105 protein-coding genes and 1 pseudogene (1 of these 106 only partly in view) are annotated in these 115,343 nt (G+C 46.2%); 85 read left to right on the top strand and 21 right to left on the bottom strand.

Annotation, left to right across the window (positions count from 1 at the left end):
* Positions 1 to 18 precede the first annotated feature (18 nt).
* The 12 genes from BCV73_RS13760 (at position 19) to BCV73_RS13705 (ending at position 16,192) form a co-directional block, all read left to right on the top strand.
* Complete coding sequence (locus tag BCV73_RS13760; protein ID WP_089547545.1) at positions 19 to 2,274, top strand: glycosyl hydrolase family 95 catalytic domain-containing protein; 2,256 nt, start codon at positions 19 to 21, stop codon at positions 2,272 to 2,274.
* Between the two features lie 22 nt (positions 2,275 to 2,296).
* The gene (locus BCV73_RS13755) at positions 2,297 to 4,624 is read left to right on the top strand and encodes a helix-turn-helix domain-containing protein (protein ID WP_179231996.1); all 2,328 of its coding nucleotides are present in this window, start codon (positions 2,297 to 2,299) and stop codon (positions 4,622 to 4,624) included.
* A 225-nt stretch (positions 4,625 to 4,849) separates the two neighbouring features.
* On the top strand, positions 4,850 to 6,427 hold the full coding sequence (locus tag BCV73_RS13750) for an extracellular solute-binding protein (protein ID WP_256992849.1): 1,578 nt from the start codon (positions 4,850 to 4,852) through the stop codon (positions 6,425 to 6,427).
* Between the two features lie 193 nt (positions 6,428 to 6,620).
* A complete protein-coding gene (locus BCV73_RS13745) occupies positions 6,621 to 7,475 on the top strand; it encodes an ABC transporter permease (protein WP_244867345.1) in 855 nt (284 codons plus the stop codon).
* 13 nt (positions 7,476 to 7,488) lie between these two features.
* Positions 7,489 to 8,379: a carbohydrate ABC transporter permease gene (locus BCV73_RS13740; RefSeq protein WP_089547541.1), complete on the top strand. Its 891-nt coding sequence runs from the start codon at positions 7,489 to 7,491 to the stop codon at positions 8,377 to 8,379.
* 29 nt (positions 8,380 to 8,408) lie between these two features.
* The gene (locus tag BCV73_RS13735) at positions 8,409 to 9,533 is read left to right on the top strand and encodes a glycoside hydrolase family 88 protein (protein ID WP_089547540.1); all 1,125 of its coding nucleotides are present in this window, start codon (positions 8,409 to 8,411) and stop codon (positions 9,531 to 9,533) included.
* A 182-nt stretch (positions 9,534 to 9,715) separates the two neighbouring features.
* Positions 9,716 to 11,944: a chondroitinase-B domain-containing protein gene (locus BCV73_RS13730; RefSeq protein ID WP_089547539.1), complete on the top strand. Its 2,229-nt coding sequence runs from the start codon at positions 9,716 to 9,718 to the stop codon at positions 11,942 to 11,944.
* Between the two features lie 245 nt (positions 11,945 to 12,189).
* On the top strand, positions 12,190 to 12,666 hold the full coding sequence (locus tag BCV73_RS13725; RefSeq protein WP_076164940.1) for a GNAT family N-acetyltransferase: 477 nt from the start codon (positions 12,190 to 12,192) through the stop codon (positions 12,664 to 12,666).
* A 157-nt stretch (positions 12,667 to 12,823) separates the two neighbouring features.
* The gene (locus tag BCV73_RS13720; protein ID WP_089547538.1) at positions 12,824 to 14,083 is read left to right on the top strand and encodes an FAD-binding protein; all 1,260 of its coding nucleotides are present in this window, start codon (positions 12,824 to 12,826) and stop codon (positions 14,081 to 14,083) included.
* Positions 14,084 to 14,301: 218 nt separating this feature from the next.
* Positions 14,302 to 14,904, top strand: a complete 603-nt coding sequence (locus BCV73_RS13715) for a hypothetical protein (protein WP_143811865.1) — start codon at positions 14,302 to 14,304, stop codon at positions 14,902 to 14,904.
* Between the two features lie 231 nt (positions 14,905 to 15,135).
* Entirely contained in the window at positions 15,136 to 15,699 is a 564-nt protein-coding gene (locus BCV73_RS13710; protein WP_089547536.1) for a sigma-70 family RNA polymerase sigma factor, read from the top strand.
* A complete protein-coding gene (locus BCV73_RS13705; RefSeq protein ID WP_089547535.1) occupies positions 15,689 to 16,192 on the top strand; it encodes a DUF3600 domain-containing protein in 504 nt (167 codons plus the stop codon). The genes BCV73_RS13710 and BCV73_RS13705 overlap by 11 nt, the downstream gene beginning before the upstream one ends.
* 82 nt (positions 16,193 to 16,274) lie before the next feature.
* Here BCV73_RS13705 and BCV73_RS13700 read toward each other — a convergent pair whose 3' ends face one another.
* Entirely contained in the window at positions 16,275 to 16,832 is a 558-nt protein-coding gene (locus tag BCV73_RS13700; RefSeq protein WP_076164951.1) for a TetR/AcrR family transcriptional regulator, read from the bottom strand.
* 142 nt (positions 16,833 to 16,974) lie between these two features.
* Here BCV73_RS13700 and BCV73_RS13695 point away from each other — a divergent pair, with 142 nt between their 5' ends.
* From BCV73_RS13695 to BCV73_RS13620, 16 genes are all read left to right on the top strand, one after another.
* The gene (locus BCV73_RS13695) at positions 16,975 to 18,243 is read left to right on the top strand and encodes an acyl-CoA dehydrogenase family protein (protein WP_089547534.1); all 1,269 of its coding nucleotides are present in this window, start codon (positions 16,975 to 16,977) and stop codon (positions 18,241 to 18,243) included.
* Positions 18,240 to 18,785, top strand: coding sequence for an NADPH-dependent FMN reductase (ssuE, locus tag BCV73_RS13690; RefSeq protein ID WP_089547533.1), 546 nt, complete (start codon positions 18,240 to 18,242; stop codon positions 18,783 to 18,785). The genes BCV73_RS13695 and ssuE overlap by 4 nt, the downstream gene beginning before the upstream one ends.
* Before the next feature lie 414 nt (positions 18,786 to 19,199).
* On the top strand, positions 19,200 to 23,351 hold the full coding sequence (locus BCV73_RS13685; protein WP_256992848.1) for a carbohydrate-binding protein: 4,152 nt from the start codon (positions 19,200 to 19,202) through the stop codon (positions 23,349 to 23,351).
* Between the two features lie 394 nt (positions 23,352 to 23,745).
* The gene (locus tag BCV73_RS13680) at positions 23,746 to 24,465 is read left to right on the top strand and encodes an endonuclease/exonuclease/phosphatase family protein (protein ID WP_076164958.1); all 720 of its coding nucleotides are present in this window, start codon (positions 23,746 to 23,748) and stop codon (positions 24,463 to 24,465) included.
* Positions 24,466 to 24,882: 417 nt separating this feature from the next.
* A complete protein-coding gene (locus tag BCV73_RS13675; protein WP_089547532.1) occupies positions 24,883 to 26,370 on the top strand; it encodes an Lsa family ABC-F type ribosomal protection protein in 1,488 nt (495 codons plus the stop codon).
* 256 nt (positions 26,371 to 26,626) lie between these two features.
* On the top strand, positions 26,627 to 27,568 hold the full coding sequence (locus BCV73_RS13670) for an aldo/keto reductase (RefSeq protein WP_089547531.1): 942 nt from the start codon (positions 26,627 to 26,629) through the stop codon (positions 27,566 to 27,568).
* Between the two features lie 330 nt (positions 27,569 to 27,898).
* Positions 27,899 to 28,459 (top strand): VOC family protein, encoded by a 561-nt coding sequence (locus BCV73_RS13665; RefSeq protein WP_089547530.1) that lies wholly within the window; start codon positions 27,899 to 27,901, stop codon positions 28,457 to 28,459.
* A 225-nt stretch (positions 28,460 to 28,684) separates the two neighbouring features.
* Positions 28,685 to 28,897: a hypothetical protein gene (locus BCV73_RS13660; protein WP_089547529.1), complete on the top strand. Its 213-nt coding sequence runs from the start codon at positions 28,685 to 28,687 to the stop codon at positions 28,895 to 28,897.
* A 121-nt stretch (positions 28,898 to 29,018) separates the two neighbouring features.
* On the top strand, positions 29,019 to 30,479 hold the full coding sequence (locus BCV73_RS13655; RefSeq protein ID WP_089547528.1) for a multicopper oxidase family protein: 1,461 nt from the start codon (positions 29,019 to 29,021) through the stop codon (positions 30,477 to 30,479).
* 259 nt (positions 30,480 to 30,738) lie between these two features.
* A complete protein-coding gene (locus BCV73_RS13650) occupies positions 30,739 to 32,403 on the top strand; it encodes an extracellular solute-binding protein (RefSeq protein ID WP_256992847.1) in 1,665 nt (554 codons plus the stop codon).
* Positions 32,404 to 32,516: 113 nt separating this feature from the next.
* Entirely contained in the window at positions 32,517 to 33,422 is a 906-nt protein-coding gene (locus tag BCV73_RS13645) for an ABC transporter permease (RefSeq protein ID WP_089547527.1), read from the top strand.
* A gap of 45 nt (positions 33,423 to 33,467) precedes the next feature.
* Positions 33,468 to 34,346 carry a carbohydrate ABC transporter permease gene (locus BCV73_RS13640; protein WP_076164971.1) on the top strand — a complete coding sequence of 293 codons (879 nt, stop codon included), beginning with the start codon at positions 33,468 to 33,470 and terminating at the stop codon, positions 34,344 to 34,346.
* Between the two features lie 39 nt (positions 34,347 to 34,385).
* A complete protein-coding gene (locus BCV73_RS13635; RefSeq protein WP_089547526.1) occupies positions 34,386 to 36,116 on the top strand; it encodes a sensor histidine kinase in 1,731 nt (576 codons plus the stop codon).
* Positions 36,117 to 36,128: 12 nt separating this feature from the next.
* Complete coding sequence (locus BCV73_RS13630) at positions 36,129 to 37,811, top strand: response regulator (RefSeq protein WP_089547525.1); 1,683 nt, start codon at positions 36,129 to 36,131, stop codon at positions 37,809 to 37,811.
* A gap of 100 nt (positions 37,812 to 37,911) precedes the next feature.
* On the top strand, positions 37,912 to 39,186 hold the full coding sequence (locus BCV73_RS13625; RefSeq protein ID WP_089547524.1) for a Gfo/Idh/MocA family protein: 1,275 nt from the start codon (positions 37,912 to 37,914) through the stop codon (positions 39,184 to 39,186).
* Positions 39,187 to 39,469: 283 nt separating this feature from the next.
* Complete coding sequence (locus BCV73_RS13620; protein WP_089547523.1) at positions 39,470 to 42,991, top strand: discoidin domain-containing protein; 3,522 nt, start codon at positions 39,470 to 39,472, stop codon at positions 42,989 to 42,991.
* Positions 42,992 to 43,113: 122 nt separating this feature from the next.
* Here the strand turns inward: BCV73_RS13620 and BCV73_RS13615 are convergent, their stop codons facing one another.
* Both BCV73_RS13615 and BCV73_RS13610 read right to left on the bottom strand, forming a co-directional pair.
* Entirely contained in the window at positions 43,114 to 43,929 is an 816-nt protein-coding gene (locus tag BCV73_RS13615; RefSeq protein ID WP_089547522.1) for an alpha/beta fold hydrolase, read from the bottom strand.
* A gap of 221 nt (positions 43,930 to 44,150) precedes the next feature.
* Entirely contained in the window at positions 44,151 to 44,732 is a 582-nt protein-coding gene (locus BCV73_RS13610) for a DUF6241 domain-containing protein (RefSeq protein WP_089547521.1), read from the bottom strand.
* Between the two features lie 289 nt (positions 44,733 to 45,021).
* Between BCV73_RS13610 and BCV73_RS13605 the strand changes: the two genes are divergently transcribed.
* From BCV73_RS13605 to BCV73_RS13595, 3 genes are all read left to right on the top strand, one after another.
* A complete protein-coding gene (locus BCV73_RS13605; protein WP_089547520.1) occupies positions 45,022 to 45,501 on the top strand; it encodes a GyrI-like domain-containing protein in 480 nt (159 codons plus the stop codon).
* Positions 45,502 to 45,535: 34 nt separating this feature from the next.
* The gene (locus BCV73_RS13600) at positions 45,536 to 45,958 is read left to right on the top strand and encodes a DoxX family protein (RefSeq protein ID WP_089547519.1); all 423 of its coding nucleotides are present in this window, start codon (positions 45,536 to 45,538) and stop codon (positions 45,956 to 45,958) included.
* Positions 45,959 to 46,153: 195 nt separating this feature from the next.
* Complete coding sequence (locus BCV73_RS13595; RefSeq protein ID WP_089547518.1) at positions 46,154 to 46,633, top strand: GyrI-like domain-containing protein; 480 nt, start codon at positions 46,154 to 46,156, stop codon at positions 46,631 to 46,633.
* A gap of 133 nt (positions 46,634 to 46,766) precedes the next feature.
* Here BCV73_RS13595 and BCV73_RS13590 read toward each other — a convergent pair whose 3' ends face one another.
* Positions 46,767 to 49,043, bottom strand: coding sequence for a penicillin-binding transpeptidase domain-containing protein (locus BCV73_RS13590; RefSeq protein WP_089547517.1), 2,277 nt, complete (start codon positions 49,041 to 49,043; stop codon positions 46,767 to 46,769).
* Between the two features lie 452 nt (positions 49,044 to 49,495).
* On the opposite strand from BCV73_RS13590, the gene BCV73_RS13585 reads away from it, so the two are divergent.
* From BCV73_RS13585 to BCV73_RS13560, 6 genes are all read left to right on the top strand, one after another.
* Positions 49,496 to 50,020, top strand: a complete 525-nt coding sequence (locus BCV73_RS13585; protein WP_179231995.1) for a DUF4362 domain-containing protein — start codon at positions 49,496 to 49,498, stop codon at positions 50,018 to 50,020.
* Positions 50,021 to 50,079: 59 nt separating this feature from the next.
* Positions 50,080 to 50,907 (top strand): class I SAM-dependent methyltransferase, encoded by an 828-nt coding sequence (locus BCV73_RS13580; protein ID WP_089547515.1) that lies wholly within the window; start codon positions 50,080 to 50,082, stop codon positions 50,905 to 50,907.
* 182 nt (positions 50,908 to 51,089) lie between these two features.
* A complete protein-coding gene (locus tag BCV73_RS35050; protein WP_179231994.1) occupies positions 51,090 to 51,257 on the top strand; it encodes a hypothetical protein in 168 nt (55 codons plus the stop codon).
* Positions 51,233 to 51,613, top strand: coding sequence for a GNAT family N-acetyltransferase (locus BCV73_RS13575; protein WP_089547514.1), 381 nt, complete (start codon positions 51,233 to 51,235; stop codon positions 51,611 to 51,613). The genes BCV73_RS35050 and BCV73_RS13575 overlap by 25 nt, the downstream gene beginning before the upstream one ends.
* A gap of 45 nt (positions 51,614 to 51,658) precedes the next feature.
* Positions 51,659 to 52,780 carry a serine hydrolase domain-containing protein gene (locus BCV73_RS13570; RefSeq protein ID WP_089547513.1) on the top strand — a complete coding sequence of 374 codons (1,122 nt, stop codon included), beginning with the start codon at positions 51,659 to 51,661 and terminating at the stop codon, positions 52,778 to 52,780.
* Between the two features lie 557 nt (positions 52,781 to 53,337).
* Complete coding sequence (locus BCV73_RS13560; RefSeq protein WP_089547511.1) at positions 53,338 to 54,435, top strand: helix-turn-helix transcriptional regulator; 1,098 nt, start codon at positions 53,338 to 53,340, stop codon at positions 54,433 to 54,435.
* 313 nt (positions 54,436 to 54,748) lie between these two features.
* Here BCV73_RS13560 and BCV73_RS13555 read toward each other — a convergent pair whose 3' ends face one another.
* Complete coding sequence (locus tag BCV73_RS13555; RefSeq protein ID WP_089547510.1) at positions 54,749 to 55,075, bottom strand: hypothetical protein; 327 nt, start codon at positions 55,073 to 55,075, stop codon at positions 54,749 to 54,751.
* A gap of 328 nt (positions 55,076 to 55,403) precedes the next feature.
* Here BCV73_RS13555 and BCV73_RS13550 point away from each other — a divergent pair, with 328 nt between their 5' ends.
* From BCV73_RS13550 to BCV73_RS13520, 7 genes are all read left to right on the top strand, one after another.
* A complete protein-coding gene (locus BCV73_RS13550) occupies positions 55,404 to 55,730 on the top strand; it encodes an ArsR/SmtB family transcription factor (protein ID WP_089547509.1) in 327 nt (108 codons plus the stop codon).
* Positions 55,731 to 55,811: 81 nt separating this feature from the next.
* Positions 55,812 to 56,813 carry an NADP-dependent oxidoreductase gene (locus BCV73_RS13545; protein WP_089547508.1) on the top strand — a complete coding sequence of 334 codons (1,002 nt, stop codon included), beginning with the start codon at positions 55,812 to 55,814 and terminating at the stop codon, positions 56,811 to 56,813.
* Between the two features lie 115 nt (positions 56,814 to 56,928).
* Positions 56,929 to 57,396 carry an NUDIX hydrolase gene (locus BCV73_RS13540; protein ID WP_089547507.1) on the top strand — a complete coding sequence of 156 codons (468 nt, stop codon included), beginning with the start codon at positions 56,929 to 56,931 and terminating at the stop codon, positions 57,394 to 57,396.
* Between the two features lie 274 nt (positions 57,397 to 57,670).
* A complete protein-coding gene (locus BCV73_RS13535; protein ID WP_076165016.1) occupies positions 57,671 to 58,000 on the top strand; it encodes a helix-turn-helix domain-containing protein in 330 nt (109 codons plus the stop codon).
* 29 nt (positions 58,001 to 58,029) lie between these two features.
* Entirely contained in the window at positions 58,030 to 58,506 is a 477-nt protein-coding gene (locus BCV73_RS13530) for a hypothetical protein (protein WP_089547506.1), read from the top strand.
* Positions 58,507 to 58,689: 183 nt separating this feature from the next.
* Positions 58,690 to 58,905 carry a transcriptional regulator gene (locus BCV73_RS13525; RefSeq protein ID WP_076165021.1) on the top strand — a complete coding sequence of 72 codons (216 nt, stop codon included), beginning with the start codon at positions 58,690 to 58,692 and terminating at the stop codon, positions 58,903 to 58,905.
* A 24-nt stretch (positions 58,906 to 58,929) separates the two neighbouring features.
* On the top strand, positions 58,930 to 59,424 hold the full coding sequence (locus BCV73_RS13520) for an AAA family ATPase (RefSeq protein ID WP_343220536.1): 495 nt from the start codon (positions 58,930 to 58,932) through the stop codon (positions 59,422 to 59,424).
* A gap of 80 nt (positions 59,425 to 59,504) precedes the next feature.
* Here the strand turns inward: BCV73_RS13520 and BCV73_RS13515 are convergent, their stop codons facing one another.
* Positions 59,505 to 60,440 (bottom strand): S66 peptidase family protein, encoded by a 936-nt coding sequence (locus BCV73_RS13515; RefSeq protein WP_089547504.1) that lies wholly within the window; start codon positions 60,438 to 60,440, stop codon positions 59,505 to 59,507.
* A gap of 260 nt (positions 60,441 to 60,700) precedes the next feature.
* Between BCV73_RS13515 and BCV73_RS13510 the strand changes: the two genes are divergently transcribed.
* Positions 60,701 to 61,570: a chemotaxis protein gene (locus BCV73_RS13510; RefSeq protein ID WP_143811863.1), complete on the top strand. Its 870-nt coding sequence runs from the start codon at positions 60,701 to 60,703 to the stop codon at positions 61,568 to 61,570.
* Between the two features lie 60 nt (positions 61,571 to 61,630).
* On the opposite strand, the gene BCV73_RS13505 is transcribed toward BCV73_RS13510, so the two are convergent.
* Positions 61,631 to 62,506, bottom strand: a complete 876-nt coding sequence (locus tag BCV73_RS13505) for an AraC family transcriptional regulator (RefSeq protein WP_089547502.1) — start codon at positions 62,504 to 62,506, stop codon at positions 61,631 to 61,633.
* 151 nt (positions 62,507 to 62,657) lie between these two features.
* Here BCV73_RS13505 and BCV73_RS13500 point away from each other — a divergent pair, with 151 nt between their 5' ends.
* The 5 genes from BCV73_RS13500 to BCV73_RS13480 all read left to right on the top strand — a co-directional run bounded on the left by BCV73_RS13500 (position 62,658) and on the right by BCV73_RS13480 (position 66,947).
* Positions 62,658 to 63,494 (top strand): phytanoyl-CoA dioxygenase family protein, encoded by an 837-nt coding sequence (locus BCV73_RS13500; RefSeq protein ID WP_089547501.1) that lies wholly within the window; start codon positions 62,658 to 62,660, stop codon positions 63,492 to 63,494.
* A gap of 364 nt (positions 63,495 to 63,858) precedes the next feature.
* Positions 63,859 to 65,049, top strand: coding sequence for a winged helix-turn-helix domain-containing protein (locus tag BCV73_RS13490; protein WP_089547499.1), 1,191 nt, complete (start codon positions 63,859 to 63,861; stop codon positions 65,047 to 65,049).
* The gene (locus tag BCV73_RS13485; RefSeq protein ID WP_089547498.1) at positions 65,046 to 65,534 is read left to right on the top strand and encodes a GNAT family N-acetyltransferase; all 489 of its coding nucleotides are present in this window, start codon (positions 65,046 to 65,048) and stop codon (positions 65,532 to 65,534) included. Before BCV73_RS13490 ends, BCV73_RS13485 begins: the two co-directional genes overlap by 4 nt.
* A 40-nt stretch (positions 65,535 to 65,574) precedes the next feature.
* Positions 65,575 to 65,727, top strand: coding sequence for a hypothetical protein (locus BCV73_RS35425; protein ID WP_218828139.1), 153 nt, complete (start codon positions 65,575 to 65,577; stop codon positions 65,725 to 65,727).
* 125 nt (positions 65,728 to 65,852) lie between these two features.
* Positions 65,853 to 66,947, top strand: coding sequence for an L-dopachrome tautomerase-related protein (locus tag BCV73_RS13480; RefSeq protein WP_089547497.1), 1,095 nt, complete (start codon positions 65,853 to 65,855; stop codon positions 66,945 to 66,947).
* 271 nt (positions 66,948 to 67,218) lie between these two features.
* Here BCV73_RS13480 and BCV73_RS13475 read toward each other — a convergent pair whose 3' ends face one another.
* Positions 67,219 to 67,953, bottom strand: coding sequence for a DUF4241 domain-containing protein (locus tag BCV73_RS13475; protein ID WP_179231993.1), 735 nt, complete (start codon positions 67,951 to 67,953; stop codon positions 67,219 to 67,221).
* Between the two features lie 131 nt (positions 67,954 to 68,084).
* On the bottom strand, positions 68,085 to 69,491 hold the full coding sequence (locus BCV73_RS13470) for an MFS transporter (protein WP_089547495.1): 1,407 nt from the start codon (positions 69,489 to 69,491) through the stop codon (positions 68,085 to 68,087).
* A gap of 191 nt (positions 69,492 to 69,682) precedes the next feature.
* Here BCV73_RS13470 and BCV73_RS13465 point away from each other — a divergent pair, with 191 nt between their 5' ends.
* Positions 69,683 to 70,351 (top strand): TetR/AcrR family transcriptional regulator, encoded by a 669-nt coding sequence (locus BCV73_RS13465; protein ID WP_481855792.1) that lies wholly within the window; start codon positions 69,683 to 69,685, stop codon positions 70,349 to 70,351.
* A gap of 240 nt (positions 70,352 to 70,591) precedes the next feature.
* Here the strand turns inward: BCV73_RS13465 and BCV73_RS13460 are convergent, their stop codons facing one another.
* A complete protein-coding gene (locus tag BCV73_RS13460) occupies positions 70,592 to 71,344 on the bottom strand; it encodes an SDR family oxidoreductase (RefSeq protein ID WP_089550240.1) in 753 nt (250 codons plus the stop codon).
* 164 nt (positions 71,345 to 71,508) lie between these two features.
* Between BCV73_RS13460 and BCV73_RS13455 the strand changes: the two genes are divergently transcribed.
* The gene (locus BCV73_RS13455; protein WP_179231992.1) at positions 71,509 to 72,408 is read left to right on the top strand and encodes an AraC family transcriptional regulator; all 900 of its coding nucleotides are present in this window, start codon (positions 71,509 to 71,511) and stop codon (positions 72,406 to 72,408) included.
* A 71-nt stretch (positions 72,409 to 72,479) separates the two neighbouring features.
* Here BCV73_RS13455 and BCV73_RS13450 read toward each other — a convergent pair whose 3' ends face one another.
* Positions 72,480 to 73,874 carry an MFS transporter gene (locus BCV73_RS13450; RefSeq protein WP_089547494.1) on the bottom strand — a complete coding sequence of 465 codons (1,395 nt, stop codon included), beginning with the start codon at positions 73,872 to 73,874 and terminating at the stop codon, positions 72,480 to 72,482.
* A gap of 116 nt (positions 73,875 to 73,990) precedes the next feature.
* Between BCV73_RS13450 and BCV73_RS13445 the strand changes: the two genes are divergently transcribed.
* The 3 genes from BCV73_RS13445 to BCV73_RS13435 all read left to right on the top strand — a co-directional run bounded on the left by BCV73_RS13445 (position 73,991) and on the right by BCV73_RS13435 (position 76,508).
* Positions 73,991 to 74,878, top strand: a complete 888-nt coding sequence (locus BCV73_RS13445) for a LysR family transcriptional regulator (RefSeq protein WP_089547493.1) — start codon at positions 73,991 to 73,993, stop codon at positions 74,876 to 74,878.
* A 172-nt stretch (positions 74,879 to 75,050) separates the two neighbouring features.
* Positions 75,051 to 76,007, top strand: a complete 957-nt coding sequence (locus BCV73_RS13440; RefSeq protein ID WP_089547492.1) for a sigma-70 family RNA polymerase sigma factor — start codon at positions 75,051 to 75,053, stop codon at positions 76,005 to 76,007.
* Between the two features lie 75 nt (positions 76,008 to 76,082).
* Positions 76,083 to 76,508, top strand: coding sequence for an SRPBCC family protein (locus tag BCV73_RS13435; RefSeq protein ID WP_089547491.1), 426 nt, complete (start codon positions 76,083 to 76,085; stop codon positions 76,506 to 76,508).
* Between the two features lie 80 nt (positions 76,509 to 76,588).
* Here the strand turns inward: BCV73_RS13435 and BCV73_RS13430 are convergent, their stop codons facing one another.
* Complete coding sequence (locus BCV73_RS13430) at positions 76,589 to 77,005, bottom strand: VOC family protein (RefSeq protein WP_089547490.1); 417 nt, start codon at positions 77,003 to 77,005, stop codon at positions 76,589 to 76,591.
* Between the two features lie 98 nt (positions 77,006 to 77,103).
* Positions 77,104 to 77,655, bottom strand: a complete 552-nt coding sequence (locus BCV73_RS13425) for a TetR/AcrR family transcriptional regulator (protein WP_089547489.1) — start codon at positions 77,653 to 77,655, stop codon at positions 77,104 to 77,106.
* Positions 77,656 to 77,803: 148 nt separating this feature from the next.
* On the opposite strand from BCV73_RS13425, the gene BCV73_RS13420 reads away from it, so the two are divergent.
* Positions 77,804 to 78,730, top strand: a complete 927-nt coding sequence (locus BCV73_RS13420) for a ketopantoate reductase family protein (protein ID WP_089547488.1) — start codon at positions 77,804 to 77,806, stop codon at positions 78,728 to 78,730.
* A 142-nt stretch (positions 78,731 to 78,872) separates the two neighbouring features.
* On the top strand, positions 78,873 to 79,637 hold the full coding sequence (locus tag BCV73_RS13415; protein WP_179231991.1) for an alpha/beta fold hydrolase: 765 nt from the start codon (positions 78,873 to 78,875) through the stop codon (positions 79,635 to 79,637).
* Between the two features lie 101 nt (positions 79,638 to 79,738).
* Here the strand turns inward: BCV73_RS13415 and BCV73_RS13410 are convergent, their stop codons facing one another.
* The gene (locus tag BCV73_RS13410) at positions 79,739 to 80,542 is read right to left on the bottom strand and encodes an AraC family transcriptional regulator (RefSeq protein ID WP_218828138.1); all 804 of its coding nucleotides are present in this window, start codon (positions 80,540 to 80,542) and stop codon (positions 79,739 to 79,741) included.
* A gap of 99 nt (positions 80,543 to 80,641) precedes the next feature.
* On the opposite strand from BCV73_RS13410, the gene BCV73_RS13405 reads away from it, so the two are divergent.
* The 10 genes from BCV73_RS13405 (at position 80,642) to BCV73_RS13360 (ending at position 90,977) form a co-directional block, all read left to right on the top strand.
* A complete protein-coding gene (locus BCV73_RS13405) occupies positions 80,642 to 82,570 on the top strand; it encodes a glutaminase domain-containing protein (protein ID WP_179231990.1) in 1,929 nt (642 codons plus the stop codon).
* Between the two features lie 311 nt (positions 82,571 to 82,881).
* On the top strand, positions 82,882 to 83,184 hold the full coding sequence (locus tag BCV73_RS13400) for an IDEAL domain-containing protein (protein ID WP_089547484.1): 303 nt from the start codon (positions 82,882 to 82,884) through the stop codon (positions 83,182 to 83,184).
* Between the two features lie 219 nt (positions 83,185 to 83,403).
* Positions 83,404 to 83,886 carry a DUF2975 domain-containing protein gene (locus BCV73_RS13395; RefSeq protein ID WP_089547483.1) on the top strand — a complete coding sequence of 161 codons (483 nt, stop codon included), beginning with the start codon at positions 83,404 to 83,406 and terminating at the stop codon, positions 83,884 to 83,886.
* Between the two features lie 176 nt (positions 83,887 to 84,062).
* Positions 84,063 to 84,941, top strand: a complete 879-nt coding sequence (gene rarD / locus BCV73_RS13390; protein WP_089550238.1) for an EamA family transporter RarD — start codon at positions 84,063 to 84,065, stop codon at positions 84,939 to 84,941.
* 173 nt (positions 84,942 to 85,114) lie between these two features.
* Positions 85,115 to 85,558 (top strand): MarR family winged helix-turn-helix transcriptional regulator, encoded by a 444-nt coding sequence (locus tag BCV73_RS13385; protein ID WP_076165084.1) that lies wholly within the window; start codon positions 85,115 to 85,117, stop codon positions 85,556 to 85,558.
* Positions 85,559 to 85,654: 96 nt separating this feature from the next.
* Positions 85,655 to 86,635 carry an aldo/keto reductase gene (locus tag BCV73_RS13380; protein ID WP_089547482.1) on the top strand — a complete coding sequence of 327 codons (981 nt, stop codon included), beginning with the start codon at positions 85,655 to 85,657 and terminating at the stop codon, positions 86,633 to 86,635.
* Between the two features lie 34 nt (positions 86,636 to 86,669).
* Positions 86,670 to 87,548, top strand: a complete 879-nt coding sequence (locus tag BCV73_RS13375) for an SDR family oxidoreductase (protein ID WP_089547481.1) — start codon at positions 86,670 to 86,672, stop codon at positions 87,546 to 87,548.
* A gap of 499 nt (positions 87,549 to 88,047) precedes the next feature.
* Positions 88,048 to 88,572, top strand: coding sequence for a GNAT family N-acetyltransferase (locus BCV73_RS13370; protein WP_089547480.1), 525 nt, complete (start codon positions 88,048 to 88,050; stop codon positions 88,570 to 88,572).
* Positions 88,573 to 88,964: 392 nt separating this feature from the next.
* Positions 88,965 to 89,189, top strand: a complete 225-nt coding sequence (locus BCV73_RS35795; RefSeq protein WP_256992846.1) for a hypothetical protein — start codon at positions 88,965 to 88,967, stop codon at positions 89,187 to 89,189.
* A 294-nt stretch (positions 89,190 to 89,483) separates the two neighbouring features.
* A complete protein-coding gene (locus tag BCV73_RS13360; protein ID WP_089547479.1) occupies positions 89,484 to 90,977 on the top strand; it encodes an alpha/beta hydrolase family protein in 1,494 nt (497 codons plus the stop codon).
* Positions 90,978 to 91,064: 87 nt separating this feature from the next.
* Here BCV73_RS13360 and BCV73_RS13355 read toward each other — a convergent pair whose 3' ends face one another.
* Complete coding sequence (locus BCV73_RS13355) at positions 91,065 to 91,775, bottom strand: SDR family NAD(P)-dependent oxidoreductase (protein WP_076165100.1); 711 nt, start codon at positions 91,773 to 91,775, stop codon at positions 91,065 to 91,067.
* A 103-nt stretch (positions 91,776 to 91,878) separates the two neighbouring features.
* Between BCV73_RS13355 and BCV73_RS13350 the strand changes: the two genes are divergently transcribed.
* The gene (locus BCV73_RS13350; RefSeq protein WP_089547478.1) at positions 91,879 to 92,238 is read left to right on the top strand and encodes a MerR family transcriptional regulator; all 360 of its coding nucleotides are present in this window, start codon (positions 91,879 to 91,881) and stop codon (positions 92,236 to 92,238) included.
* A 264-nt stretch (positions 92,239 to 92,502) separates the two neighbouring features.
* On the opposite strand, the gene BCV73_RS13345 is transcribed toward BCV73_RS13350, so the two are convergent.
* Positions 92,503 to 93,147 (bottom strand): TetR/AcrR family transcriptional regulator, encoded by a 645-nt coding sequence (locus BCV73_RS13345; RefSeq protein ID WP_256993141.1) that lies wholly within the window; start codon positions 93,145 to 93,147, stop codon positions 92,503 to 92,505.
* 86 nt (positions 93,148 to 93,233) lie between these two features.
* Between BCV73_RS13345 and BCV73_RS13340 the strand changes: the two genes are divergently transcribed.
* From BCV73_RS13340 to BCV73_RS13295, 10 genes are all read left to right on the top strand, one after another.
* A complete protein-coding gene (locus BCV73_RS13340) occupies positions 93,234 to 93,794 on the top strand; it encodes a cysteine hydrolase family protein (protein WP_089547477.1) in 561 nt (186 codons plus the stop codon).
* A 16-nt stretch (positions 93,795 to 93,810) separates the two neighbouring features.
* Positions 93,811 to 95,013, top strand: a complete 1,203-nt coding sequence (locus BCV73_RS13335) for a multidrug efflux MFS transporter (RefSeq protein ID WP_089547476.1) — start codon at positions 93,811 to 93,813, stop codon at positions 95,011 to 95,013.
* 82 nt (positions 95,014 to 95,095) lie between these two features.
* The gene (locus BCV73_RS13330; protein ID WP_089547475.1) at positions 95,096 to 95,746 is read left to right on the top strand and encodes an MBL fold metallo-hydrolase; all 651 of its coding nucleotides are present in this window, start codon (positions 95,096 to 95,098) and stop codon (positions 95,744 to 95,746) included.
* A 279-nt stretch (positions 95,747 to 96,025) separates the two neighbouring features.
* The gene (locus BCV73_RS13325; protein ID WP_089547474.1) at positions 96,026 to 96,478 is read left to right on the top strand and encodes a DinB family protein; all 453 of its coding nucleotides are present in this window, start codon (positions 96,026 to 96,028) and stop codon (positions 96,476 to 96,478) included.
* Positions 96,479 to 96,748: 270 nt separating this feature from the next.
* Positions 96,749 to 97,426 (top strand): response regulator transcription factor, encoded by a 678-nt coding sequence (locus BCV73_RS13320; RefSeq protein ID WP_089547473.1) that lies wholly within the window; start codon positions 96,749 to 96,751, stop codon positions 97,424 to 97,426.
* Positions 97,423 to 98,433, top strand: coding sequence for a HAMP domain-containing sensor histidine kinase (locus BCV73_RS13315; protein ID WP_089547472.1), 1,011 nt, complete (start codon positions 97,423 to 97,425; stop codon positions 98,431 to 98,433). The genes BCV73_RS13320 and BCV73_RS13315 overlap by 4 nt, the downstream gene beginning before the upstream one ends.
* Positions 98,434 to 98,525: 92 nt before the next feature.
* A complete protein-coding gene (locus BCV73_RS13310; RefSeq protein ID WP_089547471.1) occupies positions 98,526 to 99,239 on the top strand; it encodes an ABC transporter ATP-binding protein in 714 nt (237 codons plus the stop codon).
* Positions 99,236 to 99,985 carry an ABC transporter permease gene (locus BCV73_RS13305; protein WP_089547470.1) on the top strand — a complete coding sequence of 250 codons (750 nt, stop codon included), beginning with the start codon at positions 99,236 to 99,238 and terminating at the stop codon, positions 99,983 to 99,985. The genes BCV73_RS13310 and BCV73_RS13305 overlap by 4 nt, the downstream gene beginning before the upstream one ends.
* Positions 99,982 to 100,740: an ABC transporter permease gene (locus tag BCV73_RS13300; protein WP_089547469.1), complete on the top strand. Its 759-nt coding sequence runs from the start codon at positions 99,982 to 99,984 to the stop codon at positions 100,738 to 100,740. Before BCV73_RS13305 ends, BCV73_RS13300 begins: the two co-directional genes overlap by 4 nt.
* A 341-nt stretch (positions 100,741 to 101,081) precedes the next feature.
* Positions 101,082 to 102,005 (top strand): alpha/beta hydrolase, encoded by a 924-nt coding sequence (locus tag BCV73_RS13295; RefSeq protein WP_089547468.1) that lies wholly within the window; start codon positions 101,082 to 101,084, stop codon positions 102,003 to 102,005.
* Positions 102,006 to 102,201: 196 nt separating this feature from the next.
* Here BCV73_RS13295 and BCV73_RS13290 read toward each other — a convergent pair whose 3' ends face one another.
* Together BCV73_RS13290 and BCV73_RS13285 are read right to left on the bottom strand one after the other, a co-directional pair.
* A complete protein-coding gene (locus BCV73_RS13290; RefSeq protein WP_089547467.1) occupies positions 102,202 to 103,698 on the bottom strand; it encodes a monooxygenase in 1,497 nt (498 codons plus the stop codon).
* 24 nt (positions 103,699 to 103,722) lie between these two features.
* Positions 103,723 to 104,124 (bottom strand): RidA family protein, encoded by a 402-nt coding sequence (locus BCV73_RS13285; protein ID WP_089547466.1) that lies wholly within the window; start codon positions 104,122 to 104,124, stop codon positions 103,723 to 103,725.
* 303 nt (positions 104,125 to 104,427) lie between these two features.
* Between BCV73_RS13285 and BCV73_RS13280 the strand changes: the two genes are divergently transcribed.
* The gene (locus tag BCV73_RS13280; protein WP_179231989.1) at positions 104,428 to 105,861 is read left to right on the top strand and encodes a PAS domain S-box protein; all 1,434 of its coding nucleotides are present in this window, start codon (positions 104,428 to 104,430) and stop codon (positions 105,859 to 105,861) included.
* 113 nt (positions 105,862 to 105,974) lie between these two features.
* On the opposite strand, the gene BCV73_RS13275 is transcribed toward BCV73_RS13280, so the two are convergent.
* Positions 105,975 to 106,346 carry a MerR family transcriptional regulator gene (locus BCV73_RS13275; protein ID WP_089547464.1) on the bottom strand — a complete coding sequence of 124 codons (372 nt, stop codon included), beginning with the start codon at positions 106,344 to 106,346 and terminating at the stop codon, positions 105,975 to 105,977.
* Positions 106,347 to 106,463: 117 nt separating this feature from the next.
* On the opposite strand from BCV73_RS13275, the gene BCV73_RS13270 reads away from it, so the two are divergent.
* The 4 genes and pseudogenes from BCV73_RS13270 (at position 106,464) to BCV73_RS13255 (ending at position 111,234) form a co-directional block, all read left to right on the top strand.
* The gene (locus BCV73_RS13270) at positions 106,464 to 107,318 is read left to right on the top strand and encodes a patatin-like phospholipase family protein (protein ID WP_089547463.1); all 855 of its coding nucleotides are present in this window, start codon (positions 106,464 to 106,466) and stop codon (positions 107,316 to 107,318) included.
* 287 nt (positions 107,319 to 107,605) lie between these two features.
* A pseudogene (locus BCV73_RS35790) lies at positions 107,606 to 108,688 on the top strand (DUF4037 domain-containing protein).
* A gap of 222 nt (positions 108,689 to 108,910) precedes the next feature.
* Positions 108,911 to 109,123: a phosphotransferase gene (locus BCV73_RS13260; RefSeq protein WP_256993140.1), complete on the top strand. Its 213-nt coding sequence runs from the start codon at positions 108,911 to 108,913 to the stop codon at positions 109,121 to 109,123.
* A 239-nt stretch (positions 109,124 to 109,362) separates the two neighbouring features.
* Entirely contained in the window at positions 109,363 to 111,234 is a 1,872-nt protein-coding gene (locus BCV73_RS13255; RefSeq protein ID WP_089547462.1) for a heparinase II/III domain-containing protein, read from the top strand.
* A 203-nt stretch (positions 111,235 to 111,437) separates the two neighbouring features.
* On the opposite strand, the gene BCV73_RS13250 is transcribed toward BCV73_RS13255, so the two are convergent.
* Together BCV73_RS13250 and gap are read right to left on the bottom strand one after the other, a co-directional pair.
* Entirely contained in the window at positions 111,438 to 112,418 is a 981-nt protein-coding gene (locus BCV73_RS13250; protein ID WP_089547461.1) for an NAD-dependent epimerase/dehydratase family protein, read from the bottom strand.
* A gap of 227 nt (positions 112,419 to 112,645) precedes the next feature.
* A complete protein-coding gene (gene gap / locus BCV73_RS13245; RefSeq protein WP_089547460.1) occupies positions 112,646 to 113,656 on the bottom strand; it encodes a type I glyceraldehyde-3-phosphate dehydrogenase in 1,011 nt (336 codons plus the stop codon).
* 220 nt (positions 113,657 to 113,876) lie between these two features.
* Here gap and BCV73_RS13240 point away from each other — a divergent pair, with 220 nt between their 5' ends.
* Both BCV73_RS13240 and BCV73_RS13235 read left to right on the top strand, forming a co-directional pair.
* Complete coding sequence (locus BCV73_RS13240; protein WP_089547459.1) at positions 113,877 to 114,476, top strand: TetR/AcrR family transcriptional regulator; 600 nt, start codon at positions 113,877 to 113,879, stop codon at positions 114,474 to 114,476.
* A 379-nt stretch (positions 114,477 to 114,855) separates the two neighbouring features.
* Positions 114,856 to 115,343 carry the 5' portion of a cytochrome ubiquinol oxidase subunit I gene (locus tag BCV73_RS13235; protein ID WP_089547458.1) on the top strand. It continues 877 nt past the right edge of the window, so 488 of the gene's 1,365 nt are visible here — the first part of the coding sequence; the start codon lies at positions 114,856 to 114,858; the stop codon falls past the right edge of the window.

Genomic DNA, 115,343 nt, shown 5'->3' with positions numbered 1-115,343 from the left:
ATAGAGGAGGAAAAGCAAATGAGCATGTGCATTCAAACCCACATCGATTGGCCCGCATTCTTGTCCCGTCACGATATGTTATGGCAAACCAAACCTATAAGCTGGGATGAAGGAGTTTTTATAGGCAACGGTCTTCTTGGAGCCATGATATATAGCGAGGAGCATCGGGATCAACGACATGTGCTGAGGTTCGTGCTGGGACGGACCGACGTGACGGCTTCGCGTGAAGGAGGGGCTAAGGCGTTTCCTGTACGGGTCCCTATTGGTGAGATCGCGTTGGAAATGGAGGGTTGGATCTATCAGCCTTGTGAGATTCGGCTTGATCTTTGGAATGCTGAAATGCGCGCGGTGATCCCTACGACGAAGGGAGAAGTCAGATTAAGGGCATTGATCCATGCCCTATATCCGGTTCTGGCCATTGAACTTGATAGCGATGAAGGTGAGCAGAGGGCGGAAATGAGATGGTATTCCTATCCTGAGGTCGATCCCATTCTGAAGAATGCCGATGGAATCAACCTGAACCAATACATACCGGAGATCACTGTCGAACGGACGGAAGAGGAAGGGACTGGCATCGGTGTTCAATCCTATGGAAAGGGCGAAGGCTGCACAACGGCTTGGAAGGTGCACAATTACGGAAGAGTGAAGGAAGGTAGCGGAGAATGCGAAAATGATGTGAGGTATCACCGTTTATGCCTGTTGACGGTGGTCAACGGAATATCAAATGAAGACAGGGAAATTGCACGCCATGAACTTGAGAATGTGCCCCAGGAAGATTTGACTTCGTGGATAGCCGAACATCGCCGTTGGTGGCATGACTATTATCCGGCAAGCTTTATCTCGATTCCGGACACGCAGCTCGAGAGCTTTTATTGGATCCAAATGTACAAACTGGCCTCTGCAACAAGAAAAGATCTCCTTCCAATAGATAACCAGGGCCCGTGGATGACCTCAACGCCATGGCCGGGATTATGGTTTAATATGAACGTTCAGATGAGCTATTCACCGGTATATACCGCGAACCGTCTTGAGCTCGGACAATCCCTCATTTCTTCGCTGCAGCAGCATCAGGAGCAATTAATTCGTAACGTTGATGAATCTTTCCGCAGCGATTCGGCTGGCCTGGGGCGAAGCAGCAGCTATGATCTGAACAGCCCGGTTGAAGATGAGGTCGGAAATTTAACGTGGATCATGCATAATTGCTGGAGGCAGTACCGCTATTCGATGGACGAGACGCTGCTCCGTGATTTTGTTTATCCGCTGTTGCGGCGAAGCATCTGCCTCTATATGCATCTTCTGGAGGAAGGTCCGGACGGCAGACTCCATCTGCCACCTACGGTATCGCCTGAATACGGCTCGTTTAAACAACTCAAGACCCCCGATGCTCATTACGACCTCTCCCTGCTGCGCTGGGGCTGCGAAACACTGCTGTATGCTGCCAAAAGGATGGGGATCGAAGATCCGCTGCAGGCGCGCTGGGCCGATATTCTTGCCAGGCTTACGCCGCTGCCGGTAGACCAAACAGGATACAAAATCGGAAGGGATCTCAGCCTGGAATTCGGCCATCGTCATTTCAGTCATTTGCTGGCTGTATTCCCGCTGCATATTACCGGAAATTCTGAAGAGGAACGGCAGCTCGCCATTCGTTCCCTCAGACATTGGATAGCCAAGGAAGGTGATCTGCGCGGGTTCAGCTTCACCGGAGCCGCTTCTATTGCAGCAGCCATGGGTCTGGGCGATGAAGCACTAGCCTATTTGCGAAGCTTAATGCATTTGATTAAACCAAATACGATGTATAAAGAGGCGGGTCCGGTCATCGAGACGCCTTTAGCCGGGGCGGAAGCGATTCATGACATGCTGCTGCAAAGTTGGGGGAACATCATTCGGGTATTTCCTGCGGTTCCGGAGACGTGGCAGGAGGCTGTTTTTCACAATTTGCGTGCTGAAGGAGGATTCCTTGTAAGCGCTGCCTCGAAGGCGGCACAAACGACTTTTATCCGCATTCAGAGTCTTGCCGGGGAGCCATGCAGATTGCTAACAGATCTTGCATATTCGGAACAAGGGTTTGTGATCGAAGTTCAAGGTAAGAGGGCCCAATTTATATTACATGAGGATAGATCGATCGAAATTGTGCTGAAATCTGGCGATGAGGCCGTGCTGTATATTTCAGACGGTGAGGAGCCACGGGTAATTGCACCTGTGCCGGCTGAGCCGGGCATGCAGCACTTTTTTGGAAGCAGGAAGCCATGGCGATTGTATGGATTCCCGAAATAAGCCCAGGGAGGCATGAATGATCATGTTTAAGCAGCTGCGCAAGTACAACCGAAGCGTGATAGTGACTTGGCTCATTTCCTATATTACCGTGTTAATGGTGCCCATTCTCATCAGTATTGTTCTGTATTTCATTACCTATCAACAGGTCAAGACGGAAACAAACCGTTCGAATGCGTTGTTATTGGAACAGATGGAGATGTCGATTGACAGCAAGCTGAAAGGGCTGGAGCAGCTGAGCCTGGAGATTGCTTTAAACCGGAATATCTCCAGCTTTTCGAGTGTCGATCCCCCGCTCAGCGATGCTCATTATTATGATTTGTTCCAAATTTCCGAAAGCCTGCGCACGTATAAAAATGCGAATGATTACATTGAGCAAATTTATGTCATGTATACAAACAGTGATACGGTGATCTCCACCTACGATCATATGAACCGCCAGGGTTTGTTTCAAAAGCTGCGCCAGCAGGACGATACCTCTTTTGAACAATGGAATAGCTTATTTGAGCGAAAATATGTAAACGGCTATACGCCGATGACGTTTTGGGATGGAGGGACTTCAATCCCGGTTGTTGTGTTTGCAAGATCCCTTGTTTTTAACACACCGGGGCAGCCGCCGGCAATCGTACTGTTTGTCATGAAGGATTCGAAATTAATCGAAAGCGCCCCGCGGCATCCGGATGCAAGGATGTTCATTCTGGATACGGAGAGCCGGTATATCGCCGCTCGGACAGATCCAGGCCTCCTGCCGCAGCATCTCACCTACGGGGAGCTCCGGGATCAGCAGGGCATCGTGTATAAAGATGTGCAGGAGCAGCAAGCAGCCGTTTCCTATATCACTTCAAGGATAACGGGCTGGAAATACGTTTCCGTATTACCGGCATCCCTCTTTAACGAGAAAATGCAGTATATGCGCAAGCTCATATGGATCAGTATCGGAATGTGCTTCCTGGTTGGAGGCGTAATTTGCGTCCTTTTTCTGCGGAAAAATTATATGCCGATCCAAGTGATGCTCCAAAGTCTTTCGCATAAATTCGGATTGCGTTTTGACGGAGGTTCAAGTGAATATTCCTTCCTACAAGGGGCCATTCAGCATTATTTTACGGAGAAGGAAGATATGCGTGCGCGTTTAGACCAGCACCGTAACACGATTCGGGCCCATCTCATCCGCAGGCTTCTTAAGGGATCCATAGAAAAGGAGGCTCTTCTACACGAATCCCTTGCTGCCCATCATATTGAGTTCTCATCCGACCGCTTTGTGGTCATTCTCATGTCCGTGGACGGTTTCGGGAAATTCGAACAGTACGGCCAGAACGGCCAGTCGGATCAAAAGGAGCAGATGCTGCATTTTATTCTGACAAACGTCCTGGTGGATGCAGCAGCGGATGATGCCGCTATATACACGACGGAAATGAATGATGTTCTTGCATGTATTGTGAATTTTCATAAAAGCGATTCTGAAGAGCGGGAGCGGCTTACTCTGCATCGCATATCCGCTCAGGTTCGTGAATTTATGCAGGAACAGATGCAGGTTGAGCTGACGATCGCGGTTGGAGAGGTTTATTCAGACATCTATGAAATCGCGCAGTCCTATCATGAGGCACTGGATGCCCTGGAGTATCGGATTGTACTTGGAAGCGGACAGTTCATCCGGTATCGGGATACGCAATTGAATCAGGCGCCGCCGCATCATTATTATTTCCCACTCAGCGTCGAACAGCAGCTCATCTATGTAGTGAAGAGCGGAAATTACGCGAAGGCTGAGGCGCTGATCGAAGATATTTTCCAGAAAAACTTCACGGGACACCCGGTATCCGTTCCACTTGCCAAATGCTTAATGTATAACATGGCCAGCACGATGCTTAATACGGTTGATGAAGTCAGCATTACCGGCAAACGATCGCTGGAGGCGCATCTCTTGGATGTAGAACCGCTCCTTTCATGTGAGCATGTCCCGCAAATGAAGGAACAATTGAAGGTCAAGCTGAGTCAGGTCTGCAGCTGGATTCAAGCCGAGAAGCGGGATCACCACCGCTATTTAATTGAAGATGTACAGCGCTACATAGAGAACCATCTGCACGATCCGAATTTGAATATTTCCATGATCGGAGATGTATTCCGGATGACCCCGTCCTATATCTCGCGTCTTTATAAAGATCATACGGGAGAAGCGCTGCTGGACACGATTAACCGTTCGCGTCTGGCCGAAGCCAAAAACCTCCTGAAGCATAACAAGCTGACCGTCAATGAAGTCGCTGGCCGTGTCGGTTATGCGGATGTCAGCACGTTTGTACGAACCTTTAAAAAGTTTGAAGGCATGACTCCCGGAGCATTCCAAAAGGCGGCGCAATAACGCAGAGGACAGACAAGATCACGGTTTTTTCAAGAATTGCCTATCATTTTATGTTTTGTCTATGTTCACTTTCGCGGATTTGTTGAACAATGGCTTCGGATACTTTGTTTTGAAAGGGTATTCATCATACTATCCTGAATCGGGGGAATGGCAATGGATCGACGTTTGCGGATAGGCAAAATCTTAATAAGGCGTTTTAAAGCGGGTGTCTCTTCTGTCCTGCTCATGAGTTTGATCCTGGCGGGATGCTCAACAGGAAGCACTGAGGAAGGTGAACCGAAAGATCAAGCGGGCGCATCCTCAGATATCGGTTCGACCTATCCGCTGAAGACGAGCGAAGGGTTCACATCATGGGAAGCTTTGAACAATAATGCCGTCACCTTCTATTCCAATCTAGCCGAAACACCGTTTGGAAAGGCGCTTGCGGAGAAAACAGGGGTGAACGTGAAGTATGTCCATCCGAATGATCAGCAGACGAAGGAACAATTTAATCTGATGATCGCTTCTGATGAGCTGCCGGATACGGTCGAATATGACTGGACCGGGCGAAGCGCAGGCTCCTATCCGGGGGGACCGGAGAAGGCGATCAAAGATGGGGTCATTCTGGAACTCAATGATCTCATTGACAAGTATGCGCCAAACCTCAAGAAAAAGCTGGAAGCAGACAAGGAACTCGACAAGATGGTGAAAACGGACAGCGGCAAATATTACGTATTTCCGATGATCCGCAACCCGTCCGGGCTGGTATTCCGGGGACCGATCATTCGAAAAGACTGGCTCGACGACTTGAATTTGCCTGTACCTACCACGATTGCGGAATGGGAAACCACGTTAAAAGCTTTCAAAGATCAGAAAGGGGCGAAAGCTCCGCTTAGCGTCACGTACACGGGAGGAAATTTTGAAATCCGGGATGCTTTTATCGGTGCCTACCATACGTCCAACTCTTTTTATATTGATGACGAGGGCAAGGTGAAGTATGGGCCGGTCGATCCACAGTACAAGGATTTTCTGGCGTTGTTCCGCAAATGGTTTGCCGAAGGCTTGTTCGATAAGGATTTTGCACTTACGGACGGCAAAGCTCTGGATAACAAGATTTTGACCGGCCAGACCGGAGCAACGGTATCACTGCTGAGCGGCGGCCTTGGAAAGTGGATGGATGCTATGAAGAAACAGGACCCGAAGTTTAAATTGGTGGGTGCCCCTTATCCAACGATTCAGAAAGGTGAGGTTCCGTTTACGGGTCAGCGTGATTTCAAATACAACCCCGGTCCAAGCAAAGCGATTACAACCGCCGCCAAAAATCCGGAATTGGTCGCAAGGTGGCTGGATTATGCATACAGCGATGAAGGTGCCATGCTGTTCAATTTCGGCATTGAAGGCGAGAGCTATTCGATGGACAACGGAACTCCGGTGTATACCGATTTGATCAAAAATAACGAGAAATACAGCCTGCAGCAAATGGTATCCCAATACTCCAAACCGAATGGTCCGTATGAAGCGGATGAGCGCCGCAATTGGAATACGTTCCCTGAACAGGATGAGGCCGTTAAAATATGGTCTCAGACAGACGCGGAAAAGCACACACTGCCCGCTTTCCTCACCCCAACGGACGAGGAGAGCAAGGAGCTCGGCAAAATCTTGACGGACGTAAGCAACTATAAGGAAGAGATGTTCGTGAAGTTCATCGTTGGGAAGGAACCGATGGAGAATTATGATGCTTACGTCGCACAGATTAAGAAGCTCGGGATTGATCGGGCGGTCGAAATCTATCAGAATGCGCTGGATCGGTATAACGAGCGGTAAGTGTTGATCAGCCCGGAGGAGTGATAACCGCCCGATTCTTCTGGGCTTTAGATTGATCATGAGGAGTGACAACGGCATGGCGAAACATCCGCCTCAAGAGCAGCATGCGGCTCTATTGACCACTTACAGAAGCAGGAGCCTGATCCGCTGGGGAATTCTGAAGGATATCCGAAGAAATCCCTGGCTCTATATCATGCTGACACCGGTGCTGCTCTATTTCACTATTTTTCACTATTATCCGATGTACGGCGCCCTGATAGCTTTCAAAGATTTTTCCCCGCGATTAGGAATCATGGGAAGTCCATGGGTAGGCTGGGAACACTTCGAGTCCTTTTTTGAAGGCATTTATTTCTGGCGTGTCATTAAAAATACGTTATTAATCAGCTTCTATGAGCTGCTTTTTGGATTTCCCGCTCCCCTGATTCTTGCCCTTCTGCTGAATGAAGTGAGAAAGACGGTATTTAAACGGACCGTCCAAACCTTTACCTATATGCCTCATTTTATATCGCTTGTTGTCGTATGCGGCATGATCAAAGAGTTTACGATGAGTGATGGGATCATTAACGACCTGCTGGCGTTGTTGGGCTGGGAGCGGGTTTCTTTACTGCTTGAATCCCAATATTTCCGTACGATCTTTGTCTCATCAGGAATTTGGCAAAATATCGGATGGGGGACCATTATCTATTTGGCGGCGTTAGCCGGTATCGACCAGGAGCAGTATGAAGCGGCAAAAATGGACGGCGCAAGCCGCTGGAAGCAAATGCTCCATGTGACATTGCCGGGAATTATGCCCACCATCATCATCCTGTTCATTCTGGAAATGGGAAGAGTCATGAATGTGGGAGGGGAGAAGATCATTCTCCTATACAATCCGTCCACCTATGAAACCGCGGATGTGATTAGTTCATATGTGTATCGTGTAGGACTGCAGGAGTTCGATTACAGCTTCAGTTCGGCCGTAGGACTGTTCAATTCCGCCATCAACTTTATGCTGGTCATCTGCTCCAACTGGTTGAGCCGGAAGATGAACAATACGGGCTTATGGTAGGAGGAACTTGCTCATGAAACGAAGAATCGGCCGACCATCCCTAGGTGAGAGAGCATTCGATGCCTTTAACTATACTTTATTAACAGTTATCACCATCTTTACGGTTTACCCCCTGGTCTATGTTTTATTCGCTTCTCTAAGCGATCCGACGCTGTACATGCAGCATTCCGGGATATTATGGAGACCGTTAAAATTCAGTTTCCATGCTTACGAGCTGGTGTTTGAAAATCCAATGATTGTTAAGGGCTATGTCAATACCTTCATTATTCTTGCCGGCGGACTTGTCCTCAATATCATCTTAACAGCCTTTGGGGCGTATGCGTTATCGCGCAAGGGACTACGTTACCGTAAACAGCTCATGCTGTTTATCGTATTTACGATGTTTTTTAATGGAGGCCTGATTCCTTTATATTTCACGGTAAAAGGGCTTGGCCTGACGAACTCGCTGTGGTCTCTGATGATCCCTCAGGCGATTTCGGCCTTTAATCTGATTATTATGAGGACGGCGTTCGAGGCTGTGCCTGACAGCCTGGAGGAATCGGCAAAGATCGATGGGGCGAATGAGTTCGTCATTCTCTTCCGGATCATGATCCCGCTCTGTATGCCGGTGATGGCCGTAATGCTGCTTTACTATGGGGTCAGCCACTGGAATTCATGGTTTAACGCAATGATCTATCTGCAGGACCGATCCCTATATCCGCTTCAGTTGGTTCTCCGCGAGCTGCTGCTGCTCAATGATGCCAGCTCCATGGCTACCGGAGCCAGCGGTGGAGAGGTTGCCATTATCGGTGAAACGCTCAAGCACGCGACGATTATCGTGGCCACCGTTCCGATTCTGCTGGTCTATCCATTTCTGCAGAAGTATTTTGTCAAAGGGGCCTTGATTGGGGCGATTAAGGGATAAAAAAGTTGAGTAGCCAAGGGAGGTTTACGATGAATAAGCTCGGAAGCGTAAATGACAAGCATTTGGAGACATGGTGGAGGCAGGCTCAGCAAAAAGTGGAACGTTTGATGCAAAAGGAACCCCTGCTTGCGCCGCATGCGGCAAAATCCGGAGAATACGACGGGTTGACATTGGATAACTGGATATCGGGGTTTTGGCCGGGAATGCTGTGGATTTATTACGATATGACAGGAGATCAAAGGTGCCTAGATGCAGCTTGGGACTGGGACATCCGAATGGAGCGGCTGACGCTGGAGGAGAACCGTTTTCATCATGATGTCGGATTTCAATATTTGCCGACCTCGATTCTGAAATATAAGCTAACCGGCGACGCCGATGGCAGAAGGAGGGGTTTGGCAGCTGCCAACTTTCTGGCAGGCCGGTTCAACCTGGCTGGTCAGTACCTGCGGGCTTGGAACCGCGATCTCCCGGGATGGGCAATCATCGATTGCCTCATGAATTTGTCCATTCTGCTGTGGGCGGCAGACGAGAGCGGGGATCCGAGATTCAGCCATATAGCCAAAGCGCATGCCGACATGGCCTTAAGGTATATGGTCCGGCCCGACGGTTCTACCTGCCATGTAGCCGTGTTTGATCCCGCGAACGGCGAGCTGCTGGAATATAAAGGCGGGCAAGGCTATGCTCCGGATTCCTGCTGGTCCAGAGGGAATGCTTGGGCATTATACGGCATGGCAAACCTATACCGGTACACGAGGGAACACGAATATCTGCAGGCATCGCAGCGGGTGGCACACCACTTTATCGCTTCATTGCCGGAGGATATGGTTCCGCCTTGGGATTTCCGTGTTCCGAACCAGGAGACCGAGCCTCGGGATACCTCTGCTGCGGCCATTGCCGCTTCAGGTCTGCTGGAGCTTGCGGAATTAACATCTCCCGAAGTGGGGGCTGTATATCATCATGCAGCCACGCGTATTATCGCTTCTTTATCTGAACGCTATTCCACTTTCGGCGACGATGAGCACGAAGGGATTCTGCATAGCGCGACAGGGCATAAGCCGGAAGGCGTCAATGTCAATGTATCCTTGATCTACGGGGATTATTATTATGTGGAGGCGCTCGCGAAACTACGGGGCTGGTCTCACCGTGTATTTTAGTGCTTTACATCGTTAATTAAAGAAAGAGGTGAAGCGTATTGAGTACGTTACTGAAAAAAACGATCAGGCAGAGGCTTACGGGCAGAGTAGGGATAGGACTTTTACTGACGTTGTTATTAGGGTCATTAACGTTACAACCTTCACAGGTGAATGGAGCAGCGAATGAAACGGGAGGCAGCCATATGAAACTAGCAGTGAGCGGTGTGACGGTCAGCTCATACCAGCCGAACACGAATTATGTACCTGAAAAGGTCGTGGATGGGATCTGGGGAGAAGACACAGACAGCCAGCAAAGCCGCTGGTCAGCATCCGGGCAAGGGGAATGGCTTCAGTTTGACCTGGGGCAGCCGCAAAAGGTAACTTATGCGAACATCGCTTTTTTAAACTCACGGGAACGGCTTTCCAGCTTTGAAATCACTGCATCGGATACGCCTGATTTCGAGACGGGGACCGTCGTTCTTGGCAGGCAGTCCAGCCGTCAGCTCCAGCCGGAGGAGAGCATCCTGCAGACCTATGTGTTTGATCAGCCGGTGAAGGCGAGATACCTCCGTCTTACGGGATATGGAAACAGTGCCAGCGGAAGCTCGGGAAATTGGAACAGCATTATGGAAGTGGAGCTGTATGCAGGAAACCCGCCAGAGACAGGGGAACCGGCCCCTCCTCCATCTGACGCGGGAAGTGTTAAGGAAGGGGAGGTCAAACCTCCTGAATTCAATCATATTAAGGTCCGGACGGCCAAGGAGCTGCAGTCGGCCCTTGATGAAGCCGTCAGCGGAACATGGATTGAGCTTCAGCATGGCAGCTATGAACAAAATGGCCCGTTCGTCATTAAAGAAAAGCATGGTACCGCAGCGTATCCGATCCGGGTAACGGCAGCGAAATCCGGCAAAGCGGTGATTACAGGGAACAGCTACATGCACATTGAGAATTCCAGCTACATTGAGGTAACGGGACTCCAATTCCGGAATGGCATCGGAGATGAGACGGGAGATCAAACCCTGGTCGAACGCGGATTAGAAAACCGCTCCTTGACGGGTGTCCATCCTGGCGTGCAGCTGCAGAGCTCCAGCCATATCTCCATTGTGGGGAACACCTTCGCGCTCGATGAGACCGGTCAGCCGTACCGGTTCAAGGCAGATAAGCGTTCCGTGTGGTGCCTGGTCAACATCAAGGGGAGCTGCCGCTATGGAGAAAACAGCTATGATCCGAGCGGTGAAGTTTATAGCGGGTCGACACCGTATGAAGATGATAAGCTGCTAACCGACAATGGAACCAACCGACATTATATCCGGGTCGAAGGTACGAGCAGCCATAACCGGATCGCTTATAACGACATCGGTCCCAAGAAGGGATTTGGCGCTGTGGTGATCTATGACGGCGAGGGCCACAGCGGGCAGAGCATTTCGCAATACGATGTGATTGAATACAATCATTTTCACGATATCGGCCCCCGGGTCAGCAACGGCCTGGAAGCGATTCGCCTCGGGTTATCCAGCTTGTCATTATCCTCAGGCTATGTGACAATCCAGCATAATCTATTTGACGGGTTAAACGGCGAAGACGAAATTATTTCGGTAAAAAGCAGCGATAACATTATCCGCTACAATACGGTGCGCAATTCGTATGGCGGGATCGTATCCCGTCACGGGAACCGCAACCGCTTCTATGGCAATTTTATTGTCGGCGATGGAAAAACGGCTGGGCTCAGCGGCTTCCGGATCTATGGCAACGACCATCAAATCTTCAACAATTACATGGAGGGGCTAACGGATAAAATTATCCGCCTTGACGGCGGCACGCATGACGGGGGACCGGAAGGCGGAACGAACCCGACCGTCCGCTGGGGCGGAGAGAATGAACAAACCGCTGTGTTAAACAGCCTTCCGGAAGAGGAAAGAACAGAGCTGCTGCGTGGGCACTGGCGGCAGTATAACGTCCAAATCTACCATAATACGATTGTGAATGTCGGCAACAACACGCCTGTGTTTACCCTCGGTGGAAGAACGTATCAGCCGGTTGGGACGAAGATCTATAACAATCTGATCTTCAGCCATGCGGGCACCATGTTTACTGAGACGGAAGCTATGATGAAAGCACCGGCTCAGGAACGACCCGAATACAAAGGGAACAAGGTAGAAGGCATTGCGCCTATTTCGAACAATTCCGTTGTTGGCGGGGCAATCCGCAAAGAGGATCTGAGGCTGGTCCGCGGTAATGACGGGTTAATCCGGTTGTCGGTATACAGTCCGGCCATCGATGCGGCCATCAGCCCGCTGCTGGCTCTGGACGACATGGACGGCCAGATGAGATACGCGCCGGATGTGGGCGCAGATGAATATAGCTCCGGCAAATCCATAACCAATCGGCCGCTCACGACCATTGATGTTGGACCCCGGGCATTAATGAAATAACGCGCTTCCAACGGCAAGTAAATGAAATTCCGTAGCAATACAGAATGCAGTTAGTAAATGAAAAGGCCAACTCGGTTAACGAGTTGGCCTTTATTTTTGTAAATCCTTACCACAGCATGTGGTGACACCTATTTGGACACATACATGCCATCCAGACAAAAATGTAACTTGGCCGCTAATCTGCATTATAATCGTCAACCCAGGGTAATAAGAAATATCTGTGCCGTGTAAGGGAGGAACTAGATATGCATTGGAAAATAAGAGAGGCGAAACCGGAGGACTTTGATGCGATCAACGAGCTCGTTGGTCAATTATACAGCATCCATGCAAAGAACCGGCCGGACATCTACAGACCTTGCGATAAACCGCTCGATTACGATTATTATATTTCAATGTTGAACGACGACAACGTAAAGGTCTTCATCGGGGAAGACGGTGACCGAATAATCGCCTACACCATTATAAATTTCATGGATGCACCTAAGAGGGCCGCTTATGTAAAACGAAGATATATCGAATTAGACCATATCTGTGTGTCAGAAGAATACCGAGGGAAGGATATCGGAAGCAAGTTTATCAACTATATTAAAGAGCTCGCAAAATCGCAGCAGTTTAGCAGTATCGAATTGCATGTAGCGGAATTCAATGAAGATGCGATCGGATTTTATGAGGCCAAAGGATTCAAACCGAGAAGCAGGACGCTGGAATTGCCTATCGTATAAATCGCGAGACTAACCAAGTACAAGGTTCGAGTTTAATCATGACTACTACTTTCATAGGTTAATGAAGCTACCGGGCAGGATTGTGGAACGCTATGCCGAATACCTCAATAATCAAGTTGATTCAGACAAAAATTTGCATTTTAAATAGGAGAGTTGTATGGGAGATCAGTTGAACTGGGCCGGGAACTATCGCTACAGCTCGTTGGAGCTGCTTGAGCCTAAAAATCTGGAAGAGGTTAAGGATCTGGTAGTTAACCGCAGTAGCATACGCGTGCTTGGCTCGCGTCATTCTTTTAACGGAATTGCCGACACTGGTGGCAGCCATCTCTCGCTTCGAAAGATGAATCGGGTCATCGATCTCGACCGAGAACAGAACATCGTAACTGTCGAGGGTGGCATTCGATATGGCGATCTGTGCCGCTATTTAAATGATCGTGGCTGCGCGTTGCATAATTTAGCGTCGCTTCCGCACATTAGTGTGGCTGGCGCCGTGGCGACAGCTACCCACGGCTCGGGCGTCCATAATGCAAGCTTGGCGTCTTCTGTCCGTGCTATTGAGCTAATGAAATCGGATGGAGATGTTACGGTGCTTACGCGAGGGGTTGATCCCGAGTTTGATGGGGCGGTCGTCGGGCTTGGCGGACTGGGAGTCGTCACTAAGCTTACACTGGATTTAGTACCTTCGTTTCAGGTAAGTCAGACCGTATATGAACGTCTTCCTTTTTCTGCACTGGATAGTAGCATCGAAGAAATTTTATCTGCCGCGTACAGTGTCAGCTTGTTTACGAATTGGGCAGAGCCCATATTCAATCAAGTGTGGGTAAAACGAAAGCTGGGAGCAAACGGGGAGGATGAGGCACCATCCCATTTCTTCGGGGCTATACCCGCTCCGGAAAAACGGCATATGGTTTCTGGTCAATCTGTCGTAAACTGTAGCGAGCAGTTAGGCGTCCCGGGACCATGGTACGAACGGCTGCCTCATTTCCGCATGGATTTTACCCCCAGCGCGGGCAATGAACTGCAAAGTGAATATTTCATTCCGAGGCAGCATGCGCTCGAAGCGATACATGCGCTAGGCAAATTGAGTGATCGAATTGCACCTCTGCTCTTCATTTCCGAGATACGAACAATTGCTTCGGACACATTCTGGATGAGCCCATGCTACCATCAAGACAGCGTTGGTTTGCATTTTACATGGAAGCCGGAGTGGGAGCGGGTGCGCGAGTTACTTCCGCTTATCGAACATGAACTGGAACCGTTTGGAGTACGTCCGCATTGGGCGAAGCTGTTTACGATGGAGCCGGAAAGATTACAAGCCCGGTATGAGCGGTTAGCGGATTTCCGTCAGTTGCTGCTTCGATACGATCCAACCGGGAAGTTTCGGAATTCGTTTCTGGATCATTACATTATGAGTTAATTTAAAGTATTAATGACTTAATTAGAATATGTGATCAGACCTCCACCTCTTACAATAAGGGTTGGAGGTTTTGGAGTTTGTAAGCTGCGAAAGAATCCATTTGATCAGTAAGCTAAAAGGTAGATAAGTGTAACTTTCTATTATTTGTATGCGTTTAATAATTATAACTGCTATAAAGTGAAGAGCGAGGAAATGTTTAGGAGTGAACAAATGTGAGGATGGATTTTACAAGCATTAGAATAGTGTTTGTTGTGGGTTGTATCGTTTTTGTATTGGGTAGTGTCATGGTATTCCAAAGCACGGATGCTAAAAGTACAATGATTCAAAGCAACAGAAATACTCTAAACTACCCTGAAAATGAACATGGGCAAACGTACGGTTCAGCTCAAGAGGACCACTCCGCTGATATGCTCCCTGATTTAATCCATGCAGGTAGTGTGAATGGTATTCAAGGGTACTTGCTGAAAAAGGATTACCTCGGTGAACCTGGCGATGTTCCACTGTATGATGTTGATGGGAAAACGGTAATTGGTACTTTTCATGTTGGCGCCAAGAATATGAACTTTCCTAAAAATATACACGGACAGACGTACGGTTCTAGCGCAGATGCTGCTTCTCCTGGTATGGAACCTGAATTAATCAGGGCTATAGGTGTGGATGGCACTGAAGGATATGTGCTGAAGAAAGATTTAGATGGTGAGCTACCTAAATCACCCGAGGAAGCCATTGCGATACAGAACAGTAGATCACCAGATGGTCGTGATATTCCGCTGTATGACGTTGATGGTGAATCCGTAATTGGTGTGTTTCATGTAGATTAAGTGCAACGTCTATTCAGATAAAATTCAAAAACTTCCGATAAATAAATAACATACATGCTTAAAGCCGCGTAGCAGCGGTTATTTTTGTTTTCACAATATAGGTGTGAAAATTCTACAATGGTCATCCTGAAAAATTTCCTATAACATCGCCAAAAAAAATTTATTCGCGTACTGAACCTTTTTCCCCATGAGAGCGAATTAAGGGTTGTAACACGTTCAGGAGGGGCCCCTATGAATGATAATGAGTTACTATCGTGGCTTGAAAAAGCAAAGTTAGGCGACGAGTCCGCCTTTCAGCTAGTCTATCAGGCGACTCACCAAGACGTCTATCGGACGGTTGCTTTTCTCGTCTACAACAAACAGGATATTGAGGATATCGTGAATGAAGTGTACATGAGCATGTGGCGGACGTTTCAAACCTACGACCCGAACCGGCCGTTCCGGTTTTGGCTGCACGGGATTACTGTCCGTCTAGTCCAAGACTGGAAAAGAAAGACATGGCGGCGAATTCGCCTCTTTGAACGAAACCGCCGGATGACATGTGAACATTTCGACGGGACGGACAAAGCTGTGCTGCAGTTCGAGATGCAGCATGAACTTTTCAGCCTTGTCCGCCAATTATCGTACAAATTACGTGTGGTCGTCATCCTTCGCTATTTTCACGACTACGCTCTGGAAGAAATTGCAGACATTCTACAGATCCCCGTTGGCACAGTGAAATCCAGGCATCACCTGGCAATGAAAGAACTCCGGAAACGGATCGAAATGACGGGAGGAGACGCGTATGTCCATTGAGAAGGAATTGCGTGAAGAGCTTCGCCAGGTGGCGGATTCGATGCAGTGCCCACCCGAATTGTATGGTCGTGTCCGACAATCCTATCATCAGTATGCAAACGATAAGAGAGGTAGATCTCCCATGAAAAAACGAGTGCTCGCAGGTATTGCCGCAGTAGCCATCCTGATTCCGTCCGTGGTTTTTGCTTCTTCCTATCTAGCCGATGATCTATTCGGTTCTGTTTCAACCATTGAACAGCACGGCGGCACACAGGAAGATTATCAAGAGATTGAAGGAATGCTGCAGGCAGCAAAAGGCAAGCTTACGGAAGATGAATTTAAGGAGTATCAGGTGCTGATAAAGCAGTTGATTCAATTAAAGCTGAAGATCACCGATGAAAAAGGGGTCAAACATGAGGAGAAGCTGACCCAAGAAGAACAGCAGCGGTTAGAGCAGCTAGCATCTAAACTGGCACCATACTTCGAGAAGATAAACAAAAATGCCAAGCCGTAAAAGGAATGAAGTAAGGACCGATCCCATGTGGATGGGTCCTTTTTTTATCAGATTGACCGAACGAAAATAGAACCAATCGAGATCATTCGGCGAAATTCCATCCTGTAAAGATATTCATTTTGGTATATATTTCTTCTTCATCAATGGACATATTGTTCTCAAACCACCAATTTAAGACACCTAAAACGGCTCCGATATAGGCCTCTATTTTAATTTGTATTTCGATGGAATTTACTTCAATGGCGTGCTGTTCGGCTAAGTATTTCTTCATGCCTTTCCCCATATCCCTCCGCAACAAATTCCTTAGGGAATCCCTTTCTTCAAATAGAAGCTGTGAAAATAATGTTTTATGTTTCGCTGCTATAGAAAACAATTCCCGGAAATTATCCGATGGAGAAAGGGATACTTCGGCAAAATTCCGAAATTCCTCCTCAGCAATTTGCATCACGGCATGTGAAAGTAAATCAAATTTATCCTGAAAATGCGTATAGAACGTAGTTCGGTGCACCATCGCTAAATCACAAATTTGCTTCACTGTGATTTGTTCGAAGGAGTGTTTTTCCATTAAATCAAACAGAGCATTGTACAGAAGCTTGTGGGTTCTTCGGACTCTGAGGTCGTCCGTTGTTTTGTTAACCATGACAGATTCCTTTCCGTGTATCGTTTTTCGACATATTCGCGATTTTATCGGTTGATGAGGTACATTATACAACATATCATTTAATCTACAAAGGCAGTTTAAATATACATCTGTCTAATTTAATTTTGTAGGAGTGATAAATATGGCCAACTTAAGCACAGATCATCAACTCACTGCACTTGAACAGCAATTACTAAACAACGCAACAGCGTTAGTTCCCTATCTTCAAAAATTCGGAAGGCTTATAGATGAGGAAAGACATATTCCCGAAGAGGTGATTCAAAAAGTTTCGGATGCAGGTTTGTTTAAACTTGGCACACCCAAAAAGTACGGAGGTCATGAGGTTAGTATTCGTGCCATGGTTGAAATTATTTCAGAGGTAGCTAAGGGGAACGGTTCTGTTGGCTGGGTCGTTCAAATCATCAACGGGAACAATTATACCGCTTCATTATCTTTCCCTTCCCAAGTATTAGACTCGCTCTTCAGCCAGGAAGAGGAGGTGCGTTTTTGTTCTGTCTTAGCAGCACGCAAAGCTGTTGTAAAAAAAGTAGACGGCGGTTATTGGGTAGAAGAGGGCTTTTGGGGATTCGGTTCAGGTTCTAAGCATGCAACCCATGCTTTGTTAAATTTAAATGACGCGAAGTCCATGCAGGAAAGCGGAAATTTGGGGATGACGTTGGCCATAGTACCAATGAATGAAGTTACCATTGTAGATGATTGGTATACGATGAGCTTAAAAGGATCTGCAAGTAACAGTTTGGAATTAAAAAATGTCTTTATTCCAGATCAATATGTCGTCACCCAGGACACAGAACAGATAAGTTCTTTGTCAGCCGAATTAAAAGGGCGTGACAGATATAGACCTTATGTTCAGCTTATAACAAGCATTACAACAGGGATCAGCGCGATCCTCGGGCTTGCCAGGGGGGCCGTTGAATATTTTGTTGAAAAGGCGCCTCTTAAAGGTATTACGATGACTGTCCATACCTCTCAAGCGGCAGTAGGTCATATTCAGTATAAAGTAGGGCTCGCGGCCATGAAGGTTGAATCCGCGCATCTTCATATCAGTCGGGCGATTGATCATATGGAGCGGCATGTACAAAATGCGGAAATATTCAGTCTAAAAGAGCTTGCTCAGCTTCAAACGGATATGACTTATGCAGCGATGTTATGCTGGGAAGCTGTAGACATGCTAATGGCTGAGAGTGGAGGGAGTGTTATTGCCGATTCCAATCGCTTGTCCCAAATCTTCCGCGACATTCGAGGCGGCTCCAATCATGCGCTGACTACTGCATCCACGGGACTTGAGTTATACGGAAGAGTACTGTTGGGCTTACCGCCACAGCATGGTATGACATTAGCTTACGTATCTTCTCTAAGAACAACTACTGGAGCTGAAGCAAAATCATGAGTAAAATAGCGATCATTTCCGGAAGTCTCAACCATAAATCCCGAGTAAACGGCATGATCAACTATGCCAAGCTGAAATTGGAGCAGCAAGGCTGCGAAGTGGCGATCATTGATGTTTCTTCCTTGCCTCCCGCTGATTTGATGCACGCCAATTTCAATAGCAGACTGATATTAAGTGCACACGCTAAAGTAGAAGAAGCGTCCGGTATCATTATTGCAAGTCCGGTTTATAAAACGACTTATACAGGCGTCCTAAAAGCTTACGTTGATTTATTACCGCAAAACGGCTTTAGAGATAAAATCGTAGCTGCATTTTTCGTAGGAGGCACCATTTCGAACTTACTTTCAATCGACTATGCGTTAAAACCTCTTTTAGCTTCAATGGGAACGAAGTCTTTTGCGGAAAATGTATTTGCCATCGACAGTCAAATCGAACGGATGGAGGATAGCGAACAAAACACTCGTTTCCAATTGGCTGACGAAATCCAGCAACGAATTGATGCCTCAATGCTGGATCTGGTTTCCTACACCAAATGTATCTGACGGAGGTTTATCAAACCTACGAGTACAAAGTTACTGCTCATGGGGACAGCGGGCTATGAGTCATGAATGTCTGCTGTACAGGAGTTTTGTTGATGATGTTGACTGACTAACGATCTTGAAGGAGCTGTCGTGGACAGCTCCTTTTGATATTTGCATGGGTGTAATCACCTACCGTTTAACTGCCTATAGTGATCTCATTTATTACATTATTATTGTATGATAAGCTAAAAAAACAGATATTTCTTTGAATATTACAAGAAAATTGAAATAAACCGTTGACTTTGCCTGGATAATGCCGATATACTCACGATGTATTACAAATATATTGGATGAATGGAGGTGATAGGATATCGGTGGCAGGTGAAGATCGATACGATCATTTTACTATGAAAGCGTTTTAATAATATCAGTGAGGTGATAAGTTTGATATTAAAACGGAGTATTGCGGTCGTGATGTGTGTGCTGCTCTTGTTTGCCCCTCAGGCGGCATTCGCCTATAAGAACCCGGCATCGCTGCCGGACGAATGGGGGCAATATGGACTTGGCGACCCTTACGTGCTGAAGTTTAACGGTACATATTATTTGTATGTGAGCACAAGAGATACCGATGTCGGGGTCAAAGTGTGGAGCTCTCCTGACCTTGTCAACTGGAGCTATGGAGGACTGGCCGCAACCGATCCGGTTACGAAGGGAGCCTACGCTCCTGAAGTCGTTTATTGGAACGGATATTTTTACATGTACACCTCTCCTGCCGGCAATGGTCATTACGTGCTGCGCAGTGAAAGCCCGACGGGTCCGTTCACGGTTCAAACGGGCAATTTGGGCCATTCAATTGATGGCAACGTCTTCATTGACGATGATGGCAAGTGGTATTTCTATCATGCGAACGGAGAAGGAATTCTCGCAGCTGAAATGCCTACGCCGACGACGATCGGTAACAGCGTCAATACGGGGGCAAACATGAACGGTTGGACGGAAGGTTCCACGCTGTTCAAACGCAACGGCAAATACTATATGACGTATACCGGCAACCATGTATTCAGCAAAGGCTATCGAGTCGACTACGCGGTCAGCACAAACCCGCTCAAGGGATTCGTGCGTGATACAGACAACCCGCTTCTGATCAGCACGGAAGGTCCGACCGTCGGTCTCGGTCATAATACGGTCGTCGTTGGCCCGAACCTGGATGCCCGCTATATTATTTACCACAATCTCGAAGGAAAAGGCATTGTCGGACCTCTTCGCCATATGGGGATGGACCGGATCGTGTTCAACGGTGACAAAATGTCCGTGCTCGGACCGACGGCAACCGAACAGCCGGATCCGGAGATGCCGGATTTCGAGGACCGGTTCAAAGGTACGGAACTCAGCACGGCGTGGACGAATGCGGACGGTGTCAACTGGAGATTGGATTCGGGACTTCTGCATCAACAAGCTGCCGGTACAAGCAGGCTGTTGACCACTGCTGAGACCGGAAGCAGCTATACGGCAGAATTTAACCTGCAGCTGGCTGAGTCAAGCAAAGCCGAAGGCCAGCGGCTCGGGGCCGTGTTCTCCTACAAGGGAGATAACGATTTCGGTACAGCGCTGTTAGATCCGGTGAGCAATTCGCTGAAGACACAGTTCCGGGTGAACGGCGCCGATCTGGGATGGGAGGAGAGCACGCTTCCGGAAGGATACGATTATACAAAACTGCATAATATCCGGGTTGAGAAAGCAGGGGACGCGTTCAAGATCTACGTCGACGGCATGCTGAAGCAGACGCGCAGCGCCAAGCTAGGCGGCGGCAGTATCGGTTACGTCACGGAAAATGCGAAGGCTAATTTCGGTTATGTTGCTTTCAGTAACGACGTGAACGGAAGCAGCGATTTTGATGCTGCGAAACCGGTTCCGGGTCAAGTTGAAGCCGTTCATTACCTGCCGGGCGGCGAAGGAGCCGGATATCACGACGAGACGCCGGGTACCATCGGCAAATACCGTGGAGATGGCGTGGATACGGACACAGCAGATGACAGCACCTCACATGTCACCGCTTTCGAGAAAGGCGAATGGCTGCAATACCGGCTGAACATCGCGGAGACAGGCAAATACGATATAGATCTCTCTTATGCAGATGCAGCTCTGGGCAGCAAAGTACAGCTCACTTTGGATGGTGGACAGCCGCTGGGTGAGTTTGAGCTGACAGGTGACCCTAACGCTGCTGATGCAGGATGGCAAACCGCGCAGCTGAATGGGGTAGATTTGCCGGCAGGTGAGCATATTTTGAAGGTCACTGCCGCCTCGGGCACGACTTCGCTGGACAAGCTTTCGTTCCACCGGTACGCGGAAGTTCCGATTCTCTATGATAACTTCGATGATGGACAAGACGACGGCTGGCAGCGGTATGAAGGCTTCTGGAGCGTGAAGTCCGACATTGCCGAGGAGGAGCAGGCTTATGACGCCTATCATCCGATCCCGGGTACGATTGGCACAGTCCACTATATCTCTGGTGGAGAGGGTGTAGGTTATCATGAGAATACACTCCAAAACATCGGCGGCGAGTACCGGGGAGATTCGGTCGATATTCGCTCCAATCCGGCCAGCGGCGGTTACAACGTCGGCTGGAACCAGACGGGAGAATGGCTGAAGTTTAACATTGACGTAGCGGAAGCCGGAACCTATAACGCAGAATTCAAAGTGGCTACTACGATGGATGGAGGTCAAATCCGGCTCTGGCTGGACGACACGACGGATCTTACCGGCATCGTAGACATTCCGAAGACTGGTGACTGGAATATCTGGAATGTGGTGCGCAAATCCGGTGTTACTCTGCCGGCAGGCAAGCATACGCTAAAAGCGGAGACGGTCCGCGGAGAATTCGATTTTGCAAGCATAGCGTTTACGAGGAGTGATCAGCCGATACCCGTGCCCGGCGTCGTCGAGGCTGAGCATTACAAGCCCGGCGGTGAAGGCGTTGGCTATCATGACTTGACGCCGGAGAACATTGGGGGCAAATACCGCAGCGATAGCGTCGACATTCGATCCGCTGCAACCGGCGATCAGATCGTAGGCTGGAATCAAACCGGCGAATGGCTGAAGTACAACATCCGCGTCGCGGAAGAGGGATTGTACGATCTCGACTTGTGGGCAGCTACGACGTTTAAGGATGCACAAGTCCAGCTGTGGCTGGATGACACGACCGATTTGACTGGTATACTGAACGTTCCTGCTTCCGGCGACTGGAATAAGTGGAAGTCGGTGACGAAATCCGGTATCCAGCTGCCGGCCGGTGATCATGAACTGAAGGTCGAAATTGTCAAAGGCGAGTTTGACATGACGAGACTATCGCTCACCCAGTTCGATAAGCCGCACGTGCTGCCCGGATTTATCCAGGCTGCTGATTATAAGGCAGGCGGCGAAGGTACGGGCTACCATGATCTGACTCCCGTTAACATCGGCACGGAATACCGGAATGATGCGGTCGACATCCGCCGGAATGCGGGCGGCAGCTACAATGTGGGGTGGAACGCTACCGGCGAATGGCTGGCCTACAACGTAGACGTTGCCAAGGCCGGCGTGTATAACGTCGATTTCGTGACCGCTACATCGATGGATGGGGCGAAAGTCAGGCTGTGGCTCGACGATACAACCGATCTGACCGGTGAAGTCAATATCCCGAATTCCGTCACGTGGGAGAACTGGGCGACAACAACGAAGCAAGGCATTTATCTCCCGGCGGGCGCACATACCTTGAAGGTCGAAACTGTGGTAGGTGAATTCGACTTCCAGGGAATACGAATTCATCAGAATCCGATCGAACCGAAAGCTGCTCATGCTGGTGAATATCAAGCAGCGGTCGGCAGCTTCGGGAAAACCTTGATCGGAGACGCCAATTGGTCTGATTACAGCATGGAGTCTGATATCAAGCTGATTAGCGATACAGGCGACGGAGGCATTCTGTTCCGGGCGAGCAACCCGGCTCACGGCAAGGAGCTGAACCAGAACAACGCTGATTTCGTGCAGGGATATGTCGCGTACCTGAACAAACAGGGCGTTCATCTTGGCAAGTTGAATTACGGCTGGACCTATTTGACAGGAGAGCCGCTCGAGGTGAAATCAGGCGAATGGAAGCATGTAAAAGTCGTAGCGCAGGGTGCTCGCATTCAAGTATTTGTCGATGATATGAGCAAGCCGGTTATCGATTATACGGACCGCAGCGGCAGACCATTTACACACGGTAAGGTCGGCATGCGGACGTACATGAATGAAACGAGTTACGACAATTTCACGGTTCTCCCCGCTCCCATTAACGCTCCTGCCATCGGCAAGCTGCTGGAGGAGTTTGGCTCAACCGGACAGTTAGACGAGAAGATCCGGAAGCAGCTGGATAAGGAGCTTGAGCATGCCGCCGATGCGGTAAGCAAGAAGAAGCCGGACTGGAAGCAGGGGATCAAGCATCTGGAGAATTTGCTGAAGCAGCTGAATAAAGAGCAGAAGCAGAATGGCGTTTCTGATCAAGCAAAAACAACGCTCAATCGGAGCGTACAAGCACTTATTGAAATGTGGAGCGCTAATTTGGGCAAGTAGCAGGCCAAGCAATGATCTAATACCGACGTCCCCGTACCGAAAGAGCTTCGGTGCGGGGACGTTTTGCGTTATTTTATCGTGTGCCGAAAAAGACAAGAATACGTATGCCTAGCCGAAATTAAAAGGATTATCAATGGCGTGGTTGGCGCATAAATGTTACTGCAAATCAGGTGAAGGATGTTAACGGGTAGGATTGGTGAGGGGAAATATTGAAATCAAAGCCCATTATTAAAGTCCACATGTTTGCAGGCTTTTTTGTTTTCGCTTTAGGTGTACACCCTGATATTTACGGAACATGCTGTTAAGAATAAAATGGAATCATGCACGATTCTGGCCATTGCTACGTTCAACAAACTCAAACGTTCATTTCAAAACAGAAAGACAGGGGATTCAATTGCAGATCAAGGTTGTCACTTTCAATATTCATCATGGGAAAGGGACGGATGGAAAAATAAACCTGAACAGAATTGCCGAAGCTATAGAAGAAAGTGAGCCTGACCTTATCGCTCTAAATGAAGTCGACAGGTATTTTTCCAAAAGAAGCCATTACTTGGATCAAGTATCATGGTTAGCCGGACGATTAAAGATGAATGCAGCTTTTGGGGCAGCGATCACCATCAAGAAAAAGAAGGGTAACATGATCAGACAGTATGGAAATGTCCTTTTGTCTCGTTATCCCATTGTATCGGAGAAAAATCATCCTATGAAATCTGGTATGATCGAAGGCCGATCTTTATTGGAAGCAGATGTACTCATAAATGATAAGCCACTCAAAATGTATGTCACCCATCTCAGTTTGAATCCACGCAGACGTAATAAACAAATTGAATTTATTGCGAGCAAAATTAAGGAGGATCGTTCACCTGTTGTCATTGCGGGGGATTGGAATATGAAACGGGGAGGTAAGGCATGGAGTACCATAGCGGGAATTGTTCAGGATTGTTATATGGCGGCCAAAACGCCTAGCAATACATTTCCGTCGTTACGTCCCGTTTTGCAGCTTGATTACATTTTTACCACCCGGAACATAGAGATTACTTCCGTCGAAGTCATTAACAAGATTCCGGCTGCCTCAGACCATCTACCGTTAATGGCAACATTGAGCCTGAATTGATGCTGTATCCTTAACCGCGCAGAACTTTTTAATAAACAGTTTACTTCCAAAGGAACGGAATCTTGACCTCAGTGAACGGATATGCTAAGTTGTGTTCATATTCATGAGATCTTGAGGGGAGGGATAAAGCGATGTCCGAATTAGAGGTTGTAGATGTTCAAGTGAACCTGTCATATCCGCGTTTTTTTGGCATGGTTCACCGAATAAACAATCAGTTACCGGAGCTTTATCCCCCATGTATACATCTGCCAAGCGATTTTTGAATGAATGTCGCTCGGTTTATTTATTGTATGGTCGGGTTCGTATAAGCGCCGAGAAGCACTGGTTGGACTGGTGTTTTTCGGCGTTTTTTGTTGGCTTCCGGTAACGGGCAGGAACGGTTTATGTTCTGCCTACACTTAACTGGAGGTTGATTTGATGTCACAGATTTATGTTTCAAACCTGACGTTTGCCTATGAGGGCAGTTATGACAACATTTTTGAGAACGTCCATTTTCAGATCGATACCGATTGGAAATTAGGGTTTACGGGCAGGAATGGAAGAGGGAAAACGACATTTCTCCGTCTGATGCAGGGGCAGCTCGAATACAGCGGGACCATATCCGCGAACGTCGAATTCGATTATTTCCCGTTCGAGGTACAACATAAGGAATACCTTACTATAGACGTAATCAGCGAGGTTTATCCAGACTTTCTTCAATGGAAACTGATTCGAGAGCTGAACTGGCTGAAGGTATCGGAGGATGTGCTGTACCGCCCGTTTAATACGTTGTCGAACGGAGAGCAGACGAAGGTGCTGCTGGCAGCCTTATTCATCAAGGACAACCATTTCTTACTTATTGACGAGCCGACAAATCATCTCGACTCGCATGCGAGAAAGCTGGTCGCCGATTATCTCAACCGAAAGAGCGGGTTTATTTTGGTTTCCCACGACCGGGCCTTTCTGGATCGGTGCGTCGATCATATTTTGTCCATCAACAAAACCAATATCGAGATCCAGAAGGGCAATTTCTCGACCTGGTGGGAGAACAAGCAGAGGCAGGACCAGTTCGAGCTGGCTCAGAACGAAAAGCTGAAACGGGACGTTCAACGCTTATCAGATTCTGCCAAGCGGACGAGCGGCTGGTCGCATGAAGTAGAAAGTACCAAAAACGGCACGAGAAATTCCGGCTCCAAAGTGGACAAGGGGTATATCGGTCATAAAGCAGCCAAAATGATGAAACGCTCAAAAGCAATTCAGCAGCGGCAACTCTCTGCCATTGAGGAGAAAAGTAAGCTTCTCAAAAATATCGAGAACACGGAGAGTCTCCAAATTTCCCCGCTTCCATTTTACAAAGAGCGCCTTGCCGAGCTGGATCATATCTCGGTTTCATACGGGTCGAACACAGTATGCGAAGACGTGACCTTTGAGATTCAACAAGGGGAACGGATTGCGCTATCCGGTGCAAACGGTTCAGGCAAGTCCAGTATTTTGAAGCTGGTCTGCGGCGAGGATATCCCATATAACGGAGGCTTCCATAAGGACGCCCAGCTAAAAATATCATACGTAGCCCAGGATACGTCCCATCTTCGGGGCGATTTGTCCGAATATGCGAAAAGCTGCGGGATTGATGAAAGCCTGTTTAAGTCGATATTGCGGAAGCTTGATTTCTCGAGACTGCAATTTGAAAAGGACATCTCAACCTACAGCGGCGGGCAAAAGAAGAAGGTATTGATCGCTAGAAGTCTCAGCGAAAGAGCCCATTTGTATATTTGGGACGAGCCGCTTAATTTCGTTGATGTCATCTCCCGCATCCAAATTGAAGAACTGCTGCTCGAATACACACCGACGCTTCTGTTTGTTGAGCATGACAGCGAATTTGTGAGCAACATTGCCACCAAGGTCGTTGAACTATCCGGGCGATGATGGATGGATTTATACCGATCCGCCTTGAGAGGAGTTGGCTGGGGATGTAAGGAGACAAGAACAGAACATTTTCTCTTCATAGCCGCGTAACTGCGGCTTTTTTTTGTTAGCCGTAATGGATATGCTTATCTACTTGCCCTTATAAAATTATCTTAATTCAGCTAACAGGCAGGATCGCTTAATCGATTCGCGAATATGAAAATATAGGTTGTACTCGATCCTGTACATATCGATTCGAGAGAGGAGTAGATGTCTAATGAAGTACGCAAAACTCGGCAGAACAGACATGGAAGTGTCACGCATTACGTACGGCGCAATGGAACTGGGAGGGGGCAATGCCTTCTCAGGCGGATTGACTCGCTGGGAGCTGAAGCCCGAAGAGGACAACATCCGGCTTCTCCGTCAAGCTTTTGAGCACGGGGTCAATTCATTCGATACCGCTGAGCTCTATGGGGCCGGACGTTCAGAGTTTATTGTAGGAAAAGCCTTGGCCAATGTAAGAAAACAATGCGTAATCGCAACGAAGGTAAGCGCTCATCATCTACGGCCCAAAGATATCCGTACGGCCCTGTGGCAAAGCCTGTTCCGGCTGAATACGGACTATATCGACTTGTATTACATCCATACGCCCAGTAACGACATCCCAATCGAGGAAACTATGGGAGAGCTGAGCAAGTTGAAAGAAGAAGGCGTAATTCGTGCAATCGGTGTCTCCAATTTCTCTCTGGCTCAACTGAAAGAAGCCATGCAATATGGACGGGTTGACGCGATCCAGCCGGAGTATCATATGCTCCAGCGCAGCATTGAAGACGAATTGCTTGACTATTGTTTGCAAAACGACATCAGCATCATGAGCTACAACTCCCTCGCTAAGGGGATTTTGACCGGAATTTTCCACAAAGGCAAAGAAGTTACGGATTTTCGCAAGGAGAGGCCTTTATTCCAATCAGAAAACCTGCGGAAGACGGAGGGCCTTATCCGTCTCTTAGGGGAAATCGCAGCAGCCAAAGGTGCCACTCTCTCGCAAATCGCAATTAGCTGGCTGCTAGGCCGGAAGGGCCTGACCTCGGCAATCGTAGGCACACAGAACGAGAAGCATTTCTTTGAGAATCTGCATTCCATTGACATAGAATTGACCGAAGAGGAAGCGACCAAGCTGGACGACTTAAGTAAACAGACGCTAAAAAATCTCGACTAAAGGTCGAATCAATTGTTCAACTTAGGCGTACGAAGTTCCATCAAACGGTCAGGCAGGAAATTGCTGCCTCCGGCAGCCTTGATCTTGCCTTCGCGGGTTTTGTATGAAAGCATTACGAGATGATGTGAAAAGTCACAGCCATGAATCATGGTTGTGACTTTTTTTAATTGCTGTCGCGCACGAAAACATTATTTCTTCATTGCCCTGTTGTCCCCAAAATTATTATTTAGAAGATTTAATGATATGTACAATTATACGCCGTTTTTATTTTGTCACATTATCGGCCCCCTTCGTGTCTTGCTTAATGAGAGCGCATGAAGGAGGTTCTCTATGGAGTTCTACACAGAAAGACTTGGATTTGCTTTAGTAGAAATAACGGAACATTCAATTACGATCGTTGCCGGTGAAACGCGGTTGACTTTCGTTCGCGAGGAGGAGGAAAAGGTACTGCCATCCTACCATTTTGCTATGAATATCCCCGAGAACCAAATTCGCGAAGCGAAAAGCTGGCTTCTTGCCAAGGGCTGTCAGGTGCTTTCCGCTGCTCCCCTTCCGTACCCAGGAATCCAGGCAAACAATAATATCGCTTATTTCGAAGGAACGGATGCGCATGCCTTCTATTTCGAAGATCATTCGGGGAATCTGGTGGAGTTCATCGCTCGGCATCGAATGGACAATGCCTTAACAGAGCCTTTCGATCACAAATCCATTCTGAATGTCAGCGAGATCGGCTTACCGCTTCGCGGCAGCGTATCCGAGGTAATTCAGCGCCTAGATTCTCGATTTGATGTCACGCGTTATGTCGGTGACGGAATGACGTTTCAGATGCTCGGTGACGAGTACGGAATGTTCATCCTGGGGGATATCAAAGTCTTTTACTGTGCTTTTTAGCGGTACGTATTATCAGGCTAGCCAGAAACTTCTGGTTGGCTTTTTTTGTGTTCGTTTTACATTGTCTTTTCGTAATTAACCTGCTTCTAAAATATCTTTTTAAAAGTTCACAGGTACCGCAACTCATCGTCATAAGTTCACAATATTCCTCTAATATGATCATTACATAAACGAGTCACATGTAGACTTATTGAGAATAAAAGGAGACATGGGGGAGTCATAGGAATGAAGAAGACGGGAATGCTGTTTCTCGCTTTTGTTACTGGCATGTTAGTAGGGTTTATCCTTTTTGAATTCATCGTGCGGGTCGTGTTGCGGCAAATGAACACGTTGCCGGTCACGTTCATCGGAGCTCTTTCTATGATATTACCTTTAACCGGGGGGATAGCCGTCGTCATGCTGACCAGACGTTTTACAAAAAAAGCTGGGCAAGATTGAGTGTATTCATCGTTATCCATGCCATTTGGGGATTATGCTCAGGATTGATTGCGTCAGTAATTAAAAAGATGTTCAAAATTTAATTTGATTTCATCATCAATGAGGAAAGCGAGTATAGAACATGAAAAAACACCTTCAACTGCTCACGCTGCTGCTCATTTTATCCGCATTCTCATTAGCTGGATGTGATGAGGATACGACCACGAACGTCGGTAAGCTCGAATTTAAGAATCCATTGCAAATTCCGCCAATACTTGAGCCAAGGACGGATTCAGAGGGGAAGAGACACTTTACCTTAACCATGCAGTCAGGATCGACTGAGTTTTTGGAAGGGAAGCAGACACCCACTTGGGGAATTAATGGATCTTATTTAGGTCCTACCCTCCGGGTTTCGCGCGGCGACCAAGTTTCTTTCGATGTGATCAATCAATTGAATGAAACCTCAACCTTGCATTGGCATGGGATGCGATTACCCGCAGTCATGGACGGCGGACCGCATCAGATGATCGAAGCAGGAGCAACCTGGGAACCTCATTGGACAATCGAGCAGCCAGCCGCGACTACATGGTATCATCCCCACTTGCATGGGAAGACAGCGCAGCACGTTTATCGCGGTCTTGCAGGATTATTTATCATTGAAGATGAGGAGTCTAAAAAGCTGCCTTCGGAATATGGTGTTAACGATATCCCGATGATCATCCAGGATAAATTAATTAAGGGTGGCGGTTCTTTTAACGAAAATATGAGTATGACTCCGTTTGGGTTGTTAGGCAATCAAATCTTAGTCAATGGGACATACGATCCATACCTGGAGATCACTGCAAGTCAGGTTCGTTTTAGATTACTGAATGGTTCGAATGCGAGAGCTTATAATATCGGCTTTTCGGATAATCGTTCATTTTATTTGATCGGCAATGATGCGGGACTTTTACCTGAACCGGTTTTATTAGATCGTTTATTGCTAAGTCCGGGTGAACGTACAGAGATCGTGGTGGAGTTTGAACCTGGCGAAGAAACGATCTTGCACAGCTTTGCAGGAAAAGACGGGATCGAGAATGGGGAATTTGATCTCGTCAAGATAATCGCGGATACAAGTTTATCGGCTTCTTCGCCACTCCCGAATCACCTGACTGCTGAGCCGTTGATCGATGTTCCCGAAAACGTAAAGGTCCGTAAATTTGAGCTCACCACGAAATCTGCAATTAATGGCAAGGAAATGGACATGAATCGTATTGATGAGGTTATTCCGGCTGGCGCACGTGAAATATGGGAGATTACAAATAAGGGTTGGGATCATAACTTCCATATTCATGATGCAGCATACACCGTAATGGACAAGAATGGAGAATTGCCACCATTATATGAGCGTGGGAGAAAAGATACGGTTTTTATTCCGAGTGGCACAAAAGTCAGACTGGCCGTTGACTTTGGAAGCTATCCTGATCCCGATACACCGTACATGTATCACTGTCACTTATTGTATCATGAGGATAGCGGGATGATGGGGCAGTTTGTCATTGTCGAACCAGGCACCGAATCCCAAGTATCGAAAGAGTTAAGCAAGGGAAGTCATAACCATTAATATATGACACGGTCCGTTGTCACACAGGAATAGTCCATCACAGATAACCAAATATCAATAAAAAATCACCAGCATACCTGCCGGTGATTTTTTGTTGATACACTTCATTTATTGATTTTTGCCTGGTGTCAAGAGGAGTATACGAAAGTAAATATCAGTATATAGAACCGCGGTGAGCTTCTTTCTATACTAGGATTATGAAAGCCAGCAGTGCAATTTGCAGCGAAAACTAAAACGAAATATACCGGAGGGGTAAAATGTGAAGAGCAAAAAGGCACTTGCTATCGTCTCCTTGACGCTTGCATTGGCGATGTCAGGCTGCAGCAGCAAAACGTCGCCTGAGCCAAACCATTCATCTGGAAATGCCAAGGAACCGATCGAAGCGACAGGCACAGGAAACGGCAATGATATAATAGAGGTTTCAACGGTTTCGCCAAGCGATCCTTACTTGAAATTTGACGAAGGTGAAAGTTTCGACAAAAACTCAGTTTATGATGCTTATGAAAAAGATATCGGTGTCAAAATTACAAACAAATGGGTTGCGGATATAAGCCAATTTAAAGAGAGGGTAAAAATAGCCATCGCATCCAACGATCTTCCGGATTTCTTACCTGTAAACGCTACACAGCTTAAAGAGCTTACGGAAGCGGATATGATCATGGATTTGACCGAAATTTATGATCAGCATGCTACGGAAGAGACGAAAAAGTTTCTGACCATGGACGGCGGCATGCAAATGAAAACAGCGATGATCGACGGGAAAATGATGGGGATTCCGAGCTCATACAACCCATTCAACTATCAATTTTTGTTCGTTCGTACGGACTGGCTGAAGGAGCTGGGCCTGCCTGAACCTAAAACAATGGATGATTTCTTGAAAATTGCCGAAGCGTTCAAAGCGAAGAACCCTGGCGGCACCAAGGAAGCTTTCGGTATTGCGGTCAGCAAGAGCCCATTTAGTATAGAGACAGGCGTTACCGGTCTGAGAGCCTTCTTGAACGGCTATCATGCTTATGAAAACATTTGGATGGAAGACGGAAACGGCGGTTTAATGAACAGTGATATTCAGCCCGAGATGAAGAAGGCACTTGCAGCACTGCAAGACATGTTCAAAAAAGGGTTGATCGATCCTGAGTTTTCGGTTAAAGATACGGAAAAAGCTGCTGAGCTCATCTACGACGGCAGCATCGGCATGGTATTTGGCGCTTCCTGGACACCGGCGCAGCTTGCGAAAGGGGCAGTGAAAGACGGCAAGGTTGTTCAAGAATGGGGAGTGTTCCCGATCCCTTCAATCGATAACAAGCCTACATTGAATCAAATTGGTCTTGGCGTTGATGAATACTATGTTATCTCTAAACAAGCTAAGCATCCGGAAGGCGTGATCCGTTTGTTAAACCAATGGATCGTCGCTGACAATCATCCGACAGAAGAGCAGAAAGTATATGGGTATGGTAAAGACCGAGTTGAAAAAGGCAACAACTACTGGCTGCTTAATCCGCTTCGAGTCGGCAAACAGTTTGACAATAACGGCGAGATCCTGCCCAAAGCCATTGAAAACAAAGACGAAAGCATCCTTGAGACAGTAGACCAAAAAACGCGTTATGCACGCGCCATGCAGTACGTTGATGGCGATACAAACATGTGGTGGGAATATTTGATCTCTGGTCCTCATGGAGCCTTTTCTCATGTGCCAGAAATTCAAAAGAACAAGCAATACTTGCAGAACAAATTCTACGGGGCGCCTACTCCGACGATGGCAGACCGTCAAGAAATTTTAACGAAGAAACGTGATGAAATTTTCATCAAAATCATAATGAACCAAGTATCCGTAGACGAGTTTGATAAATTCGTTGCAGAGTGGAAGAAGCTTGGCGGTGATGAGATCACGAAAGAAGTTAACGAGTGGTATAAATCGCTTAAATAGGATTTGCGGCGCAGGGAGGGATTGAATCGATGCAATCCCTCTTTTTTTCTGGAATAACCAGGTTCTTGAGCAAGGTATGCACAGCTTGAAAAGTGAATCAGCGAGGTGAAGGTATGTATAGTCTGATGCGAATGTGGAAGAAGGAATGGCCGCTTCATTTGATGCTGCTGCCGGGTTTAGCTTTGATTATTATTTTTAGTTACATTCCGATGACAGGAATTATGATGGCTTTTCAAAAATATGTGCCGAATAAAGGACTGCTCGGCTCCCCGTTTATCGGGTGGAGGAACTTCCAATTGTTAATGGATTATCCGGATATCGGCCGTATTTTTTTTAACACGGTATATATTGCTGTCATGAAAATCGTTGCAGGTTTGTTCGTGCCGATCGCCATTGCCATTTTACTTAATGAACTGCGTAGAGAGTGGATGAAAAGAACGTTCCAAACCCTGGTCTATCTGCCCCATTTTTTATCCTGGGTGCTGCTGAGCGGTATTTTGATCGATATTTTGTCTCCTTCCTCCGGCATATTTAACCAGGTGCTTGGATGGTTCGGTATGAAGCCGATCTTCTTTCTTGGCGACAATAACTGGTTTCCTTATGTCATGGTCATCTCCGATGTATGGAAGGAATTTGGATTTGGCACCATTGTATATTTGGCAGCGCTGACCGGAATTAACCCTACGCTATATGAAGCCGCTGAAATGGATGGCGCGGGACGCTGGAAACAAACGCTTCACGTGACGCTGCCGGGCATGATGCCGATCATCGTTCTGATGCTTACACTTAATATCGGGAATGTGCTGAACGCCGGATTTGATCAAATATTTAACTTGTACAGCGCGCCGGTTTATGAAAGTGCCGATATCATTGATACTTTCGTCTACCGCATGGGGATCCAGCAAGCCCAGTTCGGATTTGCCACAGCTGTCGGCTTATTGAAATCAGTCGTATCTTTTATTTTCATTTCCGTATCCTACGTACTCGCATACCGACTAGCGAATTACCGCATTTTCTAAGAGAGTGGAAAAGTCGGTGATTCAGAAAGGAGACAGATCGTAGTCATGAAACCGTCATTCGGAAGAAGGGCTTTTCTAGTTAGCAATCTACTCTTTCTTGTTCTTGTATCTCTTTTATGCTTAATGCCGATTATTCATATTTTGGCGATTTCCTTTAGCTCGGGTTCGGCGGCAGCAGCCGGCAAGGTTGCGCTGTGGCCTGTAGAATTTACAACAGCGGCTTATGATAATGTGTTCGGTAAGCCTGAATATTTAAGAGCCTTTGGCGTTTCTATAGAGCGGGTTGTAGCAGGGACGGCATTAAGCATGCTGTTAACGATTGTTACAGCTTATCCTTTATCCAAGGACCGCAATGCGTTTCGTCTAAGAACCGTTTATGCCTGGATCTTTGTGTTTACAATTTTGTTCAACGGAGGGCTTATTCCTACTTATTTGACCATTAAAAGCTTGGGACTTATTGATTCTCTCGGGGCGCTGGTGTTACCTGCGGCGATCAATGTGTTCAACGTCATCCTGCTATTGAACTTTTACCGCAATTTGCCCAAGGAGCTTGAGGATGCTTCGCGGATTGACGGAGCCGGGCATTTTGCAACACTTTGGAAAATCTATGTTCCGCTATCGTTGCCTGCACTGGCGACTACGGGGCTTTTCACGATGGTAGGGCATTGGAATAGCTGGTTTGATGGCATGCTCTATATGAATCATCCGGAAAATTATCCGCTGCAAACCTTTTTGCAAACCGTTATTATTAAGATGGATTTTCGATTTATTAAATCAGAAAATGTGGAACTCATGCTCAAGCTGTCTGACCGTACAAGCAGGGCGGCACAAATCTTCGTTGCGGCTTTCCCGATTCTTATTGTCTATCCATTCTTGCAGCGGTTTTTCATTAAAGGCATTGTAATGGGAAGTGTAAAAGAATAGGCAGGAAGGTCGTAGATCTCGGGCACAGGAGAACAAACGATGAAAAGTATATTCTTTTTACAGGATTCCTCTATATTCAAAAAAATAATGGCCGCCTTTTTGGCGGCCTTGCTGCCGCTTATGGCTATTACCTGGATGATGAATGAGCAAGGGGCCGATCATATCCGCAGTGAAATATCCGATTCGATTTTGAATACGACACGGTTTTATCTAGATTCTCTGGATCAGGAAGCAGACCGGATCAGCCGATATTTACCCAACTACGTCATGGACGGGGACTTAATGGAAGTGGCTGCGACAGGTGAGCAGATGAACTTCTATGAGCGGTCTTATAAAATATTGGATATTCAGCACCGCTTGGATTTAATGAAAAATTCCAGTCCGTTTATTCGCGAGTCGAAGGCGTACATTCCGCAGATCGATCGCACGGTGCTGAGCAACAGCTATGAAACCAAGCTGAATGCGGAAGAATATGAAGCGATGCAGCCAGACAAGAAGCTGTATACGGGGCCTTTTATTTATTGGCAGGACCGGTTGTTTATTACGATGCAGTACCCTGCAGGCAAAAAAGACCCGCTCTATGTGGTAGGCGTAGAGCTCTCAACCGGCAAAATTAAAGAGACCTTAGCGCAAATCGGCAATAGCAGGGGAGGACAGACCGTATTGTTTAATCTGGAGCGCGATTGGGAAATCAATAGCGGCCCCGACCTTGAATTGCATGATCTGATGAAGCAGCTGGCTTTTGAGAAGCAGGCAGCGAACGTGGATGAAGGGTATGATACGATCCATTATAAAAACAAGCGATTTCTAACTGTATTCAAATATTCCAGCCTCTGGAATTGTTACATGGTAACGAGCATTCCGGAAGAGATGATTCTCGGTTCGCTGCAGGTATATAAAGCTTTATTTTGGTGGGCCTGCGTGCTTGCCGTTATTATTGTATTTTTCTTTACCTATTTTTTAATCCGGTTAATATACCGTCCATTGATCAAGCTGGTGCGTTCTTTCCGCCGCATGCAGCAAAACGAGCTGGAGCCGATCCTGATCGACCGCAGGAAGGATGAGTTCGGCTATTTATACCAGGCTTTTAACGATACGGTGAAATCTTTGAAAACACTGATTGAGGAAAATTATGAGCAGCAAATTCGCACGCAGCGTTCGGAGCTGAAAAGATTGCAATCGCAAATTAATCCTCATTTTTTATATAACTGCTTTTTCGTGCTTTGCCGTTTGATTAAATCCGATACCCAGAAGGAAAAAGCCTACCAGTTTTGTTTATACATCGGGCAATATTTTCAGTTTATTACTCGTCATAATGATGACGACATTCCGCTGGAGATGGAGCTTGAGCATTCCCGAACTTATGTGGAGATGCAGTCGATCTGTTACGGGGATCGAATACAAGTACTGTTTGACGTCGAAGCCCAGCCGATTGAAGTGCCCCGATTGATTTTGCAGCCTATTATTGAGAATGCTTATAAGTACGCGCTCGGCAATATGCTGGGCACGGGTGAGCTATGGGTGCACAGCAAGCTGCGAAATGATGCTTTGTACATATATGTAGAAGATAACGGCGAGTTCATTACGGACGAAGAGATCGAAGCGCTAGGCAAGAAGCTGCGTTATTCAACAAACCAGATGGAGGAGACAACCGGCCTGTTTAATGTTCATCGCAGAATTCAGCTTCGTTATGGAGAAGAGTTTGGGATCACCGTATCACGCTCTGAGCTTGGCGGGCTTCAAGCTATTATTAAACTGAGCATGAGCTAAGGAGGAATTGCCATGTACAGGCTTCTAATCGTAGATGATCTGCCGATTATCGTAGATGGTCTTCTGGAGTTGTTCGAGAAGACGGATCATTTGGAGCTTGAAGTCATGAAAGCCTATTCAGGCGATGAGGCATTGGAGGTACTATCTCATCACCGAATGGATATTGTGATTTCGGATATTAAGATGTCTGGCATAGAGGGTATTGAGCTGCTGCAGGAAATAAAATCGCAGTGGCCGAAGTGCAAAGTTATTTTATTGACAGGGTACAATGATTTTCACTATGCGAAGAGCGCCCTGACGTTTGGGGCTTTTGATTATTTGCTGAAAGTGGAAAGCGACGAGAAGATTATTCATACCGTTGAACGGGCGATAGAGGAAATTGAAGAGGAACAGGATCAGGCGCAAATGATCATGCGGGCCCAGTCCAAAATGAGAAAAGCGCTGCCCTCCTTGCAGAAGGAATATATTTGGGGCATATTTCAAGGCAAGATGATGACAGGGCAGCAGCTTCGGGACGCTTTTGCGGAAATGGACATTCCGCTCGACGCATCGCTGCCGGTCTATTTGCTGATTGGCCGGATCGATGCCTGGAAGGAAATATTCACGGCGCCGGACAAGGCTTTACTCGCTTACGCTCTTCAAAATATCGCCGATGAGTATTTATCCGCCCATTTGCGCTGCTTCTCCGTCGTATTTGACATGAACAAAATGGTATGGATCTTTCAGCCCAAAGCCAGTCCGGAGCTAACGGCGGATACCGGTACGATGGAATGGACCCGGGCATATCGCTATGTGAGCGGCAATTTGGAGGCAATCCAGGCTACCAGCAAAAAGCTGCTGAGTCTCTCCGTATCTTTTCTCATTGGCAGCGAGGCCGTTCCATGGAATCGGCTGTCGGATCGTTTTCATGCGATGAAATACGGTCTTATGCAAGGCCGTGGCTTGTTCCATGAAATCATTATGACCGATCAGGATATTCAGAAGTCCGAAGAAAAAGAGAGGGCAAAAAGCTATCATGACGGCATGTTCCACGCTCGAGTACAGCTGCTGATGAGCTGTCTGGAAAATAATCACCGGGAGCAGTTCAATAAACTGTTTGTTGAGTTGACAAACAGCTGGAAAGATCCGGATACTCCGGATGGTCGAAAGGTTGAGCTGTACCATTCACTATCTGCGGTATTTCTGGCGCATTTGCACAAAAATAAAGAGATGCGAGATTACATCAATACCCAGATGAATTTGGATTTGCTGTTCCGCCAGGAGAAAACCGCTTCATGGACGGAGCTCATTCCTTACTATTGGCAAATTGCGGACTGCTATTTTGAATGGAATGCGATCAGGGGGACAGAGCTGCCCGCAGAGGTCGTCAATAAAGTGCATCGCTATATAGAGGAGCATATTGCGGATGATATATCCCTTACCGCGCTTGGAGATTATGTCAGTTTGAATCCATCCTATTTATCAAGGCTTTACAAGCAGATCACGGGCATTGGACTGTCTACATACGTAAATGATTACCGCAATGTCATGGCAAAGGACATGCTGCTCAATACATCCATGAAGGTCAATGAAATTGCCGCCAAGCTCGGCTATAATTCAGCGCTTGCCTTTATCCGCTTCTTTAAGAAGCAAAATGATATGACACCTCAGGATTTTCGTACGGCCCGTGCCGAAACGATGCAGCAAGGTCAATAAATGTATATGGGATGTAATCAATGATCTCTTTTGATGCGAAGGGTCACCCCTTACAATGAAATCATGATCGATGCCATTGTATAGGCAAGGGGGAAGAACATTGAAAGCATTAACGGCTGTACTATTAGGCGCAGGCAGTAGAGGAAGATACATCTATGGACCATATGCGGAAAAATTCCCGAATGAGCTGAAGTTTGTTGCAGTTGCCGAGCCGGATGATGAACGCAGACAACATTTTGCCGAGATTCATCAAATCGCTGAAGAGCATGTTTATCATTCATGGGAACAAGCATTCGAGCAGGGAAAAATAGCCGACGTAATGATCATCTGCACGCTTGATCGGATGCATTATATACCCGCATTGAAAGCGCTGGAGCTTGGTTACCATGTCATGCTGGAGAAACCGATGTCACCGAATGTGCAGGAATGCATCAAACTGGAGCAAGCTTCTCTTAAGAATAATCGTTTGCTGGCGGTCACGCATGTACTTCGTTATTCCCCGTTCTGGTCGGGCATCAAGAAATGCATCGAGGATGGGGAACTGGGGGCAATCGGCACCATTCAGCTGACAGAAAACGTAGGCTATCACCATATGATTCATAGCTACGTACGCGGCAACTGGCGCAATTCCGAGGAAACAAGCCCGATGATTTTGGCTAAATCCTGCCATGACCTGGACCTCATTTCCTGGCTGATGGATGAGCCGTGCACAGCGGTCAGCTCCTTTGGCTCATTGCTTCATTTTAAAGCCGAGAACGCGCCGGAGGGTGCAGCCGACCGCTGCATCGGTGGCTGCGAAGCAGAGAGGGAATGTGCCTTTTCAGCGATTAAAATGTATTTGGAGCAGCCTGCCGATCATTGGGCGCGCTATATGACACACGATTTATCACAGGAAGGCATTATCCGGGCCCTTAAAGAAGGACCGTTCGGCCGCTGCGTCTATCGCTGCGATAACAATGTTGTCGATCATCAGGTCGTCAATATGGAATTTGCCAGCGGTGCCAACGCTAGCTTTATTATGTCGGGATTAACCAAGAGCGCTACTCGCCGTGTGCAGATTATGGGCACGCAGGGTGAGATCATTGGTGACATGGATAAGGGCTCATTTACGCTGTACCGCTATTCGTCGGGAGAAGAGGTTGAAATTAAATGCAGCGTTCAGGGAGACGGTCACGGCGGAGGGGATGAGCGCATGGTGAGCTCCTTCCTCCAAAATGTACATAAGTTTGATCGCAACATGACCCAAGGGCTTACATCGGCTACAGCTTCCCTGCAAAGCCATTTGATGGCCTTCGCTTCCGAACGATCTCGTCTGCAGCAGGGCAGAAGCATCAAGCTGACAGAGATGTATCAGAAGGAAGAAGCGGGCGTTTGATTGTTGAAATCTGTGAGACGAAGTGGGAAAGCCTAATATTCAACAGAATCACTCGCTGCGAAGTAATCATGGCGGACATCCGCGGCGTCCGGGCTTGCGAAGTGTGTGCCCCGGATGCTGCGTAAGTTCGCGAGTAAAGAAGGAAATGGGAACGAGAGTTTTCTTTTTTTGAAAGCGGTTTCAAAATAAGGCATGTTCCGAATTCCGTGAAAGGGGGGATCCATTCGTTTGACGAGATAATATAAGGCTTTTCCATCAAACCAAATCATGCATGGAGGGACCAATGAAGAAAACAAAAATGAAAGCCTTTTCTGTACTGCTAGCTGCTGCCGTTTTGCTTACACCTGTCGTTCAACCGACAGCCGCACTCGCCATACCCGAAGCTCAGGACATCATGAATGTTTCCGCTGTCGGGCCAAATGATCTGCCGCCCCAACAGCAAGAAGAAAATGGCGATAAGCCCCCAAATGTCACCGATGCCGTTTACGGCGAGGATCCCGGTACGCCCCCACAGGGGCCCCAAGAGAATGAAGCCGCTAGTCTGATGGCTGCATCCTCCACGTTCAGTGGAACCAATTTGGCTCTGAACAAACCGGTTTTCGCTTCCGGCAACGAAGTTGACTATTTGAATCCGGAGCTTGCCGTGGACGGGAAAGGAAACACCAGATGGTCTTCCGCAATAGAAGATGACCAGTGGTTTTACGTTGATCTTGGCGAACCGCAGGATATCGACCGCGTCGTGATTCGCTGGCAAACCCCTGCCGATACTTACAAAATCCTCGTGTCAGTTGACGGTGAGAACTGGGAGAACGTCAGGGATAATGACGGCATTATTCAATGCAAAGGTGGCGTCGAAAGTATCGACTTCTCTGTGCGAGAGGCAAGGTACGTAAAATTCCAGGGTGTCAAACGGGCGCCTGTCGAAGGTACGCTGTACGGATACTCTTTTTATGAGTTCGAAGTGTACCAATTACATGATTTGCAAACGATCATCGACAATGTCTCTGCGTCATTGAAAGTCCAGCCTGGACAAACGAAACTCGATTGGTCGGATGTGGACGTGCCCGAGGGTTATCAAGTCAGCCTGTATGGAAGCGACCGCCAGCCTGTTATCGACCAGGATGGCCAAATCCGTACACCGCTGGTGGATGCCAAAGTCAATCTCATCGTACAAGTGGAAGATGAGAAAGACCCGAACCGGAAGCTGATTTCGGGGAATATTCCCGTCGTGGTGCCGGGACTGCATAAGCAAACTCCGGACCGGAACGCCGAACCGGACGTCATTCCGTCCCTGCAGGAATGGTACGGAGATACCGGCGAGTTTAGGTTGAAAAACTCTTCGCGTATCGTCGTGAATCCGCAAGACGAATCCGCTTTGCGGAATGCGGCCGAGCTGACCCGCCGGGATTTGCTGGATTTGACCGGGGATGATCTCAAGATTGTGGCCGGCAAACCGAAAGCCGGTGATTTGTACTTGTCCATCGATCCATCCCTGACAAGGCTCGGCGAAGAAGGCAACCGGTTCAAGGTCGGCGATTACGTTTCGATCGCTTCCGTGTCCGCCAAAGGAGCGTTTTACGGTACGAGAACCGCGCTGCAAATCATCAAGCAGCATCCGGACCGGACGATTCCGAGAGGCGAAGCCATGGATTATCCGAAATACGCCCAGCGCGGATTGATGATCGATGTCGCGCGCAAGTTTTATACGATCGATTTTCTCCGAAATTACGTGAAATTGTTGTCCTGGTACAAAATGAACACATTCCAAATCCATTTGAACGATGACGTCGGTACACCGTTTGCGGACGGCACGACGGCCGCCTTCCGTCTCGAAAGCACCACCTATCCAGGGCTGGCAAGTCCGAACGGCCATTATACGAAGCAGGAATTTAAGGATCTGCAGCTGCTGGGCATGGAATACGGCATAAACATCATTCCGGAAATCGATACGCCGGGACATTCCCGAGCATTCACTTCCTACAATCCGGCGCTTGGAAATGACCGGGGGCTCGATATTACCAAACCGGAAACCGTTCAGTTCGTCAAATATTTATGGGATGAATATGTGGAAGGAAATGATCCGACGTTCATCGGTCCGGACGTCAACATCGGTACAGACGAATACGGCGGAAATACCGAAGTGTTCCGCGGTTATATGGATACGATGATCAAGCATATCAACAGCAAAGGCAAACATCCGCATTTGTGGGGCGAACTTACACAACATAACGGCACGACGCCGATCAGCACCGACGCTACCATGAACATATGGCATGAACCTTATGGTTCTCCGCAGCAGGCAGTGGATCTCGGCTATGACGTCATCAACACCCAAAACGTATTCCTGTACATCGTCCCTACTCTATACGGCGACTATTTGAATTCCCAATTCATCTACAATGAGTGGGAGCCGGTGAAGTGGGAAACGACGACACTTCCTTACGGCCACCCGCGCGTCAAAGGCGGTATGTTCTGCTTATGGAATGACGTGTCCGAAGCCAACGGCCTGTCGATGGACGATTCGCATGAACGTTTGCTTCCGGGAATTCAAGCAGTTTCGGAAAAAATGTGGACCGGAACGATGGATGACCGATCCTACGAGAAATTCGAGCAGCGGGCGAAGGCAATCGCCGATGCGCCAAACGCCGACATGTCCCACAAAATCACCGTAAGCAGCAATGATAACAAAGTCATTTCGTATCTTTTTGAGAACAAATTCAAGGACGAATCCGGAAACCGCTTTGACGGCAAGGGCGTGAACGTCAATATAACGGAAGGAAAATACGGCAATGGTGTTCGACTGAATGGCGGGAAGAGCTACATTCAAACGCCGATCGATGCCTTAGGTTTCGGCTGGACGGTTTCGATGTGGATCAAACCTGATAAAAACAATCCCGATAACGCTGTATTGATGGAATCTCCGGCCGGAACGCTAAAATTGAAACAAGGCAGTAGCGGCAAGCTTGGTTTCACAAAGGAGCATTACGACAGTACGTTTAACTACTCGGTTCCGGAAGGCAAGTGGACGCATATCACGCTGAAAGGCGACAAAAAAGGCGTGACACTGTTCGTTAATTTGGACGAATACGTGGAAAGGCTGGAGGAACAATATCCGAAATTAAATACGCTTGTGCTGCCGACACTGCGGATCGGAAGCGAAACGAATGCGTATCAGGGCGTATTGGATAACGTCATGATCTACAATGAACCGATCGAGCTGCTGAGCGGCGATAATTTGGCGCTCCATCAGGCCGCGGAGTCGTCCGAACTCGAATTCCCGTATTACTCTGCTGACAAGGCGGTTGACGGGGATATGTCTCCACTGTCCAGATGGTCGAGCGCTTACGTGGATGACGCGTGGTTTATCGTCGATCTGGGCAAGCCAAAAGACGTCGGCAAGGTCATCATCAAGTGGCAAGGAGCCTACGCCGAAAAATACCAGCTGCTCGTATCTACGGACAAAACGAATTGGACGAATGTGTCCGGCGGTGACGGAGTGATCACCTCTAAGGGCAATCTTCTTGATATCATTACGTTCGATCCGCAGCAGGCGCGTTACGTCAAATTCCAGGGTGTGAAACGTGCCACCGTATTCGGAAACTCCTTCTTTGAATTCGAGGTGTACGGACCCGATAATATTCAGGAGTATAAGCAGCTGATTGCGCAGGTGGAAGATCTTGTGAAGAAAACGGACGACGGAACGCTTCGTAAACTGCTGCTGCAGGTGCTGAATCGTTATCCGTACGACGCGACGGCCGACCTGGGGCCGCTGCGAGATTTGGTGAACGGCATGCATCCCAAATGATTTTATAGAGTTCTTTGTGAGGGTTGGGACACCTTCTTTGACTAACTTGTGCATCATCAGGGAAACGAAAAAACGACAACCGGCATAAAGGCTGTCGTTTTTTCGATTTGCCTATCGTGCTGCTATTGCGGTACCTGCAGCGGGGCGAGCCGTGCATTCCCGACGAACTCCTGCATGACCTCATTAAACTTGTCGCGTTCGTCGTAGAATGAGCCGTGGCCGCTGTACATGAACGGCACAAGCTGCGAATGGGGGATTAACCGCTGCATATCCTCCGCCTGGCTGAATGGAATGACCTGGTCGTGAATGCCATGAACGATCAGCGTTGGAACCTGGATGTGTGACAGGTCGGCGGTTAAATCAAAGTCCCGCAGCATGACGATGATCGCGGCCGTCGACCACCCGGCAGCCTGCATGCCCATCTGAACAAACCAGTCCGCGAATGGCTTGCTGATGTACCGGAAGAAGAAAATGTCGGTCACGCCGCGCATCATGTTTGCCCGGTCGTTTAACGACTGCTTCAGCAGCTGCGCTGCCGTCTCTTTGGTGAAACCGCGCGGCGCGGCCGCGTCGATCAGTACGAGTTTGGATACGCCGCCGCCATTGTACCGCACGACGTATTTGATCGCGATCGCTCCACCGGTCGAATGCCCGGCGAGCACGAAGTCTTTCAGCTGCAGCGCATCAACGACGGCGCGAATATCGTCCGCAAGCCGTTCTAAATGATATCCACCGTAGGGTCGGTCCGACTTGCCGAAGCCACGCCAGTCGATGCCGATGCAGCGGTAACCCATGCCCGGCAGCACGTTGAACTGATATTCGAACTGGTCATGATCAAGCGGCCAGCCATGAAGAAACACGATTGTTTTGCTTCCTGCGGGGTTGATGTCCTCCACATAGAGTTGTACCCCCGGCTCAACTGTCACATAGTATCCCACTGTCCATGCCTCCGTAAATCAAAATCCTTTCCCGATAGGATACGCGCCCAGCGCCCAAACGTGAATGCCCTGTCGCGGCATAGCCGCATGCCGGAAGCATGGCAGAACCGTGGGGTGTATTTTTCGTTCCACTAATGGCTGGATAGACCGATAGTGAGAAGGGGCTGCCTTGCAGGAGACAGCCTTTTTTATGGGCAAAAAAGGGAGCCGCTGAGGGCTCCTTATTCATTATGAAATGTATTCTTGATGAATTCCTGTTCCTCTTTCTCCGTAAGAACTCCTTTCGCTTTCCCGATCGACCCATTTTCGATCATCCAAAAGAAGTTATGATCCTCATCGACGGTAGAAAAGTCGCCGGCCTCCCATTTCTTTGCGATATCGAGCATCCTTGCGTAATTAATCCAACTCGTCCCCTTGACTTGAATGATCTGTTCCAGCAGCTGCACCCGTTCCGGCGTCATTTCGATTGAGATCCACTTTTCCTTGGCTTTTACCTTTTGATGGGTCATATGGTGCATCATATTGACGACGTCACTCTCTGCTACAACGATCTCGGGCTTTAAAGCGTCTTTCAGCAGTAGATCAACTTTGTCATTGTCATCTGTGCGAAGGTTCCCAAGGTCGGTTCGGGTTTGCCCAGGTTTCGGAGAAGGTGCAGGAGTCAGATTCTCGGCTTGTTTACGATCATCCGGGTCAGTCACTAGAGCATCTATGAAGTGTTTGACAAAAAGGCCAGTTCCAACAATGACGGCAATGGCTGCCACGACAACAACCGTGATAACCCATTTCTTTTTAGTGGACATTTCAAGATTCTCCCGATAAGTTTGTGTACTTCGTACATAAATACACTATAGATTTCGGACTATATCCCGTCAATAGCCTGGGAACTTAGAAAAGAAGCCGATGATGTAGCTCTTAAAGTCAATGGAGAGCGCTGTAAGAAGGCAGATTTGTTGGGTCAGGCAGGTCAGAATTGTGGATTTCGTTATCGGGCTCTCTAAACAGTATCATATTATGACATGATTCATCGTTATGATTAACCCATCAAGAAAAACAAATGATTTGATCAAAACAAAAAAAGGAGCTGGGATGATGGCAGCATTTATTCTTGAGGAGAAAGACAGCTTAATCGTGGTAGGGATTGGAACGGAACTGAAGAGCGAGTACACGGACTATGTGGGCATGAACAAGGAGAAGGAAAACTTCCGGCGAACCGTGGAGCAGGATGGAAGGCTTGACACTTTAAAGGCTGTCGCTGCGAACGACTACATCTTCGCTGTAAACGAACTGGTAAACGGCAAGCGGATGTATTATGTCGGTGTCATGACAGAAGCATCATTATCGGAAGAACACAGAGAGATCCAATTCCCTAAAGGACCATACCTCGTCATCAAAGGCGAAGGGAAAACGGCAGACGATTTAAGTCGTACGCTTACCGGCATTGCCTTTGGTCAAATCTTACCCGAAGCCGAAAACTTCGCGTATGTCGGCGGGCCCAACGCCACGGTCGAGATGGGGCACCGTGACAACCTTGTACATGGCGAAATGTGGATCCCGGTTGTGAAGAAGTAAATAAAACAAAAATAAAACCTTAGGAGGAATGGAAATGAATACGATTACCAGTAATGAAAAAATAACGAAGGTTGAATCCCGTCGGATCGGAAAGACGGCCGCTTATTGGACTGTCACCATCATTCTCGCATTCTCTATTGCATTAAGCGGGATCGGGCAATTGATGCGATTGGGTGGCAATGTCGATTTAGTGACTCATATTGGTTTCCCGTTATATATTACTTACATTCTCGGTATTTGGAAATTGCTTGGAATCCTTGCGATCGTCATACCAGGCTTCCCCCGTCTTAAGGAATGGGCTTATAGCGGTATCTTTTTTCTAATGACAGGTGCGGCCTTGTCTCATGTGTTCGCTCATGATTATGGGGTTGGTGGATTCAATGTAATTCTTCCGCTTTTCTATGCCGCGCTTGGCATGGCCTCCTGGGCGCTGCGTCCGAAAAGCCGCAGACTCTAATAAAGGCGTGGCATGACGCAACCTCATTCGTGATCCGATAGACTTCCCCTGCCTAATATTAGGTAGGGGAGCTGCGGGGAGGACAATTGGTTGCCTTCTAAACAGTATCATGTTTTGACATGATTTATGGTTATGATAAACCTATCAAGTGATTAAACCAATGAATTGATCCATTCAAAAAAAGGAGCTGGAATGATGGCAACGTATACCTTTGAGGAAAAAGACAGCTTTAGCGTTCTTGGTATTGGAACGGAGCTGAAGAGCGATTACACGGATTATGCAGGCATGAACAAGGAGAAGGAGAACTTTTGGCGGTCCGTGGAACAGGATGGAAGACTTGAAACGTTAAAGGCTATTGCAGCGAACGACTATATTTTTGCGGTAAACGAAGCGGTAAATCACAAGATGATGTATTATGCTGGCGTCATGACAGATTCCTCGATCCCGGAAGAACACAGGGTGATCCAATTCCCAAAGGGACAATATCTTGTCGTTAAAGGCGAAGGGAAGTCGGCTGATGAGTTGAGTAATACGCTTACTGGGATTGCCTTTGGTCAAGTTCTGCCAGCAGCCGAACATTACGCTTATGTTGGCGGACCCAATGCAACGGTTGAGATAGGGCAGCGAGACGGTTTAGTATATGGGGAAATGTGGATTCCGGTTGTCGAGAAGTAAACGAGATTAGCAAGAAGCATGAGGAGCTTTCTTATACGCTAAAAAACCCCGTTTCTATGTAAAGAAGCGGGGTTTGTTTATTTTCACTTCTAAAAATAATCGCACTAAAAGGTCGAGTAATCTGTGCCGCAATTCAGTTATCGCCAGCTTCTTTACCGGACTTGCCGGCGGCCAAATCGTCCGCTGACGTATCTTCCGAAATGGAATTACCCTCCGTGGAGGAGGATGAAGCATCCTGCGATACCTCTTCATCCTTGACCGGCTTCAGCGTCAGCTGGACGGAACGCTTACCATTCTTGTCCGTGACGAGCTGCTCGCTGACGTATCCTTCCCCTTGGACGGTAACCGAGCATTTCAGCAAGGTCAAAATATCCAGCGCATCGCGCAGCGATTCGCCTTTTAGGTCCGGCACCGTCATTTTATCGGTCTCCTCCGTGAGCAGATAGATGCGCTGACCCGGACTCATCGGCGTTCCCGCTGCCGGGAACTGCCGGATGACCGAGGCACCCTTGCCAATGGACTCAAAATCGACACCGGCGTTCAGCAGCTTTTGTTTGGCGTCCTTCACCGCCAGCTTCGTCAGCGTCGGAGCCTCAGGACGTTCCACCGTCGTTTTGCCATCGGACGTTTTTTTGGTGTTTGACTTCGGCACACCCATGTACGGCAGGGCCTGGGACACGATTTTCTTAAAGATAGGTGCCGCCACTTTGCCCCCACCGACATCCGGATCATTCGGCTGGTCCACAATGACAATAAGGGCAATCTTCGGGTCGTTCACTGGCGCGAAGCCGATAAAGGAAACGACGGATTTCGAATAATCTGGTTTTAAGTCCGGGCCGTATTTGACCGCAGTACCTGTTTTACCAGCAACGCGGTAACCTTCGATATATGCGTGTTTTCCGGTACCGATCGCCTGGTCTGCCACAACCTGCTCCAGATAGCTGCTCGTTTCCTTGGCGGCTTCCGGAGAGATGACCTGTCGGACGACGTCTGTCTTTGAGGATTGGGTTACTTTCCCAGTATCCGGGTCCGTGACTTCTTTAATAATATGAGGTTTCAGCAGCTTACCGCCGTTTGCTACCGCGCTGATCGCCGCCAGCTGCTGGATCGGCGTCACGGACACGCCGTGACCGTAAGAAGCCGTTGCCACTTCGACCGGACCCGGAAGGTTGATCGTCTTGGATATTTCGCCGGGAAGCTCAATGTCTGTTTTCTGGCCGAAACCGAAGTCGTTGATATATTTCAGCAGCCGGTCTTTCCCAAGCATTTCCGATCCCAGCTTGACAAACGCAACGTTACTGGAGCGCTTCACGCCTTCCAGGTACGTGATCTGCCCCCATCCCGAGCGGACAATGTCATGGAGGGGCGTATGAGTCCCTTTGACGTAGATTTGTCCGGACTGGTAGAAGGCGTTCGGGTTAAACAGTTTCTCCTGCACCGCACCGGCGAGTGTCACGATCTTGAACGTGGAGCCCGGCTCGTACGTAGCCTTCACGGCATAGTTGAAAAAATCCTTCTGTTCATACGCGGGGTCCCAATATGTATTCGGGTTGAACGTTGGCAAGTTCGCCATCCCGAGAATCTCCATTGTTTTCGGATCGGCCGCAATGACTGTCATGCTGATCGGCTTGTACTGCTCATACGTTTCTTTCATCGCGTCTTCGATATAATACTGGATCGTATCGTCGATCGTGAGCTTTACATTTTTACCATTAACAGCCGGCTTGTACACCATATTTGCGTGGGGAAGCCGGTCTCCTTGCCGGTCGCTTTCGTATTTCATTTCTCCGGGGGTACCTTTGAGGTAATCATCTATGGATGCCTCAAGACCAGCGACAGCCTCACCGTCCCGGTCGGTATAACCCAAAATATGAGCCGCAAGTGTTCCCTTCGGATAATACCGCTTCTGCTCATTACGGAAGCCTATCCCGGTCTCCATTCCTTTTTTTTCTTTCTCAAGCTGGTCCATTAACTCTTTGTTCAAATCATCGATCTGAGCCTTTTTCGTTTCATCAATTTTCCACCCTTCATTCCGAACCTCCCGGCCAGGGCGGTATTTCCCATCCTTTTTAGCATTTACAAGTGCCTTAAGCTCGCTTTCATCCTTGCCCAAAATGTTGTGCAGTCCTTCGATAATTTCGTTCTCCAGTCCGTTTTCGTGGATGACGGCCGGATTGACGATAACGGTATAGGCCGGAATGTCGGAAGCCAGCACATCGCCGTTCCGGTCCGTGATCATGCCGCGGGATGCCGGAATCGTGACATTTCTCGTCCACTGAAATACCGCCCGCTCGTGCCAGTCTTGTCCTTTGACAACCTGCAGCGTAAATACCCGAATCAACAGAACAACAAAGAGAAGGGTAATAAATCCTCCTAGGAGCAGCGCGCGAAGCTTTATTCTTTTAATCATACTCAGCCCTCACAAGTTCTGTACCCTCAAAGTAAATGTTAAATTTCTCTCCGTGTTTCTTACGAATATCTTTTTGTGTCTTCCACATCTGGCTTGTGTAATTGCTTTCAGTACGGTTTAATTTCGCCATAATATCACCCCAGGACAATTTTAATAGAAAAATCCCTAATTGGCTATACTTGGAAATTGAATATCATCGCGGACGGAGATCCAAAGTAAAACTGGCTCCAGGCATGAAGGTATGTAATAGCGTGTATCCGTAAGAACATCAAAGTTTTGGGAATCCTTACTAAATACATGGAGGTTATGGTATACGGAACATTTTAATTCAACAAATAGAATAGAATAGTCTAGTGCTCGCGTATACGATTGAAACATTCATACTCGCTATAGCGTTGTTAAATGTGAGGTGATGATTCATGATCAAATGGGTGTTAATATTAGCAGCTGGGTTGGTTTTGCTATCGGGCTGCAGTGAGAAGTCGGGCGGATCTATCGACAATACGACCACTCCTTCCACTGCTCCTGCACTAGGGGAGACGACTTCACTGCCATCGAAGCCGAAAGCGTTCCCCGCTGTGTCTGACCCTTATGATGCTGACAAAGCAGCCGCGAATGGTGATATCGTGAACTTACATGGGAAGATGTACAATTTAGAGAAGTGGAAGCTGTTTCTGGGGAATCTCGACATGGGTGTGCCGAATCAGGTGCGCATTACACAGTACACGGATGAAGGCGACCCAATCTTCTATGAACTGGTCTATGATGGGGCCGAGGCAATTGTGTATACGTATGACAATTCGAGGGACGGGTTTGGCAGTGATGCAGGTCGTCCAAGCACGGTGTGCCGTGGTATTGAACTCGAGAAGAATAAAGAGTACGGGTCTCATTACAAGCTAACCGGGTGCGATAATGAAACTAGCGATACGTTCTGGTTCACGGATGTAGAGGAGGAAGCTGAGCAGGGCAGCCAATAAACACATAAAATACATAACGGACGGAGCCAGATTTGAGTTTAAAAATGGGAGGGGAAAGCATGAAAGATCAGCGTTCAACCTACAATATCCAAAGTGCTGTATTAGGGTTTCAAGAGGAAATCGAGCGGTTGAAAGTACAAGCAACGATGGGTTGGCAGAAACAGTTACGAGCCTTAAAATGGTACGGATTGCAAAATGGTATGAGTGTATTGGAAGTTGGCAGCGGACCTGGATATATAACTGAGCAATTACTTAATAGCTTACCCGACAGTCATATTACCTCTCTCGAGATCGATAGTACTTTACTCGAACAAGCAAAAAAATTACTAAGTGACGTCCCACCTGAACGAATAAAATTTGTGGAATCGTCGGTTTATCATACGGATCTACCCAATGATTCTTTTGACTTTGTAATAGCAAGATTAATTTTTCTCCACTTAAACAATCCACTTGAAGCGGCACAAGAGATTTATCGAGTACTAAAGCCTGGTGGGAAACTAGTAATCATTGATATTGACGATGGAGTGTTTGGTACGGTAAACCCGGAAATCCCTTCATTACATAACATATTAAAGAAAATCTCGGATTATATTGCACAGAAAGGTGGAAATCGATTCATAGGCAGAAGTCTACCACGTCTCTTATTAAAGAGTGGATTTATTGATATAGATATTGATTCAGTAATTCAACATAGCGATGTACATGGTATTGATGGGTTTAAACGACAAATGGATATGAACCGTTTTGTACATTTTTATAAAAATGGTGTAATAAATTCAGATGAATTTGAACAAATGAAACTGGCTTCTGAGGCCATTAATAATAATTCGCCTGATGCATATGTGATGATGAATTTTATTACTGCATGTGGTACAAAGCAGAATTGATAAGATGTAAGAAGGGCTCCAATTTAGCTGACGGGTAACGATAGTTTAAAACCAAAAGGGATGTCGAGTGGCACCTTTATTCCGCTAACGGGCAGCATAGTTTATTTATAAGTGATCTGTACATTTCACTTTTAAAAAATTTGTAGCATAATTGATAGAGCTAATATCCTGGAGGCTATTTAATGCTGCTTATTGAAAAAGCGCATTTCAGTCGGAAAGAAGTATTAAAAAATTTAATGACCTTGTTCCTTCATGATTTATCTGAGTTTAATGAAAAACTTGAATTAAGTTCGGAAAATGGATTGTTTGAATTCGGGGTATTTGAGTGGTTTTTGAGAAAGAAGGATTAACGCCCTTTTTCATTAATCTAGACGGAAAACCAATAGGTTTTATTTTATTGCAAAGTGGACCATATGCAAATCAAGAGTATGCTAATTATGTGCTGAACTCCTTCTTTATTCTAAAGAAGTACAGGAGAAAGGGGATTGGGAAATTAGCTTGTAGTCAGTTTTTTGAACTGTATCCAGGGCGTTATGCGATAAGTCAGGCATTAACCAACATTCCAGCTATCAATTTTTGGAAAAGCGTCTACCTAACTAATAATTTTAATGTTTACGAAATGCCCGAAATTGAGGATGGAGTAAAGGTTGTATATCAATATTTTACTACAAACTCAACTGACCAATTAATGGAATCTGATACATGAGAACAATTCTTGGTCGTTTATATATTTTTTAAGGAGAACTCATGAATGGCGACATCTTTGGAGACTCAATTAGATCGTGTTATCTGTATGCAAGATTTCCCCGTTGGTGGAGCTGTTGTCGTAGTCAAAGATAATCAAGTTTTATATGGCAAGGGGTTTGGAAAATCCCGATTGGGAAGGAATGAAAGAGACTTTACAACGGACACCATTGTTAGTATTCAGAGTATAGCGAAGAGCTTTACAGCAGCAGCATTATTGCAACTTGTGGAAAAAGGTCTTCTTGAACTCGACACTCCCCTTGTAAAGTATCTTCCATATTTTCGAACAACTGATAAATTGATGAGTGACTCGATTACAGTCAAACAATTGTTATCACATACCGCTGGATTCTCGGGCGATCTAGGGGTTGGTAATTTAATATCTCCCAACGCATCCGAGTTCAATGTTTTTGAAAGTCTAAAGGCACATTTTGGGATTACCAATGCTCTTCTTCAAAGTATCAATAAGCGCGAGGACGTAACTAAATACTTCAATTCAGTTGCTTTATCTTATCCGCCGGGCTCCAACTGGAGTTATTGCACGGACGCTTATATTGTGGCAGCTGATCTATTTGAGAAGGTAAGCGGACTTAAATGGGATGACTATATGGAGAATGTCTTGTTTAGTAGTTTCAAGATGAACAGGACCACACTGCATGTTGAACGGGTGCAGCAAGAAGAGGATAGTGCTCAATATTACACAGCAACAGATGGCATTTTACATAACATTATCAAGCCAAATGCTAATATGGATGTGTTTGAGTCTCCGTTTCCAGTAAACCTTTTGGGTGCCCCGATGGGGTTCATATATTCAACTGCAAATAACTTAGGTAGATATTTATCATCATATATGAGTAGGCATCCTTTCATGTCTCAGTCTATGATCGACCTCATGTATGAGCCTGTGTGGAAGTTTGATAGTGAAAATGGCTACGCTTTAGGTTGGGGGACAAGAGAGGTGGGGAGCCGTACTTTTATTGAGCATGGAGGCGGATTTCCGGGTGTTAGTGCCTACGTCAGTATGGCTCCATCGGACAGAATGGGTGTAGTCGTTGTATCCAATCATGATAAGACACCAGCTCAAAAGATTTGTTATAAAGTTTTAGACACGTTATTCCAAAATAGCTAAAAAGTACGGTCAATGAAGTTGAATATTTGATCGTATTTTAACCATGAATTACCAGCTAAAAAAAGAAATGAGAATAAATATAGCAACGGAGTTCAGTAATGAAATACATATGGCAAAACAAACGACAGCCAGCGAAAATGTTCGACAACCTTTTGAAGATAGGGAGGGCTTGTATTAATTATTATTTATATACAAAATAATTAACAAAGAGCTCAGCCTAATGTTTGAATTCGAACCCAAATGGTATTGGATTAGTTTGATAATGCTATTAATTATAGTTCTTGTTCTTTGGTTCTCGGGGCTATGGAAATACTCCACGTTAGTTGTTGCTATGATGAATGCTCTTGCTTCAGACCGCTTTTGGAAGGAAAAAGAAGACGGTCGGCACATAGCTTTTCTTATCGCTGCTTAGAATCAGTCCGGGCAATTCTACCGGCAGTTGAATAAAGCGGATGTGCCCATTCAACCAACGCTTGATAGGATGACGTTTTTGGAAATGTTATGCTGTTATCGACAGTGCGCACTGTACATTTTGTTTAATCGGAGGTAGGTATACGATGCTCGATTTACGTAAAATTGGAGCTTATATTTCGAAGCTTCGCAAAGACCGGGATCTGACACAATTGGAACTTGCCGATCAACTGAATGTAAGCCATCAAGCGGTATCGAAATGGGAACGAGGCGACTCGCTACCGGATATCGGAACGCTTCCACAGTTGGCTAGATTATTCGGCAAAACGGTTGACGACATTTTAAATGCAGGAGATCACACAGAAATTCGGGAGCACCAGCACCTGGGAACGATCGTGGAGGAGATCGCAGAGAACAAGCCGGAACAAGTTGCAGAGATGGTTAATGCCGGTGAGGTGGAGCTGGAAGAGCTTGTAGAAGTAGCGCCGTTTGTAAAAGCAAGCGCTTTGCATAAGGTGACTGAACGATTAGACAGCAGCGTCCTTAAGTTAGACGTGATCTTGAGTCTGGCGCCGTTCCTCGGAACAGATACATTGGACGAACTGGTTCGTCAAGTAGAAGGAAGCGAAATTCTGTGGGATGCCATTACCGGACTTGCTCCATTCGTTAGCAGTGACACATTAAACCGACTGGTAGACAAATCGATTGACGGATCCTTAGAAGTGCATCGTCTTGTTGAAATTGCTCCGTTTCTTGGAAGAGAACAAGTAGATCGGTTGGTACAACATGTCGAAGAGGGTGGCTTGAGCTGGCATTTGGTCCAAGAGCTGGCACCTTTCATCAGCAAAGAGACATTAAATCGTTTGGTAGACCGGGTTGTAGACGGCACCATCGATGCGAACCGGATCGTAAGCCTCGCCCCTTTTCTGGGTAGGGAGCAGGTGGATCGGTTGATACTGGAAGCTGAAGAAGGCACCGTGAGCTGGAATGTCGTGAATGAACTGGCACCATTCATCAGCAGAGAGACATTAGGTCGTTTGGCAGATCGGGTTGTAGACGGCACCATCGATGCAAACCGGATCATTAGCCTCGCACCTTTTCTGGGCAGGGAAAATCTCGAAAAGTTGATTGCTGGAGTTGAAGTTGAACATCTTAGCCCGGATCTGCTGGCGAGTCTTGCACCTTTTATCGATCAAGGGACATTGAGCAGAATGGTAACAAACTTATTAAATAAAGTAAAATAGCCGCGGAGGTCGGAGCTTATTGATCCAGAGACCGTCGGCGTTCCCTAGAGGTACCCGCTTGAAATCCGGTTTTTCATCGATTTTGGATCATTGAACCAGCAAGGTGCTGGTTGGTCAACTAGGTAACCACGTTAAGTTAACGGGGAGCAATACGACGGCATCCGGACAAAATCATCGGCTGCCGTCGCAATGTTAAAAAGGCGTGATCGTACAACATTCGGTTGTCGAAGATGTCACGCGCTGAATATAACAACTGGTGCTACAACCGCATAAACCAAGGCGGATCCTGCGTCTCAAACAGATCCTAAATCGTTTAACTTTGCCTACTGTCGGCGGATGTAACTACTTGAATTCGGTACTTTATTTCCTTGATCGAATCTGGGTTTATCGCGGGTTCCATTGCACTACGCAAACCATTTTGAATGGCACGATCCCATTCCATTTCATTCTCCTGTAAGTATTTATATACCTCATTCGGGAGATCTACGACTAACTGGACCTGTTTAGGATCCCGGACGGGATTGATTTTAGGCAACCACTCAAGCTCGTTTTCAGATGCATTGATATGGACTGGTTTTTTACGGGATTTAGGCAGGGGTGAGACCCTTTTTGATCGGACCTTATCTTTTTTGTTCGCCATAATCCTTTTCCTCCTTACTCACATTGGATAAATCAGTCTATGCATCCGATGGGATTTTGGGCCGGGCGAGAGGGCTCTTATTGTAACCATGGCATGGACGGAGCATGAGGAAGTTGCGGATGCAGTATCACATCCAACGAAAGATAATGACATAAAAGGCCTCCCCCTTAAAGGCATAGGAAGAGGACAGGCCTTCAAATTAATTTGAAATCGGATGGGTAAAATGGCACAAGTTATAGGTGTTGTTTTGCCTCAGCTTGATTTTGTTATTAAAAGCTCTATAATTATGTTTAATAGATTAAACCAATGAACCTAAGGGGTGAATGGCATGAGCCAGCAAACGGAGGATATTCTACAACAATTTAAAGCTTGCATCCCTCTATTGGAAGTGCTGACCGATGTAAACCGTCAAGCTATGATTATGCTGTTAGCGCAGAACAAATCGGGACTTAATGTGAATACAATAGCAGGGCATATCAATTTGTCCAGACCGGCGGTATCCCATCATTTAAAGGTATTGAAACAGTCTGGTTTTATTAAATCCGAAAAAAAAGGTGTAGAAAACTACTATGTGTTGACTGTCCGTAAACCACTTGAACAACTCAAGTCATTAATTACTGCCGTTGAAGACGAATGCGATGGTCTCAGTGATTAACCAAAAGAGTTAAGTTCTAGTGAGCTTTTTTCAGCATTTGGTTCAATCGTTTAAACCAATAATCATAAGGAGTGGTATGAAATGAAGGCTATGACCATTAACAAGTACGGAAAAAATGTTCCATTAGTTATGACAGAACAACCAATGCCGAGTATCGGAGAACATGATGTGCTAGTAGAAATACATGCAGCCAGCTTAAATCCTATTGACTATAAAATTAAGGAAGGGAAAATGAAATTATTATTGAATTACAAGTTTCCTCTAATTTTGGGGAATGATTTCTCAGGAGTTGTAGTCAAGGTTGGCAGCCGGGTCAATACATTTAAACCTGGAGATGAAGTTTACGGAAGACCACGCAAGAACCGGATCGGAACTTTAGCTGAGTTTATTGCAGTTCATGAGGAAGATATTTGTCTGAAGCCGGAAAATCTCACCTTTGAAGAGGCGGCATCGATACCGCTGATTGGACTTACGACTTACCAAGCATTTGTTGATATTTTAAATCTTCAAAAAGGCCAAAAAATCTTGATTCACGCAGGTTCGGGAGGCGTAGGAACCTTCGCTATCCAACTAGCCAAGCTGATGGGGGCATTTGTTGCTACAACTGCAAGTGAAAAAGGCTATGACTTGGTAAATTCGTTGGGAGCCGATCTGATTATTAATTATAAAAAAGAGAATTTTGAAGAAATCCTTAACGGGTATGACGCGGTTTTTGATACTTTAGGTGGAGAAGCTTTGGACAAGTCATTCCGCATACTGAAACCAGGCGGACAAATTGTATCCATTTCCGGCATGCCGAACCCCAGATTTGGAAGAGAGGCGAAACTGGGTTGGGTGAAAACAACCATTTTGTCGATTGCGAGCCGTAGAATCAAAGCCCATGAGAAAAAAAGCCAAACGACGTATCACTTCCTTTTTATGAAACCGAGCGGAGAACAATTAAAGGTTATAAAGGGGTATATTGAAGGCGGACTTATTAAGCCTATTATTGATAAGGTGTATCTTTTGAAAGATGCAGCGCAAGCATTTCATTACCTGGAAAGCGGAAGGGCCAAGGGGAAAGTAGTTATTAGTTTAAAGTAATGTACGATGACAAGAACTATAAATATCCATGCACGAGTTACAAAAATCCATTCCACGCCTAATCCATTAAACATAAACTATTGCTATGGTTTGACTAGTAAAGTGGAGGGTGTAGATGGATTACATACAACATTTAAGGTCAATGGTAGGGAACGAGAAGGTCATTATGGTTGTTGCGGGTGCAATTGTTTTTGACAAAGAAAACCGAGTCCTGATGCAGAAACGTTCGGATAATGGTCAATGGGGTTTTCCTGGCGGGTTTATGGATTTAGGGGAGAGCGTTCAAGATACAGCAAGAAGAGAAGTTTACGAAGAGACGGGACTTACATTAGAAGAACTTAAGTTATTCGGGATCTATTCTGGCCCTCAGTATGACAAGACATTTTCTAATGGCGACCAAGTCTCACTTGTCCTAATATCATTTGTTTGTGATCAGTATGGTGGTAAGTTAGTTGAAAGTAACGAGGAGTCGATTCAAAATAAATTTTATTCTCTTAAAGAGTTACCACAGAACATATTCACCGAACATAAGATGCTTATTGATGATTTATTATCGAATAAACAGCTGCCGATTATTGGTTAAAGTAGGGTGAGCCGAACTAAAAGAAAATTCGAGCGAGACGCCGCTTAAGTTCTTTGCAGGAGAAGTTCAGACATAATAAGTTCTCAAGTTGGACAACCAGCTTGCGGTACACGATAGCTGTTGGGCTTACTAGCATCCATTTTGTTATTTTTAGAGAAAAAGGTTCTTACTAATTTCATAAATGGGCAGCCTGCCATGGGACTTTTTCGATTTTTGTGCGTTCTATCTTTAGACGATAAAGTCTATAGAATTTCTATGGAGGAGTGGCCGAGGCATGGCAAAGACGCAATTGGAGGATATCGCCGTACGTTTACGCAACGCCCGTATTAACCGTAAACTAACGCAAATGGAAGTATTTCGTCTGACGCAGATCAACAATAAAACCTTGAGCGCGTATGAAACCGCAAAGACCGAACCGGATCTGGTATCGCTGTCCAGGCTGGCCGACCTGTACAAGGTGTCCACCGATTGGATTATTACCGGATTTGAGTTCAAAGGAACAGGCAGGTCAGAAGATGCAGAGGCCGAAATTGGCCGGCTCAAGGACAAGCTTAAGGCACGGGAGCGGATCATCCGGGGAATCCGGGAACTTGTCTCGGAGTGAAAATCAAATAATAGTTAGCCTTAATTGAAATGAATTACCAATACAAGGTGGGCGCTTATAACACAGAGGTGAGGTTAAATTTGCTGCGTACTTTACATCTATTCATAATCCTGGTTCTGATTGCGTCCGTTTCGATTATTGCGGGCTGCCAAGGGGAAAGCAATAAGGATACTTTTCCAGAAGTCGGACAAAGTTTGTCCAAAAGTATGAAACAAATGGATAAACAACCTGGCATACTTTTAACGGGGTTCGCTGCCGACCCCAAAGTGAAACAATATAAAGTTGGAATTGAATATGATCCGGGTCAAATAAGCAATGAACAATTAAAACAGATTGTTACTGATTATCTCAGCCATGCGGCTTCAAATTTGTCGCCTCCCAACAATTGGGAAGAGATGCTTGAACCATATCAATTGCGCATTGAAAAGTTAGGTGATGCTCAAAAAACACCCGTAATAGCTGAAAAAGAGATCGGCTCAACAGAAATAAAATGGTTTTTTGAATAGAATAACACTGCTTTACAGATTAAACTAAGGGACGATAGCCCGTCGATGGAACTCACCCTTCCCATTGGGCAGACGCATGTGGAATCTTATCATTATGGCTTCCATTATAAAGTATACTCTTGCTGGCAATGGACAACGCTTAAGGTTAAATAACTATTTTCTTACGCGGGAGGTCATCGCTAATTGAAATTTGAACTTGGACGTTGCTTGCTGAATGAACGATTGATGGAATCCGGAAAGTCAGCGGAATGGCTGGCGAAAGACTTGCTTTTTAAACCGGAACGGGTTTATGACTTTATGGAAAACAAAAGAGTGATGCCACTCAAAATTGCCATATCGATCGCAGATTCCATCGGCTGTGATGTTCGTGACTTGTATGAATTAATTCCAAACGAATAAGAAGTAATGGGAGAATGAGAGGGTCTGGCCATAGGCATTAGGAATGATCTGATTGAAGGTGTCTCTGGCACCGGCAAAACTTCGGTCTGCATAGAATTGCAGCGGCGCAGCTACCATGCCATTCATGGTGACCGTGAATTGGCTTATCAAGGCGATCCGGAAACGGGGATACGGACGGATGGTATCACGCATGAGCACCACATTTGGCATGTCGATAAAGTAAAAGCTCTGGTCACCAATCAGGATGAAGCGGCAACATTTTTCTGCGGTGGTTCTAGGAACTTTTCGGAATTCATAGATCTATTTGACGGCGTGTTTGTCCTTGATGTCGACCTTGACACATTGAACCGGCGGCTTGACGAGCGACCGGAGAATGAGTGGGGTGGAAAGCCATCCGAACGGAAACTCATTACGAGATTGCACCAAACGAAAGAAGACATTCCGAAAAACGGAATTATCATTGACGCCACCGCGCCGATCGAGCACGTCGTTGACGAGATCATCTGTCATATCAAATAAAATAATCGTCGACGAGAGTAAATTACTGACACTTACGGATTGCCATAGACCAATACACCGTCGCACCTGGATACGAATTGTCATAACGATTGCATAACGCTGATGGTAGGTTCAACTATAGTTATTCTATTATTGACTGAATCGAGATTAACCGTTGCGCCAATTGGCAAAGCAACTTTATAAAAGTCATGACCTGTGGCAAGGTTCGTTATCAGCGGCTTACCGAGAGGTACAACAAATTCGTTGATTAAATCCTCATAGGATTTACCATAAGCCGCCTGGCAGCCTGAGCACTCGCCCATAATAATGCCGATGCAGTCACGAAATTTTCCGGCAAGCTTTAAATGATTCAAGTACCTGTATACGGTATTGGTAGGTTCGTGTGTTTCTTCAAGTACGAGAATTTTACCCCTTGTATCGATTTCGAAAGGCGTGCCCAACGTATCGACAAAGGAGGTCAGATTACCGCCCACAAGCTGCCCAGTAACGTTGCCCGGAACACGGCTGATCAGTGGCATCCCCGGCGGATTGAAGAGAGTCCGGGTTGATGAATACACGGATGTCGCAGAGAAAAACTGATCGAAATTATAAGCGGGCGTATCGGGTTTGAAGTCAATGAGCAGCAGACTATGGAATGTTATTAAATCTACATATTGATGCATTACGTTTAATAGTACCGTTATATCGCTGTAACCTGTCACAATTTTTGGGTTATTGCGGATCACCGTATAATCAAGGTAAGGAAGAATTCCCGCCACTCCTGTACCGCCTCTGGTGGGTAGGATCATTTTAACCCGCTCGTCTTGGAACATCATCATCAAATCAGAAGCCCGCTGCTCGTCTGTGCCGGCAAGAAACCCGTTTTGTGCATATACATATTGACCCAATACAACATTAAATCCCATTGCTCTCAAAATTTCGATCCGTGCATTAATTACGTCTGCAGCGAGCGGACTCCCCAAAGTAACGACTCCAACGGTATCGCCCCTCTGCAGCATTGGCGGACTTATCGGCATGTGCTGATCTTCCTTCCTGAAAATCGAAGAAGCCATTGTCATATCATATCTTTAGAGTATATTGGCAAAATCCCAAGCACAGTACTAAAAAGGAACTTGAATGAACGAGAAACCCTCTTTCTTCATTTCCGGCCATACTCATCGAGCACACAGCCTTTCTCAAGAGCGGCACCTGTTCTTTGTTGGATCGGCCCCCATGCTCTCCCTTATAATTAGAATGATATGGAAGTTGAATTGCGATGAAGGTGGTGGGGAATTCGATGAAAATCGCGGTAGGGTTTGTACACGGCATTGGAAAGCAAAAAGAACATTTTCATGAGGCGATGGCAGGGCTCATTAGCAAGCGGTTAGGTGAAATATGTCCGGCGGTGGAGCTGGTCAGCAAGGGGATTTATTGGGCGGACATCACGGACCGACTGGAAGATGAGCTCAAGGAAAAGCTTGCGCCTGACCATCTGCACTGGAACAAGTGGATCGATGCTCGGGGGTACGCCATCAGCTTTCTAGGTGACGCGATTGCCTATCAACCGCTGCCCCACAAAGCAGGTGACGATGATCGGAACTACATCTACACCGCAATTCACGAACGATTTTATGAAAAGCTGCAGGAGCTCGCGCAGTGCACAGGACCCAGTGCCCCGCTGTGCATCATAAGCCACAGTCTTGGCACGATCATCGCGAGTAACTTCATATACGACCTGCAAAACGGCAGGCTGCCAAGCGGCAAGCTTGCATCAATAAGTGAGGATCCTTCTGCACTCGTTCGTGGCGATACGCTAACACATTTTTACACAATGGGAAGCCCGATCGCGATCTGGACGATGCGGTATAACGACTTTGGGAAGCCGATTTCTTTTCCTTCGCCTGCTCTTTTGGCCGAAGGGCTCCCATACGGCGAATGGGTTAATTTCTACGATAAAGATGATGTGATCGCCTATCCGCTCAAGCGTCTAAGTGCGGAGTATGATGCGGCCGTGACAGAAGATGTGGAGGTCAGAAACCCGGGTTTTCTGGCCAGCACCCCACTTAATTCACACGGCGGGTATTACCGTTCGAAGACGGTCATCGAGCGGATTGCCAAATCGCTGGCGGACCTTTACGACCAAACAACCCGACAACCGATTCGTTAAGCCAGCGCCGGCAGCCGGTAATGATGAAAGGCTAAGCTATTCCAACGTTGGCCAAAAGCGCTATCCATCTCCGCCGGTCTGGCCGTTCATTCGGAATTCCGTCGGCGTGAGTCCTGTCTCCTGCTTGAATTGATAACTGAAATAGTGAAGGCTCTTAAAACCGAATCTTTCCGCGATCCATTCCAGCTTCTCGCCCTGCAGAAGCGCGAGCTTCGCCCGTTTGATCCTTTCTCTGATAATAAAATGCTTCGGTGTCACCCCCATTTCATGTTTGAACAGCTTGGTGAAATGTACCGGATGATAGCCGCACAAGCTTGCAAGTGCGGCAACCGACCAGTTTATGCCGGGCTCATCCTGCATCGCTTGAATGGCAGGTTCGATCTTGTTCCTCGAACCCTGTACGGAGTCGTTTCCGAGCAGCTGTCGACAGATCAGCGTAATCGCCTGCATCATAAGCGAACGCATTGTCAGCGTATATCCTGGGAGCTCGGATTCGTATTCCTTAACCATTTTAGACAGGATCGGTTCAAGTCCGGCAATGGTTAGCAAGGTTGGAACTTTCACTTCTCCGTAAGACGGTATATGAAAAACGGACAGTTGCGGGGCACTGAACGAACCCGGATCGCCATATTTGATTTGGAGTCCGGGATGGACGGGCAAAGGAGAAGAGGCGTGCCAATGGAAATGAACGCTGATATAATCAGTCGTTCGAATAGCCGTCAGCTTTGTTTGGCATTCCGGACCGTAACAAACGCATTCTCCCGGCAGAATGGCTACTTTTTGTCCTCCAATCTCGAGCTCTGCGCAGCCGGACACGACATAGAAAAGCTGATTGTCGGGGATCTTCCGATACCCCCAGTCCGTTCCCGCCTCTGCCGTTGCCCTGGCAGAAAAATTGACCGTTGGCGTAATCATGTCTAATGTTCCAGTATACATGACCAATCTCCTCCGTCTGAAGCTTAAACTTGCAAATACCCAAAAAGATGATGGATTTCGGAAAATACAATAATGAGCACACCATCTATGATAAACCTATAGGAAGGCGTTTACATCCATCATTATAAAACGGGCGGGAGCGTGAGGTAAGTTGCTGAATGCAAATCAATTGGCCGAATTCGAGAAAAACGGTTTTGTGAAGGGCGGCATTGTCTTAAACGACGAGGAAGTGGAGCGACTGCGAGAAGAGCTTGATTTAGTCATGGAAGGGAAGTCGGTGAATAAACCGGTACTGACCCGAAACATGCTCGCGGAAAGCAGCGATTCTCTTCATGAGGGGATGAAAATGACGGTCAGTGAGAAAGTGGTGCAAATCGTCAACATTTGGATGGCCAGCGACGCTTTTTTTCAGCACGCCGCTCACCCAGTCATTTGTGAGGAGATCGCCCAGCTGTGCGGCACCGATACGCTGCGGATATGGCATGATCAAATCCAATACAAACCACCTGTCTCCGGCGGTCCGACACTCTGGCACCAGGACCACCCGCTTTGGCCGATCATTCAGCCCGCGGACTTGGTCAGCGCTTGGGTCGCGCTCGACGATGCGGTCATCGAGAACGGCTGCATGTGGATGGTGCCCGGCAGTCATAAGTGGGGGAATCATCAACACGATTTGGCGAACACACCCGATTTCATGCCTTACCATCGTCAGCCGGAGCTGCTGCCGAAGGAAGCAAGAGTGGAAGCGGTTCCGTTTGAAATCAAGAAGGGGCAGGTTGGCTACCACCATTGCCTCACTTGGCACGGAAGCCCCCACAACCGTTCGGAGCGCAAACGGCGGGCAATCGCCGTTCACTACATGCCGGGACATACCCGTTACGAACCAGACGGCAGCCATCCGATGCTGTCATATGTCACGGTTAACAAAGGGGACATTCTGATGGGCGATCATTTCCCAGTCGTCTATTCATCAGCCGCCAACAGATGATGAAGGATTGGTGATAGAGGTTGAAGGGGCACTCGAAATCGGGTGCCCCTTTTCCTTGGAAGATCCGATCTGGCGAGGGTTATTTTTCAATCCTTATTGTTTTTATTCTCTAGATAATGGTAAAATATATAAGAACGTGTGTTTGTTTTTTGCGTTTTCCACAGATAGGGGGAATAGGCGTGGTTGGAATCGTTGAAAAAGAGCCATTTTCGATATTAGGGAACCGGATTGCAGACGAAGTTCCCGAATGGACTCTGCCATTATGGCAAGAAGTAAATCATGACTATATTGAGATAAGCAACCTCGCCATCCGTCATCTTGTGCACTCGGCTCCCGAATGTTTCGTTAAGGAGTCGATGCGTTCATGATCGAATTGACAAACCGCCAGGCAAGACAATTTCTGTTATTGAAGCACGGGCTCTTAGGTGAATATCAATTTGCTGGAAAAGAGGGAGTATTGGAGTTTGTGCGGCAGGTCGGCTGTATTCAATACGATCCCATCGATGTTTGCGGAAAAAACGCCGAATTGGTGCTGCAGTCGCGAATCAAAGGATTCACCAAGAACATGCTCGACGAGCTGCTGTATAAAGATAGATACCTGATCGATTATCCTGACAAGAATCTGGCTATTATGCCTCTTGAGGACTGGCCGTATTTTGAGCGGTACAGGCAGGCCGCCCGACAACATGCCAAGCGCTACCCCGGAATGGAAGAGTTGACTGAGCAAGTGCGGGTTCACATCCACAATCACGGTGCGTTAAGCTCGGATGATCTACAATTGGATGGGAATTTCTCGTGGCAATCTGCCATCCACTGGAGCAGCGGAAACAATACGTCCCGGTCGGTGCTGGAACAGATGTACTCGACAGGCGAGTTGATTATCCATCACAAAAAAGGAACACGTAAATATTACGATATTGCCGAGAAATACATACCGCCAAATCTGTTGAATGCGCCGGAGCCGCTGATGGCCGAGATTGATCATCACAAGTGGCGGGTACTGCGCCGGATCGGTGCTGTTGGCCTGTTATGGAATCGGGCATCCGATGCTTGGCTGAACATATGGGGATTGAAAGCGGTGCAGCGTAACGAGGTTTTCCGGCAGTTGTTGGACGAAGCTCGTATTGTTGCTATTGCCGTAGAGCAATTGAAGGATACGCTGTACTGCCGCGCAGAGGACTTGCCGCTAATTGAAGCCGTCCTGCAAAATCCGGAACCGAAATTTCGCTGCGAGCTGATTGCCCCGCTGGACAATTTGATTTGGGACAGAAAGCTGATCAGCGAATTGTTTGGCTTCGATTACACCTGGGAGATTTACACGCCCGCAATCAAACGGAAATTCGGTTATTATGTGCTGCCTCTATTATACGGAGAAAGCCTAATCGGACGAGCCGAAATCATCGCGGAGCGAAAAACCGGAACACTCGTTGTTAAAAACATATGGTACGAGAACGGCATACAGCCAATAAAGCAGTTGCGAACAGCAATGAACCATTGTTTTCAACATTTCGCATTGTTCAACGGATGCGGGACGATTAGTGAGGTGGAAATATGAATAACGAAGTGATATTGCGAGACGTGAATAAAGATGACTTGCCGATCTTTTTTGAGCAGCAATTGGACAAGACTGCCAACCATATGGCTGCCTTTACTGCCAAAGATCCAACGGACAAGATCGCCTTTATGTCTCACTGGCACAAGATATTAGACGACGATCGGATTATAAAAAAGACCGTGCTTTTTAACGATCAAGTTGTGGGGCATGTATCGAGTTTTGAACAGTTCGGTGAACCAGAAGTCAGCTACTGGATCGCACGAGAGTATTGGGGAAGAGGTATTGCAACTAGATCTCTTTCTCAACTTCTTGACTATATAAACATTCGTCCCTTATTTGCTCGTGCAGCAAAAGATAATACAGCTTCTATTCGGGTATTGGAAAAATGCGGATTTAAGATTTGTGGTGAAGACAAGGGGTTTTCCAATGCACGCGCTGAGGAAGTCGAAGAATATGTTTTAAAGCTGCCTATTAAGACAGAGTAGCAATCTCAATATTTCCCAGCTAACGGAATACGTTAGCACAATGAACATTGAAGGCAGCCGCCCCCAAAAGCCGGCTGTCTTTTTCCCTAACTTACAGAAAGATAGAACATGTCTGTTGCCATTAAAATTAACAGCATTTGCAAAAAAATACAGATTTGAATTAGCCTTTGCAACAGTTGAAAAAAGTGGCTGAAGTTGAACAAAACAAGCAAACCCACAGTATCCATCACGATAGATCAATTTAACAAGAAACAGGCACTACATCAAATTTTCATCATATATAGGTGATATCCGTTTAGATTTGATGAGGAGGATATCATGCAACCTAAGTTACCTATGGAAAAGTATTTTGGGCAGTTTGAGGTAGTGCATGCTTTTTATGGGACTATGCCTACTGGTGTCAGCGTTTCGGAAACCGGTCGTATTTTTGTATGCTTTCCGAAATGGGGAGACGATGTCCAATTTACTGTGGCGGAAATTGTAAAGGGTGAGTTGCAGCCTTATCCCAATTTAGAAACCAATTTGGTTAAAACTACGAATATTACGATGTCTTTCGTCAGTGTCCAAAGCATCGTTGCTGACGGAAGAGGAACACTTTGGGTATTGGATACAGGGGCACCAAATTTTTCTGAACCTATTCAAGGGGGAGCAAAATTAGTTGCTGTTGATTTAAGCACGAACACAATAAGGAGAGTATATACCTTTACTGAAGATGTTGTTTTGCCAACAACTTATCTGAATGACGTCCGTTTGGATTTTCGGGTAGGCAGAGCAGGCTATGCATATATAACGGATTCTTCTTCCAGAGGGCCAGGGGCTATTATCGTCGTGGATTTAGACAATGGAAACGCGTTTAGACGATTAAATGGGGCAGTATCAACTTCACCTGATTCTCATTTTTTACCAAAAGTAGAGGGTAGAATTTTGATGAATCGAAACCCGGACGGTTCAACTTCCCCTTTTAGAATGGCTTCCGATAGTTTAGCGATTTCTGTTGATGGTAAGGTTTTATTTTATGCTCCGTTAACCAGCCGTCATCTGTTCTCGATCTCAACAGAAGCCCTAAGAGACAGAAGGATACAGGACATGAATTTATCTCAATATGTGCAGTATTGGGGAGAAAAAGGTGCGTCTGATGGAATGATCACCGGCTCAAAAGGAACTGTTTATGCAGGAGACTATGAAAATAATAGCATCCGGAAAATCTTACCGAATGGCGCAATGGAAACCATCGCACATGATCCGAGAATTTTATGGCCGGATACTTTTTCGATTGGCCCCGATCAATACTTATATGTCATTGTGAATCAATTACATCGGCAGGCGAGATTTCATTATGGGAGAGACCTGCGGGAAAAACCATATAGTTTACTTCGGTTCAGAATTGATGAATACCCTGCTCCTACCTTTTAATATCATCGTAAAAGAGCAAAAGACTGATTTTATTCACAGCATATCCTCATTGTAAATACCAGTGTATGTGAGGAGTAAGGAGGTCTGGTACATATGTAACAAGCAGGGGTAATCCTCTGCATTCACTGTAGTGATGAATATATCGAGGCTCCTCATCCGGAATTTTTGGTGTTGTGGCCTCAGCGAAGCTTACGTACAGCAGGTAGCAAGAGGAAGATTCGGTATGACAAGAAGGAGAACGCCTATGACGGCCGTTCTCCTTTGAACTGACTTACATATATGCCAATTGAATGTCAATAAACTGAACGACGATTTGGCAAATTTCACCTGCTTGATCGTATCCCCAATAAACCGGATAAGCGCCATCGCCAAATCCGGATTGGAACATGGGGATATGGTACTCGGTATCAGGGATTTTCCAGTTTAGCCAATCGCCACCACTGCGTTGATACTGTGGATTTTCGCGATAACTCTTGGCAAACAGGGCTGCAAAATAATCATCGTAAAGATTGCCATCAGGATGTTCTTGATGCCACCGACTAGCAAAGTCGCAAAAAGCTTGGTGCGCCTGCTTATCGCAAATACATGCCAGACCGGCATCTACATTGAAGCCAAAAAACTCTCCGTCCCCCATCCCTGAAATATCTTCATGTCCAATCAGAGCTTCCTCGAACCGGACGGCAGGAACATCGGAAAATCGCAGACGAACGGCGGCATAACGGGCACAGTCACCATCCTCGTCCGGCTTCACCACACAGGCTTCGGCTGAGTACGTTCCAACGGACGCCGTTTGGAAATAAGGCTGCTCCTTTATACTCCCCAAATAACATAGCGGGTCGCGGACAAGAATTTGGCCGGTAGGAATGGAGGTGGGACCAAAATCTATAACTGCCAGCTGCTTGCCTGCTATTTCAGGCAAAATAAAATAATCATTCAAATCTACAGGGCATTTCAATTTGTGACGCTGCTGCTCCCAATGGGACAGCCATTCACTTGTTGGGATCATGGGCATTTACCTCCTGATATAGGCTTGTAAAAGTAGGGCGTTTTGAGGGTATTGAAGTTACATGCATTAACACCAAAGTGGCATCCTCCCTATGTTAGAACAGCAACTCGACTTGAATCAACTGCACTTTGCTAGGATGAAGATGAAGATGAAGATGAAGATGACGATGTGGCTTTTGGGGCTATTCGTCTTAGGTACAAAAAGGCACACAAATTGGATATAGCCGCCATCACGGCAAGCCCCCAGAATAGGTTGGCATACGTCTGGCTAGGCGGAAGATGCTTTTGCCATTCCATTGCACTGGACATCACCGCAATGCTGAATGCGCCGCCGATAAACTGCATCAGTTGGAACAATCCCGTTCCTGAACCCATCTGAGAAGAGGGGAGTATACACGAAATTTCGTTAGATACGCTGCTGCTAATGATAGCAAAGCCTAAATTCATCAGCATGTACACAAAAACATTGGCCACCCAAAAGTGGGTGCCCAGTCCTGCGAATAATACGGCCGCCAATAATACGAGCATAGGAGTCGTACGCAGCATTCTGCTGCTTCCCCGCTCGTCGATCATCGCCCCGACCCTTCTTGATAGCAATGTAGACAAAATAGCACCTGGAAAAATAACAAATCCGGCATGACTTGCACTCAAACCAAAATGTTTCAATAGCATTTGCGGTAGCAAAAAAAGCGTTGCAAAGTTGCATAAATAGGCTAAGACTCCGATGAAAGCAAGCATTAGATAGGTTCTGTTAGCTAGTAATGACGGCAGCACAAACGGATGCTTCGCTCGGCGGATATGCAGAGTAAAGACGATTATCCCTGAAATTCCGATCAACAAGGCAACGGGATGATAGTTGGTGAAAAATAGCAGGAGACCTGCTGTACCTGCACTCAGTGTCACTGCCCCCATTACATCGAAAGACCGTTTGGACATCGACTCTTTTGGAATCAAACACATCAGCAGCGGGGCAATGCACAACAGCGAGGATGTAATGGCAAAAAGATATTTCCATCCGAGATATTGCACCACAAAGCCGCCAATGACCGGGCCAAGTCCAAAACCCAGTGACACGGAGGACATGATGAACGTCATCGATTTCCCTCTGCGTACCTGAGGTATGTAACGGGCTAGGAGCACTATGGACAGGGAGAGTGCCGCCCCGGCCCCGGCAGCTTGCACGATGCGGGCAGTTAGCAGCACCCAGAAATGGTTACTCAGCATCGCCCCAACCGAGGCGCCTCCCGTCAAAACCAGACTAATGCCGAACAATCGGTTAAGCGGAACCAAATCAGACAACCGGCTGTAGGTGATCGAGGAGATGGCGAACATGATAGAATAGCCGGTGACGGTCAATGAAACGATAGATGAAGGCAGGTTGTAATCATGGCTTAAATCGCTTAATGCCAAATTAAACATGGCCGTATTCATTGTGACTAACACAACAGTAATGCAAAGCAACGTAATAATAAAGCCTTCACGGGGAAGCAAGAGAACTTCATTTTTCTCGGTCTTCGTATTGTGGAGAGCATCCTCCATGAGATTTCCTTCTTTCCTTCTTATATTGTGAGAGGTTACATATCTAGCGATCTAATGCCTACTTCTACTCATTGAACACTCCTCCTAAAAAGTTTCTTTATTCCAAACCCAGCGCTATTTCATTTTGGAATGGCTTGCTGTACAATAAAAGAGACCAAACGGTATCTTTTATATTATCAGGATTCTAGTAAATGACAAGGCCAGAATTGTATAATTTATTTAAAACCATTGAAATAAAAGAGGTTCATACGGAGGAGCACATGAAAAAAGGGGATCGAACACGGGAATTTATCATTATGAAATCGGCTGAAATTTTTAACCAGAGAGGATATGCCGGCACATCGCTAAACGATATTATTGCCGACACAGGAATTAAGAAGGGGGGCATCTATCGACATTTTGCCAGTAAAGACGAAATCGCGCTGGAAGCTTACAATTATGCTGCCGGCATGGTCAACAGAAAATTTTCTGAGGCGATCGACCAAGAGCAGTCTGCTTCAGGAAAGTTAATGGCTTTTTTTCGTGTCTATGAGGACGTTGTAAACAATCCACCATTTATCGGCGGATGTCCTATGCAGAATACAGCTGTAGAAAGTGACGATACGCATTCAGAGCTTTGTGGTCGGGCAAGACAAGGTTTGCATACGTTCTTGGATATGATGAAAAGTATCATTCGTGACGGCATTCAAGCTGGGGAGTTTAGAGAGAATCTGGATGTGGATGCGCTAGCATCATTTGCATTTTCCTTGTTGGAGGGAGGGATTTTGCTGAGCAAGCTGGATGGAGATAACAAACACATGCTAATGAATACAAAAATCTTCTCGTCCTATCTGCAGCAGTGCTGCTTAAAGACATATTAATCTGGTGTCTGGCACATCGCATTTTGAACCGGCTGCTGTTTTGGGAAAGAAGAATTGTTAAATAAGCTGTTATAAAGAAGGGCGTACCTAAACCGCAACGCAGTGCAGTGGTACGTCCTTTTACTGGTAGCTGAAAACCTGATTCAAGTATGTGCCTTAAAACTACTCCTTACTTTTGAGCAATTTTAAGGTAACGATAAATGGTGGCTTTTGATGTTTTTAGTCAGCATGATCCGTCTCCTATCCTTGCGCTGTGGGGCGGACCACGATTTCACTGACATCCACGTCATGGGGCTGCTCAATTGCGAACGCAATAGCTTTGGCGATAGAGTAGGGGGATAACCCGATATTCTGATAAGCTTCGAGCTTGGCTTTCATCTCTGGGTCCCTTATAGCGTCCAGAGCATCCGATTGCATGGAGCCAGGTGTGTTTGTGAATCCGGGTGAAACAATCGTTACGCGAAGCTTATCGCCGGCCTCTTGACGCAGACCTTCTGAGATCGCACGAACGGCAAGCTTTGTCCCTGCATAAACCGACATATTAGGCAAAATCCGATAAGCTGCCGTGGAAGCAATGTTAATAAAATGTCCTGAGCCCTGATTCCGAAAAGTGGGTAGTGCCGCTGCTATCCCATATAGAACTCCTTTAACATTGATGTCGATCATGTCTTCCCACTCCTGGACCCGCAGATCGTCAAAGGGAGACATGGGCATGAAACCCGCATTATTAATAAGAACATCAAGCTTGCCGAATTTCTCGCTTGCCAATTGGACAAGGTTTGAAAGGTCTTCGGACCGCTTCACGTCAGTAACGAGATAAGCTGCCTTACCGCCAGACTTCTCAATCCGGTCAGCTATAGCTTCCAGCTGATCCGATCGCCGCGCGCCAAGCACAACTCGGGCTCCTCTCTCGGCAAGCAGCATTGCAGTTGCTTCACCGATCCCGCCGCTTGCGCCTGTTATTACAATGACTTTATCTTGTATTCCGGACACACTCACCACTTCTTTCTTCTATATTAAATGTCTCTTACACATTTCATTTTAAGAAAAGTGGGTGTTCAACCGGTAGATCATTCATGCCCGTTCCTTGCCTAATCCCGCCAGAGAAGTATAATGGGTTTAACTGATTTTTGAACAAAAGAGGTTGGTGCATAAACTTGAAAGAGCTCATTTCCGAGTTAGTCCAGTACATGGATCGTCTTACACCGATGGATGGCGTACACAGCATGGCAATTCCTGAGCTTTATTTCAGACGTCAATCTCAGCAGTCAGGGCCAGTGTACAGCAACAGCCATCCTTCCCTTTACATCGTTGTCCAAGGTTCTAAAACGGTGGAATTAGCCGAGGAAAGATATAATGTGGACCCAGGTAGCTATTTGGTCTCTCCGGTACATCTGCCTGTGATCGGACAAATTACTGAAGCATCGCCAAGCCATCCGTACCTAAGTTTACAACTGACCTTCGATCCGGATCTTCTTCTCGATATATCGAAAACATCCAGTCCATCGAAGAAGATGACGACTGAACGAGGAATCCTGCTCAATTCGTCAACCTCGGACTTGCTCAAAGCGGTTTTACGCCTTGTAGAACTTCTGGATACCCCCTCTGATATTGAGATGCTGGCTCCCTTGATCGTTAAGGAAATATTTTATAGGGTCCTTCAAGGCGAGAAGGGAGAGCTGCTGAAGCAATTTGCCGTGATCGGAAGCTATGCTCAATGTATATCCGAAGCCATACAATGGATCAGAAATCATTATTCTGAGCCTCTAATCATTGAAGAGCTGGCTAAGACGGTCAAGATGAGTCCGAGGAGCTTGCATAGACATTTCAAGAAAGTAACGGCCATGAGTCCGCTTCAATATCAAAAGATCATTCGCTTGCAAACAGCAAGACGACTACTGCTTACGGAAAACCTGGATGCAGCTAACGCAGGATTCCGTGTTGGATATGAAAGTCCTTCACAATTTAACCGAGAGTACGCCCGGTTATTTGGACGTTCCCCGATAAGGGATATTCAAGACTTGCGTGAATTTTCCTTCAAGAACATACACACTTAACAGCCGCATTGATGCGGCTTTTTTTTAGTTTCTGTTCAAGTAACGAAGGGTAAGCTACATCTGTCAGATAACTAGGACTCATGCAGCTGCCCGGACTCCTTGTGACGCCAAAATACGAATACCAAGGACAATGCAATTAACGTGAGGATAATCCCAAGTACTCGAAATCCCTCGTAGCTGAAGTTATCTCCCATTACGCTGCTAATGAGTAATGAAGAGAGAATGGTTCCCAGGTATCTTGAGGTATTAAATATTCCAGATGCTACACCTATAATTTCTTTTGGTGAACTTTGGAATAAGGCCGCTTGCATAGCGACACTGTTTAACCCGTTGCTAATACCGAATGCAGCTAAAGCCACACACACACTGATAACCGGTGAAGTCTGATCCAGTGTCATGATCACGATCCATACGGACCCAAATGTCATCAGCACTCCGGACATAAGCAGTGCTGGTCGAGGTCCTGATTTATCGATCCATCGTCCTGCCATCGGAGAAGCAACGAGCGAGCACAAGCCTAAGCTTAGCATGAGCATCCCGGTATGGAACTCGCTGACATGACGTACGATTTGCAAGTAGGAAGGAAGTCCGAAAAAGAGAGAGTAAAAAAGCAAGTTAACGACCATGAATTCGACATTGACCCAAGTCATTGCAGGATATTTAGCGAATGTGAGTAAAGGAATAAAGGGTGCTTTCGCTTTTAACTCATGTCGCACGAAAGCTGCCAGTCCAACGAAGCCAATCAGCCCGACAATAACGTTACTAAATGAAATTTGACCAGATGATTTTGCGGACAATAATCCAACGAGCAGAGCAACCAGACCCACAGTGAATAGCAGAACTCCTGGCGCATCAATCAAATCAGACCATCTGCGAAAGGACATGTTGCGAGCAACGGATGTCATAGACGGAACATCATTAGGAATATGCCTCCAAGCTAATAAAAAGCTTGTCACTATGAAGGGGATATTAACCAAAAAGATAGCAGGCCAGCCCCACCAGTGAATGATGACCCCGCCAATAAAGGGGCCAATCGCTGCCGCTCCGGATAGGAATATGGACAAGACTGACAGTGCAGTCGCTTGTTTCTCCCTAATATGAATTCGCACAATGGCCATTCCAACCGCAACCATCATGCTTGTTCCGATGGATTGCACAATGCGGAACACGATGAGCCAACCAAAGTTTGGGGACAGTGGTGCTAATAATGATGCAACGAAGGATACAACAAGCCCGGTAAGAAATATCCTCCTCCTACCGAATAAATCGCTGGCTTTTCCCATGATAGGTTGAGCGATAGCACTCGCAATGTAGAAAGAAAAAATGATCCAGGATACCACTGTAAAGTCGAGTTGGAACACATGTTGTAGCCTTGGGATGGCAACTGAAATCATTGAAGAATTTAATGGGTTCAATAGAATCCCTAGTCCAACGGAGATCATCAACCACCTATTGCGAATACTCATTTTTATCCCACCGATCTGTATGTTAGTGTCATCATCGTACTTGAAATCATTTATTTATTCCAACGCATTTTATGTTATGATTTCATTGACTCAAAGGAATGAAAGGAGAGTGTGAAATGGAACTTCTTCAACTGAAATATTTTCTCGAGGTAGCTCGTTTGGAACATATGACTGAAGCAGCACGAAGTCTGCATGTCACTCAATCGTCACTAAGCAAAACGATTGGGCGCTTGGAGGAGGATTTGGGGGTCCCGTTATTCGATCGAATAGGGAGGAAACTGCGATTGAATGAGTTTGGAAGCAGATTCTATCGCCGTGCTGAAAGGGCGTTGTTTGAATTGGAACAGGGGAAACAGGAGATTAGCGATGTGTCCAGACAAGAAGATGGCACACTCGAATTGGCGGTGACCACCGCAAGCACATTGCCTCAGATCCTTCGAGAGTTTCGGAACAAGCGTCCCGATATCCAATTTCATGTGCAAATGCTCACCACGCAGGAAATGGTTACGCTTCTTCATAGAGGAGAGGTTGATTTTTGCTTGTCCTCACCTCCTATAAAAGGGGAAGACATTGAATGTCAAATCATGTTCATCGACCCGATTCTTGTAGCTGTTCCCAAAGGGCATCGGCTTGCTAACCGAAACAGCATATCTCTGACTGAGCTAAGGGATGAATGTTTTGTTGGTGTAAAAAGAGGCTACGGTACACGAGATCTGGTGGATTCTATATGCAAATCGGTTGGATTTGTACCTACATATGTGTATGAGGGTGACGAACCTGCAAGGCTAAGTTCTTTAGTAGAAGCGGGAATTGGCATAGCCTTTATACCAAGTACGGCAAGGTATTCTGGGGAACATATCAAATATCTCAAAGTAGAGAATCATGAATTGGTACGGGAGATAGCTTTGTTATGGCACAGGAGTCGGTACATTTCGCGGGCTGCTCTCGAATTCCGTGAGGTAGTTGTGGAATATTTCGGGACGTTATCCAAACAGACAAATTAATTATCCTTCATAAAACCCAGAGAAGCAGTTCACCATCATGTTTGTCTGCTTTTGTTGAACTAGCGGGCAGGTTAGATTAACAAAGAATGCCCAGAAACGTTGATGAATTAGATCGCTTCATTGCATATAATGAAGGTATTGCCCTTCGGGGAGATCGTTAAGGGAGGACACGATGAACGAGAAGGTATTTGACGAATCATTATTTGCAAGCTTGAAGCCGGGCTTAACCTCGTTCTGTTACCGAATGCTAGGCTCCATGGACGATGCGGATGATGCTGTTCAGGAGACGAGTATTCGGGTCTGGCAGAGCTGGAGCACGTTCAGACAGGATTCTTCGTTCAAAACTTGGGTTTATCGGATTGCCTCCAACCTGTGCTTGGACAAGCTGAGACAATCCAAACGGCGCGCGCTTCCCGTTGACCTGTTCGACCCGGCCGTCACCATCGTCGAACCGCGCGACACGCTGCCGGACTCTGCCTGGATCTGGCCGTCTCCCGACTTTGGGGGCAATCCGGAGGATCGGCTCGTCCGCAGAGATACCCTTCAACTGTGCTTCATCGCTCTCCTGCAAACCTTGCCTCCGCGGCAACGTGCGGTACTCATTTTGAAGGATGTATTTGAATGGTCCTCCAAGCAGATCGCGGAAACGTTGGCGATGTCACCGGCAGCGGTGAACAGCGCCTTGCAGAGAGCCCGAGAAACGATGGACCGGGCGCAGCTTCGCTCGGATGAGCTCAGCAGCATGGACGTTCAACCGGAGCAGGAGCTGCTGTCACGGTATGTGGAGGCCTTCGAGCAATTCGATATTGCTGCGCTCGTCGCGCTGTTCCACGAGGAAGGCTGCATGTCGATGCCGCCCTTCGAGATGTGGATCCACGGCAAGGAAGATTTGTCCGCCTTCTATTCGCTTACTCGCTGGCATTGCGAAGGTTCGCGTTTTGTGCCCATTACGGTGAATGGCGGTTATCCGGCGTTGGCCCAGTATATGCCGGACAAAGAGGGCTTTGGCCTGGTACCCTGGGGCTTCCATGTCATCGAAACCAAGGAAAATCAAATCCTGCACGTCCAAAACTTCATCAATACAAAATTATTTTCGCGATTTGGGCTGCCTGAGCGACTCGACCGATGAATTTCGTATTTAGCATTCGTCTATATTATTGAGACTAACCAAACAACGAATATCATGAGAGAGGTGTCCAATCCAATGGAAACGAATCAACCAACGAAAGTAACTGTACAAACCGTCATTAAAGCCCCCGTCGAGAAAGTATGGCGCTATTGGTCCGAGCCGGAGCACATCACGAAATGGAATCAAGCGTCCGAGGACTGGCATGCGCCGAGAGCGGAAAACGATCTGCGGGTTGGCGGCAAGTTTTCGACGCGGATGGAAGCGAAGGATGGCAGCATGGGCTTTGATTTTGGCGGCGTCTACGATGTTGTGAATCGGCATGAGGCGATCGGCTACACCATGGAAGACGGAAGAAGAGTGGATATTGCTTTCGTTGATCAAGGGAATGAGATGAAGGTCATCGAAACGTTCGACGCGGAAAGCTCCAATCCCGTCGAGTTCCAGCAAGCAGGCTGGCAAGCGATCATGGACAATTTCAAAGCCTATACCGAACAAAACTAATCATCGCGAAGAAGACGCCGGGGAAGATGCCCGGCGTCTTTTCTTTTTAAACCCTGGTATGAGCATGCTCCCCGTCAGCCTTAACCTTGTGCCGCATCCATGTTCATGTAGTTAATGGCCCACAGATGGCCGTCCAAGTCTACAAAGCCCCAATGATACATGATCCCATGATCTTCAGGTTCAGCGTGCAATTTCCCGCCCAAGGAGACCGCGGTATTCACGATTTCATCGACCTTTTCCCGGCTCTCGAAGGCGAGTGCGATCGTCATCTGCGCATACTTGCTCGTATCGACGGTTTCCCTCTCCGTGAGCGTAGTAAAGAATGCTTGATTGATCAGCATGACCTGCAGGTTGTCGCCGATGATGATGGCTACCGAGTTATCATTCTCGGGAAATTGCGGATTGAGCTCGAATCCGAGACCGTTGAAGAACGCTTTCGATTGTTCTACGTTTTTTACAGGCAGGTTGAAGCTCGTGAATGCGGACATTAATGCCATTTTCAAAACACCTCTTCATCAAATTGGTTTGTGTTCGTTTACGCCTTCGTTTATATAGACGACAGCCGATCCGGGAATTCATCGGTCTGAAATCAGACTCATTCTTTAAAATAGGGCGTAATCCCGCTTGAATATAAGTTCTCCACTAGCTTGAAAAATTGTTCTGACGATAAATCCTTTTGACGCTGGATCCAGAGACGAAATAAAGAAAGGGAAGTTGTCAGGTAAAACTCAGTGAAATATGGCGTTAAGGAATGGTTTTGCGGAACGTTTAATTCTAATTGTCCCAAAGTGATTTCTTCTTTTAAGCGTTTTATAAAACGGGCGCTTCCATAATCTCCTAAAAGGGCATTAAGAACCAGGAGATGTTCTCTTTTGTCCAGACAATAGAGCGTATCTTGAAACGTATGCAACGATAGCTCTTTATTCGCCAATTCTTTTTTCATGTCATTCAATAAGTCATTCTCAACAGAGTCTAACAATTCGTAAATGTCAGTAAAGTATTGATAAAAGGTGCTGCGGTTATATCCTGACTTATTCGCAATTTCCTGAACCGAAATTTTCTCAATCGGCTTTTGGCTATATAACTCACAAAAAACTTCTATAAACGTTTGTTTTGTTTTCTCCGTTATTTGCGGTTGCTTTTTCATGTTACCCTCCTACTAGCCAATAAAAATATCATCCGACAAATTCTAAAATACTGATGGTTGATCAAGGAATAATATAGATTTATGATCACATCATACAACACGTTGTCTGATTGTCCAAAGGAAATGTTAATAAATAGGGGTGGTTTTCATGTCAGCAAAACAAGACCGAATTTTAATTTTTGGTGCAGGTGTCATCGGGAGCATATACGCAATGAAGCTTATTGAAGCAGGGTTTGATGTTACGCTGTTTGCCCATTCTAAAAGATTTAAATCGTTAAGCGAAAATGGCCTGCAGTATAAAGAAAAAGGTTCAGTTAAATCGATACAAGTGAAGGTCATTGATACGCTCGAAAATGACGATATTTACGATTTTATTTTCGTCACCGTTCGTTATGACCGGTCTGAATCAGCGTTGTTAGCGCTAAAAGATAATCAAAGCAAACATATCGTTACGATGACTAGTAATTCAATTGGGTTTTCTTCGTGGCTGGATATCGTAGGGAATCGACTTCTACCTGCTTTTCCCGGCTTCGGGGGACAGATGAAAGATGGAGTATTGCACGCTCGATTTCTACCAAAGATGATAGCGGCAACTGCATTTGGAGAAGTGAATGGTGAAGTGACAGAACGCATCGAAAAACTCGCAAAATTATTTAAAACAGCAAAGCTTCCCTACGTTATTAAAAAGGATATGCAAGCGTATCTCATCACACATTCCGTTTCCGACATTGCCATGTTGAGCGTTTTGCATTCTGAAGATAAAATAACTGACAAAAATACAGTCAGAACCAGAAAGACGGCACGCCAAATAACAGTCACTTTAAAAGCGTATCTAAGGGCCATACAAAAAGCTGGCGTTTCAATAGATCCACCCATGCTTAAAAGGGTGCTTAAATTTCCAAACTTATTTTTGGATTTGTTCTTTATGACATGGCTACGAACTAAAATGGTTCGCGATATGATGTTACCGGATTATGCGAATAGTGCTAACAATGAGATCGTGCAGCTGAGTCATGATTTAATGAAATTTTTAAGTCAACAGGATATCAAATCGGCTGCGCATTTATCTGAATAGATGGAAGACGACAAGAACATGGTTGAAGATAGCAATCCAAAAGAACTTAGAAACATTTGCTGTGATACTATTAAAAATACCAGTCGTCCGTAGGTAAACTTGAATGGACGATCTTACAAATATAACGCAAGGAGGCTTAAGCATGAGTGGAAAAAAATGTGGTTATGAGAAAGTAAATGGACTACATATGTATTATGAAATCCATGGGAGTGGTAAACCACTAATTTTGCTCCATGGGCAGTTTGCGACTGCCAGCATGTTCGATCCCATATTACCGGAGTTGGCTCTTCACCGCCAGGTAGTTTTAATTGAACAGCAGGGCCATGGTCATACCGCAGACATTAACCGCCCCTTAAGTTTTGCTCAAATGGGTCGTGACACCGCTGAACTTGTGAGTCAATTAGGAATCACGGAAGCGGATGTGTTTGGATACAGTGCTGGTGGAACAGTCGCACTGCATCTGGCGAAGTCTAATCCTCACCTTGTTCGCAAGCTGGCACTAGCCTCGACTATTTATAGTATGGATGGCTATTTTCCCTATATCGTCGAAGGCATAAAACATGCTTCTGCCGAATCTTTTCCATTACAGATGAAGCAAGAATACGAACGTGTAGCCCCCCATCCTGATAACTGGTCCAAACTTATTGCCAAAGGTGCAGAAATGGCGAATAACCCGAATACTGAGGATTTTCTTGAGCCGACGCAATTGCAACAAATTACCGCACCCGTTCTGCTTGTCATTGGAGACAGAGATATTATTCGCCCAGAGTACGCCAATGAAATGGCAGAGCTGCTTCACACCAACCTCATCGTAGTGCCTGGAGATCATGTTTCGTATATTTCTGCTCAACCTCAGATTTTGCTCGGTCATCTAATAAAATTTTTCGAGTTATCCCATAACCAGTAAAGCCTAAAGCCTTTGGTATCACCGCAGCGGCTTCTGATGATGTCCGGGTTAAATCCGGCGAATTCCAGCGATGGGTAGAGAGCCTTGGTCGTCATTCTTTATTATTTAATCTGCCGATACTCTGAAGGGGAAACACCGGCGATGGATTTAAAGACAGAGGAGAAATAATGTTGATCGGCGAAATTCAGCTTGTTTGAAATTTCGTTAATGCTGAGATGGGTATTCAGTAAATATTGCTCGGCCAATTCAATTTTATGTTTGCGAAAATAGGCGTAAGGCGTAATCCCGTACGTTTCCCGAAACATCTTGATCATATGATTTTTCGAATAGCCGAGTTGCTCACACAGATCGTCCAAATCCACTTTATTCTCGATATTGCCGTCCAGATACGACTTGATCTGCTCGGATATGGTTGGGGCTTTATGTTTTAAATGGTTTTTTAAGCGCAATACGATTTTAAGAAGAAGGACGGTTACTTCGTCTATAAAGCTGGGATAGTCCATATGTGTGGCCGACGAAAGATTAATAATTTCATTCATATAGGAAAGAATGTTGCACTCCTTGATGAGATACGTATTTTCAGGGAGATAATGTTTGAATAAAGATTCGGCAAAATCACCATTAAAAATAATCCAAATTTTAATCCAGGGCTGATCTTCGCTGGAATAATAGATATGGTCGCTGTTTTTAGTCAATATGTAAACGTCGTTTTTCTGAGGGTACAGCGTTTGGGAATTGATCTCTAGAACGCCGCTGCCGTCGATGATATATTCAAACGAGTACAGGTTTTCTCCATGGCGTTCGATCCGGTAATTCTTATCACAGTAAGAGATGCCCGACATGAGCACATTGAGTGGAAGCTTGGAATCATTAAGATGCCAAAAATTGAAAATGGTTTCGTTCATCATGATAATCCTCACATTTACAATGATAAATCCTATTAAATTACGTTTTGGAACATGATAAATTATACACTAAGAAACGCATTAATGGGAGGAATCCAAATGAATCTTCGTGCACCAGCTGTTCCGCTGATTACGGTTGACCCTTATTTTTCCATCTGGTCCATGGCAGACAAGCTCAATGAATCGGACACTAAGCATTGGACGGGCAAACCTCACCGGATGACCGGCACTGTGCTGGTTGATGGGAAAGAATATGTTTTCATGGGCATTAAGCCGGATAGCCTGCTTATGGAGCAGACAAAATTGGATATTCATGCTTTGTCAAGCCAATACGAGTTTGCATGCGATGAGATTCGGCTAACCGTTACGTTCACGACTCCATTGCTGTTGGATGATTTGAAGCTCATGTCCAGACCGGTGTCTTATATACATGTGACAACCGAGTCGAACGACGGGAAAAAACATGACGTCACAGTTGCCATCACTGTAGATGCAGAGTTATGCCAAAACTTGAAATACGAGTTTCCGACCGTGTACACGGATCTGAGCGAACCTGGTTTTACTTGCGGCAAGGTGGGCAGCAGCATTCAGCATCCGTTAACCAGAAGCGGGGATGATCTTCGAATTAACTGGGGCTACGTCTATCTCGCATCCAATCATAGCGGCGCTTCAGTAAGCGCTTCCGAAGATATAAACCTCTACGGAACCGTAAATCATGCCATGGGGCTATCGATCGTTCTGGATACGGAGCAGAATGCAGAAGGGCTTTTTGCAGTCGGCTATGACGATATTAAATCGATCGAATATTTTCACGAAAAGCTAGATGCCTATTGGAGAAAAGACGGAGAGACGATTGAAGAGGCGATAAAGCAGGCGCTAAATGAATATGATACGTTGTATGAAAAATGCGAACAGTTTGCTGAAAAATTGTATCAAGACGCCTCGGCTTCGGGAAGCGAAAAGTATGCAGACCTGGTATCCCTCGCTTACCGGCAAGCGATTGCCGCCCATAAAATCGTAGTGGGTCCGGATGGAGAAGTTCTGTTCATTTCCAAGGAGAACTTCAGCAATGGCTGTGCGGCTACGCTTGACGTGACTTACCCATCCATTCCACAATTTTTGCTATACAATCCCGAATTGGTGAAAGGGATGCTTCGGCCGATATTCAAGTACGCATCAACCGATGTTTGGCATTTTGACTTTGCTCCCCACGATGTGGGCACTTACCCGCTTCTGAATGGGCAAGTGTACAGCAACGGAACTACACCCGACTGGCAAATGCCGGTTGAAGAATGCGGCAATATGTTAATATGCGCTGCGGCTGTCGCGATAGCGGAGCAGGATGTTTCATTTGCGCAAGAAAACTGGGGACATCTTGAAACTTGGTGTCAGTACTTGATCCAAAACGGCATCGATCCGGATAACCAGCTGTGTACGGACGATTTTGCAGGGCACTTGGCCCATAACTGCAACTTGTCGCTTAAAGCGATTATGGGTATCGCCAGCTTTTCTATCTTGAACCGCATGGCAGGAAACGAGGAAAAGGCAGAGGAACTCATGGAACTCGCCCGATCGATGGCGGAGCAATGGAAGTCTATGGCTGCAAACGATGACGGTACATTCCGTCTGGCGTTCGATCGCCCCGGCTCTTTCAGCATGAAGTATAATGCCATCTGGGATAAAATCTTCGGCCTGAACTTATTTCCTGAAGATACGTTCAAGGCAGAGACGCAAGCCTATATCGAGAAGCATTCGGGTACCTACGGCCTTATGCTGGACAATCGCAACACCTACACCAAATCCGATTGGATCGTGTGGAGTGCCGCGCTCTGTGAAGACAAGGATGATTTCAATACGATCATCGATCGGTTATGGCTCGCTTACGATCAATCGGAGAGCCGCGTTCCGATGACCGATTGGTACCAGACGACCGACGCGAAGATGGTTGGTTTCCAGAACAGATCGGTACAAGGCGGGTTATTTATCAAGCTTCTTATGGATAAGGAGATTTGCAAGCTTCAATCGTAGTCAACGACTTGCATTAGAATAGCGAAATAGTCAAATCCCCCTTTGAGTATTTATTCTGAAGGGGGATTTGCTGTCTTCAGAGGACAAGGTAGATATCAGCTGGAAAATCACATTGCGTGCCAAGAAAGCCAATGGTGACAACGTTGATTTGAGTTAGAGATCCGCGTTCCAATAATATAAACTGACCAGACGCTAACCAAAGGTAGCTTGGAATAATAAGGGGCTTTTTTCTAATTTGATGACATGAAGCATAAACATAAACAAAGGCGAACCTTTAATTCTAAGTAACAGATTCATTGGAGGCTGATGGGATGATGACCGAAGGAGATTGGGTATTTGCCAGCTACAGAGGGCAGAAGGTCACCGGCTTTTTGTTGCTGATGCGGGAATCCACGGTTTTGGTTCAAGCCACAATTCCAAATGATTTGGGAATTATCGAAGTTTCTACGGATCGGGTTTCTTGGAATAACAACGCTGTAATATGCATGGACGATTTACCGGAACTTATAGATCTCTCCTTGGATTGGAAAGATAAAGAGTGGTTTGAGAAGTGGACACACGAACTATCGTTATGTAAGCGGTTAACGGATCAAAATGTATCAATGAGGTCGTGAATGAGCTGGCTCGGTGTTAGACCAATGCTATATCTGAGCTGCAGGCGTTAAGCTAACGGACAGTTTTGTTGAATGAGTTGTAAATTTAACATTTTAAAGTAAAAGCATTTCTTTATAATGAGAAATGCTTTTTGTTTTATAAAAACGATATTAATTTATTGTAAAACAATAAATTATGTGGCAAAGTAAAAACTGACATCAAATAAGTGAGGTGCACTTATGAAACGAGGAACAACACTCTTTTTGAAGATGGCTGTTATTATGATTGGGATACCCATTCTCGCAATTTGCATATTTTTAGTGCCTAAGATCGGGAATTTAGCTGGAGAATTGTATCCCAAAATAGCTTATATGAAATCTCTCGTTTTAATGGATATGTACGCAGCAGCGATTCCTTTTTACTTTGCTCTGTATCATGCCTTTTCACTTTTAAGCTATATTGATAAGAACCAAGCGTTCTCGGAATTATCGGTAAAAGCATTAAAAAATATAAGATACTGTGCCATCACAATCAGTACTCTGTACCTGTTAGGTATGCCACTCTACTATCTCTTGGGAAGGAGAGTTGACCCTCCAAGTTTCATACCAATGGGATGGGTCATTATTTTCGCCTCTTTGGTGATCGCTGTGTTTGCTGCGGTTCTCCAAAGACTTTTACAAGAAGCGATTCATATAAAATCAGAAAATGATTTAACGGTCTGAAGTGGAGCATATTTTCAAAGCAAAAGCGGTTCGTTTTTCGACATTAGAACCGATAAGTAAGGGGTTGGATTGTCAGCCAGGTGAAAATGGGGGCTAATATATTAATCTCTTTACTTAAACGATGATCGAGGCGTATAATCCGTTAAGACATCGGAGTAAGGAGAGGGAAATTGATGATGAACAACGGGTTGGTTAATGCGATTATCGCGTATATCATGTGGGGGGTTCTCCCGCTTTATTGGAAGTTGTTTAACGATGTGCCGGCAGGCGAGATACTGTCACATCGGGTTGTCTGGTCGTTCGTCTTTATGGGTATTTTCGTCGCAGTCCAGCGTCGCTGGGGTGACATGAAACGGATTGTGTCTAGCCGCTCGCTCCTGCTGTCGCTCACCGCTAGCGGACTGCTGATCGCTGCCAATTGGCTCATCTTCATCTGGGCGGTCAACAACGACCATGTCGTTGAGACAAGTCTTGGCTATTATTTGAACCCGTTGGTGAACGTGCTGCTTGCGGTTGTCTTCCTTCGTGAGAAGCCAAACCGTGGCCAATGGCTCGCGATTGCCATTGCTGGCGCCGCGGTGCTCATCATCGCCATCGACTACGGACGGTTCCCATGGATTTCAATCTCACTGGCCGCGACGTTTGGCTTGTACGGCCTCGCGAAGAAGAAGATCGGACAAGACGCTTCTGTAGGCTTGCTGTCGGAGACAGCTGTAGTCCTGCCCGTTGCGCTTGGCTACTGGATCTATTTGGCCGCCGTGGGAAAAACGACAGCATGGACGCTGCCTGTGTCCACTTTCGTCGAACTGCTTCTTTCCGGCGTGGTAACAGCGCTACCGCTGCTTTTCTTTGCGCGTGCGGCCGCCCGGATGGCCCTGTCTACACTCGGCTTCGTACAATATATCGGGCCGACGATCATGCTGTTACTGAGCGTATTCGTGTTCAAAGAATCGGTCTCGCCGGTTCTTCTCATCGGCTTTGCGCTCATCTGGACAGCGCTTGTCGTATACGCTGCAGCATCGGTTCGCGGCACGAAACTCGCGAAGGCTCGATGACGGCGGCAAAATGTCTACCCGGTACCGTTATATCAGCCATTTCCGTCCGCTGGGGGGAGATGGCTGTTTTCTGTTCGGGGTTAAACGAACTGCGTACAATTCTTACGTGTTATTGACAAAAATAAATACCCCATATATAGTGTAGTCATCTACATGAATTCAAGGAGAAACCTATGCCAAGCGTTTTCGAAATGTACCCCTATAGCCTATACATCAAAGTCATTGCACAACGTGTCCGGGAAATCATCGACCAGCTTCTGAAAGACCACGGCTTGAATAGCTCGCAAGCGATTCTTCTCTCGCATATTCATCAATCCATAGAGGAGCATATAGAGATCAATCGAAAGTATCTTGAAAAAACAATGGCTTTAAGCGGTCCGTCTGTGACGAATTTATTGAACGGTTTGGAAAAGTCCGGATTCATTACGCGTAATAGCAACCCTAAGGATGGACGCAACCTCCGTATTGACATAACAGATAAAGCCAAACAATTTCTTAGCGAGAGGAGTGATGCCTTCTCGAAATCTGAAGAATTGATCACACAAGGGATGTCTGATGCCGAAAAAGCCATGTTTGTTTCTTTGCTGACCCGTGCTTTTGAAAACGTCGAAAAATAGCCGCCGAATGGATGAGTTTACCACATGTGATTATTTTTTTGAACAATTATGTAGACGGCTACATAATTTTATTTTAAAGTTCAGGAGGTTTCCATAATGAATGATCAACCAAGCGGACTGGAGCTATCCGGAATCGGACTCGGCTGCGGCCATATGTCAAATGTCAATGAAGCTGTCAAAAGTGCAGGCGTTGCTGCTATTCATACCGCTTTTGAGAGTGGAATCAATCATCTCAACACTGGGGACTTTTACGGTGCCGGCCGAAGCGAGATGGTCATCGCCGAAGCGCTCAAGGGGTACAAAAGGGATGACTATTTTATATCACTGAAGTTCGGTGCATTGAATACGCCGAGCGGCTCCTTGTACGGACTGGATGTTTCCCCCCATCATGTTAAAAACTTTCTTGCCTATTCGCTCACACGACTCAATCTTGACTATATTGATCTGTATCAGCCCGCAAGAATTGATCTGGGTATTCCTGTAGAAGAAACGATCGGCGCCATTTCCGATTTGGTTAAGGCCGGCTATGTCGGACAGATTGGAGTCAGCCAAGTTGACGCAGAAACGTTGAGAAGAGCGCATGCGACGCATCCGATCAGCTGGGTGGAAGTCGAATACTCGCTTTTTAACCGAAGCATCGAGAAAGAACTTTTGCCGACTGCGAGGGAATTGGGCATCGGCGTTGTTGCTTTTGGGGCATTGGCTCATGGTCTTCTTGCCGGCCAATGGACAGATGAGCGGATCGAAAAGAGCAAGGGCGGCTATGTTCCGTTGTTTTTTGAAGAGAATATAGGAAAGAACGTTGCCCTGGCCAAAAAACTGGAAGAGATCGCCGTAAAAAAACAAATGACGTTATCCCAACTGGCGTTTGCATGGATATTATCCAAAGGGGAAGACATCATACCGCTTATCGGTACCGTATCGCCGGTTCATCTTCAAGAAGCTTTGCAATCACTCGATATTCATTTGACCGAAGAAGATATCAGGGAAATTGAAGATGCAATACCAGAACAGGAGATCGCCGGCGCTTCTTTTCCCAATATGCAATTTAGAAACGGGAAGACTGTTTCCGTATAAACACGATCATACAAATGAAAGGATGTTGTTTGTTATGATTATCGTTACCGGAGCCAATGGGAAATTGGGGCGGGCCGTGGTAGAACAACTACTCAAGCGTGTACCAGCCGAGGAGATCGGTGTCAGCGTCCGCGATCCGAATCAATCACAAGAGCTTCGAGAACGCGGAGTTCGTGTCCGTCGGGGCGACTACGACGATGCCGAGAGTCTGCACCACGCTTTTGAGGGGGCGTCACAGGTTCTCATCGTTTCGTCCGGCATCATGGGCGAGGCTGACATCCCGCATGGCATTCAGCAGCATCAAACCGCGATTGACACGGCAAAGAGGGCAGGAGTTACTCGGGTGCTATACACAAGTCATATAGGTTCTTCCCCAACATCACACTTCGCCCCTATGATTCACCATGCGGCTACGGAAAAACTGCTGAAAACTTCAGGTATGGCCTTCACATCGCTCCGTAACGGCTACTACGCCGCATCGGCACTCCTGTTGATCGGTGGAGCCATAAAAACAGAGGAACTGATCGCTCCTGAGGATGGTCCGGTTGCCTGGACAGCCCACTCCGATTTGGCCGAGGCTGCGGCGGCGATCATCAGCGAGCAGAAACTGGATGGCATAACCCCCAATCTTACGGGATCCGAGGCCATTGACATGGAAGGGATTGCGTCAATCGCTTCCGAGGTCTTGGGGCGGACCATCCGCCGAATCGTTGTGTCGGACGAAGAGTTTCGAGACCGCATGATGGCTCAAGGCGTGCCGGAAGCGAGTATAAATATGCGGATGGGGATGTTTCTGGCAAGCCGGCAGGGCGACTTCGCACAAGTCGATCCGGTTCTGGCTGATTTGATCGGCCGGCCTCCGAAAAGTTTTAGAGAGGTCCTGAAAGAGTCGATTTCTCAACAGCAAGGTTGATTGCGTTAAAATATGCTAATAGGTGTAAGACGACAAGAACATATACGCTTAATAGCCGCGTAACTGCGGCTTTTTTTGTTTTAACGATATATGTTCTTGTCAAACCCGACGACAAGAACATCATGGTTTACCGAAGCAATTCGACGTTCATTTGGACCCTCCGTTCTCGGGTTTCGCAAGTAGTTCTATCATGATATGATAGTAGCCGGTCAGAATGACCACCTGCTTTAAATTACTTTATAGGATAGTTTTAATGAGATGCATCATATAACTTTTATTCTTCGGAACAAGCATTAGGGGGACTTTGGTGGATTCGAAATTCCAAAGCGAAAGTAATACATTAGAACGATTGCCGTGCATACAACTTTAAGTATAACCATTCTTGACCCACCTATTTTTTAAACCAAAGTATATACTAATGTTAATATGCACATATACAGTACTAAAATATAGTTTGCACTAGGTTAATGCCTTTATTAGTAAAGGAGATAAGGAAAAGATGACTGATATCAATAAAATATTGATTCGAAATGCCGTGGAATCTGAGCAAGACATCATAAGAGCCATAGTTGAAGAGGCAAATGAGGAATATGCCCGAACAATGAGTGATTCAATGCGCGAAGAGTATAATCGGAGATTAGTGACGACGCTTGGAATAAAAGAATCTGTAGAGCGAATTGTCGTTGAGTCTGGTGGAAATATCGTGGGTAGTGTTCTATTGTATCATTCGACATCTAGTGCAAGTGAAAGGGTAGTTCGAAATCCTGGTTGGGCTGAGTTACGATTGCTTGCCGTGCATCCGTCGATGCGTGGCCATGGAGTAGGAGCTTTGCTTGTACAGGAATGTATACGACGCGCTCAAGTTAATGGCGAGAGGGCAATAGGATTGCACACAAAGGACGAAATGCATTCTGCTGTTCGTCTCTATGAGCGTCTTGGCTTTACTCGCTTTCAAGATCTTGATTTTAGTCCAGCTTCAGGAGTACTATTAAAGGGATATTGCTATAATTTGGATAATCGATAAGTCAGTCTCATGAATGCATGACGGTTTTTTGTAAGAACGCATGGCAGTAATGCATACATATGACAAATGACCAAATCATGTTCTAGAGACTTCTCTCCAATAAGGTTCCAACTTGTTTGGTCTTCACTTAAATCCACATTTTCTGCCCATATTGTTGAAGCAGAGTAAACAAGGAGGAAAAGATAATAGAGTTTATAAAAAATCAATTAGAACAAGACATTATTTCAACAGCGGAGAGCTTTGCGGAAAATTTTTCGGATCGAGGTCATTTTGATTTTAGTATCCAAAGTCTACGAAAGCTAGACGATATTCTCGAAGAGTTATGTGATTATAAACTGGATAACGATGCATTGAATTCTGTTTCGTCTATGGCTGGGAGTTATATCTTTGAAGTGGCAAGAAGGAATTATGGAGGCCAATACTACTGGGTACAGGATAGAGACCAACCGGTTTTGGTTACCGGTGAGCCTGATTATTCAATTTCTATATTTGCATTTGATAAAGTTAAAGGCAGAATTCAGAACGGTAAAGAAGATGAGATTCCATATTATTTTGACGGCTATATTGAGGCAGTTAAAAAAGGTAAGAAAACCGGATACCGTGCTACTATAGTTTAGAACTCATGATCCCAATACAGTGAAGGACAAAAGTTCGTGGTTACATTCGATATGAATGTGCCAGGCGAACAGTCGCAGCAATAGGCAGGAGAAACAAGTACCTCTTTACATTCAGGGCTTTTACGCTGACCCCGACTCATGTTCGGGGCTTTTTTTGTTTTGTATGGATGATTGCGTAGACAGTAAGCGTCTTACTAATTTGAAAGGGAGATGTAAGGAAAGTCGATAGCTTAGGCCAGCCTCGCAGGATAACATTGGAGCAAACGAAAAGATTTTCTTAATGGAGGAATCGAGATGAGGCTGTTTGAACTGTTGCTTTTGTTGTCAAACATCGGCTTGTTTATCATAACAGTCCTATTGAAAAAAGGACGGCGTCGAGTTCCAGTATTCGTTGTAAGCGGGATCGCCACACTTGTACTGGTCATTCATTGGACGGTGGAAGGATACAGAGTTCAGCTCTTATTCTCGTATGGTATAACGATCATGTTTTTAGCCATATCAGGTTATCGTTATTTTAATAAAAAAGGTCCAATGAAAATCCCGCGATTTATGTTGGGTTCAGTTTATACCTCTATAGCAATCATGCTGGTCGTCACAACGGGTCTCATGTATGCCTTTCCAGTGTTTAAACTACCTGAGCCGACAGGCAATTTTAAGGTGGGTACTCAAACTTTTCACCTCGTGGATACAAAAAGGGATGAGATTTTCGACGAAGCTAGAGATCGTAAGAGAGAGTTGATGGTTCAGGTATGGTATCCAGCTCAAGCAGGCACTGGCAAATACGATCCCTTTATTCCCGATACCCCGATTTTACGTTATATGGCTGCGAACTATGGCCTTCCCGGGTTTACATTTCAACACCTGAAGTATGTATCCAGTCATGCTTATTCAGATGCTGATATTTCTTCGGCACAGACATCATACCCGCTGATCCTTGCGAATCCCGGCAACGGTTCTTCCAGGTTCCTCCACACGTCGCAAGCCGAAAATCTCGCGAGTCACGGTTATATCGTAGCGGTGATTGACCACACCTACAATACATTTGCAACTGAGTTTCCGGACGGTCGAATCACGACCAGCACAACCGACCATTTATTCTCGCCCGACCATGATTACGCGACGGAAAGAGAAAATCGCGACAAGTTGGGAAAAGTGTTAACCGACGATGTGGCTTTTGTGCTGGACCAATTCGAGCTCATCCAATCGGGGCAGATACCAAGTCAACTACATGGGAGGATTGATCTCGGTCATGTCGGAGTGTTCGGTCATTCCATCGGCGGAGCGACAGCCTATGATGCTGCTTACGATCCGCGTATTGCGGTGGGAATAGACCTTGATGGAGGGCTTTATCGTCTTCGTGACAAAGAGGGGCTGCGAAAGCCAGTTTTATTCATCAACTCGGAAAGCTATTTCGAACAATTAACAAGGGTGATGAATAACCGGGCCTACTCGGATGAAGAGCTTAACCGTATGGGGTCAACAAGAGAGTGGGAGGATCAAGTAGCGGCGGATAAAAAGGTGGAGCTTGAACGGATGCGCGAAACGGTTGAGGAGGGGGGACAAGTCCTCTATATCGAGAATACGGAGCATTTGAATTTTACTGACATACAGTTCATTTCTCCGATTTTTAAGATGCTGGGCATAACAGGGAAAATGGTGCCGGAGAGAGCGAACACCGTTATCAATGCCTATATGCTGGATTTCTTCGATATGTATTTGAAAAATCAAGGCGGAATCTTAATGAAAGGAGCGGATAGCCGCTTTCCGGAGGTGAACCGGATGCGATAATGAAGAAGGGAAATCCATCTAGGATCTCCCTTCTCTGACTGCATGTTTTAGACCAGTAGCCTGCTAAACGCAAGGCTTAGAAGTTAATTACCAAGCGTAAATGCCTTTCTCATCCAGAAACTCACCGTTATGACGTTTGCCATCTATGGCATAACCCACGATAATGGCAGCAGCAGCTTCCTTGGATTTACCGCCTGCGGCATTGCCGTTGAGATCGGTGGTTGTAAACCCTGGCGTTACCGCAAATACTTGAGCGCCGCTGTTTCTAACTTCATATGCCATCGATAAGGTCATGGCATTGTTTGCCGTTTTGGAGGAATTATAATCAAAAGCGTTTAGAGTGGATTCCGCATTTTGCATATGATCCAGGGAGGCCATGTCGGTTGAGACGTTGATGATGGTTCCTTCGTTGTTCTTGATCAACGGGAACAGACGCTGGTTCAAACGGAAAGTACCGAAAAAGTTAACTTCAAAGGCGTTCCGCAAATTCTCCTCTTTAGTATCCGTAAACGAGCGTGAGAATGCACCAGGCATGCCAGCGTTGTTAATCAGCAGCTTCAGGTCAGGATAGTTTTGTTGGATCGTATTGGCAGCTTGTTCGATAGACTCTAAGGATTCCATATCTACTTGTACAAATTCTACGTCGAGCCCTTTGGAAGTCAACTCAGATACGGCTGCTTCGCCGCGTTCGGCGCTGCGGGCGCCTAGAATGACTTTCCAGCCGGCTTCACTCAGCTGCTTAACGATTTCAAATCCGATTCCTTTATTGGCTCCGGTTACGAAGGCGGTTTTTTTCATTCAAATCCCTCTTTCTGTATAATGGTTATGCTACCTGATTTATAAGTTACTATGCTACACTTAGTGTAGGTCAACATAAACTTTTTTATAAATGAGGGGTTATATGCTTACAATCGGAGAAGTAGCGAAATCAGTCGGAATCAACATCGGTGCGATCCGTTTTTATGAGAGAAAAGGACTGCTGGAACCGGCTGCGCGCAGCGAGCAGAATAACCGTTTATATACGGAGAACGAGTTGAATTGGCTGGTGTTTATCAAATGTCTGCGTGAAACCGGAATGAGTGTGGAAGATATCAAAATGTATTATGACAAGGTCAAAGAGGGTACCTCAACCCTTCCGGAACGAATTCAGCTGATTCAAGACCAGAAGCAAAAGCTGCTGGATGACATTGAAGAGAAAAAAAACCAGCTCGTCCATTTGGAGCAAAAGCTGGAACGGTATTATCGCGGGGAAAATTACTAGACAGCATACACACTTATAGCGATGTTATCGATTAGGCACCGAAAGAGCTTCTGCTGCTGCTCGGGCGATGCATTCCGCAACAGCGAGCTGATCGACGTATCGATGTTAATGTCTTCGCTCGAATCAGGTTCATATTTTGAGGAAAATGAATAAGGAATGGATACGAGCTTTTAAATAAACTGCCCCTAGACTTGAACGTAACTGTTCGAGCGCTAGGGGTTGTTTATTAGGGAGAGCTATTCGGAAGGTTCTCAAGAGTCTTTTTCACAAGTGGAAAATGTAGCAGATCTGTTCAAATATCGACTCGGGCGAAAGGCCGCGGACATCCCTTTGGATGGAATAGAAGTCACGGCTCAGCACCATCTGGAGCATATCGGCTTTAAAAACACTGTCACTGTCTGCACTTAATGTTTCAGAAGCCGCCATCTTATCGAATAACGACACAAAAATTTTGTTTAGCTCATTGTAGATGGGGCCGCTTGCCCGCGACTTGGGTCGGTTTGTCTGCGAGGAGTCCTCGACGCCGATCAAGAGCTGCGATTTCTTCTCCCGGAACCGGATGAACAAACGGATAAAATATTTCAGCTGCTCTTGCGCCGGCTCCGTGCGGTGTTGCTCCAAGTAGGACTCGTATTCCTCGAATAGAAGGTCGGCGCTGTCGCGGATCAAATCCAGGCACAATTCGCTTTTGTTCTTGTATCGGCGATAGAGGGTTCCTGGCCCGACCTGTGCTTCCGATGCGATCTGGTTCATGCTGACGGCTTCTACACCATGCTGTTCAAACAGCCGAAGCGCCGCATCCAAAATGCGCTGACGATTCGCCGCCGCGTCGCGGCGTTCGGAACGGGGTGGGGATGTATCGGTTTCTTTCATGTGCACATCACGTCCTTGAATTTCGATTTCGATCACGGTTGACAAGTGGAGATGTCTCCGCTTAATATGAAGTGGAGGGTTCTCCGCTTAATCATATCATATGGACTAGGAGTGTACAACGAATGACACAGATCAATTCTGCTTTGTTAGTTATGGACTTGCAGAACGCTATTGCCGGGCACCTTGGGGACAAGCAAGCGCTGTTCCCGTACAAGATGGCGCTGGAAGCCGCACGCAATCACAACATTCCGGTCATCTTCGTGCGAGTCGCCTTCCGCGAAGGCTATCCGGAGATCAGCCCGATGAACCGAATGTTCGCGAGAGCGGCTCAATACGGCGGCATGACAGTGAACGACGAGACGACGCAAATTCATCCGGAGCTGGCGCCTCAGCCAGGAGAGCCGATCGTTACCAAGAAGCGCGTCAGTGCCTTCGCCGGCAGCGATCTGGAGATGATTCTTCGCGCTAAGGGCATCAACCAGCTTATTCTGAGCGGCATCTCCACGAGCGGCGTTGTACTGTCGACGTTGACGGAAGCAGCGGACAAAGATTATCAGCTTACCGTTCTATCCGATGCTTGCTTCGATCCCGATCCAGAAGTGCACCGCGTTCTGCTCGAGAAAGTATTCACCAAACGGGCGGATGTTGTGACGGTAGACGCTTGGGTCGATACTTTGGTGTAAAGAAGGCGCATTTGTAATGCAGATATGGAAAAGAAATTTATGGGTCTGCTGGTTCGGCATGTTCATGACAGGTGTAGGCATGAGCCAGATCGCGCCTGTCTTGCCTCTCTTCATTAAGCAGCTTGGCGTTGAGAACGCATCCTGGATCTCCCAATTGTCCGGCGTCGCATTCGGTGTGACTTATATTATCTCCGCTATATTCTCGCCAATCTGGGGACGCGCGGCAGACAAATACGGTCGCAAGCCTATGCTGCTCAGAGCCAGCCTTGGCATGGCGATCGTCATCGGCTGCATGGGCTTCGCGCCGAATGTCTACTGGCTGATCGGCTTAAGGTTGCTGCAAGGCGTCATTACAGGCTATGGCACGGCTTGCACAACGCTGATCGCGACCCAGACGAGCAAGGAACATTCGGGTTGGGCTCTGGGCACGCTATCAACGGCCAACATCGCGGGCTCCCTGCTCGGACCGTTGATCGGCGGCTTAATTGAAGAGCATTTCGGGATGCAGAACATTTTCTACATCACAGGTGGCTTCATGTTCATCGCCTTCCTGACGACCTTATTCTTCGTGAAAGAGACGTTCGTCCGTACGGAAAAAAAGGTGCCGAGCTTCAAGGAAGTCTGGGCTCAAGTTCCGCAGCCAAGCTTAACGATCACCTTGTTCATTACGTACTTCGTAATGTCGATCGCCACATATTCGGTCCAACCGGTGCTTACGGTCTTTGTCGATCAGATTGCACATGATCTGGGCCACGTCGCATTGATCTCAGGAGCGATTTTCTCGGCTTCGGGATTGGCTACTATCATTGCTGCTCCTCGGTTGGGGAAGCTGTCAGATAAGATCGGGGCACATCAGATCATGCTCTTCACGCTGATCGTGGCAGGTATATTGTTCATCCCACAGGCATTCGTCCATAATCCTTGGGAACTGATGGCGCTTCGCTTCCTGCTAGGATTGGCGGCAGGCGGACTAAATCCTTCGGTCAACGTCTTACTAAAGAAGATCACCCCGTCCAATCTGACCGGCCGCGTGTTCGGATTGAATATGTCGGCTGCCTATCTCGGCGTCTTTGGCGGTTCGGTGCTTGGCGGTCAAATTGCAGGGCATCTCGGCGTCCGATATGTTTTCCTTGTCACTGGCGCATTGCTCTTAATGAATGCTATTTGGGTTTACTTCAAAGTGTACGGCAAGCTGCAGAGGGAGAAATTGCTAGAATAACGCTCAGAAATAAAGCTCAGAAACAAAGCTCAGAACAAGGGGCAGAGTCGCGACCCGATAAACGAAAGGAGCGCATACAATCATGCAGATCAAGTGGTATGGCCATTCGTCATTCCAGTTCACCTCGGACGCCGGAACCAGGATTCTTATCGATCCTTACTACAAGTTCCTCGGCTACCGCATGCCGGTCCCGATCGAATCGGACATCGTCGTCGTGACCCACGATCACGGCGATCACAACAAGATTCAAGCCGCCTCAGGCGATTACTTGGTCGTGAACGAGCCGAAGGAGTACAGCGTAGGAGACGTGGATATTAGCGGCTTCCGCACGTTCCACGACAAGGTGAACGGTCAGAAAAGAGGCCCGAACATCGTGTTCCGCTTCCGGATGGACGGGTTGACGATCTGCCACTGCGGGGATCTGGGCCATCTGCTAACGGAGGAGCAAGTGAACGCCATCGGCCCGGTGGATGTCCTCCTCCTTCCCGTGGGCGGAAGGATGACGCTGGACGGGGCGGAGGCGGCACAGGTGATGCGGCAATTGCAGGCGACCGTGGCGATTCCGATGCACTACAGCACGAAGGCGCTCGGCCTACTCGGGCGATTGTTCTTCGCTAAGGTGGATAAGTTTCTTCAGGCTGTAGGGGCGAAGAAGACTCACGTTCAGACGCTGAACTTGTCCAAGGAGAACGTGCCCCAATATGCCGGGACCGTGACGATGGAGTATAAATAGCAGCCAACCAGCTTCCGCGCGGAAGCTGGTTTTTTCCTTTTCTCCTCAAGCTTGGCTGCTGTCTTCGAATGAACTATGCGAGGAGCTGGACGCCCGTCGACAAGAACATATATGCCTTTAGTTGCTTAGCCATGGTTTTTTTGTGATTTGATATATGTTGTTGTCAAAACCCCATGTAATCATATAATCCAAGGCACAAAAGTCATAACTAACGTTCTTTACATATGCGTTATTATTGGGTTAAATTAACTTATCCATATCAGAAATGGAGGTTAATAAATGAGCAATAAAGCAGCTTTAAGTTATGATCAGACAGCAGAAGAAATACTAAAGTATAAAAAATTCGATGAACAACGCCTTCTTGAGCCAATAAGTGAAGGTAAGTGGTCAGTCAAGGAAATCATAGGACATCTATATTATTGGGATAAGTTTATTTTACAGAATCATGTCCCCTATATGAATGAGGGTGCAAACTTGAACGCTTTCCCTAATCATGACTTACATAATAGAGAAGCCATCGAATACATAAGTGTTTTTACAACAACTGGTTCTTTAATAGATGAGTTTGTCCTGAATCGAAGAATATTAATTAAAGCGATATCTGGAATCGACAGTAATGCTAAGTTCACAATTGGTTCTGGAAAACGTCAATTTACAGTGGATAAATACTTGAAGATATTCATTGACCATGATATCCATCACCTTAAACAAATGAATGAACGACTAAGCTAACGCGATACCACAGTTGAATAACTTACAAGTAAGAAGCTGCCGGAAGCTGATCGGCAGCTTCATTTTTGAGGTATCACATGATCCTGATGTATTTGCCATGCAGAAGTAAAAAACATTTTTGAGGGTGAGGATAATCCGAAAAATGAACCAGCAGCATTAAAGTAAGAAAACAAGAGTAAGCGAACGATAAGATTGTCTTACCTGGAAACGATTATTTATATTGTGTTAATCTGGCTAGTAGTGAACTCAATATAGAGAGGGGGATGTTACTTGAAAAGAACCGTATTATATATAGAAGATAATGAGAAGATAGGCAGTTTGGTGAAAGAAGAATTGGAAAAGCGAGGATTTTCAGTTCAGTGGCTGCTTTCTGGTGAAGGAGCCGAAAAAGAAGTAAATCAGCATGAGATCGTTATATTGGATATCATGTTACCTGGTTTAGATGGTTTTACTGTGGGAAAACGATTAAAAAAGGCAGCTCCTGCTGTTCCTATTTTGCTGTTATCCGCTCGAACATCGATCGATGATAAGGTAGATGGCTTACAATTTGCTGATGACTATTTAACGAAACCATTCCATACGGATGAATTAGTTGCAAGATTGGAAGTATTAATCCGTCGAAGTGGTGTCACACATTCCAAACGCATTTTATTAGGAAATCATATTGAAGTAGATCCGGAAGGCCAAATGGTATTTGACAAACACACAGGTGAAGAAATTATATTGACAGGGAAACAACATCAAATTTTAATGTATTTCTTACGCCATCCTAATCAAGTTTTACCTAAAGAACAAATTTATGAAGCAATTTGGCAAGAAGCTTATATAACTGGTGATAAAACAGTAATGGTGCATATCCGTCGGCTACGTCAAAAGTTGGAACGTAATCCAGATTCCCCAGAGATTATCGAAACGTTGAAGGGAATAGGCTACCGGGTGAAACTATGAAACAGAACAGATCATTATTTCGTCGGTTTCTAAAAGTACATTTTCTATTTATCTTTCTTCCTCCGATAATGCTGATTTTCATCAGTGCGTTTTTTGGGGTTTCAAATACACATGAAAAAAATGTGAATACGTTAAATCTGTTTTACAATTCCGTGCTATTGTTTGGTTTTATTATGGTCGCATTTGTTATATTATCTTGGCTGTTCTTCTTGAAACTTCAAAAACGTCTCGCTCACTTAAAGGAAGTCATGTCATCTTCAGCTAAAAATAACTCATTTCCTAAACCCATATCTGTTCAAGCGGATCGTATGGATGAGATAGACCAGTTAGGAAGTTCTTTTAATTGGATGATTCAGCAGCTTGAAGACAGTCGCAAGCGGGAATATGAAGAGGAGTTATTACGACATCGACTCATTGCGAATTTATCTCACGATTTACGAACACCACTTACTATTTTGAGAGGACACGTCACCAGATTAAATAAAGAATCTATAAGTTTAGAAGGACAGAATTCATTAACAGAGATAAATCATACGATTACTAGAGTCGGAGATCTAATGGATGATTTATTTTCCTACACATTGCTTACATCAGGGAAACATCCTTTTCAATCCACTTCAACAGATATTGGACGTTTAGTAAGAGCATCTGTTGCTGCGTGGTATCCTCTATTTGAAGAAAAAGAAATTCAGCTCGATGTTGATTTACCGACAGAGGAGACTTTTTATTGGGAAGCAGATCCTAAATGGATGACACGAGTTCTGGATAATTTATTTCAGAATATTATTCGCCATGCAGCAGAGGGAAAATATATAAACATTGTGGTCGATGTAGAAAAAGAACAGATTATTATTGCAGACAGAGGTCCAGGTATGGATAACTCATCCTACGAGGGCGGAGCGGGGATTGGTTTATCGACTTCAAATTATATGTTAAAAAAAATGAAGCTGAAAGCTGATTTTACATCCAATGAAAATGGAACAAGAGTAGCTATTGGCAGAGCTTAACCTAGAGTTAACCCAGAAGTAAACAGCATGATAACCGAGATGTAACCTTGCTTCTTTATCATTGGAACCATAACAGAAAGGAAGTGTTATGGTTGATTACAATTCATAACTTGGTGAAACGTCGCGGAACTCAAGAGATCTTATCAGGTATCAGTTTTAAGGCCAGACCAGGTAGAGTAACGGGTTTTTTAGGTCCCAATGGGGCAGGCAAAAGTTCTACACTTCGGATCCTGCTTGGGTTAGATCGTGCCACCTCAGGAAATGCACTCATTGATGGAAAGCCATTCGCAGAGTTACATAATCCTCTAACAACAGTAGGTGCCGCACTTGATGGATCTGGAGCTCATCGTATGCGAACAGGACGGGCGCACTTGCGTTGGATGGCACATGCCGCAGGATTGTCTCGCTCACGTGTCGAGGAAGTGCTGGATATAGTAGGTCTTACGAATGCAGCCGGAAAAAGAGTCGGGAATTATTCCCTCGGTATGGGAAGAAGACTTGGTATGGCAGCTGCACTCCTTGGAGACCCAAAAATATTGGTTCTAGATGAGCCCGTAAACGGCCTCGACCCGGAAGGGATTCGCTGGATTCGGACGTTTTTACGTGAACGTGCTGCGTCTGGTAATACGGTGTTACTATCCAGTCATCTCATGGGAGAGCTTGCAGCGACTGTTGATGATGTGGTGATTATTCATCACGGAAAAATCGTTGCAGATGGAACATTGGAAGAAGTAATAGGTAACCATTCCACGCTAGAGGAAGCCTTTTTTGCCCTGACATCTGGACTAGCAGGTGATGTTGTATGAGAGCGTTCAACGCGGAATTATCTAAATTGTTCTCCCTGCCGGGCATTTGGCTTGCCTTTCTGATCGGAGTATTTGCTCCAGCGGTCATTGCCGCCTTGGACAGCATGGCACAAAAAGAGGAGATTATAGCTGGAGTTAGCACACGGCTATCGGAAGTTGGCTACATTGGATTAGGTCTTGGTGTACAAGGCGTCATTATTCTCGGTGTGCTTGCCGTCAGCAGCGAGTATTTGGCAGAGGGCAATGAATCAGGCGGAGGACAGCAGATTACAACAAGTTTAACGGTTGTTTCATCAAGGCTTCATTTTTTGCTGGCAAAAGCAGTCGCTGTGACAGTGATCAGCATATTGCTTAGTGTTGTGGCTATTATGACAACGGTGTCTGCTACGCATCTTGTTCTTGGCGAGTACACCCCTGCATTTGAATGGCCTAAACTGCTCGGTGCAGTTTGTTACTGGGCATTCACTGCTCTTTTAGCATTTGGGATTACTGTTCTAACAAAGCATGGCATGATCCCGCTTGCTGTGCTCATCATAAATACATCCTTTGTATCATTCAGTTTCCTGCTTTCTAAGGTTACAAAGTTGGCGTTATACTTACCGGATCGGGCCGGCTTTGAAATGTTTATGTTTCTGAGCAATAGATTTCTCACCCCGCTCACAGGCGGTTTAGTCATGTTTGCCTGGGTCGTCGTTCTTTTCATTGCTGCAGCTATCGTATTCCATAGAAGGGACGTTGCATCATGAGTTTCCCTTCGAGTAAAAAGATAACACGAATCCTTGGCGCTGAACTGGATAAATTAGTTACACTACCTTCAATATGGCTCACTCTTACAGGTACATTCATACTTAATTTACTGTTAGCTGCAACTTTTACTTCTGTTGGTCTACAAGGGGCAGCAGGAACGCAAAGTATACTGAATATAGGACTTGCTTCTATGAGATATCTTCAAGCAGGGTTCATTATTCTTGGTATACTAGCTACTTGTTCGGAGTACACTGGTGGACAGATTCGAACTACTTTAACTACGATACCTTGGCGGGGGGTTCAGTTATCCACGAAGCATTTAGCATTGGCAATTATAACCATTCCTGCGGCATTTATTATGGCTGCTTCAGGTGTTCTATATACTTTTACGATGATGAGAGACACAGCAGTAGTGATTGAAATAGACACGATGATAAAAACACTATTAGGTGCAACAGGTTATCTAACATGTACCACACTTCTTAGTGCAGCTATAGGTGCTTTATTTAGAAGAACCACTCCTGCTTTAGTGGTGCTGCTAGGTTATTATTTCGTTGTCAGTCCATTGACGAGAGATTTTCCACATAGAATTAGGAAATACTTTCCAGATACGGCAGGATATTATATGTATATGCCGCCTTCCTCTGTTAAATTAAATTACCTTACACCCATGCAAGGGGCAGGTATTTCAATGTTATGGACACTGATCTTGATTACAGTAGCTATTGTACTTTTCCGTAAACGAGATGCCTAAGTTTTAGGTTCTCAATTTGACAGAAAAATGAGTCAAATCGCGGGTTTGCTTTAGTGATGACGGGAAATCCTGCACCTTTAAAGTTATGGAGAAAATCGGAATGAAGTATGAAGGGATCCTGAGTAACCGCTACGAGTGACGATTGAGTTAACGGGAAACGCTAGCTCAATGAAAACATCTGGAGGCTGCTGGCTTTTTGGTCGGCTGCACATCGCTCCCTTTAATCGAACATACATTTTGTGTATATTTAACACACACCAATCAAAGGAGGTTAAATATGAGATCAATTGATTTAACAAGAGTTTCCTTCAACAAGTAATAGTTAGAGGTGTAGAAAATCTATGAACGTATTTTTTAAAGGAACAAAAATGGTATATGTATTGCTCATATTGTTAGTAATGATTACAGGATGCACCACTAATAAGCCTATATCTCCAGATGAAAATCAATCTCTATCTAATCAACCTCAAAATACGAAACCTATAGAAGATGCTGTAAATGAAACACCAGTTGCCGAAGTGAAGAACATACCAACTAACAAACCGATTGATTATGATCCTGCCTGGCCGGATCGTTCGGTGAAATCTTCTAACGGGCATCTTGTGAACAGTTGTGTTCCTGAAGAGCTACGGAATAAAGCAACTACATTAACAACCAGTGATGGGGTGCATCTGTCTGCACTTGTGCTTGGCAGCGGAGATAAAGGAGTCCTGCTTGCACACGAGCAAGGCTATAACATTTGCTCTTTTCTTGACATGGGAACAGAGCTGGCTGATAGTGGATATCTAGTTGTTATTCCTGAATATCGTAATCATGGTGCTTCACAGAATATTCCGGAGGATAATCAGAATATAGATCGTGATGCAGATGCTGCCTTAAGCGAACTCAAGCGATTGGGGGCAAAAGGAGTGTTTTTGGCAGGAGCATCATGTGGCGGCAGTACAGCAATCATTGCAGGCGTTCGTCAAGCGCTGCCTATTGAGGGGCTGATTATTCTTTCTTCTCCTGCACAATGCGGACCACTTGATGCCATTCCAAGCGTGGAGAAGATAAAAGCACCATCCGTGTTTGTTTTTTCACCTGGCGATTATGGAGGCTCAATTGAAAAAGAAGTGCGCAAATTATATCAAGCATCCGGAGCAACGGATAAAGAGCTGATTGTGGATGAGAGTGGTTATCACGGAACAGATATGTACCACAGGGGAGAGCACGGTGATGTATTAAAGTCCAAGCTTATTGACTTTGTTAAAAAGGTATTTAATTAAAGTAAATCGGGGCGTAGTGTTGTAAGACGACAAGAACATACATGATTAAAAGCCGCGTAAGAGCGGCTTTTTTTGTTGTAACGATATATACAGAACGGTCATATCTGCGGTTTCTCCTGTGTAACGTTCTGAGTGGCTTTATCCTAAAGAAGTGGGGGACAGGGTCTCAATCGGCAGATTTATGATGCTTGTATGGCTAACCCGTTATGTCTCCACACCAGCGAGTGATACCTTCATTTATTTTTTGCATTGGATTCGCCTCAGATAGAGAAATCGCCCAGGCAATATGTCCATCCGGACGAATAAGTGCCGTGTGGACGTCGTTCCAATCCGCGTCTGCCTCAGCCAAAGATGCATGTAATACTTGAAGGTTGCTATACGTTTCCCATTGGCCGCTAATCTGTTCATTAGAATGGAACTGCAGCAGAAGAAAAATACCTTTGTTCAGGAGCGGATAGGAGTTAATCAATTGCCCGTCTTTCAGTTGTAAGCGGAGATCTTTGAACCGTTTCCCGTTTAAAGGATGGGAAGGCGCTTCGGCGTCGGGTGCATAATGTACGTCCATGGCGGAAATCTGTGCAGCGATTTGATAATTAGCCTCGGGTATTTGAATTAGATTAGCCAACATACTTCGCAGTTCCGTGATGGGAGGAGTCACGTCCAGAAGCAGGGTTTGGACCTCGGTATTCCGGAGCAAGGCCGTATTCCATGGGAAACGTTCGGCATGATAACTATCCAATAGCCAGTCCGGAGCCCAGCCTTTGATGGCTCCTGCAAGCTTCCAGCCTAAGTTCATCGCTTCTTGTAAGCCCACGTTCATTCCTTGTCCACCAGCCGGAAAATGAATGTGCGCCGAATCTCCCGCTAAGAACAATCGACCATTCCGATAGCGTCCCGCCTGCCGCGTCGCATTTCCGAAACGGGACATCCATTTCACATCATTCAATCCCAAGTCGCTTCCGGTCGTACGGATGAGCGATGAACGAAACTCTTCCAAGGTAACCTTCTCATCCTTAGAGACGTTACGTCTCTCCATATCGATAATCAAGACCCGATAGATATGATCATTGATCGGCATGATGCTGACCAAACCTTTTTCTGTAATTCGGGATATAACACTCATAGGAGCCAAATCAGATAGAACGGCATCTCCCAGAATAGCCGTAAAGGTCGTATCTGTACCTTCAAAGGATATATTTGCAGATTTGCGAACCAAACTTCTGGCTCCATCCGTACCTACCACATAAGCTGATCTTAATGCTGTTTCTCCATGAGGTCCGGCGATCTTAACGTCGACCCCATCCTCATCCTGATGCGCAGATAGAGCCTCAAACCCTCTCCAGACCTCTGCGCCAAGGCTAAGAGCCCATTCCTCCAGCACCTTCTCCGTCTCACTCTGCGGTAAAAAGAGAGTGTGATTGGAAGAAGAATCCAGCACAGAGAAATCCAAAGGAGTTTCTAATCCGGCAAAATGTCCTCTCGAAAGTAAGCGGCCTTTACTGATTAGTTGTGATTTCACTCCACGCATATCTAATATTTCAAGGGTTCGTGGATGTACGGTAAGCGCACGTGAATACGGGGTTGTCTCTTTTAATCGCTCAATGACGCAGACCTTTACACCGGCTAATGCCAATTCTCCAGCTAACATCATGCCGACAGGTCCGCCACCGATAAGGATGACTTCATATTTCATATCAATAACCTCTTTTCTTAAACATTATGGGATGATCACGATTGCGTCTATTTCGATAAGCCATTCAGGATCGGCTAGTGCTTGAACGCCTATATAGGTACTTGCTGTCTTCGGCCAGTTAGAGCCAAACACATGAAATCCGGCGTCAAAAATAATCGAAATCAATTCCGGGTGGTGGTTTACCACAAAAATGTTCATTTTTGCAATGTACAATGGATCCGCTCGCGCGGCTTCCAATGCATACTTAAGATTGGTGAACACTTGAATCGCTTGCGCGTAATAGTCCCCTGAACCGACCAATGCGCCTGTTTCATCTACAGCAACCTGACCTGAGATGAAGGCCAGTTTAGAGGCAGTAGTTACCACGACATGGGAAATGACAGATGTAACTTGATCCGTCAATGTCTTGGGATTCACGATTTCCATAGGCAGGAATGAACCTCCTTCATTAATTATTGTTTTGTTTCACTTGAATCTTTTTCGGTACTGATAAAATAGGACGTTATAAAAATTATATATAATTATAGTTTCATATGAAACAAAATAATTGTACATTGTCACTCTTTATCCTGTCAACCCCAATCTCAATATGCGAGTAAGTCTATATTTCTCTGGAAACAATCTGTGATATGATGTGGCAAATAAGTCGAGGAGCCATTGTGAAGGACTTCCTAAAATGCTTGTCGAATGTGTTCCTATTCGAGCCCTTCTGAAGAGGTGTTGAGACCAATGCTTAGGAAACCATCGGACAAGGATCTAGAAAAGTACTTCCAGGATATTGAGGAAATATTACGAGAGCAGCAAGGCATGACCTTCAAATTTATAAATGAAGATGGACGGTTTGTTCATACTTATTGCGCTGGACAATTAATGTCCAAAATGGGTTTGGAGGAAAGAGACGTCCTTGGGAAAGAACTTAAGGACTTTCTCCCCGCTGGGAAAGCGGCAGCCAAGGAATGGCACTATGTTAAAGCCTGGGAAGGAAATGAAGGAGTCACGTATGAAGGGGAATCGAAAGGCATCTATTATTTGGCATCGCTGAGGCCAATTCGACGAGATGGTAAGGTTATTGAGGTTATTGCCTCATGCGTGGATATTACGGAACGGAAAAAGGCGGAACAAGAGCTGGAAAGAACTAAGAAATTGCTGGAATCGATCATTGATGACTCGGCAGATGGTATTTGTATCATAGATACAGGGGGGAATGTGATACGTGTAAACCATTCATTTGAAATGTTATATGGTTGGTCTGAAAATGAGTTGATTGGCAGGCAGTTGCCCATTGTCCCGCCGGAGATGGAAGATGAATTCAAATCCATTACCCAAGAAATCCAAGGTGATATGCTGGCAAAGACTTTTGAGACGGTTCGGCAGAATAAAGCCGGAGAGTTAGTACATGTTTCTATAACCCTTTCTCCAATTAAAAATGGCTACGGCGAAATTATTGCATTGACAGGCATTACCCGTGACATCTCTGAGCGCATAAAATCTGAAGAATTTTTCCGGAAAGCAGATAAATTAAATGTTGTTGGACAATTGGCCGCAGGGCTAGCACACGAAATCCGCAATCCTTTAACATCACTAAAGGGCTTTCTTCAGCTTATGAAGGAATCTGATAAGAGAAGAGTCGAGCACTGTGAGATTATGTTATCTGAGGTCGACCGGATGAATAGTATTATCAATGAGCTATTGATATTCTCCAAGCCGCAGCCGAAGGTTTTAAAAAGGAACGATATAGGTACCCTTTTGTATAGTGTAATAAATTTATTAGAAGCCCAAGCTACAATGAATGGGGTTCAAGTTTACATAGAAATACATGGAGATCTTCCTCCAATTTGTTGTTCGGAAGTGGATATTAAACAAGTGTTCGTCAATGTATTAAAAAATGCAATTGAGGCAACTCCGAATGGTGGCAAAATTCAGATCGTCGCCTTTGAGCAATTGAATGAGCTCATTATCCGTATTAAGGATGAAGGTATTGGGATACCTACTGACAACCTTCATCGGTTAGGGGAACCCTTTTATACGACAAAGGAACAGGGGACAGGGCTTGGTTTGATGATGTGCTATAAAATTATTCATGACCATAAAGGGAACTTGAGCATTCGAAGCGCACTTAATCAAGGAACCACGGTCGATATCGAATTACCTGTTACGGACTAGCTGCTCTGGAATATCGATACGGTGGTTTGAGTTTAACAGTAAAAATAGTTTAAGGAAAATAGAGGCGAGAACTATAGCTGAAGTGTATTACGATAGGAGCATAAACGATTTTCTTATGTTCCCTTCTTCTCCAGCAGCGCCAATTTGTTGTCTAGCATCCGAGCGAGAAGAGACTGCGATTGTTCCAATTCTCTTTTCCTATGGTCCATTTCCTTCATTTTCTTCCGCAAAAATTCAATGGCCCGGGAGAGCTCAAGTTTGTTCCCGTCTTCTTCCTTTAAAATAACTTGGATTTCCCTTATCGTAAAACCCGCAGCCTGAACCCTTTTAATCAGTAAAAGGTGTTCGACCGCTTCCTCGGTATATTCACGATAATTATTGTCCCTGCGCTCAACGTGGCGTCTATCCAGCAATCCTTCCTTCTCGTAATAACGAATGGTCGGCGGATTTAACCCGGTCTTCTGCGCCAGCACATGAATTTTCATACTTCCTCCCGCGTAAGGCTTGACCTTCAAGTATACTTTATAGTTTATACTTTAGAGGTCTAATGGAACCTTGTCAAACCTATTGGCACAATAGTCGATCAGAAGGAGGAGCTGTGAATGAACGCTCAGAAAAGGAATTCACCGACCAGAGCTGTAGTTTTGGGGGGCGGTGGCGTGACGGGGATCGCATGGGAGGTTGGTGTCTTAGCGGGACTGCTCGAATCCGGAGTAGACCTCCATCGAGCTGACGTGATCATCGGAACGTCCGCCGGTGCCTTTGTCGGAGCAGCCTTGGCCAGTGGATACGACATGAATAATCTGTTTGCCGCCCAGTCGGAGGCGAACGCAGCCGAGTTACCGGTCGCCGCTTCCGATGAATTGAGGCAAGCGTGGTATAGGGCATTTGCCACGGGAGGAAGCGATCCACGAAAAGTCGGGGCAGAATTTGGCCTTATCGCCAAAAATACGCCCTCCCCCGTGTCGCCTGAACAGCGGCGCGCCGTGGTCGAGAGTCGCCTTGTGACCAGAAAATGGCCGGCGAATCTTAAGGTGACCGCCATCGATGCCGATACCGGGCAACTTCATACTTTCGATCATCAATCGGGAGTTTCTTTGCTCGATGCCGTGTCAGCCAGCGGAGCCGTTCCGGGAATTTGGCCGCTTGTATCGATCGGTGACCGCTCTTGGACCGACGGAGGAATGGTGTCCACGACCAATTCAAGGCTGGCTGAAGGTTACGATCGGATCGTGATTCTCTCCCCGATGCCAAATGGTTATGGCTCCATCCCGGGAGCGGCGGAGGATGCGGCAAGCATGCGTACAAACGCGGACGTTTATCTTATAACTCCCGATGAACGCAGCGTTGTGGCCATCGGCCCGAATCCATACGACCCGGCCCGCCGCAGCGTAACAGCGATCGCCGGACGGGAGCAGGGATGCTCTATAGCCGAAGCCGTTCTGACTATTTGGTAATGCTATTCAAATTGAATGGGTAGGAATTCTCTGGGTCACTCAGTGTTATGTCGGTTATTTGATTCGAACTATGAAAAAAGCCAACTCATTCATCTGAGTTGGCTTTTTCATAGGCATGGTTTGACTACATAATAGTCAAGACATCACGATCCAGCCGTTTTAGCTCTTAAGAAGGCTCATTACGCTAACGGGGAGGGTAGTTCTACTATAAAGTTTTTTTTAACTATACATTGCATCCAGATTATGCTGAAATTATTAATGAATGGGCTTAAAAATAATTGTGGTTGATGGACTTGGAGGAATGGGGAATGTCTTTTATCAAAGGAATAGAATTATGCCGTCGATTTCATATCGAAATCGTTGAGCTTGTAATGACGGACAGTTACCCTTTCTTGTCCTATTCATCGGCTCTAATTGGTCCCGGTAGCGAAGTGCTCGGATATGATACGGAAATGTCGACTGATCATGATTGGGTTCCCCGGGTATATCTTTTTCTTAACCAACCAGATATCGGGTATTCCGAACACATACAATCAACACTGCAAGAACGAGCTCCAGAACGGTTCTATGGCTTTCCCGTAGATATAGGGAGGAGCGTAATTACCACGGTGCCGAGGTTCATTCAAAGTTACCTGGCTGTAAACAAAATTGAAGAGTTAGAGCCAATAGATTGGCTAACCTTTCCTTCGCAGTCACTTCTCGAAATAACACGGGGGGAAGTTTATAGGGATGATAACGGTCAACTTTCCACATTACGCAAACGATTCGAATATTACCCTCACGATATTTGGTTATAACTTATGGCATCCAGTTGGCAGCGAATCGGTCAAGAAGAACATCTGATGCATCGTTCGGGTTTTATCGGGGACGAACTTGGCTCAGCTATTATTGCTTCTCGCCTTGTCCGCGATATTATAAATCTCTGTTTTCTCATGGAGCGTCAATATGCACCTTATCCAAAATGGTTTGGTACGGCATTTAAACGTTTGAAATGTTCTGATCAATTACTTCCCTACCTTTGGACTGCTCAAACGGCAGTTACATGGAGAGAACGCGAGTGTGCTTTGAATAATGCTTACAAACATCTATCACATATGCACAACGGACTAAAGATCACTGAAAAGATTCCCGATGAAGTTTCATACTTTTTTGATCGTCCTTTTAAAGTCATGAGGGGTGAAGATGTTGCTTGCCTCATTGCAAATCAGATTGTCGATACAGACATTCGGCAGTTATCCAAAAAACGTTTGATTGGTAACATTGACCAGATCACAGACAACACGGATTTCAGGAACATGAATAAGTGGTCTGAGGGAGAAGGAGTTTACGCAAGAAAAGCTTTGAAAAAACTATTTAAGCCCGGTTTGTAATTTAAATCCAAAAGGCTTCCACGGTGACCGTTAAGAGCCGGGATGAGGCGCTGCAGGCTGTGCTTTCCAGAATCGACCCCTGCGGCACTGTGCAAGAAGTTTTCGAATGGCACGTTGGTCGCTGATTCCATTGAATATTATAAGCAGAATAAAACTTGCCCGATGCCATACGGCCAATCGATGACGCTGCTTATGATGGTGGAGAGTTAGAAGCATGTGTAGCTGTCAAGACTTACTTCTCTACCCAAGTCCAAAGATACATACGGTTTGACTCATACTGATTTTCATCAAAGTAATTTTTATCTGTATAATGGAGACATTTATTTATTCGATTTTGATGATTGCGGTTATACGTATTTCGTAAACGATATCGGGATTACATTGTGTTATGCACTTTTTTATCCCTTTAAGGAATTTGAAAATAAAACGGAATAATATAAATTGTTTTTCCGCCATTTTATATAAGGATATCTAAATAAAATAGTATTCATTAACCTGGAGCATTGTATTGTACCGGCTGCCGGGTAAAACTCCAACACATCTGTAATTGATTTTGGAGTGGATGATAAATTCGTGAACGAAAGTTATGGGTATGCGACGGTATAACAAGTATTCTTCATTGGGCTAATGTAAAAGGCTTTCATCATTGATATATTGGGAAGAGGTTGACGTTCATGTTGGCAGAGCGATTTATTAATGACAATCTTGGAAAGTGCTTGCTTGACCGGAATAATTACCGACCGTTTCCTACAATTGAAGACCGAAATCAATGGAACCAGCTACCATTGAATCTTAGGTCTTTTTGGATCAATGAAGCCACAAGTAAGCTTCATTATGCATGGCCTACTATAACTGCCACTCAATATATGGATTATAGCAGAACGGGTAATCGGGTCGATTTTGACAATGCTTCGTGGAAAAGAAGAGAGGTGCTGGCTTCTTTAGTCATCGCCGAATGTTTTGAAAACCAGGGACGCTTTATGGATGATATCATAAACGGAATATGGTGTATATGTGAAGAAACATTCTGGGGGATCCCTGGCCACGGTTATATGATGAAGAGGCAGGATCCACTTCCAGACATATCGGATCAGATCATTGAATTATTCTCTGCCGAGACGGCCGCGCTGCTTGCATGGACTTATTATCTGCTGAAAACCAAATTGGATGGAATAAGCATTATGGTAAGCGAGCGTATACAGGACGAGGTTAAAAGGAGGATTCTTGATCCTTATTTACAGCGGAATGATTTTTGGTGGATGGGTTTCAATCAGGAGAAGATGCTGAACAATTGGAATTCATGGTGTAATTCAAACTGCTTAGCGGCGTTTTTGCTGTTGGAAGACGACCCTAATCGACGGGAAGCAGCGGTGGTCAAGGCGATGCGAAGCTTAGATATGTATCTACATAGACTCCCTTCAGACGGCGGTTGTGAGGAAGGCCCGAAGTATTGGATGTATGCCGGAGGAACGATTTTTGATAGTCTGGAACTGCTTCACGGCGTTTCCGGCGGTAAAATTGATGTATACCAAGAACCTCAAATCAGGCAAATTGGATGTTATATTTACAAAGCTTTTATCGATGACTCGTATTTTGTCAACTTTGCTGACAGCCAGGCACAAGTCCATATCCCCGCGGAACTTACATATCGGTATGGACGCCGTATTGGAGATTCAAGGTTGTGTGAGCTTGGAGCAAGGGTCCAGAGAATGAAGCGGGAAGAGGGGACCCGCTTAGAGTTTTCATCCATGTTTCGCCTTTTGCCGGCTTTATTTAATTATACGGAAGTAGAGCAATATTCCGGAAAATCTCCTTATATTCGAGATGCATGGTTTGACTGCATTCAAATCATGGTGGCACGAGAGCAGGAGGGTTCGTCCAAAGGGCTATTCCTAGCTGCCAAGGGCGGGCATAACGGTGAAAGCCATAATCACAATGACATTGGACAATTCATTGTATATTGTAATGGCTCCCCGATGATAATTGATCCCGGATTATTGACCTATACATCTAAATCGTTTTTCTCGGAGCGGTATACTCTGTGGGCGATGCAATCCGGATATCACAATCTCCCTATGGTAAATGGCGTTCAGCAACAGGACGGAAGACAATTTAGGGCCGATGAAGTCGAGTATAACCTGAATGATAAAGTTACAGCGTTATCCATGAATCTCGCGGGAGCCTACCCCGAACTCGCCGGAATAAGAAGCTGGATACGATCAGTTCATTTCTATCGTGGTTTGTCCCCGAATATTGAAATCAGTGACAATTTTCTTCTAAATCAAGTGACGGATGATATCACACAGATTCTAATAACGCCTCACCCTCCTCAAACCCAAGAAATTGGGAATATTATCCTTCAAGATAAAAATAACAATAGGGTAAAAATACAATATGACAGCGAAATGTATGCGTACTCAGTAGAGAAAATTTTACTCGAGGACGAAATCATGAGAGAGATATGGGGAGATGCTTTGTATCGAATGAAGCTTACAGCCATTATACCCGCCGCTCAGGGTGAGTGTGTAATCAGGATAAGCAGATAGTGGCGTTATGCTAAAACGGAGACTTTAGTTAAACAATAGAGGAGCATATCGCCGGCGGCGACTGCTCCATTTTTTATTGCGCTAAAAGGCTTTTTGATGATCCTGTAGTGCTTATCTTCGTCAGACGCTGCCTACCAAATTGGCCAAAAGAGCCAGTCCAGAGAACAACTACGATCGATTGCCGTCGTTTGCCCTCCAAAGCCCTATCGTCGAGCAGATGGTTCCTCATAGCTTTGCAAACCAGCATCGCGTAAAGTTCTTCCGACATAGCCTAACTCTCGACGTGCAGCGGTATCGTTGACGGTGAACTCACGCCCAATCATGCGTATCATCGATTGCGAGATCGGCGGATCGCCGTCTTTCCGATTGACGGCCCAGATCGTGTCGAACAGCCGGCCAATGGCAGAGACGAGCCAGTAGGGCATCGAACGCACCTTATCGATGGACAGGCCCTGCAAGTTCGCAAGCGAGGCGACGAACTCACGGAAAGTCTGCCCTTCCTGGTCTTTGATGAAGAAGGCATGGCCGCCTTCCCCGCGTTCAAGAGCGCATTGTATGGCTTCAATCACATTGTCCACATGGCAGGTTGAAAAAGGGTAATCGCCACGGTCGATGAACGCGAACTGTCCAGATCCGACTGCTTCGGGAAGTGCTCGGCTAAACGGATCACCAGGCCCCCAGATAGCCGGTGGGCGAAGCGCGATCGTCCGAAAGCCGGGTTTGTTGGCTGCCAGAACCAATGAGTCGGCCCGTGCCTTGCTCGCCAGGTAGGCGGAGAAGTGGTTCGGGAAAGTCGGCGCGCTTTCATCGGCGTCGCGGATGAGCGTACCGCCGTTATCCATGTGGATCCCCGCCGCGCTGATGTAGACGAATGTCTTCGCACAGGCGGACTCGGCTGCCTTCAGCAAGGCTGCGGTGCCATCGATGTTGGTACGGAAGAAGGGTTCGCGAGGCCCTGAAAAGCGGAAAAGGGCGGCAGCATGCACAACCGCATCGATCATCGGTAACACGATTGGCGTGCTGCTTTCGAGATCGGCATCGACCGGCGTCGCACCCATGGCCTTGAGTATGGCGTGAGATGATACAGAGCGTGTGAGGGCGAATATCTGGTGACCATCCTCCACGAGCTTCGGGATCATGCGGCTGCCGAGCAAGCCGGTGCCTCCCGTGACGAGAATTTTCATTGTGAGTGATCATCCTTTCGGTTCGGAATTCAGGAGAGACCGCATGGCGCCGCCGCGGATTTGCTCAAGAACCGCAGAAGTGGGAGGTTCCACCTTGCGCAGCGATCTGTAACGTGAAGCAGGGATGCAGCGTCCCAGCCTTCGCACAGCGCTATCACCGAATCGGCATCATCGTATTGTGGAGTGCATCCTTCATAGAATTTTCCTTCTCTCCATCTTTTGAATATTTATCTAGCGATCTTAGCGAAGTGCTCCAGCGTACGAACCAATTGGGCTGTATAAGACATTTCGTTATCGTACCAAGCTACGGTTTTCACCAATTGCTGGTCACCGACGGTCAGAACTTTCGTCTGCGTGGCGTCGAAAAGCGAACCGAATGTGATGCCTTTGATATCGGAAGATACAATTTCGTCTTCCGTGTAACCGAAAGTTTCTGGATCGGAAGCTTCTTTCATCGCATCGTTAACTTGCTCAACCGTTACCTTGGTATTCAAAACGGCAACGAGTTCAGTCACGGAACCTGTTGGTACAGGTACACGTTGAGATGCCCCATCCAGTTTGCCCTTCAGTTCCGGAAGAACCAGGCCAATGGCTTTTGCGGCACCGGTGGAGTAGGGAACGATGTTCTCGGCTGAGGCGCGCGCAGCTCGGAAATTGCCATTTGGATCCGGAGCGTCAAGCGTGTTCTGGTTACCCGTGTATGCGTGAACGGTCGTCATCAGCCCGGATTGGATACCAAACTTGTCGTGCAGAGCTTTAGCCATAGGGGCCAGGCAGTTGGTTGTGCAGGAGGCACCGGAAATGACGGTTTCCGTTCCGTCCAGGGTGTCATGGTTCACGTTGTATACGATCGTCTTCATGTCGCCTGTAGCAGGGGCGGAAATGACGACTTTCTTCGCTCCGCCTTTCAGGTGAAGCTCGGCCTTTTCTTTCGTGGTGAAGAAGCCTGTACATTCGAGAACAATATCAACGCCAAGCTCACCCCAAGGAAGCTCTTCAGGATTCCGCTTAGCCAAAACCTTAACCTCTATGCCGTTTACTTTGAAGGTTCCGTCATGGACTTCAATGTCACCGTGAAAAGTGCCTTGCGTCGTATCATATCTGAGCAGATGTGCTAACATTTTAGCGTTCGTAAGGTCGTTAATCGCTACAACCTCGACGCCTTCCACATCTTTAATTCGGCGAAAAGCGAGTCGTCCGATTCGTCCAAAACCGTTTATACCTACTTTTACAGTCACTGAAAAATCCCCCTATAAGTTTTATTTATTCCAACAAGCCGATGCCTGCAATGGAATAAAAATGACCCAGCGCTATTTCATTCTAGAATGGCTTACTGTATAATGCGAAAAGAGACCGATCGGTATTTTTTATATTAGCATGATATGAGTGAATTGCAAGGAAGAATTGGGTAATTCTTTAAAACAAATGAAATAAAACACGGTTCATACGGAGGAGCTCATGAAAAAAGGGGACAGAACAAGGGAACACATCATTATGAAATCGGCTGAAATTTTTAACCAGAGAGGATATGCCGGTACATCGCTAAACGATATTATTGCCGACACAGGAATTAAGAAGGGGGGCATCTATCGACATTTTGCCAGTAAAGACGAGATCGCGCTTGAAGCCTACAATTATGCTGCCAGTATGGTCGCCAGTAAATTTTCTGAAGCGGTCGATCAAGAGCAGTCTGCGTCAGGAAAGTTGGTTGCTTTTTTTCGTGTCTATGAGAACGTAGTCAACGATCCCCCATTTATTGGCGGATGTCCCATGCAGAATACAGCTGTAGAAAGTGACGATACTCATTCGGAGCTTTGTGGTCAGGCAAGGCAAGGGATGCATACCTTCTTGGATATGATGAAAAGTATTATTCGTGACGGCATTCAAGCTGGGGAGTTTAGGGAGGATCTGGATGTAGATGCGCTAGCATCATTTACATTTTCCTTGTTGGAAGGAGGGATTTTACTCAGCAAGTTGGATGGGGATAACAAGCACATGCTAATGAATACACAAATCTTCTCATCCTATTTGCAGCAATGCTGCCTAAAAACCTGTTAATCTGGTGTACTGGCACATCGGAAGGGAACTGGGCAGCTGTCTTATGCAATAGCCCAAACGGGTGGTTTTTGTATTTTTCACGGAGTTGTAAGAAAGAATTGATTTTTACTTGAACGTTTAGAGGAGAAGGTGTGACCACGATTGCAAGGCTAAACGTCGAATATATAATAAATTTTAAATATCAGGTTTTGTAAACTTTCAACTGCATTTCTCACACATTTGGGGAAATGCCAACTTACTATGTGAAAAAGTTCTCTTTTTATTCACGAAGGAGCAGAGCATAAGTTAGCCCCCGTAGGTCGTAAAGTTTTACGTCTAAACCTGATGTTTTCATTTTTTATTTTGTGTACAGGAACAGCGTGGAAGGGAGGAAGTTAATATGGGAATCGATACGGTGCTATGGAGTAAACTCGTGACTGGAATGACACTAGGATTCCACGCTATTTTCGCGACACTTGGCGTGGGTATTCCATTAATGATTTCACTCGCCGAGTTTATCGGTATTCGTAAGAAAGATCTTCATTATATTCTAATGGCAAAGAGGTGGTCACGAGGGTTCGTTATCTCTGTTGCAGTAGGCGTAGTCACAGGAACAGCAATTTCGTTACAACTCTCCTTGGTATGGCCCAATTTCATGAAACTTGCGGGAAATGTTATTGCGCTTCCATTGTTTATGGAAGTGTTCGCCTTCTTTTTTGAAGCCATTTTCCTAGGGATTTACCTCTACACGTGGGAACGATTTAAAAACCCGATGATGCATTGGTTACTAACGATTCCTGTTGTCGTCGGTGCAGGGATGTCAGCAGTATTTATCACGACGGTTAACGGATTTATGAATCAACCAGGGGGATTTACGTTTGAAGCTGG

The organism is Paenibacillus sp. SSG-1, from assembly GCF_002224835.1.
Taxonomy (GTDB): domain Bacteria; phylum Bacillota; class Bacilli; order Paenibacillales; family Paenibacillaceae; genus Paenibacillus_AQ; species Paenibacillus_AQ favisporus.
The sequence above is the reverse complement of the archived record's forward strand: the minus strand, read 5'-3'. Positions and strand labels throughout refer to the sequence as shown.

Bases quoted from the DNA above. Each gene is read 5' to 3' on its own strand.
- BCV73_RS13630 (WP_089547525.1), top strand. From the start codon at position 36,129: ATGTACAGGCTTCTAATCGTAGATGATCTGCCGATTATCGTAGATGGT.
- BCV73_RS13355 (WP_076165100.1), bottom strand. From the start codon at position 91,775: ATGAAAAAAACCGCCTTCGTAACCGGAGCCAATAAAGGAATCGGATTT.
- BCV73_RS13605 (WP_089547520.1), top strand. From the start codon at position 45,022: ATGGCAGCATTTATTCTTGAGGAGAAAGACAGCTTAATCGTGGTAGGG.
- BCV73_RS13555 (WP_089547510.1), bottom strand. From the start codon at position 55,075: ATGGCGAACAAAAAAGATAAGGTCCGATCAAAAAGGGTCTCACCCCTG.
- BCV73_RS13515 (WP_089547504.1), bottom strand. From the start codon at position 60,440: ATGCCGATAAGTCCGCCAATGCTGCAGAGGGGCGATACCGTTGGAGTC.
- BCV73_RS13560 (WP_089547511.1), top strand. From the start codon at position 53,338: ATGCTCGATTTACGTAAAATTGGAGCTTATATTTCGAAGCTTCGCAAA.
- BCV73_RS13550 (WP_089547509.1), top strand. From the start codon at position 55,404: ATGAGCCAGCAAACGGAGGATATTCTACAACAATTTAAAGCTTGCATC.
- BCV73_RS13590 (WP_089547517.1), bottom strand. From the start codon at position 49,043: ATGATTAAAAGAATAAAGCTTCGCGCGCTGCTCCTAGGAGGATTTATT.
- BCV73_RS13285 (WP_089547466.1), bottom strand. From the start codon at position 104,124: ATGGAAATCGTGAATCCCAAGACATTGACGGATCAAGTTACATCTGTC.
- BCV73_RS13505 (WP_089547502.1), bottom strand. From the start codon at position 62,506: ATGTATACTGGAACATTAGACATGATTACGCCAACGGTCAATTTTTCT.
- BCV73_RS13420 (WP_089547488.1), top strand. From the start codon at position 77,804: ATGTCAGCAAAACAAGACCGAATTTTAATTTTTGGTGCAGGTGTCATC.
- BCV73_RS13545 (WP_089547508.1), top strand. From the start codon at position 55,812: ATGAAGGCTATGACCATTAACAAGTACGGAAAAAATGTTCCATTAGTT.
- BCV73_RS35425 (WP_218828139.1), top strand. From the start codon at position 65,575: ATGAACATTGAAGGCAGCCGCCCCCAAAAGCCGGCTGTCTTTTTCCCT.
- BCV73_RS13700 (WP_076164951.1), bottom strand. From the start codon at position 16,832: ATGGTTAACAAAACAACGGACGACCTCAGAGTCCGAAGAACCCACAAG.
- BCV73_RS13305 (WP_089547470.1), top strand. From the start codon at position 99,236: ATGAGAGCGTTCAACGCGGAATTATCTAAATTGTTCTCCCTGCCGGGC.
- BCV73_RS13385 (WP_076165084.1), top strand. From the start codon at position 85,115: ATGCCAAGCGTTTTCGAAATGTACCCCTATAGCCTATACATCAAAGTC.
- BCV73_RS13375 (WP_089547481.1), top strand. From the start codon at position 86,670: ATGATTATCGTTACCGGAGCCAATGGGAAATTGGGGCGGGCCGTGGTA.
- BCV73_RS13705 (WP_089547535.1), top strand. From the start codon at position 15,689: ATGTCCATTGAGAAGGAATTGCGTGAAGAGCTTCGCCAGGTGGCGGAT.
- ssuE (WP_089547533.1), top strand. From the start codon at position 18,240: ATGAGTAAAATAGCGATCATTTCCGGAAGTCTCAACCATAAATCCCGA.
- BCV73_RS13600 (WP_089547519.1), top strand. From the start codon at position 45,536: ATGAATACGATTACCAGTAATGAAAAAATAACGAAGGTTGAATCCCGT.
- BCV73_RS13760 (WP_089547545.1), top strand. From the start codon at position 19: ATGAGCATGTGCATTCAAACCCACATCGATTGGCCCGCATTCTTGTCC.
- BCV73_RS13645 (WP_089547527.1), top strand. From the start codon at position 32,517: ATGTATAGTCTGATGCGAATGTGGAAGAAGGAATGGCCGCTTCATTTG.
- BCV73_RS13275 (WP_089547464.1), bottom strand. From the start codon at position 106,346: ATGAAAATTCATGTGCTGGCGCAGAAGACCGGGTTAAATCCGCCGACC.
- BCV73_RS35050 (WP_179231994.1), top strand. From the start codon at position 51,090: ATGCTGCTTATTGAAAAAGCGCATTTCAGTCGGAAAGAAGTATTAAAA.
- BCV73_RS13280 (WP_179231989.1), top strand. From the start codon at position 104,428: ATGCTTAGGAAACCATCGGACAAGGATCTAGAAAAGTACTTCCAGGAT.
- BCV73_RS13735 (WP_089547540.1), top strand. From the start codon at position 8,409: ATGAATAAGCTCGGAAGCGTAAATGACAAGCATTTGGAGACATGGTGG.
- BCV73_RS13435 (WP_089547491.1), top strand. From the start codon at position 76,083: ATGGAAACGAATCAACCAACGAAAGTAACTGTACAAACCGTCATTAAA.
- BCV73_RS13325 (WP_089547474.1), top strand. From the start codon at position 96,026: ATGAGCAATAAAGCAGCTTTAAGTTATGATCAGACAGCAGAAGAAATA.
- BCV73_RS13695 (WP_089547534.1), top strand. From the start codon at position 16,975: ATGGCCAACTTAAGCACAGATCATCAACTCACTGCACTTGAACAGCAA.
- BCV73_RS13720 (WP_089547538.1), top strand. From the start codon at position 12,824: ATGGGAGATCAGTTGAACTGGGCCGGGAACTATCGCTACAGCTCGTTG.
- BCV73_RS13475 (WP_179231993.1), bottom strand. From the start codon at position 67,953: ATGATCCCAACAAGTGAATGGCTGTCCCATTGGGAGCAGCAGCGTCAC.
- BCV73_RS13465 (WP_481855792.1), top strand. From the start codon at position 69,683: ATGACAAGGCCAGAATTGTATAATTTATTTAAAACCATTGAAATAAAA.
- BCV73_RS13675 (WP_089547532.1), top strand. From the start codon at position 24,883: ATGTCACAGATTTATGTTTCAAACCTGACGTTTGCCTATGAGGGCAGT.
- BCV73_RS13710 (WP_089547536.1), top strand. From the start codon at position 15,136: ATGAATGATAATGAGTTACTATCGTGGCTTGAAAAAGCAAAGTTAGGC.
- BCV73_RS13410 (WP_218828138.1), bottom strand. From the start codon at position 80,542: ATGAACGAAACCATTTTCAATTTTTGGCATCTTAATGATTCCAAGCTT.
- BCV73_RS13580 (WP_089547515.1), top strand. From the start codon at position 50,080: ATGAAAGATCAGCGTTCAACCTACAATATCCAAAGTGCTGTATTAGGG.
- BCV73_RS13740 (WP_089547541.1), top strand. From the start codon at position 7,489: ATGAAACGAAGAATCGGCCGACCATCCCTAGGTGAGAGAGCATTCGAT.
- BCV73_RS13400 (WP_089547484.1), top strand. From the start codon at position 82,882: ATGATGACCGAAGGAGATTGGGTATTTGCCAGCTACAGAGGGCAGAAG.
- BCV73_RS13570 (WP_089547513.1), top strand. From the start codon at position 51,659: ATGGCGACATCTTTGGAGACTCAATTAGATCGTGTTATCTGTATGCAA.
- BCV73_RS13595 (WP_089547518.1), top strand. From the start codon at position 46,154: ATGGCAACGTATACCTTTGAGGAAAAAGACAGCTTTAGCGTTCTTGGT.
- rarD (WP_089550238.1), top strand. From the start codon at position 84,063: ATGAACAACGGGTTGGTTAATGCGATTATCGCGTATATCATGTGGGGG.
- BCV73_RS13755 (WP_179231996.1), top strand. From the start codon at position 2,297: ATGTTTAAGCAGCTGCGCAAGTACAACCGAAGCGTGATAGTGACTTGG.
- BCV73_RS13540 (WP_089547507.1), top strand. From the start codon at position 56,929: ATGGATTACATACAACATTTAAGGTCAATGGTAGGGAACGAGAAGGTC.
- BCV73_RS13415 (WP_179231991.1), top strand. From the start codon at position 78,873: ATGAGTGGAAAAAAATGTGGTTATGAGAAAGTAAATGGACTACATATG.
- BCV73_RS13535 (WP_076165016.1), top strand. From the start codon at position 57,671: ATGGCAAAGACGCAATTGGAGGATATCGCCGTACGTTTACGCAACGCC.
- BCV73_RS13255 (WP_089547462.1), top strand. From the start codon at position 109,363: ATGTTGGCAGAGCGATTTATTAATGACAATCTTGGAAAGTGCTTGCTT.
- BCV73_RS13745 (WP_244867345.1), top strand. From the start codon at position 6,621: ATGCTGACACCGGTGCTGCTCTATTTCACTATTTTTCACTATTATCCG.
- BCV73_RS13240 (WP_089547459.1), top strand. From the start codon at position 113,877: ATGAAAAAAGGGGACAGAACAAGGGAACACATCATTATGAAATCGGCT.
- BCV73_RS13490 (WP_089547499.1), top strand. From the start codon at position 63,859: ATGATCGAATTGACAAACCGCCAGGCAAGACAATTTCTGTTATTGAAG.
- BCV73_RS13270 (WP_089547463.1), top strand. From the start codon at position 106,464: ATGAACGCTCAGAAAAGGAATTCACCGACCAGAGCTGTAGTTTTGGGG.
- BCV73_RS13315 (WP_089547472.1), top strand. From the start codon at position 97,423: ATGAAACAGAACAGATCATTATTTCGTCGGTTTCTAAAAGTACATTTT.
- BCV73_RS13425 (WP_089547489.1), bottom strand. From the start codon at position 77,655: ATGAAAAAGCAACCGCAAATAACGGAGAAAACAAAACAAACGTTTATA.
- BCV73_RS13290 (WP_089547467.1), bottom strand. From the start codon at position 103,698: ATGAAATATGAAGTCATCCTTATCGGTGGCGGACCTGTCGGCATGATG.
- BCV73_RS13430 (WP_089547490.1), bottom strand. From the start codon at position 77,005: ATGGCATTAATGTCCGCATTCACGAGCTTCAACCTGCCTGTAAAAAAC.
- BCV73_RS13450 (WP_089547494.1), bottom strand. From the start codon at position 73,874: ATGAGTATTCGCAATAGGTGGTTGATGATCTCCGTTGGACTAGGGATT.
- BCV73_RS13330 (WP_089547475.1), top strand. From the start codon at position 95,096: ATGCAGATCAAGTGGTATGGCCATTCGTCATTCCAGTTCACCTCGGAC.
- BCV73_RS13485 (WP_089547498.1), top strand. From the start codon at position 65,046: ATGAATAACGAAGTGATATTGCGAGACGTGAATAAAGATGACTTGCCG.
- BCV73_RS13380 (WP_089547482.1), top strand. From the start codon at position 85,655: ATGAATGATCAACCAAGCGGACTGGAGCTATCCGGAATCGGACTCGGC.
- BCV73_RS13395 (WP_089547483.1), top strand. From the start codon at position 83,404: ATGAAACGAGGAACAACACTCTTTTTGAAGATGGCTGTTATTATGATT.
- BCV73_RS13360 (WP_089547479.1), top strand. From the start codon at position 89,484: ATGAGGCTGTTTGAACTGTTGCTTTTGTTGTCAAACATCGGCTTGTTT.
- BCV73_RS13350 (WP_089547478.1), top strand. From the start codon at position 91,879: ATGCTTACAATCGGAGAAGTAGCGAAATCAGTCGGAATCAACATCGGT.
- BCV73_RS13440 (WP_089547492.1), top strand. From the start codon at position 75,051: ATGAACGAGAAGGTATTTGACGAATCATTATTTGCAAGCTTGAAGCCG.
- BCV73_RS13640 (WP_076164971.1), top strand. From the start codon at position 33,468: ATGAAACCGTCATTCGGAAGAAGGGCTTTTCTAGTTAGCAATCTACTC.
- BCV73_RS13445 (WP_089547493.1), top strand. From the start codon at position 73,991: ATGGAACTTCTTCAACTGAAATATTTTCTCGAGGTAGCTCGTTTGGAA.
- BCV73_RS13655 (WP_089547528.1), top strand. From the start codon at position 29,019: ATGAAAAAACACCTTCAACTGCTCACGCTGCTGCTCATTTTATCCGCA.
- BCV73_RS13610 (WP_089547521.1), bottom strand. From the start codon at position 44,732: ATGTCCACTAAAAAGAAATGGGTTATCACGGTTGTTGTCGTGGCAGCC.
- BCV73_RS13715 (WP_143811865.1), top strand. From the start codon at position 14,302: ATGGATTTTACAAGCATTAGAATAGTGTTTGTTGTGGGTTGTATCGTT.
- BCV73_RS13660 (WP_089547529.1), top strand. From the start codon at position 28,685: ATGAAGAAGACGGGAATGCTGTTTCTCGCTTTTGTTACTGGCATGTTA.
- BCV73_RS13670 (WP_089547531.1), top strand. From the start codon at position 26,627: ATGAAGTACGCAAAACTCGGCAGAACAGACATGGAAGTGTCACGCATT.
- BCV73_RS13300 (WP_089547469.1), top strand. From the start codon at position 99,982: ATGAGTTTCCCTTCGAGTAAAAAGATAACACGAATCCTTGGCGCTGAA.
- BCV73_RS13510 (WP_143811863.1), top strand. From the start codon at position 60,701: ATGAAAATCGCGGTAGGGTTTGTACACGGCATTGGAAAGCAAAAAGAA.
- BCV73_RS13335 (WP_089547476.1), top strand. From the start codon at position 93,811: ATGCAGATATGGAAAAGAAATTTATGGGTCTGCTGGTTCGGCATGTTC.
- BCV73_RS13750 (WP_256992849.1), top strand. From the start codon at position 4,850: ATGAGTTTGATCCTGGCGGGATGCTCAACAGGAAGCACTGAGGAAGGT.
- BCV73_RS13620 (WP_089547523.1), top strand. From the start codon at position 39,470: ATGAAGAAAACAAAAATGAAAGCCTTTTCTGTACTGCTAGCTGCTGCC.
- BCV73_RS13295 (WP_089547468.1), top strand. From the start codon at position 101,082: ATGAACGTATTTTTTAAAGGAACAAAAATGGTATATGTATTGCTCATA.
- BCV73_RS13405 (WP_179231990.1), top strand. From the start codon at position 80,642: ATGAATCTTCGTGCACCAGCTGTTCCGCTGATTACGGTTGACCCTTAT.
- BCV73_RS13725 (WP_076164940.1), top strand. From the start codon at position 12,190: ATGCATTGGAAAATAAGAGAGGCGAAACCGGAGGACTTTGATGCGATC.
- BCV73_RS13250 (WP_089547461.1), bottom strand. From the start codon at position 112,418: ATGAAAATTCTCGTCACGGGAGGCACCGGCTTGCTCGGCAGCCGCATG.
- BCV73_RS13470 (WP_089547495.1), bottom strand. From the start codon at position 69,491: ATGGAGGATGCTCTCCACAATACGAAGACCGAGAAAAATGAAGTTCTC.
- BCV73_RS13530 (WP_089547506.1), top strand. From the start codon at position 58,030: ATGAATTACCAATACAAGGTGGGCGCTTATAACACAGAGGTGAGGTTA.
- BCV73_RS13635 (WP_089547526.1), top strand. From the start codon at position 34,386: ATGAAAAGTATATTCTTTTTACAGGATTCCTCTATATTCAAAAAAATA.
- BCV73_RS13370 (WP_089547480.1), top strand. From the start codon at position 88,048: ATGACTGATATCAATAAAATATTGATTCGAAATGCCGTGGAATCTGAG.
- BCV73_RS13730 (WP_089547539.1), top strand. From the start codon at position 9,716: ATGAAACTAGCAGTGAGCGGTGTGACGGTCAGCTCATACCAGCCGAAC.
- BCV73_RS13340 (WP_089547477.1), top strand. From the start codon at position 93,234: ATGACACAGATCAATTCTGCTTTGTTAGTTATGGACTTGCAGAACGCT.
- BCV73_RS13665 (WP_089547530.1), top strand. From the start codon at position 27,899: ATGGAGTTCTACACAGAAAGACTTGGATTTGCTTTAGTAGAAATAACG.
- BCV73_RS13480 (WP_089547497.1), top strand. From the start codon at position 65,853: ATGCAACCTAAGTTACCTATGGAAAAGTATTTTGGGCAGTTTGAGGTA.